The sequence below is a fragment of the Undibacterium pigrum genome (assembly GCF_003201815.1).
Classification (GTDB): Bacteria; Pseudomonadota; Gammaproteobacteria; order Burkholderiales; family Burkholderiaceae_D; genus Undibacterium; species Undibacterium pigrum.
In genome coordinates, this window is record NZ_QJKB01000001.1 from 807400 (window position 1) to 922742 (window position 115343).

114 protein-coding genes and 1 tRNA gene (2 of these 115 only partly in view) are annotated in these 115343 nt (G+C 48.5%); 56 read left to right on the forward strand and 59 right to left on the reverse strand.

The features are described 5' to 3' along the window. A protein-coding gene (locus DFR42_RS03490; protein ID WP_110253534.1) for a M90 family metallopeptidase crosses the window boundary here: on the reverse strand, positions 1-358 show its 5' portion. Its footprint begins 449 nt before the window's first position; only the first 358 of its 807 coding nucleotides appear in the window; the start codon lies at positions 356-358; its stop codon lies beyond the left edge, outside the window. Between the two features lie 221 nt (positions 359-579). On the opposite strand from DFR42_RS03490, the gene DFR42_RS03495 reads away from it, so the two are divergent. The 3 genes from DFR42_RS03495 to DFR42_RS03505 all read left to right on the forward strand — a co-directional run bounded on the left by DFR42_RS03495 (position 580) and on the right by DFR42_RS03505 (position 2559). After that, on the forward strand, positions 580-1131 hold the full coding sequence (locus DFR42_RS03495; protein WP_110253535.1) for an NUDIX hydrolase: 552 nt from the start codon (positions 580-582) through the stop codon (positions 1129-1131). After that, a complete protein-coding gene (locus DFR42_RS03500; RefSeq protein WP_245936817.1) occupies positions 1128-1355 on the forward strand; it encodes a DUF6500 family protein in 228 nt (75 codons plus the stop codon). The genes DFR42_RS03495 and DFR42_RS03500 overlap by 4 nt, the downstream gene beginning before the upstream one ends. An 88-nt stretch (positions 1356-1443) precedes the next feature. Further along, positions 1444-2559: an NADH:flavin oxidoreductase/NADH oxidase gene (locus tag DFR42_RS03505; RefSeq protein WP_110253536.1), complete on the forward strand. Its 1116-nt coding sequence runs from the start codon at positions 1444-1446 to the stop codon at positions 2557-2559. A 54-nt stretch (positions 2560-2613) separates the two neighbouring features. Here DFR42_RS03505 and DFR42_RS03510 read toward each other — a convergent pair whose 3' ends face one another. From DFR42_RS03510 to DFR42_RS03520, 3 genes are all read right to left on the reverse strand, one after another. Further along, on the reverse strand, positions 2614-3084 hold the full coding sequence (locus DFR42_RS03510) for an Aca2/YdiL-like domain-containing protein (RefSeq protein ID WP_110253537.1): 471 nt from the start codon (positions 3082-3084) through the stop codon (positions 2614-2616). A gap of 44 nt (positions 3085-3128) precedes the next feature. Then, positions 3129-5798: a polysaccharide deacetylase family protein gene (locus DFR42_RS03515; protein ID WP_110253538.1), complete on the reverse strand. Its 2670-nt coding sequence runs from the start codon at positions 5796-5798 to the stop codon at positions 3129-3131. A gap of 112 nt (positions 5799-5910) precedes the next feature. Next, positions 5911-6603 (reverse strand): DNA alkylation repair protein, encoded by a 693-nt coding sequence (locus DFR42_RS03520; RefSeq protein ID WP_110253539.1) that lies wholly within the window; start codon positions 6601-6603, stop codon positions 5911-5913. 186 nt (positions 6604-6789) lie between these two features. Between DFR42_RS03520 and DFR42_RS03525 the strand changes: the two genes are divergently transcribed. Genes DFR42_RS03525 through DFR42_RS03535 form a run of 3 tightly spaced genes read left to right on the forward strand, consistent with a single transcriptional unit; the run spans position 6790 to position 10691 of the window. Continuing rightward, on the forward strand, positions 6790-8856 hold the full coding sequence (locus DFR42_RS03525; RefSeq protein ID WP_170133402.1) for a ferritin-like domain-containing protein: 2067 nt from the start codon (positions 6790-6792) through the stop codon (positions 8854-8856). 9 nt (positions 8857-8865) lie between these two features. Continuing rightward, entirely contained in the window at positions 8866-9804 is a 939-nt protein-coding gene (gene bufB / locus DFR42_RS03530; protein WP_110253541.1) for an MNIO family bufferin maturase, read from the forward strand. Then, on the forward strand, positions 9801-10691 hold the full coding sequence (locus DFR42_RS03535) for an HvfC/BufC N-terminal domain-containing protein (protein WP_110253542.1): 891 nt from the start codon (positions 9801-9803) through the stop codon (positions 10689-10691). The genes bufB and DFR42_RS03535 overlap by 4 nt, the downstream gene beginning before the upstream one ends. A 24-nt stretch (positions 10692-10715) precedes the next feature. Here DFR42_RS03535 and DFR42_RS03540 read toward each other — a convergent pair whose 3' ends face one another. From DFR42_RS03540 to ppsA, 4 genes are all read right to left on the reverse strand, one after another. Continuing rightward, entirely contained in the window at positions 10716-12659 is a 1944-nt protein-coding gene (locus tag DFR42_RS03540; RefSeq protein ID WP_110253543.1) for an SPFH domain-containing protein, read from the reverse strand. 142 nt (positions 12660-12801) lie between these two features. Continuing rightward, complete coding sequence (locus DFR42_RS03545; protein ID WP_110253544.1) at positions 12802-13752, reverse strand: SPFH domain-containing protein; 951 nt, start codon at positions 13750-13752, stop codon at positions 12802-12804. Between the two features lie 51 nt (positions 13753-13803). Beyond that, positions 13804-14238 (reverse strand): NfeD family protein, encoded by a 435-nt coding sequence (locus DFR42_RS03550; RefSeq protein WP_110253545.1) that lies wholly within the window; start codon positions 14236-14238, stop codon positions 13804-13806. Positions 14239-14558: 320 nt separating this feature from the next. Further along, positions 14559-16976 (reverse strand): phosphoenolpyruvate synthase, encoded by a 2418-nt coding sequence (gene ppsA, locus DFR42_RS03555; RefSeq protein ID WP_110253546.1) that lies wholly within the window; start codon positions 16974-16976, stop codon positions 14559-14561. A gap of 242 nt (positions 16977-17218) precedes the next feature. Here ppsA and ppsR point away from each other — a divergent pair, with 242 nt between their 5' ends. Next, the gene (gene ppsR, locus DFR42_RS03560; protein ID WP_110253547.1) at positions 17219-18067 is read left to right on the forward strand and encodes a posphoenolpyruvate synthetase regulatory kinase/phosphorylase PpsR; all 849 of its coding nucleotides are present in this window, start codon (positions 17219-17221) and stop codon (positions 18065-18067) included. On the opposite strand, the gene DFR42_RS03565 is transcribed toward ppsR, so the two are convergent. The 16 genes from DFR42_RS03565 to DFR42_RS03640 form a co-directional block, all read right to left on the reverse strand. After that, the gene (locus DFR42_RS03565; RefSeq protein ID WP_110253548.1) at positions 18061-18858 is read right to left on the reverse strand and encodes a TrmH family RNA methyltransferase; all 798 of its coding nucleotides are present in this window, start codon (positions 18856-18858) and stop codon (positions 18061-18063) included. The genes ppsR and DFR42_RS03565 overlap by 7 nt on opposite strands. Then, positions 18859-19464 (reverse strand): ribonuclease HII, encoded by a 606-nt coding sequence (gene rnhB / locus DFR42_RS03570; protein ID WP_110253549.1) that lies wholly within the window; start codon positions 19462-19464, stop codon positions 18859-18861. Further along, entirely contained in the window at positions 19457-19708 is a 252-nt protein-coding gene (locus tag DFR42_RS03575; protein WP_110254222.1) for a glutaredoxin family protein, read from the reverse strand. The genes rnhB and DFR42_RS03575 overlap by 8 nt, the downstream gene beginning before the upstream one ends. A 136-nt stretch (positions 19709-19844) precedes the next feature. After that, positions 19845-21323 carry a DegQ family serine endoprotease gene (locus DFR42_RS03580; protein ID WP_110253550.1) on the reverse strand — a complete coding sequence of 493 codons (1479 nt, stop codon included), beginning with the start codon at positions 21321-21323 and terminating at the stop codon, positions 19845-19847. A gap of 12 nt (positions 21324-21335) precedes the next feature. Beyond that, positions 21336-22352, reverse strand: coding sequence for a MucB/RseB C-terminal domain-containing protein (locus DFR42_RS03585; protein WP_110253551.1), 1017 nt, complete (start codon positions 22350-22352; stop codon positions 21336-21338). A 2-nt stretch (positions 22353-22354) separates the two neighbouring features. Further along, entirely contained in the window at positions 22355-23020 is a 666-nt protein-coding gene (locus DFR42_RS03590) for a sigma-E factor negative regulatory protein (RefSeq protein WP_110253552.1), read from the reverse strand. Positions 23021-23084: 64 nt separating this feature from the next. Beyond that, complete coding sequence (rpoE, locus tag DFR42_RS03595) at positions 23085-23687, reverse strand: RNA polymerase sigma factor RpoE (RefSeq protein WP_110253553.1); 603 nt, start codon at positions 23685-23687, stop codon at positions 23085-23087. A 148-nt stretch (positions 23688-23835) separates the two neighbouring features. Next, entirely contained in the window at positions 23836-24294 is a 459-nt protein-coding gene (locus DFR42_RS03600) for a protein YgfX (protein WP_110253554.1), read from the reverse strand. Between the two features lie 61 nt (positions 24295-24355). Further along, positions 24356-25597, reverse strand: a complete 1242-nt coding sequence (gene fabF, locus DFR42_RS03605) for a beta-ketoacyl-ACP synthase II (RefSeq protein ID WP_110253555.1) — start codon at positions 25595-25597, stop codon at positions 24356-24358. A gap of 33 nt (positions 25598-25630) precedes the next feature. Next, positions 25631-25870, reverse strand: a complete 240-nt coding sequence (acpP, locus tag DFR42_RS03610) for an acyl carrier protein (protein WP_110253556.1) — start codon at positions 25868-25870, stop codon at positions 25631-25633. Positions 25871-26023: 153 nt separating this feature from the next. Beyond that, a complete protein-coding gene (gene fabG, locus DFR42_RS03615) occupies positions 26024-26776 on the reverse strand; it encodes a 3-oxoacyl-ACP reductase FabG (protein WP_110253557.1) in 753 nt (250 codons plus the stop codon). Further along, positions 26773-27714: an ACP S-malonyltransferase gene (fabD, locus tag DFR42_RS03620; RefSeq protein ID WP_110253558.1), complete on the reverse strand. Its 942-nt coding sequence runs from the start codon at positions 27712-27714 to the stop codon at positions 26773-26775. The genes fabG and fabD overlap by 4 nt, the downstream gene beginning before the upstream one ends. Positions 27715-27768: 54 nt before the next feature. Then, entirely contained in the window at positions 27769-28755 is a 987-nt protein-coding gene (locus tag DFR42_RS03625) for a beta-ketoacyl-ACP synthase III (RefSeq protein WP_110253559.1), read from the reverse strand. Beyond that, a complete protein-coding gene (gene plsX, locus DFR42_RS03630; RefSeq protein WP_110253560.1) occupies positions 28752-29846 on the reverse strand; it encodes a phosphate acyltransferase PlsX in 1095 nt (364 codons plus the stop codon). Before plsX ends, DFR42_RS03625 begins: the two co-directional genes overlap by 4 nt. Before the next feature lie 255 nt (positions 29847-30101). After that, complete coding sequence (gene rpmF / locus DFR42_RS03635; RefSeq protein WP_008449924.1) at positions 30102-30284, reverse strand: 50S ribosomal protein L32; 183 nt, start codon at positions 30282-30284, stop codon at positions 30102-30104. Positions 30285-30408: 124 nt separating this feature from the next. Beyond that, complete coding sequence (locus DFR42_RS03640; RefSeq protein WP_211324135.1) at positions 30409-30933, reverse strand: YceD family protein; 525 nt, start codon at positions 30931-30933, stop codon at positions 30409-30411. Between the two features lie 116 nt (positions 30934-31049). Between DFR42_RS03640 and DFR42_RS03645 the strand changes: the two genes are divergently transcribed. The 6 genes from DFR42_RS03645 to DFR42_RS03670 all read left to right on the forward strand — a co-directional run bounded on the left by DFR42_RS03645 (position 31050) and on the right by DFR42_RS03670 (position 37222). Then, positions 31050-31661 (forward strand): Maf-like protein, encoded by a 612-nt coding sequence (locus DFR42_RS03645; protein WP_110254223.1) that lies wholly within the window; start codon positions 31050-31052, stop codon positions 31659-31661. Between the two features lie 41 nt (positions 31662-31702). Continuing rightward, on the forward strand, positions 31703-32455 hold the full coding sequence (locus tag DFR42_RS03650; RefSeq protein ID WP_110253562.1) for an SAM-dependent methyltransferase: 753 nt from the start codon (positions 31703-31705) through the stop codon (positions 32453-32455). Positions 32456-32519: 64 nt separating this feature from the next. Then, on the forward strand, positions 32520-33680 hold the full coding sequence (locus tag DFR42_RS03655; RefSeq protein ID WP_110253563.1) for an iron-containing alcohol dehydrogenase: 1161 nt from the start codon (positions 32520-32522) through the stop codon (positions 33678-33680). Positions 33681-34193: 513 nt separating this feature from the next. Then, a complete protein-coding gene (locus tag DFR42_RS03660) occupies positions 34194-35216 on the forward strand; it encodes a phospholipase C/P1 nuclease family protein (protein WP_110253564.1) in 1023 nt (340 codons plus the stop codon). Positions 35217-35224: 8 nt separating this feature from the next. After that, positions 35225-36613 carry a peptidylprolyl isomerase gene (locus DFR42_RS03665; RefSeq protein ID WP_110253565.1) on the forward strand — a complete coding sequence of 463 codons (1389 nt, stop codon included), beginning with the start codon at positions 35225-35227 and terminating at the stop codon, positions 36611-36613. 21 nt (positions 36614-36634) lie between these two features. Continuing rightward, positions 36635-37222 carry a hypothetical protein gene (locus DFR42_RS03670; protein WP_110253566.1) on the forward strand — a complete coding sequence of 196 codons (588 nt, stop codon included), beginning with the start codon at positions 36635-36637 and terminating at the stop codon, positions 37220-37222. A gap of 113 nt (positions 37223-37335) precedes the next feature. On the opposite strand, the gene DFR42_RS03675 is transcribed toward DFR42_RS03670, so the two are convergent. The 12 genes from DFR42_RS03675 to DFR42_RS03725 form a co-directional block, all read right to left on the reverse strand. Next, positions 37336-38559 carry a hypothetical protein gene (locus tag DFR42_RS03675; RefSeq protein WP_110253567.1) on the reverse strand — a complete coding sequence of 408 codons (1224 nt, stop codon included), beginning with the start codon at positions 38557-38559 and terminating at the stop codon, positions 37336-37338. 86 nt (positions 38560-38645) lie between these two features. Next, the gene (locus tag DFR42_RS03680; RefSeq protein WP_110253568.1) at positions 38646-39416 is read right to left on the reverse strand and encodes a hypothetical protein; all 771 of its coding nucleotides are present in this window, start codon (positions 39414-39416) and stop codon (positions 38646-38648) included. Positions 39417-39425: 9 nt separating this feature from the next. Next, positions 39426-40028 carry a hypothetical protein gene (locus tag DFR42_RS03685; protein ID WP_110253569.1) on the reverse strand — a complete coding sequence of 201 codons (603 nt, stop codon included), beginning with the start codon at positions 40026-40028 and terminating at the stop codon, positions 39426-39428. Beyond that, positions 40025-40303 carry a DnaJ domain-containing protein gene (locus tag DFR42_RS03690; RefSeq protein WP_110253570.1) on the reverse strand — a complete coding sequence of 93 codons (279 nt, stop codon included), beginning with the start codon at positions 40301-40303 and terminating at the stop codon, positions 40025-40027. The genes DFR42_RS03685 and DFR42_RS03690 overlap by 4 nt, the downstream gene beginning before the upstream one ends. 128 nt (positions 40304-40431) lie before the next feature. Next, positions 40432-40911, reverse strand: coding sequence for an FKBP-type peptidyl-prolyl cis-trans isomerase (locus DFR42_RS03695; RefSeq protein ID WP_110253571.1), 480 nt, complete (start codon positions 40909-40911; stop codon positions 40432-40434). Positions 40912-41195: 284 nt separating this feature from the next. Beyond that, entirely contained in the window at positions 41196-41942 is a 747-nt protein-coding gene (locus DFR42_RS03700) for a M48 family metallopeptidase (RefSeq protein WP_245936818.1), read from the reverse strand. Between the two features lie 20 nt (positions 41943-41962). Beyond that, positions 41963-45070 (reverse strand): type I restriction endonuclease subunit R, encoded by a 3108-nt coding sequence (locus DFR42_RS03705; RefSeq protein ID WP_110253572.1) that lies wholly within the window; start codon positions 45068-45070, stop codon positions 41963-41965. Then, positions 45067-46170 carry an HNH endonuclease family protein gene (locus DFR42_RS29485; RefSeq protein WP_211324137.1) on the reverse strand — a complete coding sequence of 368 codons (1104 nt, stop codon included), beginning with the start codon at positions 46168-46170 and terminating at the stop codon, positions 45067-45069. The genes DFR42_RS03705 and DFR42_RS29485 overlap by 4 nt, the downstream gene beginning before the upstream one ends. A 27-nt stretch (positions 46171-46197) precedes the next feature. Then, positions 46198-47058: a DUF262 domain-containing protein gene (locus DFR42_RS29490; protein ID WP_211324139.1), complete on the reverse strand. Its 861-nt coding sequence runs from the start codon at positions 47056-47058 to the stop codon at positions 46198-46200. Then, a complete protein-coding gene (locus tag DFR42_RS03715; RefSeq protein ID WP_110253573.1) occupies positions 47051-48460 on the reverse strand; it encodes a DUF262 domain-containing protein in 1410 nt (469 codons plus the stop codon). The genes DFR42_RS29490 and DFR42_RS03715 overlap by 8 nt, the downstream gene beginning before the upstream one ends. Continuing rightward, a complete protein-coding gene (locus DFR42_RS03720) occupies positions 48453-49748 on the reverse strand; it encodes a restriction endonuclease subunit S (RefSeq protein ID WP_211324141.1) in 1296 nt (431 codons plus the stop codon). Before DFR42_RS03720 ends, DFR42_RS03715 begins: the two co-directional genes overlap by 8 nt. 5 nt (positions 49749-49753) lie before the next feature. Beyond that, entirely contained in the window at positions 49754-52186 is a 2433-nt protein-coding gene (locus DFR42_RS03725; RefSeq protein ID WP_110254225.1) for a type I restriction-modification system subunit M, read from the reverse strand. Between DFR42_RS03725 and DFR42_RS29095 the strand changes: the two genes are divergently transcribed. Continuing rightward, a complete protein-coding gene (locus tag DFR42_RS29095; RefSeq protein ID WP_170133404.1) occupies positions 52185-52379 on the forward strand; it encodes a hypothetical protein in 195 nt (64 codons plus the stop codon). The genes DFR42_RS03725 and DFR42_RS29095 overlap by 2 nt on opposite strands. A gap of 57 nt (positions 52380-52436) precedes the next feature. Here the strand turns inward: DFR42_RS29095 and DFR42_RS03730 are convergent, their stop codons facing one another. The 3 genes from DFR42_RS03730 to ispD all read right to left on the reverse strand — a co-directional run bounded on the left by DFR42_RS03730 (position 52437) and on the right by ispD (position 54019). Continuing rightward, positions 52437-52709, reverse strand: a complete 273-nt coding sequence (locus DFR42_RS03730; RefSeq protein ID WP_110253575.1) for a DUF4404 family protein — start codon at positions 52707-52709, stop codon at positions 52437-52439. A gap of 67 nt (positions 52710-52776) precedes the next feature. Beyond that, on the reverse strand, positions 52777-53280 hold the full coding sequence (gene ispF, locus DFR42_RS03735; RefSeq protein WP_110253576.1) for a 2-C-methyl-D-erythritol 2,4-cyclodiphosphate synthase: 504 nt from the start codon (positions 53278-53280) through the stop codon (positions 52777-52779). 10 nt (positions 53281-53290) lie between these two features. Beyond that, the gene (ispD, locus tag DFR42_RS03740; protein WP_110253577.1) at positions 53291-54019 is read right to left on the reverse strand and encodes a 2-C-methyl-D-erythritol 4-phosphate cytidylyltransferase; all 729 of its coding nucleotides are present in this window, start codon (positions 54017-54019) and stop codon (positions 53291-53293) included. 126 nt (positions 54020-54145) lie between these two features. Here ispD and mfd point away from each other — a divergent pair, with 126 nt between their 5' ends. Together mfd and serB are read left to right on the forward strand one after the other, a co-directional pair. Further along, positions 54146-57577: a transcription-repair coupling factor gene (mfd, locus tag DFR42_RS03745; protein WP_110253578.1), complete on the forward strand. Its 3432-nt coding sequence runs from the start codon at positions 54146-54148 to the stop codon at positions 57575-57577. A 29-nt stretch (positions 57578-57606) separates the two neighbouring features. Continuing rightward, positions 57607-58455 (forward strand): phosphoserine phosphatase SerB, encoded by an 849-nt coding sequence (gene serB, locus DFR42_RS03750; RefSeq protein ID WP_110253579.1) that lies wholly within the window; start codon positions 57607-57609, stop codon positions 58453-58455. A 99-nt stretch (positions 58456-58554) separates the two neighbouring features. Here serB and DFR42_RS03755 read toward each other — a convergent pair whose 3' ends face one another. Together DFR42_RS03755 and DFR42_RS03760 are read right to left on the reverse strand one after the other, a co-directional pair. Next, positions 58555-59058 carry a hypothetical protein gene (locus DFR42_RS03755; protein ID WP_110253580.1) on the reverse strand — a complete coding sequence of 168 codons (504 nt, stop codon included), beginning with the start codon at positions 59056-59058 and terminating at the stop codon, positions 58555-58557. A gap of 198 nt (positions 59059-59256) precedes the next feature. Further along, positions 59257-59856 (reverse strand): hypothetical protein, encoded by a 600-nt coding sequence (locus DFR42_RS03760; RefSeq protein ID WP_110253581.1) that lies wholly within the window; start codon positions 59854-59856, stop codon positions 59257-59259. Positions 59857-60043: 187 nt separating this feature from the next. Here DFR42_RS03760 and DFR42_RS03765 point away from each other — a divergent pair, with 187 nt between their 5' ends. Beyond that, positions 60044-61111, forward strand: coding sequence for a phosphotransferase family protein (locus tag DFR42_RS03765; protein WP_110253582.1), 1068 nt, complete (start codon positions 60044-60046; stop codon positions 61109-61111). Between the two features lie 70 nt (positions 61112-61181). Then, positions 61182-62441 (forward strand): acyl-CoA dehydrogenase family protein, encoded by a 1260-nt coding sequence (locus DFR42_RS03770; RefSeq protein WP_110253583.1) that lies wholly within the window; start codon positions 61182-61184, stop codon positions 62439-62441. Between the two features lie 73 nt (positions 62442-62514). Here the strand turns inward: DFR42_RS03770 and DFR42_RS03775 are convergent, their stop codons facing one another. The 5 genes from DFR42_RS03775 to DFR42_RS03800 all read right to left on the reverse strand — a co-directional run bounded on the left by DFR42_RS03775 (position 62515) and on the right by DFR42_RS03800 (position 67727). Next, positions 62515-63024, reverse strand: a complete 510-nt coding sequence (locus tag DFR42_RS03775; protein ID WP_146218781.1) for an SIMPL domain-containing protein — start codon at positions 63022-63024, stop codon at positions 62515-62517. A gap of 281 nt (positions 63025-63305) precedes the next feature. Further along, a complete protein-coding gene (locus tag DFR42_RS03785) occupies positions 63306-64661 on the reverse strand; it encodes a M56 family metallopeptidase (protein WP_110253586.1) in 1356 nt (451 codons plus the stop codon). A gap of 71 nt (positions 64662-64732) precedes the next feature. Further along, entirely contained in the window at positions 64733-66328 is a 1596-nt protein-coding gene (locus DFR42_RS03790; RefSeq protein ID WP_110253587.1) for a M56 family metallopeptidase, read from the reverse strand. Then, positions 66325-66705: a BlaI/MecI/CopY family transcriptional regulator gene (locus DFR42_RS03795; protein ID WP_110253588.1), complete on the reverse strand. Its 381-nt coding sequence runs from the start codon at positions 66703-66705 to the stop codon at positions 66325-66327. The genes DFR42_RS03790 and DFR42_RS03795 overlap by 4 nt, the downstream gene beginning before the upstream one ends. A gap of 164 nt (positions 66706-66869) precedes the next feature. Beyond that, positions 66870-67727, reverse strand: coding sequence for a DMT family transporter (locus tag DFR42_RS03800; protein WP_110253589.1), 858 nt, complete (start codon positions 67725-67727; stop codon positions 66870-66872). A 181-nt stretch (positions 67728-67908) separates the two neighbouring features. Between DFR42_RS03800 and DFR42_RS03805 the strand changes: the two genes are divergently transcribed. The 8 genes from DFR42_RS03805 to DFR42_RS03840 all read left to right on the forward strand — a co-directional run bounded on the left by DFR42_RS03805 (position 67909) and on the right by DFR42_RS03840 (position 74369). Beyond that, on the forward strand, positions 67909-68601 hold the full coding sequence (locus DFR42_RS03805; RefSeq protein ID WP_110253590.1) for a glutathione binding-like protein: 693 nt from the start codon (positions 67909-67911) through the stop codon (positions 68599-68601). A 67-nt stretch (positions 68602-68668) separates the two neighbouring features. Further along, on the forward strand, positions 68669-69895 hold the full coding sequence (locus DFR42_RS03810; protein WP_110253591.1) for a DUF2863 family protein: 1227 nt from the start codon (positions 68669-68671) through the stop codon (positions 69893-69895). 32 nt (positions 69896-69927) lie between these two features. After that, complete coding sequence (locus DFR42_RS03815) at positions 69928-70443, forward strand: GNAT family N-acetyltransferase (protein WP_110253592.1); 516 nt, start codon at positions 69928-69930, stop codon at positions 70441-70443. A gap of 156 nt (positions 70444-70599) precedes the next feature. Beyond that, positions 70600-71790 carry an acyl-CoA dehydrogenase family protein gene (locus DFR42_RS03820; RefSeq protein ID WP_110253593.1) on the forward strand — a complete coding sequence of 397 codons (1191 nt, stop codon included), beginning with the start codon at positions 70600-70602 and terminating at the stop codon, positions 71788-71790. Positions 71791-71800: 10 nt separating this feature from the next. After that, positions 71801-72940: an acyl-CoA dehydrogenase family protein gene (locus DFR42_RS03825; RefSeq protein ID WP_110253594.1), complete on the forward strand. Its 1140-nt coding sequence runs from the start codon at positions 71801-71803 to the stop codon at positions 72938-72940. A gap of 77 nt (positions 72941-73017) precedes the next feature. Beyond that, positions 73018-73479 carry a MaoC family dehydratase gene (locus DFR42_RS03830; protein ID WP_110253595.1) on the forward strand — a complete coding sequence of 154 codons (462 nt, stop codon included), beginning with the start codon at positions 73018-73020 and terminating at the stop codon, positions 73477-73479. Between the two features lie 22 nt (positions 73480-73501). Continuing rightward, entirely contained in the window at positions 73502-73954 is a 453-nt protein-coding gene (locus DFR42_RS03835) for a MaoC family dehydratase (RefSeq protein WP_110253596.1), read from the forward strand. A gap of 34 nt (positions 73955-73988) precedes the next feature. Continuing rightward, a complete protein-coding gene (locus DFR42_RS03840) occupies positions 73989-74369 on the forward strand; it encodes a nuclear transport factor 2-like protein (RefSeq protein WP_110253597.1) in 381 nt (126 codons plus the stop codon). A gap of 55 nt (positions 74370-74424) precedes the next feature. Here the strand turns inward: DFR42_RS03840 and DFR42_RS03845 are convergent, their stop codons facing one another. From DFR42_RS03845 to DFR42_RS03860, 4 genes are read right to left on the reverse strand one after another with little or no spacing between them, the layout of a single operon-like run. Further along, positions 74425-75507, reverse strand: a complete 1083-nt coding sequence (locus DFR42_RS03845; protein ID WP_245936819.1) for a WD40/YVTN/BNR-like repeat-containing protein — start codon at positions 75505-75507, stop codon at positions 74425-74427. A gap of 2 nt (positions 75508-75509) precedes the next feature. Then, positions 75510-75779 carry a MoaD/ThiS family protein gene (locus DFR42_RS03850; RefSeq protein WP_110253599.1) on the reverse strand — a complete coding sequence of 90 codons (270 nt, stop codon included), beginning with the start codon at positions 75777-75779 and terminating at the stop codon, positions 75510-75512. 2 nt (positions 75780-75781) lie between these two features. Beyond that, complete coding sequence (locus tag DFR42_RS03855) at positions 75782-76249, reverse strand: CYTH domain-containing protein (RefSeq protein WP_110253600.1); 468 nt, start codon at positions 76247-76249, stop codon at positions 75782-75784. 27 nt (positions 76250-76276) lie between these two features. Next, positions 76277-77401, reverse strand: coding sequence for a M14 family metallopeptidase (locus tag DFR42_RS03860; RefSeq protein WP_110253601.1), 1125 nt, complete (start codon positions 77399-77401; stop codon positions 76277-76279). 210 nt (positions 77402-77611) lie between these two features. On the opposite strand from DFR42_RS03860, the gene DFR42_RS03865 reads away from it, so the two are divergent. Together DFR42_RS03865 and DFR42_RS03870 are read left to right on the forward strand one after the other, a co-directional pair. Further along, positions 77612-77688: transfer RNA gene (locus DFR42_RS03865), tRNA-Pro, on the forward strand. Positions 77689-77937: 249 nt separating this feature from the next. Further along, entirely contained in the window at positions 77938-79329 is a 1392-nt protein-coding gene (locus tag DFR42_RS03870) for a hypothetical protein (RefSeq protein WP_110253602.1), read from the forward strand. Between the two features lie 119 nt (positions 79330-79448). Here DFR42_RS03870 and DFR42_RS03875 read toward each other — a convergent pair whose 3' ends face one another. Both DFR42_RS03875 and DFR42_RS03880 read right to left on the reverse strand, forming a co-directional pair. Then, positions 79449-80420: a 2-hydroxyacid dehydrogenase gene (locus tag DFR42_RS03875; RefSeq protein ID WP_110253603.1), complete on the reverse strand. Its 972-nt coding sequence runs from the start codon at positions 80418-80420 to the stop codon at positions 79449-79451. After that, the gene (locus DFR42_RS03880) at positions 80417-80830 is read right to left on the reverse strand and encodes a VOC family protein (RefSeq protein WP_110253604.1); all 414 of its coding nucleotides are present in this window, start codon (positions 80828-80830) and stop codon (positions 80417-80419) included. Before DFR42_RS03880 ends, DFR42_RS03875 begins: the two co-directional genes overlap by 4 nt. A 105-nt stretch (positions 80831-80935) precedes the next feature. Here DFR42_RS03880 and DFR42_RS03885 point away from each other — a divergent pair, with 105 nt between their 5' ends. Beyond that, on the forward strand, positions 80936-81799 hold the full coding sequence (locus tag DFR42_RS03885) for a LysR family transcriptional regulator (protein WP_110254226.1): 864 nt from the start codon (positions 80936-80938) through the stop codon (positions 81797-81799). On the opposite strand, the gene DFR42_RS03890 is transcribed toward DFR42_RS03885, so the two are convergent. Continuing rightward, positions 81773-82474, reverse strand: a complete 702-nt coding sequence (locus DFR42_RS03890; RefSeq protein WP_110253605.1) for a ribonuclease HI family protein — start codon at positions 82472-82474, stop codon at positions 81773-81775. The two genes, DFR42_RS03885 and DFR42_RS03890, sit on opposite strands and share 27 nt — an antisense overlap. A gap of 136 nt (positions 82475-82610) precedes the next feature. On the opposite strand from DFR42_RS03890, the gene DFR42_RS03895 reads away from it, so the two are divergent. The 5 genes from DFR42_RS03895 to DFR42_RS03915 are packed head-to-tail and all read left to right on the forward strand — an operon-like array spanning position 82611 to position 85849. Further along, positions 82611-82844 (forward strand): DUF1272 domain-containing protein, encoded by a 234-nt coding sequence (locus tag DFR42_RS03895; RefSeq protein ID WP_110253606.1) that lies wholly within the window; start codon positions 82611-82613, stop codon positions 82842-82844. 20 nt (positions 82845-82864) lie between these two features. After that, positions 82865-83776 carry an EamA family transporter gene (locus tag DFR42_RS03900; RefSeq protein WP_110253607.1) on the forward strand — a complete coding sequence of 304 codons (912 nt, stop codon included), beginning with the start codon at positions 82865-82867 and terminating at the stop codon, positions 83774-83776. 14 nt (positions 83777-83790) lie between these two features. After that, positions 83791-84750 carry a GlxA family transcriptional regulator gene (locus DFR42_RS03905; protein ID WP_110253608.1) on the forward strand — a complete coding sequence of 320 codons (960 nt, stop codon included), beginning with the start codon at positions 83791-83793 and terminating at the stop codon, positions 84748-84750. Between the two features lie 36 nt (positions 84751-84786). Beyond that, a complete protein-coding gene (locus DFR42_RS03910; protein ID WP_110253609.1) occupies positions 84787-85362 on the forward strand; it encodes a glutaredoxin family protein in 576 nt (191 codons plus the stop codon). Positions 85363-85378: 16 nt separating this feature from the next. Continuing rightward, positions 85379-85849: a DUF6265 family protein gene (locus DFR42_RS03915; RefSeq protein WP_110253610.1), complete on the forward strand. Its 471-nt coding sequence runs from the start codon at positions 85379-85381 to the stop codon at positions 85847-85849. Positions 85850-85926: 77 nt separating this feature from the next. On the opposite strand, the gene thrC is transcribed toward DFR42_RS03915, so the two are convergent. The 4 genes from thrC to DFR42_RS03935 all read right to left on the reverse strand — a co-directional run bounded on the left by thrC (position 85927) and on the right by DFR42_RS03935 (position 91647). Then, positions 85927-87387, reverse strand: coding sequence for a threonine synthase (gene thrC, locus DFR42_RS03920; RefSeq protein WP_110253611.1), 1461 nt, complete (start codon positions 87385-87387; stop codon positions 85927-85929). Between the two features lie 120 nt (positions 87388-87507). After that, a complete protein-coding gene (gene fdhD, locus DFR42_RS03925; RefSeq protein ID WP_245936820.1) occupies positions 87508-88623 on the reverse strand; it encodes a formate dehydrogenase accessory sulfurtransferase FdhD in 1116 nt (371 codons plus the stop codon). Positions 88624-88634: 11 nt separating this feature from the next. After that, entirely contained in the window at positions 88635-90941 is a 2307-nt protein-coding gene (locus DFR42_RS03930) for an FdhF/YdeP family oxidoreductase (protein ID WP_110253612.1), read from the reverse strand. A gap of 133 nt (positions 90942-91074) precedes the next feature. After that, positions 91075-91647, reverse strand: coding sequence for a helix-turn-helix domain-containing protein (locus DFR42_RS03935; protein ID WP_110253613.1), 573 nt, complete (start codon positions 91645-91647; stop codon positions 91075-91077). A gap of 212 nt (positions 91648-91859) precedes the next feature. Between DFR42_RS03935 and kbl the strand changes: the two genes are divergently transcribed. From kbl to DFR42_RS03950, 3 genes are read left to right on the forward strand one after another with little or no spacing between them, the layout of a single operon-like run. Further along, complete coding sequence (gene kbl / locus DFR42_RS03940; protein WP_110253614.1) at positions 91860-93065, forward strand: glycine C-acetyltransferase; 1206 nt, start codon at positions 91860-91862, stop codon at positions 93063-93065. Between the two features lie 9 nt (positions 93066-93074). Continuing rightward, positions 93075-94055 (forward strand): NAD-dependent epimerase/dehydratase family protein, encoded by a 981-nt coding sequence (locus tag DFR42_RS03945; RefSeq protein WP_110253615.1) that lies wholly within the window; start codon positions 93075-93077, stop codon positions 94053-94055. Positions 94056-94088: 33 nt separating this feature from the next. Then, positions 94089-95471 (forward strand): L-serine ammonia-lyase, encoded by a 1383-nt coding sequence (locus tag DFR42_RS03950; RefSeq protein ID WP_110253616.1) that lies wholly within the window; start codon positions 94089-94091, stop codon positions 95469-95471. Positions 95472-95530: 59 nt separating this feature from the next. Here the strand turns inward: DFR42_RS03950 and DFR42_RS03955 are convergent, their stop codons facing one another. Next, on the reverse strand, positions 95531-97630 hold the full coding sequence (locus DFR42_RS03955; RefSeq protein WP_110253617.1) for a prolyl oligopeptidase family protein: 2100 nt from the start codon (positions 97628-97630) through the stop codon (positions 95531-95533). 227 nt (positions 97631-97857) lie between these two features. Between DFR42_RS03955 and DFR42_RS28945 the strand changes: the two genes are divergently transcribed. Both DFR42_RS28945 and DFR42_RS03965 read left to right on the forward strand, forming a co-directional pair. Further along, positions 97858-98172 carry a hypothetical protein gene (locus DFR42_RS28945; RefSeq protein WP_146218782.1) on the forward strand — a complete coding sequence of 105 codons (315 nt, stop codon included), beginning with the start codon at positions 97858-97860 and terminating at the stop codon, positions 98170-98172. Between the two features lie 133 nt (positions 98173-98305). Beyond that, positions 98306-98671 (forward strand): hypothetical protein, encoded by a 366-nt coding sequence (locus DFR42_RS03965; protein WP_110253619.1) that lies wholly within the window; start codon positions 98306-98308, stop codon positions 98669-98671. A gap of 56 nt (positions 98672-98727) precedes the next feature. Here DFR42_RS03965 and DFR42_RS03970 read toward each other — a convergent pair whose 3' ends face one another. Continuing rightward, positions 98728-99174, reverse strand: coding sequence for an Lrp/AsnC family transcriptional regulator (locus DFR42_RS03970; RefSeq protein WP_110253620.1), 447 nt, complete (start codon positions 99172-99174; stop codon positions 98728-98730). 170 nt (positions 99175-99344) lie between these two features. Here DFR42_RS03970 and DFR42_RS03975 point away from each other — a divergent pair, with 170 nt between their 5' ends. From DFR42_RS03975 to DFR42_RS04055, 17 genes are all read left to right on the forward strand, one after another. Beyond that, positions 99345-100436 carry a saccharopine dehydrogenase family protein gene (locus DFR42_RS03975; RefSeq protein WP_110253621.1) on the forward strand — a complete coding sequence of 364 codons (1092 nt, stop codon included), beginning with the start codon at positions 99345-99347 and terminating at the stop codon, positions 100434-100436. Positions 100437-100575: 139 nt separating this feature from the next. After that, a complete protein-coding gene (gene amaB, locus DFR42_RS03980) occupies positions 100576-102087 on the forward strand; it encodes an L-piperidine-6-carboxylate dehydrogenase (RefSeq protein ID WP_110253622.1) in 1512 nt (503 codons plus the stop codon). Positions 102088-102223: 136 nt separating this feature from the next. Further along, complete coding sequence (locus tag DFR42_RS03985; protein ID WP_110253623.1) at positions 102224-102520, forward strand: helix-hairpin-helix domain-containing protein; 297 nt, start codon at positions 102224-102226, stop codon at positions 102518-102520. A 104-nt stretch (positions 102521-102624) separates the two neighbouring features. Further along, on the forward strand, positions 102625-103107 hold the full coding sequence (gene iscR / locus DFR42_RS03990; RefSeq protein WP_110253624.1) for a Fe-S cluster assembly transcriptional regulator IscR: 483 nt from the start codon (positions 102625-102627) through the stop codon (positions 103105-103107). 16 nt (positions 103108-103123) lie between these two features. After that, on the forward strand, positions 103124-104377 hold the full coding sequence (locus DFR42_RS03995; RefSeq protein ID WP_110253625.1) for an IscS subfamily cysteine desulfurase: 1254 nt from the start codon (positions 103124-103126) through the stop codon (positions 104375-104377). Between the two features lie 58 nt (positions 104378-104435). Continuing rightward, complete coding sequence (gene iscU / locus DFR42_RS04000; protein WP_110253626.1) at positions 104436-104831, forward strand: Fe-S cluster assembly scaffold IscU; 396 nt, start codon at positions 104436-104438, stop codon at positions 104829-104831. 60 nt (positions 104832-104891) lie between these two features. Beyond that, a complete protein-coding gene (gene iscA / locus DFR42_RS04005) occupies positions 104892-105215 on the forward strand; it encodes an iron-sulfur cluster assembly protein IscA (RefSeq protein ID WP_110253627.1) in 324 nt (107 codons plus the stop codon). 11 nt (positions 105216-105226) lie between these two features. Further along, on the forward strand, positions 105227-105730 hold the full coding sequence (gene hscB / locus DFR42_RS04010; RefSeq protein ID WP_110253628.1) for a Fe-S protein assembly co-chaperone HscB: 504 nt from the start codon (positions 105227-105229) through the stop codon (positions 105728-105730). Between the two features lie 72 nt (positions 105731-105802). Further along, entirely contained in the window at positions 105803-107668 is a 1866-nt protein-coding gene (gene hscA / locus DFR42_RS04015; RefSeq protein WP_110253629.1) for a Fe-S protein assembly chaperone HscA, read from the forward strand. 68 nt (positions 107669-107736) lie between these two features. Next, entirely contained in the window at positions 107737-108075 is a 339-nt protein-coding gene (gene fdx, locus DFR42_RS04020; protein ID WP_110253630.1) for an ISC system 2Fe-2S type ferredoxin, read from the forward strand. Positions 108076-108123: 48 nt separating this feature from the next. Beyond that, positions 108124-108318 carry a Fe-S cluster assembly protein IscX gene (gene iscX / locus DFR42_RS04025; protein ID WP_110253631.1) on the forward strand — a complete coding sequence of 65 codons (195 nt, stop codon included), beginning with the start codon at positions 108124-108126 and terminating at the stop codon, positions 108316-108318. 263 nt (positions 108319-108581) lie between these two features. After that, positions 108582-110195, forward strand: coding sequence for a sensor histidine kinase (locus tag DFR42_RS04030; protein ID WP_170133405.1), 1614 nt, complete (start codon positions 108582-108584; stop codon positions 110193-110195). 177 nt (positions 110196-110372) lie between these two features. Then, a complete protein-coding gene (locus DFR42_RS04035) occupies positions 110373-111167 on the forward strand; it encodes a thymidylate synthase (protein WP_110253633.1) in 795 nt (264 codons plus the stop codon). A gap of 17 nt (positions 111168-111184) precedes the next feature. Continuing rightward, positions 111185-111667 (forward strand): dihydrofolate reductase, encoded by a 483-nt coding sequence (locus tag DFR42_RS04040; RefSeq protein ID WP_211324143.1) that lies wholly within the window; start codon positions 111185-111187, stop codon positions 111665-111667. 7 nt (positions 111668-111674) lie between these two features. Next, entirely contained in the window at positions 111675-112244 is a 570-nt protein-coding gene (locus DFR42_RS04045; RefSeq protein WP_110253635.1) for a DUF4337 domain-containing protein, read from the forward strand. A gap of 16 nt (positions 112245-112260) precedes the next feature. Next, a complete protein-coding gene (locus tag DFR42_RS04050; RefSeq protein ID WP_110253636.1) occupies positions 112261-113049 on the forward strand; it encodes a MipA/OmpV family protein in 789 nt (262 codons plus the stop codon). Positions 113050-113376: 327 nt separating this feature from the next. Beyond that, positions 113377-115343 carry the 5' portion of an arginine/lysine/ornithine decarboxylase gene (locus tag DFR42_RS04055; protein ID WP_110253637.1) on the forward strand. It continues 304 nt past the right edge of the window, so only the first 1967 of its 2271 coding nucleotides appear in the window; its start codon is at positions 113377-113379; its stop codon lies off the right edge, out of view.

Sequence of the window (115343 nt, forward strand, 5' to 3'; positions counted from 1 at the left end):
TGCGGGGTGCCACGAATGCTGATGGATATACCAGCACATGCGTAAGCTGCGGGTACACATCTGATTCACGATTCAGCAACAGCAGGCAAGCCTTCCCCGCAATCGTCACCTTGATCTCGTCAGTAATAGTCAAGCCACCACAACCAACAAAAGTTTTTTGATAGAGAAACTGACGTATGCGCTTCTTCAACTGCATTTGCAAGTCAGTCGGCATACGCGTATAGCCAGGCAGGTTTTTGCGCAAAATTTTGGAATAACTCAAGGGAAAGGCCTGGGACAATACATGACGCAAGCGCAGCCTGGGCAAGACAACGATGCCAAGTACCAGTAAAACAATAATAAGGACTAACCATTCCATATCGACAACCTAATCAGGATTGCGAATGTGATTTGCATCTGACATTCGTTTATCAGATGCAAATGGGCGCGACGAAGTCAAACTCAATAGCAATTAATATATAAGCTCATGGCCCTTGAAAATCAGCTTATCAGATCACATGGCATTAAATAATATGAATAATATAATTTCATGAGAAGATATGATGGATTGATTTTTCCTTCGAAAGTCTGGACCTTACTATGAAACCCTGGGAAACCTTAAGCTCAAAGATACTAATCAGCGATAGCTGGTTAACATTGACCGCGGATACCTGCCAACTTCCCAATGGACAAATAATCGAACCCTATTATGTACTCCATGAAGCAGACTGGGTGCATGTGTTTGCTCAGGCAGATGATGGCCGTATATTAACGGTAAAGCAGTTTCGTTACGGCGTAAAAAAAGTTTGCCTTGAATTACCCGGTGGCGTCATTGACGAAGGTGAGGCACCAATCCTTGCCGCACAAAGAGAATTATTGGAAGAAACAGGCTACACCGCTACACACTGGCAAACTTTGGGAACCATGTATGCCAACCCTGCCCGTCAAACAAATACCATTCATTTGTTTTTTGCTACCGGGCTTGATTTAAAGGGTGAGCAGCAACTGGATGTATCTGAAGATATAGAATTCGACTTTTTAGCTATACCTGAAATACAGCAAAAAATAGAAACCAACGAGTTTTCACAAGCGCTGCACATAGCCTCGTTTTATCGAGGGCTGCATGCATTAACCTTGAATACGAATAAATGATGAGAAGCACTCTAAAAAAAAAGATCATCGAAGTATGTAATAACAAAATAGAACAAAAAGGCAGCAATGTTGGTCTATCCTTTTATGCCTTCTTTGCCAACAAAAACGATGACCCCCAATTACTGATGGAAGCTGCCACATGGTGGATCATGGAAAACAAGTTTGATCACTTTGAAAAGGCAGTCAAAATCAAGACAATAGTTGAAGCTCTTGAAGCAAGCTGAAGAATGGGTAACTCCCTGCAGTAAAAGTAAAGCGCAGGCATAATAAAGAAATCAGATTGTTTCTTTCATTCAGGTATTTTTCAAAGACATGAGCGCTCTCTTCTCCCCCATCAAGCTTGGTTCGCTAAGTTTAAAAAACCGCATCATCATTGCCCCCATGTGCCAGTACTCTGCGGAAGATGGCAAAGCGACTGACTGGCATCTTATTCATCTGGGTGGGCTTGCCTTGTCAGGTGCAGGGCTGTTGATACTGGAAGCTACAGCCGTTGAGGCCATAGGTCGCATCTCTCCAGGTGACCTGGGTTTGTGGTCAGATGAGACAGAAGCTGCACTGGCGAAAGTATTGACTTCCATACGCAAGCATTCTGCCATGCCGATTGCCATACAACTGGGTCATGCCGGACGCAAGGCATCCAGCCAGGCGCCATGGCATGGTGGTCAATTGATTGCACTGGAAGATGGTGGCTGGCAAATGGTAGCACCCTCTGCTGTACCTCATGCGCAAGCTGAGCGCGCACCATTGGCACTGGATGGGGCCGGCCTGCAACGCGTGAAACAGGCTTTTGTTGATGCGGCAGTACGCGCACACCGCTTGGGCATTGATGCAATTGAGATACATGCAGCACATGGTTACTTGTTACATCAGTTTTTATCTCCCATATCCAATCAGCGCGCAGATCAGTATGGCGGTTCAGTGGAAAACCGCTTACGGTTTCCCCTGGAAGTATTTGATGCTGTGCGGGCAGCGGTTCCTAAAGACAGCATGGCAGTTGGCCTGCGTTTGTCGGCAACAGATTGGGTGGAGAGTGGTCTGGATATCTCGCAAAGCAAACTCTTTGTCCAGCAATTGCAAGAACGCGGCTGCGACTTTATCCATGTTTCCAGCGGTGGGGTTTCACCTGACCAGAAAATCCCACTGGGACCAGGTTATCAGGTTCATCTGGCAGAAGAAATCAAACAGCATTGCAGCATACCTGTTATTGCCGTAGGCCTGATCACCGATGCCTATCAGGCAGAAGAAATTATTACTACCGGCAAAGCTGATGCCATCGCCATTGCCCGTGGCATTTTGTATGACCCACATTGGCCATGGCATGCAGCGGCGCAATTAGGTGCGACAGTGGAAGCGCCAAAGCAGTACTGGCGCTCTCAACCGCGAGATCAGAAAAACCTGTTTGGTGACACCCGCATAGGGCAAAGATAAACAAGAAGCATGTGACATCACAAAGCTGCGGCACTGCAGCTTTGTGATGCGTGATCAGGCGGTCACCTGCTCTTCTGCCCATTGATTACGCATGGAATCATTATCTGGACGCCTGCCCAGCCATTTTTCATAAGCTGCAGCCTCAAACTGTACAACGCTGCAATTTTCTACAGAGATCAGATGCGCCACTACAGATTGCTGTGGCCTCCACATGATTGACTCACGATACGGCAAGGTACACCAGTCTTCAAAACTGTCATACCATACTAGTGCTACCGGTTTTTTACTCGCACCGGGAGGCATTTGCTGGTAGTAGGTTTTTATCGCTGCCTGCGTATCTGCAATAGCCTTCTTGCGACACACCATGAGGTAATTAATCATGGATATCACATCTTGCGGTATCTTTTGTGCACCTGCTTCCCAGTTACTCCAGGTTCGCACAGGAACTCCGCCAATCAATTCTGCCGCCTCATTCTGGCTAAAATGCAGCAAGCTGCGCATAGCCTTCAAACTTACACCATTCATATTTATTCTTTGCTCAAGATTTAATTACTTCCATGAATAAAACTTCAGTTCAATTTTTTAAGTGCTTCTTTGACATAATTGGCATTCGGGCTATTTGGTGATAATTCCAGGAAGCTGGCATATGCTTTTTTGGCTTTCTCATTTTCGTTCAAAAGCGCCCTGGCATCTCCCAGATTCAGGTAAGCAATTGAGCGGGAAGGATCTATCTGCAAGGTATTTTCAAACCAGCGCGCTGCTTCTGCATATTTTTGCTGTTTGAAGTAAACAAATCCCAGGTTGTTTGCCGCCAGACCAAAGTCAGGCCTGTACTTCAGAGCCTCTGTAAATGCGGCTTCTGCCTGTGCATATTGCTTCTCTTTATACAATTGCAGCCCATGATCATTGGCTCTTTGTGCGAGTTGACGTGATGAACCATCCACCATTTTGGGTGCAGCGATTTTCTGTTCACCACCTGTCAGATTTTTGATGACTATGGGTGCATCTGCACCTGCTTTGGCTGCGCCATCCAGTTTGTTATTGAGGGCAATGGCATCAGCAGATAACTGATTGGTTTTTGCATTGAGGAACTCTCCCTCTCCTCTTGTTTCAAAAACAAATTCACCACCTTCAGAACCTGGCAAACTCCCAAATGCAGGGGTTTGTTGCGATACGCTGGATACTGCAGGTGCAATATAGGCTGCCAGCTCTGTCGCTGTAATCATGCCATCGCCATTCATGTCTGCCTTGCCACTCAGGGCTTGCAGCAAGGTCCAGGTAAAGACAGAGTGACCATTCGGCCCACCATCCGCAACCAGTTGATCGGCTCCACCTGCAGTCAGCATTTGGCGCCCCAGACGCTTGCCATTTTCACGCAGGAATGCACTGGTGCCACCACCACGGGTTAGCCCCAGCCCGCTATAACAGGCATCCATGACAAACAAAATATGTTTGGCATTGAGGCTCTCGGCAATGTTCTGCAAATCTGTCATGGGAATGGCATCGACAGACAATTGCTCAGGGTCAGAATCAACGGGAATGATATAACCCAGGTTACGGCCAGAACTCAGCTTCCTGGTTGTACCATGGCCTGCAAAGAAGACGAAGACTCTGTCATCTTTTTTGAGTTGCCCATGTCCCAGTTTTTCATGGAACAAGGCCAGGATATTATTACGGGTCGCATCTGCATTGGTTAGCGTCAGTACCTTGTCGCCGGCAAAACCCATACGATTGATCAGGGTGTCGCGGATAGCATTGGCATCCTGCACTGCATATTGCAGCTTGGGCCATTTTGCATAGTCGTTGATACCAATGACGATAGCCCAGCTATTTTGATAGTCGGTACTGATACTGACTTTTTCTGGCGTTGGCTTGCCACCCTTGGCAATTTTGAAGTCCGTGCCATCCCACGAGGCAAAGCTATAGCCATCAGCAATCAGTTTATCGAGTACCAGCGGCAAGGCCTTAACCGTGCGTTCATGAATATCGTGGAAGAGAATAATGCCGCGCTGCTCTTTTTCCAAAGTGCCAAGTACACGGCCTGCAATCGAATTAGGTACAGGATCAGCCCAGTCCAGGGAATCAATATTCCACATAACTGAGCGCAAGCCCAGCTTGTGCAGGATTTGCATGCCTTCTTTATTCTTTGCACCGTAAGGAAAACGGAACAGAGCTGATCGTGCCGGGTCTATCGCCTTCAGCAATTTATCTGTTTGCTCAATTTCTGCATTCAGATTATTGCCGCTTTGCTTGGATAACAAGGCGTGGCTGAAACTATGATTGGCCAGCACATGACCTGCGCTCAATAGTTTCTTGCTGGTTGCAGCATTTTTATTCAGCGATTCTTTGCCCTGTGCATCAACACTGCCGACGTTCTTGCCCACCTGAAAAAACACGCCTGGCACATTGTATTGCTTGAGTATCGCTGCAATTTCATCGGTATAGGTAGCATGTGGACCGTCGTCGAAAGTCAATACGACGGTTTTTGGTGGCAAGCCCTGACCGAAAATTTCCTTGTCTTTTTCATCGGCAGTTTCCGGTTTTTCCGGGTAAGGCAGGATGAAGCCGTAATCCTTGAGGATTTGTTCGCGGTTATACAGCTTGCGCAATTTGACTATGTAATCATCCCAACGTTCACGCTTCAGCTCTATGGAACGGGATTCAAATCGTGAGAAAATTTCTTTGAGTTCTTTGTCGTATTCTTTTTCGATTTCACTGAGTGCATTCAAGTCATCGGTAACGCGCTTGTGCAGTTTGATAGCTGGCAGGGTCTGCTCTGTAGCTATCAGTATTTGCATTTTAAGCAAAACTTCGCGGAACGCGAGACGGTCTGCATCGTATAAATCTTCACCAGATTCTATATAGGTCAGGATAGTGTCAAAACTGGCTTCGCGTTTGGCATTGCTGAGTGACTTCAGCTTGCTGAAAAAAGTATCCAGATCATTAAGCCTTACTAGATTTTCATGGAACAATGCCTGCCCTACCCGATTTGCCTCATTGCGCTCTTTGGTACTAAGCTTTTTCTCGTCAGCCAACAAGATGATAATCTTGCGATACGCGACCAATAAACCATTCAAATCTTCTGGCAATTTGGCAGGATCAAATGTGTCTTTTTGCTCAAGCTGAGAGCTTACTGCTTTGCTCTCTGGAGACTGGCTGGTTTTTTGAACGACAAAATAAGAAGCGACAGCTACGCCGACTACGGCGACGGCAGACAAGATAAGTTTTTGAGGTTTCATCAGGAGAAATGCAGACTGGCAATTAACAAACAAGCGATATCATATTGCAAATGCCGTGCTGCATGGTGGCTTAATGTGCTGTTACAGAATGAACTGCAAAGTTTTTTTGTAACTATTTCCCCAATTTCTCCAGGTTTTTAGCGGCCTCGCGTTGTGTCAAACCAGAAAACCGCCCCTGATTTTCTTGCAAAAAGTCTCGTATGGCAGCGGGATCATGCCAGGCATAGTCGCGCAAGGCCCAGCCTATCGCTTTACGGATGAAAAACTCTTTTTCATCGGCCAGCGCCAGGGCATAGGCAAATAATCTGTTCACGTCGGTCTGTTCGCGCCAGCCTAACTGATGCAATAAGGCGATGCGCCTTACCCAAAAATCGAGATGTCCAAGTGCTTTATCCATGCCAGCTTGTACATCTCGGCTTGCCGTCAAATTTTGCTGCAATACGTCGCCGACGACACCAGCCAGACCATCGACAGTATCCCACCAGGATTTTTGCTGCACCAAAGTGAGCAAGGCTGGCACATCTTCCAAACGTAAACGCCGGTAATGCTTGGCGAGGATATCCACTGCCAGATACTGATATTCGCGCTGCTCACAGTCCCACAAGGCATTTGCAATCTGTAAAAGTTCATCAGCATCAGCCGTTTTCAATTGCCGGATAATATCTACACATGCCTTGCGCCTGTCTGGTGCTGGAATACCCAGAAATTCAAAGCGGTTTTTCATATAGGCACGCATGGCCAGTGCTCGTACCGGGTCAGCAAGCGGCAATAAACTGAGTCGACATTGACTGATAATTTCTTTCATCTCGATTGCTCCAGAATTGTGAAGATACCGAAAAAAAACAAACAGGCTTTAAAAAATTGGGTGCGCTCAAATACTTTCAAGCACACATTCTTTTATGTTAAAGTCATTGTGCTTTTGTTCACGCCTTACTGCATCACCCCGTCCGCATATCCCCTTATGATACCAAGCCAGCGCAGGAGTCGTCTCATGTTCGCAGCCATACCTGAAACACCGCAGCACGCCATCAAGAATCGTCCTCTGTCAGAATTTAATACCGATGTTGCTGCCGTAAGGGCCATTGCTCAGGCGGCTGTCAGCGTGGAATTGTTTACGATACCGCTGTACATGAATTCCATGTATTCGATCTACGGCACGCATCAGATCAATTCCAAGGGTAACAATTATTATAAAGGCCGCCAATGGCCAGGGATGGCGACCACTGCAGACGCCAGCACAGCCAATGAGCGTGCCTTCAATGTCATCTTCAGCGTATTCATACAAGAAATGCTGCATTTGCAGATGGCTGCCAATATCGCTACGGCGATTGGTGTCAGTCCCAGTTTTACTGAAAAATCAGGTCTGCAAAACAGTGAGCGTGGCTGGATTTGTTACGGGCCAGACAAGCACACCATACCCTGCATAGTTGACCTCAGGGATACCAATAGTTACAAGAATGTCAGAGTCAATTTGGAGTCGCTGAATAACAACCAGATAGAACTGTTTTTGGCAATCGAGCAGCCAGAGAAGCAGGCGCGCGAAGAATTACGCCACAACGCCGACAAGTATTTCCCGGATATACCTCTGGTGAACTGGGATCCTGACAAGGGTTTTGCTGACTTGCCACTGTTCGGCACCATTGGCTATATGTATGAATGCTATGCCAAATACATCAGCATGGAATATACGGATGGCCAGACACTGTGGCAAAAACTGTTTGATAACAACGCAGTGCAAAAAGACATGTTCAATGTTCACAGCACACCTAAACAGCCGAACGAAAGTCACCCCAAAAAAGAATACCCGCAATTTGATACTTTGTTTGGCCCTGAAGATCTTGATGGCGGCATGGCAGGTTCGCAAAACAAGGCCATCGACATGATGTGCGCAATTACTGATCAGGGTGAAGGCAATTCCGCAGGGATCAAACACTACCGCAGCACTCAATTACTACGTGCCGTACAGCCTGATTATCGCGAATCTAATGAAGGCTTGATCGCTGATTACCCCGCCTATGATGGTGATGGCAATGAAGCGAAATCCAGAGATGCTGCTGCACGCTTCCATAGCGCAGCATTTGATCACTATGAGCGCTTCCAGGATATCCGCAAGGAGATGGAACATCCTGGGGAGACAGCTGCTGAACATTTACTGACCTGGGAACAATGGCATGCTGTTGCAGGCAATCAGTGGACAGCTGCCATGCTGGCCAATGAAAAATATGACGCTGCGTCAGCGCCGCAAAATATCCCTACACCCGACGACGTTGCCGGTGCACTGAATCGCCTGAAAAGCGAAGGAGCAAAAACCGTACAGATGTTAAGTAGCGTATCTGCAGGTGCCATTTATGGTATTACCTCGGTACTGGACGAATACTGGACAAACAAGGAAACGAGCTTCCCCTACCCATCCATGGTTGGTTCAGGCGACCGCATGTCGATTTGCTGGGCGATCACAGGTTGTTCACCAGATTTGTCAGTCAGTGTGCCGCTACCAGACAAGAATAATTTGTACCACTCTTGCCAGGGTCTGGATTTCAACGCCAACAAGGTAAAAGAATCAGAAGAAGCAAATAATCAATGCGCTGCAATTGCGGTTTATCATAGTTGTCGTGGCTCAAACGGTTGCAAGGCCCAGGGTGGTTGTGGTTTTGCCCAGATAGATATGGTGGTTAAGCCGGAAAAAGAAGTGCTTGTAGCAGCAACTCCAGACCGCGGCTCTCACGGTATTTGCGGCGCACCTCCGGGACCGCCGCCTACAGGTACCTTATACAGCGCGCCAAGCGACAACCGCTGTAAAACCTATGGCGGCTGTGCCGTGCCCATCTCTGCATCACAACTGTTTCCCGCAAGCGGCACAATGACTTTGTATACTTTTGATGATGCGCCACCACACGCAGAGCATCTATTGAACAAGAACATCAAATTCAAGCAAGGTGACAGTGTGTTTGACACGGCCTGGGCGGCCTACAGCACGGTGATGACGACGCGCCACAAAAACCCGGGGGAAATGCCCAAACCAAATGATTTGCGCCTGGCTTTACCACCTTCAACCTGATGATTAAGCATGCCTGAGCCGTACACTACACACAATTTGCAGCCACGTCTGGGCCTGCCCAACCTGGGCCTGGGTGTTGGTCTGCGCAACACTCACTTTGAGCACATACTTGAACATGGTGCGGGAGTCGCCTGGTTTGAAGTGATTACAGAAAACTTCATTGATAACTATGGTTATGCACGCCACGTTCTGGAACGCATAGCGCATACCTGTCCCATCGTCATGCATGGTGTTTCACTCTCAATAGGCAGTACAGATGCACTGAATCTCGATTATCTAAAAAAGCTCAGGCAACTGGCAAAGGAATTACAACCAGTTTGGATATCAGATCATTTGTGCTGGACAGGTGCCGCAGCGATGAATACCCATGATCTGCTGCCACTACCCTTGAATGAGGCCACGCTAGCGCATGTAGCTGAACGAGTGCGCATAGTGCAGGATTTTCTGGAACGTCCCTTGATTATAGAAAATCCCAGTACCTACGTAGAATTCGAACAGTCAAACATGGCGGAGGATGAATTTCTAAGTCGTTTAACTGAAAAAACCGGTTGTGGGCTACTGCTGGATGTAAACAATGTCTATGTGTCTGCCTATAATCACGGCTTTGATGCTGAACGTTATATACGCAACCTGCCTGCGGACCGCATCGTGCAAATTCATCTGGCGGGGCCAAGTCAGCATGGTGACTATATGATAGATACGCATGATCAGCCTGTGCCAACACCAGTCTGGCATTTATATGCACTGGCACAAACCTTGACGGGTGGTGTTTCTACACTACTGGAATGGGACGCCAGTATCCCTGACTATCCTGACTTGCTGGCAGAACTGGACAAGGCACGCTTGGTCATGACTGGTCATTTCCCCGAGATGAAAATCAATGCTGCATCTGGTTCAAGCATTTCTACGCCTTTACATTTTCAGCTGGAAGAACTCAGCACTTCATGAGCCAGTCTGCACCTGATCCGTCGCTATCGCAATTACAGCACTGGTTTTTAACAGTAATGACTGCGCCTGGTGGCCTGGCGAGAGGCTTATCGCTGGGACAGGAGCATCTGGGGTTGGAAGAATCAAGCGTAATCAAGATCGCGCCAGGAAAGCAATCACGCATGCATATTTATGCCCATGGCTACATCCTGCGTTTACAGGAATGCCTGCAAGCTGATTTCCCGGTTTTACATCGTTTGATGGGCGATGAATTGTTTAATTTTTTTGCCCACAACTATATCTGGCGACATCCTTCACGCGCACCATCTCTGTATGATTTAGGTGCTGGCTTTGCCAATTTCCTGCTGCAGAGCCAACCCAAAAATACAGATGGAGTAAATGCCAGCGAAGCAGACCTGCTATTGCAGTTTCCGGTCGAGATAGCAAGAATGGAACGGGCATTTACCGAGGTAATACGGGCACCTGGACTGGAGAATAAGCGTAATATCAAAACCCACAATGCGTTTGACCTGCTGATGGGTTCACGCGCAGACATCCATATCCCGGCTTGCGTACGTCTGCTAAAAGCCAGCTTTCCTTTATTGGCGTACTGGGAGCAGGCCAAACATGCGCCTGCCGACCAGGATTTACCAGCCCCGCCAGAACCAGAAACCAGTTACCTCGCATTTACCCGTCTGAATTACCGTGTGCAACTGATCACCCTGCTTCCATGGCAATATCATTTTTTACAGGCTGCGTGCAACAATCCAGATATGCATGAATGCGCAGCAAAGTTGTCACAAGAAACCGGGCTGGACATTCATGCGCTACTGGCAGATATTTGCCTGTGGCTGCCACAAGCGCAAGCGCTTGGCTTGCTGACCACGGAAGAAGTGGCTTTGAACTGATAAAGCCACCTCTCAAATACAAGACTAACCAGCGTTAATTATTGCTGCCTTGCCCTCCCCTTTATTCAGCAAGTCTTTTGCAGCGAGTGCGAGGAAGGCGTCGACGGCAGAACTGCTACCACTGCCACCAGTCTGTATGCTTGGCACCATGGCGATATGGCCTTTTTCTATCGCTTCAGCAAAACGCAGCAAGACTGTTTGCTGGAATTGCAGTTCTGGACCACCATATGCTTCTACGTTCAATTCAGTTGCTTTCGCCTGCGCTTCACCTATCTGCTGGATTTGGTAAGCCTCAGCATTGGCCAGGGTACGCTTGGCATCTGCCGCGCCAGAAGCAACTTGACGCGCTTCTTCCGCCGCTTTAATAGCTTTTTGCACGGCGGCACTACCCTGGTTCTCTGCGATCTTGACGGCAAGCTCCGATTCGGTGATCGAGGTCTGTTGTTTTGCGCGGGCTTCTGCTTCGCGCAAAATACGCTCTTGTACTGCCGCGGTTTCCTTGGTTTTATAAGTTTCCAGTTGTTCTCTCGATACCTGGCGCTCGCGCAATTGCTTCAGGATGACTTCAATTTGAGTGTCACCATTCTTGGCTCGCGGCGTGCCTATCAAGACCTCATTCAGAGTCAGGTTATAGCCTTCAAAATTCTTGCGCATTTCTGCTTTGGCACGCTCCTGTATGTCTGAACGTTCTTGCAGCAATTCGATCAGTGTCTTACCCTGGCCTATGTTCTTGAAATATGCAGCCACCATCGGGTCCAGGGTTTGTTCTACCAGCTTCTGGATGTCGCCAAATCTTTGTATGACCAGCGGTGCCATTTTATAGTCAATGTTGACGACAACCGACAAAGGCAAGTCAGGTTCGAACGCATCTTTGGTAATCAGTGACACTTCGCTCAGATGTTTGTCCAGCTCATGTGAACCCACCTGGCCAGACTGCCATTTCAAGATGAAGTTGGTGGTTGGCACATCAATGACACGTTTGGCATAAGGATTCAGCGCATATTTACCTGGCAGCAGTGGCGATACCTGCACACCTTTTTCATCACTGCTGACCAGTTCACCGTGGCGATATGCGTCCCCTGTCACATCATTGCCAGCCTTACCGGTATAAGACACGACAACGCCGACATAGCCAACAGGCACTACACGCTTCTCTACTATTTCATAACTGGCGAAACGTGCATTCAGATAATAAGTACCTTCAACCAGGACTTGTAGTTGACGGCCTTTGTAGCCACCAGCGTCAATGAATACTTCTGGATTCTGGAAATCGTGGTGATAACTACGCTCTTGATGCGGATCTGCACCAACGACTGGCGCAACAATCGTGCCCTCAGGCAGAGATTGTCCCTCATGTGTAGTAATCACCGCCAGTTTATCGTCACGTATCACCAAGGGCAGGAAACCATTGCGCAAGCGCAGTTCATCCAGCATTTCTGCCAGTTGGCCAACCACAATGCCATCGTTACTGATATTGCCATCACCAGGCAAAGGCAAGGCATACACGCGCTCAGCAGTCAGTACCACGAATTGTGCAAGGTTGATGGCGTAGGTACCTTCACGCAGTATCTTGCGTTGCAAACCTTTTTGGCCAGCATTGGTCAGGAAACTGCGGACATCAGTAAAATCATTTGCCTCCTTATTGCAAGCCAGGTTTTGTGTAGGTGCCATGGCCTGCCCATCGCGGGCAAATACATAGGCCAGAGTGCCTTGCTGTATGGTCACCAGATCATGTCTGTGTATGGAATATTGAAACGGGAAAAACATATGGAAGCCGCCACGCAAGACTTCAGGCTGAAATCCAGCCTCACCATTCAGTGCAATAAACCCATGCTGGACTGAACCACTGGCTGACCATTTCTTCTCAACGATACCAATTTTTTCATTCGAGATATATACGAGCACATTACTGCTATACAGCAGCAAAATTACGACAGCAACAATGACTGCCAGAATAATTTCAAACATATTTAGCCTCTTCTTTTTAAAAGTTCCGGTTTGTTCCGGACATGCAGCAGCGCTACTGGCATCTGGTAGATGCCAGCAGTACAACGGGGATTTGTGTGGAGAGTGTTACGATAATGAGGAGCCTGTCACACTCCTCATTTGATCAGACGGGTCGTCGTGGCGACTCGATGACGGTAGGTTTTTGAGACTTGACAACTTGCATGGCAGTCGCGATCAGACCACTCATATCACCCAGATTGGCTGGAACAATAATGGAGTTATTGGTTTTAGCCAGGTTACCAAATGCACTGACATATTGTTCTGCGACTTTCAGATTAACTGCATCTGCACCACCGGGTGACTGTATCGCTGCGGCTGTCTTGCGGATAGCTTCCGCACTGGCCTCTGCAATCGCCAATATGGCTGCAGCCTGACCTTGTGCACGGTTAATCGATGCCTGTTTTTCACCTTCAGATTTGGCAATCGACGCTTCACGCTCACCAGTCGCGATATTGATCTGCTCTTGCTTGCGGCCTTCTGACGCAGCAATCAGTGCACGTTTTTCACGCTCTGCAGTAATTTGTGCCTGCATCGCATGCAAGATTTCTTTTGGTGGTGTCAAATCCTTGATTTCATAACGCAAAACCTTGACACCCCAGTTGGCTGCAGATTCATCAATCGCATTCACGATGGTGGTATTGATGTGGTCTCGCTCCTCAAAGGTTTTGTCCAATTCCATTTTACCGATGACAGAACGCAAGGTGGTTTGTGCCAATTGTGTGATCGCCGCAATATAGTTTGAAGAACCATATGAGGCGCGCATGGCATCGGTAATCTGGAAATACAAGATACCATCTACCTGCAATTGCGTATTGTCCCTGGTGATACAAACTTGTGGAGGTACATCCAGCGGAATTTCTTTCAGTATGTGTTTATAAGCGATGCGATCAACAAAAGGCACCACGATATTTAAGCCTGGCCCCAGTGTGGCATGATATTTACCCAGTCGTTCCACTACCCAGGCATGCTGTTGTGGTACGACATTAATGGTCTTGAAAACGAATACCATTGCCAATACTAATAAAACCAGAGCAACGCCACCTATATTTTCCATATCCTTACCTTTATTGTTATTCAGAGTGTTTTATATTAATTTTCTATGCTGCTATGTCGGCTTAACAATCAAACGGCTACCTTGTATTTCCTCAATCACATAAGCACCGGGGTAGCCTGCCGAGTGCTGTAATTCAACATCCCACATGGCACCGCGATACATGGTTCTCGCGGCAAACTTGCCATTGCCCAATTCTTTCCATTCGTTGACTTGCAAGGTCTGCCCTATATCCATATTCACATTAGGGTCACGGGCGGCATTGGCATTTTCTTTCCAGCCATATTTACTCTTGTGCAAAGCTGCGGTGGCGAGCGCACCAACAATTGCCGCAACGATCATTTGAATTTCTGGCCCCAGCTGAAATACAGCAGCCAAAGCACCTGCCACCAAACCAATTGAAATCATTAACAAATAAAACGTACCCGTGAACAATTCAAATATCACGACTACGCCTGCCAGTATCATCCACATCATCCATCCGTTCATTTTCTTATTCTCCTTATCAGTTTTGTACTTATTTACACTACTACATTTGCATTTTCTATGACTGGCTTATATTTTTCATCGGTAATCGCCATAGAAATTTACTCACAAAAAAGCCCCCGTTACCTGATGTGGTAACGAGGGCTTTTCCAGGAATTTTGCTGAAGTATTGATTTTCTTTTTCTTAAGTTTCGACACCGGTAGTCTAGTCTTAATTTTAAAAAATACAAGGGGTCTCATTTGATTTATGTTGCGGCGCACCAACAAGAAAAACGAGAGACCTTTTTCAAGGAACTCCCGTTTTTAACTTCAATTCAAACTATTTATTTTCCAACTGCAGCCAGTTTCTGCCAGGTATCAATCACCGAATCAGGGTTCAGGGAAATCGATTCTATTCCCTCTTTCATCAGCCATTCGGCAAAGTCAGGATGATCAGATGGCCCCTGGCCACAGATGCCGACATACTTGTCAAGCTTACGACAAGCAGCGATTGCGCGTGACAGCAAGGCACGTACTGCAGGGTCACGCTCATCAAAATCTGCTGCCAGTAATTCCATGCCAGAATCGCGATCCAGACCCAGAGTTAACTGCGTCAAGTCATTGGAGCCGATAGAGAAACCATCAAAGAATTGCAGGAACTCTTCTGCCAGAATTGCATTCGACGGTACTTCGCACATCATGATCAGGCGCAGGCCATTTTCACCACGTTTGAGTCCATTTTTTGCCAACAGGTTCACGACTTTTTCAGCCTGGCCCAAAGTTCGTACGAAAGGCACCATGATTTCTACGTTGGTCAGGCCCATCTCATTACGTACACGTTTCATTGCCTGGCATTCCATCTCGAATGACTCTGCAAAATCCGGTGCCAGATAGCGCGCAGCACCACGGAAGCCCAGCATAGGATTTTCTTCATCCGGCTCGTAGCGTGATCCACCTATGAGCTTTTTGTACTCATTCGACTTGAAGTCAGACAAGCGAACGATAACTTTTTTGGGCCAGAATGCAGCAGCAATAGTCGCGATACCTTCTGCCAGTTTATCTACATAAAAGGCTCTTGGAGAGGCATGTCCACGTGCAACAGATTCGACTGCTTTCTTCAAATCAGCATCAATGTTCGGGTATTCCAAAATTGCTTTTGGATGTACGCCGATATTATTATTGATGATGAATTCCAGACGCGCTAGGCCCACACCTTCATTTGGCACTGACTGGAAGTCAAATGCCAGTTGAGGATTGCCCACATTCAACATGATTTTCAAAGGCAGCTTGGGCAATTCGCCACGCAGCTCTTCGGTGATTTCAGTTTCCAGCAATCCATCGTAAATCTTGCCTTCATCACCTTCTGCACAAGACACTGTGACCAGAGTGCCGTCTTTCAGTACATCAGTCGCATCTTCACAGCCAACGACAGCAGGCACACCCAGTTCACGCGCGATGATCGCTGCGTGGCAGGTACGGCCACCGCGGTTGGTGACAATCGCAGCTGCGCGTTTCATGACGGGTTCCCAGTTGGGGTCTGTCATGTCGGCAACCAGTACGTCGCCGGGTTGTACTCTTTCCATCTCGGATGGATCATGAATAACGCGTACGCGGCCTGCACCTATCTTTTGACCAATCGCGCGGCCGGAGGCTAATACTGTGCCGCTGCCTTTGAGTTTGAAGCGCTGCTGCGCATCAGTGGCCTTTTGCTGGGATTTGACTGTTTCTGGGCGAGCTTGCAGGATATACAGCTTGCCGTCGCGGCCGTCTTTACCCCATTCGATGTCCATAGGGCGGCCATAGTGTTTCTCGATAATAGTCGCATATTTGGCCAGCTCTACTACTTCAGTGTCATTCAGGGAATAACGATTGCGCAATTCCACTGGCACATCAACGGTTTTGACCGAGCGACCAGCCTTAGCTTCGCCAGTGAATTCCATCTTGATAAGTTTGGAGCCAATATTGCGACGGATAACTGGCAATTTGCCCAGTTCCAGCATAGGTTTGTGGACATAGAATTCATCAGGATTAACCGCACCCTGAACCACCGTTTCGCCCAGACCGTAGCTGGACGTGATGAAGACCACATCCTTGAACCCGGATTCTGTATCTATCGTGAACATGACACCAGCGGCGCCCAGGTCAGAACGCACCATGCGCTGTACGCCGGCAGACAAGGCCACTTCAGCATGGGTAAAGCCTTTATGGACACGGTAAGAAATCGCCCTGTCGTTATACAGTGAGGCAAATACATGCTTCATTGCCTCTAGGATATTGTCAATTCCGACAACATTCAAGAAAGTTTCTTGCTGACCTGCAAAAGAGGCGTCAGGCAAATCTTCTGCCGTTGCTGAAGAACGCACCGCAAAAGACATTTCAGCCGTAGAGTCAGAAACCAGCTTGTTGTAGAACTCTTCTATCTCCTTGAGCAAACGCGGCTGGAACGGGGTGTCGATGATCCATTGACGGATATCGGCACCAGCTCTTGCCAGTTCCTTGACATCATCAATGTCAAGGTTCACAAGACGGTCGGCAATGCGTTTTTCCAGTGGCAAGCCACCATCGACACTATGTGTCAGGAAATCACGGAAAGCTTGTGCCGTGGTGGCAAAACCACCAGGAACACGGACGCCAGCTGTGGCCAGCTGGCTGATCATTTCGCCTAAAGAAGCATTTTTTCCGCCGACGGATTCAACATCCGTCATGCGTAAATGCTCAAACGAGGCAACATAAGTTGCTTCGGTATTTGCTGCGTTGGACATAACAACCTCTTTTTGATGGTAAGAAATCTTTGCTGTTCCATGCTATTTAAAGCCGTGCTGCTTCGTATCCCGCTGGTTTTTTGTTATTCTTGAGGCGAGCCACGCTGGACATGCTGTTGCAGCATTTTACATTGTGTCCTGCAAGATTTATCTAAACGGAATAAGAATTTGCAGTCTTTTTTGTTTCTAAGAGTACAAACATATTCCGTCCAGTCTATTGTCATTATTCATATAAAACTATCATGTCAGATACTCCCCAGCAAGCACGGCCTGCCGCTAACCGTACCGTCTTTTTCGTCTCGGATGGCACCGGTATTACGGCGGAAACCTTCGGCCACTCGGTATTGACGCAATTTGACCTCAAATTCAAGCAAATTCGTCTGCCTTTTATTGATACGCTGGAAAAAGCCCACGAAGCCGTGCGCAAGATCAATGATGCCTATACGACAGAAGGTAATCGCCCCATCGTGTTTTCCACTCTGGTTAAAACCGATCTGGCGGGTGTTGTATTCAAGTCCAGAGGCTTGCACATGGACTTGATACAAACCTTTGTATCGCCACTGGAACAGGAGCTGGGTGTCAAATCCACCCATACCATAGGGCGCAGTCACAATATTACGGATTCTGAAGAGTATAAAAACAGGATAGAAGCCATCAATTTCTCTCTGGCACATGATGATGGTCAGTCCAACAAGAATTTATCGACGGCAGATGTGATACTGGTGGGGGTGTCACGCTCGGGCAAAACGCCAACCACGCTATATCTGGCGATGCAATATGGCATCAAGGCAGCAAATTATCCTTTAATTCCTGATGATTTTGAACGAGGCAAGCTGCCTTCAGCGCTACCTGAATTTAAGAGTAAGATTTTTGGACTGAGTATTGCGCCAGAACGCCTGTCAGAAATTCGTAACGAACGCCGTCCAGGCAGCAAATATGCCTCACTGGAAAACTGTCGCTATGAAGTCAACGAGGCAGAGCTGATGATGAAACGTGAAGGCATACGCTGGCTGTCATCCACTGCAAAATCGATAGAAGAGATTTCGACCACGATTTTGCAGGAAATTAAATCTGACGTGCGGATTTACTGAGTTTTTGTAGCCAACTGCTGCCGTACCTGCTCAAAAAAGCAGATAGCAGCACTGGCAGCTACATTCAGTGACTCTATCGCCGCTTGTTGGGGTATGGTCACTGTGCTGGTGGCCATAGACATCAATTCAGGTGAGACACCTTGGCCTTCATGACCAAACAGCCAGACTACTTCCTGGTTTAAATTACTTTGATAGATAGTCTGTCTGGTATGAGAGCTCGTTGCCAGCACGGGTATCTTGGCATTGCTCAACAATGCAGGCAGGTCGACATTTTCAAAAATATTCAACAAAAAATGTGCACCCATGCCTGCGCGCATGACTTTGGGCGACCAGGCAAATGCGGTACCAGGGCTGCAAAATACATTTTGTATGCCAGCCGCCGCTGCGCTGCGCAGGATGGAACCAAGATTGCCAGGGTCCTGCAAATTATCCAGCACCACAGAAGAAGCCGCCAAGGCTGACGGAAATTCAGGTGTTGGCGTAGCAATGATAAACATGACACCTACTCCATGCTCCACCTGGCTGAGTGCCTTATACAATGCATCTGGCAGGCAAATACATTGCGTTCTCTGTTGCTCACTTTGCGCAAGTACTGCTGCCACCTCCGCATGGTTCAGGCTGCTTTCTGCAACGATACAATATTCTGGTGCACCAAGATGTTGGAAATAGGCTTCACACAGATGTACGCCATCCAGCAAGGTGCGGCCAGCCTTGCGCCTTGCCTGCGAACTGGTAGCGAGCTGTTTGAATTCCTTGTAAAGAGGATTGTCGCGGGAAGTAATCGATTTCATTTATTTAAGTAAGGCTTTCACAGGCGCATAAGATTTTCTATGTATCGGTGATACACCATGTTCACGCAAACGCTCCAAGTGCAAGGCTGTAGGGTAGCCCTTATGCTGATCCAGCGCGTATTGGGGATAAGTTTCGTGTAGTTGCATCAAGACATGATCACGTGCTGTTTTTGCGAGTATGGATGCAGCCGATATTGCCGCCACCTTGTCATCACCCTTAACGATGGCTTCTGATGGCACTGGCATGACCGGGCAACGATTACCATCTATCAAGGCCAATGTAGGCTGAACCGACAGACCCTCAACAGCACGACGCATGGCCAGCATGGTGGCCTGCAGAATATTGAGTTCATCAATTTCCTGTTCAGAGCATTCAGCAATACACCAGGCCAGGGCATGCTCCTTGATCTCTATCGCCAGTAGCTCACGTTTTGCTTCGCTGAGCTTTTTTGAATCGCGCAAGCCTGCAATAGGGCGATTGGGGTCGAGGATCACAGCTGCAGCCATGACAGGGCCAGCCAATGGCCCCCTGCCCGCTTCATCCACACCGCAAATCACTTCATTTTCATAATCAAACAGAGATAAACCAGGTGCCAGGTCATGCATGGAAAAAAGCTTTCAGTGCTGCGGGGTCAAGATAGTAGTGGCAAATTCTTTGTTGACTCTGCCCTTCCTTCTGGCCGACCAGGACGGGCACAAGTTCGTCATACAGAGCCAGTAATTCATCGTCCTGATCCACATCGGCAACCTTGACGGTAAAGCCGTATTCAGGGCTGTAGGCTTGCAGTTGCTCTAGCATGTCATCACAGAGATGGCAATAACTGCGTGAATAGAGTGTAAATTGAATCATCATTTTGCCTAAAATTGTGGGGGACGCGCACATCATGTGCACATTCGCCATGCCTGCATTATAAGTCGCAGCTCCCAGACCTACAAAATAAAAAAGCCACCTGAAAAACAGGTGGCTTTTACATCACTTGCGAAGTTTATTGATTGGTGGGACGTACGGCTACAAATTTAGAGACATCACCACGTTTCACCAGCAATAAAACTGGTTTCTTTTGATCAACTTTTGCCATAACAGCTGCAAACTCCTTGGCATCCCTGACATCCGTATTAAAGACACGGGTAATGATGTCACCCGCCTGCAAGCCAGCACGGGCAGCGCCGCCTTCGGCATTTTCCAGTATCACACCGCCACTTACATGGGAATCACGTTTTTGTGCTTCAGTAAGGTCAGTAATCGACAATCCAAATACATTTGTTGCTGGTTCGGCCTTTTGCTTGCCTGTTTTTACCGGGGCTTTCTCAGCATCGGCTTCAGCTACGGTAATAACGATATCTTTGGCACCGCCTTTACGCCAGACCGTCACTGTTGCTTTACCACCTGGCTTGATATCACCGACCACACGATTCAGGTCCACGGCTTTTTCTATGACTGTGCCATTGACCTTTTGAATCACGTCACCAACTTCAATGCCGGCTTTTTCTGCTGGCGAACCTGGCATTACGCGTTGTATCAATGCGCCTTGTGCTTTTGCCAGACCCAGGCCTTCTGCCACCTCTTTTGGCACATCAATGCGCTCAACACCCAGATAGCCACGCACCACTTTACCTGCGGATTTCAGTTGATCTACGACACGCATTGCTTCATCGATAGGGATGGCAAATGAAATACCCATATAGCCACCAGAGCGGCTATAGATTTGTGAGTTCACGCCAATGACTTCGCCGCGCATATTGATCAACGGGCCGCCAGAGTTACCTGGATTGACTGCTACGTCAGTTTGTATCAGTGGCAAATAATCGCCGGTATCGCGTGCCTTGGCAGAGATAATGCCTGCCGTCACCGTGTTGTCCAGATCGAAAGGTGAGCCGATAGCAATCACCCATTCGCCCGCCTTGATTTTGTCAGAGTCACCAATTGTCACGCGAGGCAATTTGCTGCCATCAATTTTCAATACTGCGATATCAGTGCGGCGGTCAGCGCCAATCACCTTGGCTTTGAATTCTCGTTTGTCTGTCAGCTTGACATAAACTTCTGACGCGCCTTCAACCACATGCGCGTTCGTCAGTACATAGCCATCCTGGGAAATGATAAAGCCAGAGCCCACGCCACGTGACACTTCTTCCTCTTGCTGAGGTGCCTTGCGGCCTTTAGGTGTAGGTTGCTGCTTGGGCGTTGGCATAGGTGTACCAAAGAAGCGGCGGAAAAATTCCTGCATCTGCTCATCTTCAGCGCTACCGCCATTTTGATTTAACTGAACTTTTTCTGTCGTCCTGATATTCACGACAGCCGGGCCGGATTTTTCAACCAGTTCAGTAAAGTCAGGCAAACCAACTGTTGCAGCAGCCTCGGCCACAGGGTTGGCATTGATTGCTGTTGGTACGATAAAACCCACACAGGCACTCAGGACCAGGGTGGAAGCAATTTTTTCAATTGGAAAAAGTTTATTCGCTTTCATGGTGTCATTCGCTTATTTAGGTTTAAATTCAATCGAGTTCATTACTTGACGGATTGCGCTGGCAGGTACTTCGCCTACGACGGTCAGCCAGTATTCTGCATGGCGCTTGCCCATGATGGTCATGGCACCTTGCTGCAAACTGCCTTCTGTACGGTTCTCGCTATCCGGTTCTATAAAAACGGAAATCGCTGCCAGGCCATCAGAGAAAATCATTTGTATTACCTGATGTGATTTGATCGCCGTTCCATCGCTGTTCTTCGCATTTCCTGCAGCGGGAATAAGTCGTTTCATTTCACGGGTTTTCTTGAAACCGGCTGGCAAGGATTTCACAACCCATCCAGAATGAATATTGGATTGCACCGTCAGATTTTCAACCTGCCAATGTGCAGTATTTTGAAAACCAGGTTTTACTCTTTGCTTATCGATATCGCCTATTGCCAATTGGGTAAAAGCAATTTGCTCTATGACTTCACTTTTGGTGTTAACAGTTTGCGCGCGCAATAAAAGACCGGAATTTTTTTCTACACAGAGCCGGTAGCCATAGCGGAAGCCATCACGTGGTTCGAGTAAATACGTCTGGCAATCAATGCCAGCAACACGGCTGACATCGGCTTTCTTAATCGTGTAAGAATCAGGGAGGGATGAGGCATTTGATGTCAGCAAAGCCGGGAATACTTCTTGAGTTGCATTCTTTTCTACTTGCAGTGTCTTGCTCTCTGGCAGATAGCAGGTCACTTCTTCATTCTTGCGCAAATACTCTCTGGGTTGACCATCAAGGATTTCCAGTTTTTCCAATTCATTATTCCCATCAAGTACATGGGTGATTCTGGAAGTCCTGATCTGGCTGGCTTGCTGATAAACGAAAGTGCCTGAATAATTCAACTTTTGTGCAGAAGTTTGCATCTTGCGCAATACGCTATGCACTTCACGCTTATCTTCTATCGTATCTTGCGCGATTGCTGGCGCCAATAAGCCCAGCAGGCAGGCAGACCCAGCCAATGCGATGTTAAAACGCCATACGCACATCATATTTATTTTTCCGAAGCAGTTGAAACAGCGTTAGCGTGCGTAACGTATTGTGCTCCGTTATTGATGGCAGGAGAAAAGCGCTGATGGGCCATCAGATAGCTGTCTATCCGTGGGTCGCGCAGCATATCGATTTCAACCGGTTTTTTATCATTGCCCTGAGTGGCCTGAGCAACTTGTTTGACAGGCTCATTCACTGCCAGTGTATTCATGCCTGCATTTTCAGTGTGATTAGCCAGCTGCACATTGCCAGAACTGCTTGCCTTGCTTGCTGTATCCGGAACGGTCTGAACAGACTGTAACTGTGGAATCATGATAAAGGCAAATACTGCTGCGGCAGCCGTACTGGCTACAGCGGCATAGGTACGCAGGAATTTCTGCTTTCCTTGTTTGTCCTGAGCATTCTGACCATTATTCTTCCGCAAGGCTGCGGGAGCAAGGATGACGGGTTCAGCATCAAGTTTCTCGGCAAAACGCTGAGAAAAATCTGCGCTGAATGTAATTGCCAATTCTTCTGAACGAAGCACATCACCTATCTGGTGATAAATTTCCCACGCATCCTTGCTTTCTGCCTCATTTAAGCTCGCAAGCAAGGAGTCCAGTTGAGCGTCACTCATTTCACCATCTGCCATGGCTGAGATGCTCTCGTGTTGGTTTGTGCTTTTGTTCATGATTTTCACCTTTTACCACTATTTTTGAATTCGTTTGTACTGCTTTTTGTCAGGTATGGCACTGTCACCAGCGCTGCTCCAGTGTGGTACCTAACAAGGGCCGTAATTTCTCTGCGATTGCTTCACGCGCCCTGAATATTCTGCTTCTCACCGTCCCTATGGGACACAGCATGACTTCTGCAATTTCATCGTAGCTCAAACCTTCTATCTCGCGCAGGGTAATTGCATTCCTCAACTCTTCAGGCAAGGTAGACATGGCTGAATTGACGGTTTCTGCTATCTGCTTGCTGGCAAGCAAAGACTCTGGCGTATTGATATCCCTTAAGCCATCAGCATCTACAAAAGACTCCGCTTCATCCACATCCGCCTCTGTTGATGTAGGAGCCCTGCGCCCTTGCGTAACCAGGTGGTTTTTTGCTGTATTTACCCCTATCCTGTAGAGCCAGGTGTAAAACGCCGATTCACCACGAAAATTTGGTAATGCTCTGTATGCCTTGATAAATGCTTCCTGTACTACATCTTCCGCTTCAGCATGGTCATAGACGAGCCTAGACACGAGCCGCATCAGTTTCCTTTGATATTTGGAAACCAGAAGCTCGAATGCTTTTTTGTCACCACGCTGGACGCGCTCAACCAATAGCTGATCAATTTCGCGTTCTGTCGTCACTCATTCATTCCTAAATTTGCATGAGAACAGAAAAGCCTGTTCCAAATGCATGTTATTACCGTCAACATACGCGATTTATATAGCGTCAGAGTCCAGCGCATCACGAAAAGTTCCTTCGTAGAAGTAACATTTCATGTCATGCTGCATTTCAAGCTGTTTGATGTTGGCTAATCCATATCAGGCTAACCCGCAATGCCCGAAATGCAGCAGGACTCAATGAATCTGGCAGTATAAGCAACTTATGTTCCCTGCCGGTCTCATCCACCAAAAAAATTGATAAAAAGTATGGCCAAATGCGACTTTTGTGACTTAAATGCACTACCAGTCCCGTCTGCTGCGTCTCTTTTTGCTGTTTTATGTGCAAAATCATTTCGCCAGTCGCAGAAATACTTAATTGCTGACTTTGCTGAATGCGCCGCCAATACATGAAACCAAAGTAGCTGCTGCTACAAAACGAGCAGAAAAGAATTGCAGAAAGCAAAGCAACAGGCAACGCTTTACCTGCCCATAAAAGCAGAATGCTGAGGTGCGCCAATATCAGCATGCAAAGACATGCCAGCAAGAGCAGGCGGGAAGCGCGGGTAACAATATGCAGTGCTATCGTCATGGTAAAAAAAATGGCACTTCATTTCCTGTGAAATGAAGTGCCAAGGCTAATTTTTTAAAAATCAGACTTTTGCAAATATCAGCGTGCCATTCGTTCCGCCAAAGCCGAAGGAATTTTTCACCGCATAATCCATACGCATATCGCGTGCAACATTCGCACAATAATCGAGATCACATGCCGGATCCTGATTAAAGATATTCATGGTCGGTGGTGAAACCTGATTGTGCAGGGCAAGAACCGTGAACAAGGACTCCAGACCACCAGCGCCACCCAGCAAATGCCCTGTCATCGACTTGGTCGAATTAATGGTCATTTTGTAGGCATGGTCAGCGAACGTAGCCTTGATTGCATCCGTTTCGTTCTGGTCGCCGATTGATGTAGAGGTGCCATGCGCATTCAAGTAACTGACTTGCTCAGGGTTAATCTCTGCATCTTTCATGGCATTGATCATACTGCGACGCGGACCATCCATGGTAGGCGTGGTGATGTGATAAGCATCGCCGCTCATGCCAAAGCCGATGACTTCAGCATAAATTTTTGCCCCACGCGCCTTGGCATGCTCATATTCTTCCAGCACCATGACACCTGCGCCTTCACCCAGGACAAAACCATCACGGTCTTTATCCCAAGGGCGGGAGGCAGTAGCAGGATCATCGTTTCTGGTAGAGAGTGCTCTTGCAGAAGCAAAACCACCCAGACCCAGAGGAGAAATCGTTGATTCGGCACCACCAGCAATCATGACATCAGCATCACCGTACTCAATCATACGAGCAGCGGAACCTATGCAATGCAAGCCAGTAGTACAAGCTGTCACTATCGCAAGATTAGGCCCTTTCAGACCGTACTTGATCGACAGATTGCCTGAGATCATATTGATAATCGAGGCTGGAACAAAGAAAGGGCTGATGCGACGTGGACCACGCGCAATCAAGGTTTCCTTGGTTTCTTCTATCAATGGCAAGCCACCGATACCCGACCCGACGATGACGCCAATACGCTCAGCATTTTCTTCGGTGACAGTGATACCGCAATCTTGAAACGCCTGCATCCCTGCGGCAATGCCGTAGTGAATAAAGGTGTCCATATTGCGCGCTTCTTTTGCCGGAATATATTCCTCAACATTGAAGCCCTTCACCTCACCTGCAAAATGCGTGGTAAATGGTGTTGCATCAAATTTGGTAATCGTTGCAATTCCGGATTTACCTGAAGTGATGGCACCCCAGGCATCTGCAACAGTATTGCCGACTGGCGAAATACAACCGAGCCCGGTTACAACGACTCGACGTTTAAGCGAACGACTCAAGCGTTTCTCCTGGATTTGAAAAAATTCGACTAATTAAGCCTTCAGATGGGCTTTAGCGTAGTCAATCGCTTGTTGAACAGTAGTGATTTTCTCTGCTTGTTCGTCAGGGATTTCCATTTCGAATTCGTCTTCGAGTGCCATCACCAGTTCAACTGTGTCCAAAGAATCTGCACCCAAATCATCTACGAAAGAAGATTCGATTTTGATGTCAGCTTCAGCGACGCCCAGTTGCTCAGCGACGATTTTCTTAACGCGTTGTTCGATATCGGACATGTGTGTCTCCAGTGAAAAAATCAAAAAAATAAGGGCCTACAGAAAGGTGCGCGCATTTTAGCAGGTTTGTGAGCAAAAAAAGCAAGCCTCTGATTTTCAGCGGCAACTCCTGCTATTTTCCTCGAAATTACTTATAAAAATCAAGAAAATGAATTACCCCAGATACATGCCACCATTTACATGAAGGGTAGTACCTGTAATATATCCTGCATCTGGTGATGCCAAAAACACGGTTGCAGCTGCAATATCTTCCGGACGACCAAGTTTGGCAAGTGGAATTTGCTGCAAAATTGCTGCTTTTTGGTCATCACTCAAGGCCCTGGTCATATCAGTGTCAATAAAACCCGGCGCAATGCAGTTAACCGTAATATTACGGCTGCCTATTTCTCTGGCCAGTGCACGGCTCATACCAGCCACACCGGCCTTGGCAGCGGCATAGTTCATTTGCCCAGGGTTGCCAGACGAACCAACTACCGAAGTAATATTGATGATACGACCATGCTTGGCCTTCATCATGCCACGCAAGACAGCACGCGACAAACGCGCAACAGAAGTCAGATTGGTAGAGATAACACTATCCCACTCTTCTTCTTTCATGCGCATGGCCAGCTGATCCTGAGTAATACCAGCGTTGTTGACCAAAATCGACAAACTGCCAAATTCTTTCTGGATTTCATCGACCAGACCGGCGGCACGCTCTACTTCATTGACGTTGAAAGCAACGCCCTTACCTGAGCCTGGAGCCAATTCTTCCAGATAAGCAGTAATTGCTGCAGCACCAGATTCCGTCGTTGCTGTGCCTATGACTTTAGCACCAGCCTTGGCCAGACCAATGGCAATTGCCTTACCTATGCCGCGAGATGCACCAGTAACCAGTGCTACTTGATTTTCTAATTGTTGAGTCATTTCAAGAGTTCCAATACTTTTTCCAAACTTGCCTGATCAAATACAGTGTCGCCCGTCAATTCAGCCTGAATACGCTTCGTCAGACCAGTCAAGACCTTGCCTGGCCCACATTCGATCACATGCGTGATGCCATCGGCATGCATCTTGTTAATAGTTTCCACCCAGCGTACAGGACTGGCAGCCTGCCTGACCAGCGCATCTTTGATAGCGTCAACATCACTGACAACGGCAACATCGACATTATTAATCAATGGAATTGCTGGTGCGGAAAACGGAATGCTGGCCAGATAGTCGCGCAACTTGTCTGATGCAGGCTTGAGCAGAGATGAATGGAAAGGCGCAGACACTGCCAAAGGCAAGGCGCGCTTGGCACCTTTTGCCTTGGCGATTTCGCAAGCACGATCTACAGCAGCTTTACTACCAGCAATGACAACCTGTGCTGGCGCATTGAAGTTCACAGCTTCTACCACTTCGCCCGTTACTGCAGCCATTGCCTCAGCACAAGCTGCTTGCACATCTTCATCCGACAAGCCCAGAATGGCAGCCATGCCCCCCTGTCCCACAGGCACGGCATCTTGCATGGCTTGCGCACGGAAGCGCACCATAGGTACAGCATCTTTAAAGGCGATAACACCAGCAGCGACCAGGGCGGAATACTCGCCAAGGCTATGACCAGCCACCAGCTTGGGAGCCGCGCCGCCTGCGGCGATCCAGGCGCGGCAACAGGCCACAGCTGCGGTCAGCATGACAGGCTGGGTATTGGTAGTCAGGTCCAGCGCTTCTTTTGGACCTTCATTAATCATCTTGCCCAAATCCAGTTGCAGCGCATCAGATGCTTCAGCAACGGCTTGTTGCACAACAGGATTATCAGCAAAGCCATTCAGCATGCCTATCGCTTGCGAACCCTGCCCAGGAAATACAAATGCAAATTGCGTCATTTCATTATCTCAAATGTTTATTATTAGTTATCTAATTCTTGCTACTGGAACTACTTACATCTTGACGATGGCCGCACCCCAGGTAAAGCCGCCGCCCACACCTTCAAGCATCACTGTGTGACCAGGTTGAACCCGGCCATCGCGCACAGCCAGATCCAGAGCCAGCGGTATCGAAGCTGCCGAGGTATTACCATGCTGATCAACCGTGACCACCACTCTATCCATAGGCATGCGCATTTTTTTTGCTGTACTTTGCATGATGCGTATATTTGCCTGGTGCGGTACCAGCCAGTCGATCTGATCTGTTGTCAAACCAGCGATTTCCAGCGCCTCATTGGCTACCTTCTCAAGCAAATTAACCGCCAGCTTGAAGACAGCCTGACCATCCATATACAAGAATGCACTACCTTCAACTACGCCACTCTGGACATTGCCTGGCACACATAAAATATTGGCATAGCTGCCATCCGCATGCAATTTAGTGGCGAGCACACCTGGCTCTTCTGAGCGAGACATCACAATCGCGCCTGCGCCATCACCAAACAGTACACAGGTAGTGCGGTCTTCAAAATTCAGTATGCGGGAAAATACCTCTGCACCTATCACCAGCACGTTTTTATGGTTACCTGCCTTGATCATGCTGTCAGCGATGGACATGGCATACATGAAGCCACTGCACACAGCCTGCACGTCAACAGCCGCACCACCATTCGTGATGCCCAGCTTGTTTTGCACTACGCATGCCGTACTCGGAAAGCCACCCAGAAAATCAGGCGTCGATGTTGCCAGCACGATCAAGTCAATATCATTGGCCTGCATTCTGGCGGCATCCAGTGCACGTTTTGCTGCCTCAACTGCCAAATCGCTGACCGCCACGGATGGCTCGGCATAATGACGGAAAGAAATCCCGCTACGGGAAAATATCCACTCGTCCGAGGTTTCTATACCCTTTGCCGCCAGTTGATCCGTTAATTCCTGATTGCTTACTTTTTTGGGAGGCAGGTAGCTGCCTGTACCGATAATTTTGCTATAGAAAGTCATGCGGTTTTTTGTACCAAGAGTTCGTTGTTGTCTGGAGCAACTATCTCGGCAGTTGCCTCGGCATCTGCCACTGGCATCAATTTCGCCATTGAAGTCGCAATGCGGGACAATACATCATTTTTTGCGGCATCGAATGCACGCTGTATCGCCCACTCATAACTATACTTATCTGCACTGCCATGGCTTTTAAATACCAGGCCACGCAGGCCCAGCAAGCTGCCGCCATTGTAGTTGGAAGGATTCATGGTGCGCGAAATGGATTTCAGAGCACCACGTGCAAAGATGGCACCCAGAATATTCAGAGGATTGCTTTTGAAAGCTGCTGTCAGGGTGATTTTTACAAAGCGCCCCATGCCTTCAGCCGCTTTAAGGGTGACATTACCAACAAAACCATCGCAGACAACGATGTCAGTCGTACCTTCAAAAATATCATTGCCTTCGACATTGCCATAAAAATTCAGCAAGCCACGCTCATGATCGGCACGCAGTAATTGTGCTGTTTTCTTGACGACATCATTGCCCTTGATATCTTCCTCACCTACATTCAACAAACCTATGCTGGGCTTGTCTTTACCCTCCAGCGCAGAAACCAGGGCCGAGCCCATGATGGCAAACTGATGCAGATGCAAGGGTTCGCAATCCACATTTGCACCCAGATCCAGCATGTAAGTAGGGAGATTTTTTTGATTTGGCAGGATGCTGCAAATTGCCGGCCGGTCAACGCCTTGCATGGTTTTCAGCACATAACGGGAAACCGCCATCAGCGCGCCGGTATTACCGGCAGAAACACAGGCCTGCGCAGTGCCTTCCTTGACCTGATTAATGGCAACGCGCATGGAAGAGTCCTTCTTGCGGCGCAAGGCGACTTCGATAGGATCATCCATCTCCACCACTTCTGTGGCATTGATAATTTTCAGGCGGGCATGATTGCTGGCATGGTGCTTCTTCAGTTCAGCCTGAAGAATGGATTCAGATCCCACCAGGAGAAATTCGACATCAGGTTCGCGATTGGCAAAAGCTACCGCTGCTGCCACTGTAACTACCGGGCCATGATCTCCGCCCATGCAGTCTATGGAAATTTTAATTGTCATGTAGTGATACGAAACTTCAATCCGAAACAGCTAGTGTATCAAACCGGAACAGCATTCATTCCGAATTAATTTTTCAAAAGCAGGATTATCTCAAAAATTCAAAGACTCACCGATACAATTCAATCAAAAAAACTTATTAAGCGCCCCATCAAACTTTCACGAGCAGACCGAGCACTCAAATTTAGGCAGGTAAACGCAAAAAAGCGGCGCCAAGTCCAAGACTCGTTGCGCCGCTTTCTTTACCATGAACAGAGATTACTCGTCGTTCTTGGTTTTCAATACTTTACGACCACGGTAAAAGCCGTTAGGGCTGATGTGGTGGCGCAGATGTGTTTCACCAGTTGTTGGCTCGATACCCAGTTGTGGTGCAACCAGGAAATCGTGGGAACGGTGCATGCCACGCTTGGATGGGGATTTTTTATTTTGCTGAACTGCCATGATAACTCCTAATACTTCAAAAAATGTTTCTAAAATTTAACACGCCTGGTTGAAGAATGCGAACATCAGCAACCAAGAATCCCTAACAATACTTCGACCTGAGTGTTTTTTCAGAATAATGCCACTAGGTACGCCCATTAATTTTCTTCAGCACGGCAAAAGGTGAAGCTTTTTTGCCGACTTCCGCGTCAATCGCTGCAGTAGTATCTGCTGAAGCCAACGGTAGTTCCGGGCATACTGCATGTTTGGGCGATTGGGGTATTGCCAGTAGCGCCTCATCCTCTATCAAATCCATGACATTGAATGTTTTGCTACCCACTACAACATCGATCTCGTCATCTTCAAGCAATGCCTCAATTTCATCTGCATTTTCTTCGTTTTTGGCGAGTATCAATATGGATTCAGAGTCAATATCAAATGCAAACGATGTCAAGCAGCGCTGACACATCAACTGCACCGTGCCATTCACAGATAACTTCAACTGCGGATGACCCAGTTCGTCTTTTCCACCCTGCAGAGACCAGTCCAAAGCACCGTCGGTGCTTGCACTTTCTTCTGCCAGACGCGGCAAATCTGCGACTAAAATGCTTCCCGAACGCTGCTCTTCGAGCCGGGAGAACGTGAAAGCGTCAATCACAAATGCTTGCATAGGATTATTTGAACCCAGAAAACCTGCGATAATAACAGGATTACACCTAAGTAGTCAAAGAAATGACGTGATTTTTTCACGTAATGGCTATGAAAATCAAAGAAAATGTTTTCACAATGCAAACAAATAAGCAGCTGACCAGGTTGATACTGGCATCAAGCTCAGTTTACCGCCGTGAATTGCTGGCAAGGCTGCAATTCAATTTCGAAAGTATAGCACCTGAACTTGATGAAAGCCCCAGGTCAGGTGAAAGCCCGGAACAAACTGCCTTGCGCCTGGCACAAGAAAAGGCAGAGGCGATAGCAAAAAATCAGCCAGAAGCCATTATCATAGGTTCAGACCAGGTCGCCACGCTGGATGGCCTGCAAATTGGCAAGCCAGGCAATCATGAAGCCGCTTTACACCAGTTACAGCTCATGCGCGGGCGTGAAGTAGCATTTCATACCGCCCTGTGTGTCCTGGATAATCGCCAACATGCCGCCTTTCCTGTGCAAATTCAGGATGTCTGTACGATGGTCAAATTCAGGGATTCAAGTGACGCTGAACTAGATGCCTACTTACGCATAGAGCAACCTTACGATTGCGCAGGCAGCGCCAAGAATGAAGGGCTGGGAATCGCCATCATAGAAAGCATCAAAAGTGAAGATCCTACTGCATTAACCGGCCTGCCACTTATCGCCCTGACCAGCATGTTGCGCAATGCAGGCCTGAGTTTCTTCAAGCTATAAAATTAACCTTTGTACATTCCATAAATAAAAAATCAAAACTCATGACAGGCACGCTTTACTTAATCCCCAATACCTTGGGTCTGAACGAAGATCAGCAAGTTAATTTACTTGCCAGCATCATCCCGGACACCGTACAAAAAATGACGGCAGAACTCAGCCATTTCGTTGCTGAAAATGCCAAAACCACACGCGCCTACTTAAAATACCTGTCGCAGGCACACCCCCTGCAAAAAGCCATGCAGGAAATCCAGATCAGTGAATTGAATATCAACACCCCTGCGCAAGCACTGGACGGCCTGTTACAGCCCTTATTGCAAGGCCATGACGTGGGCTTGATATCTGAAGCTGGCGTGCCCGCTGTTGCTGATCCGGGCGCCAACCTGGTCAGGCTCGCTCATCAGCGCAATATCAAGGTACGCCCTCTGGTTGGACCTTCTTCACTACTGCTGGCATTGATGGGCAGCGGGCTGAATGGCCAAAGCTTTGCCTTTCACGGTTATTTACCGACGGATGCCGCGCTCAGGGCAAAGCGCATTAAAGAACTCGAAGAGAGATCAAAAAAAGAGAAGCAAACACAGCTACTCATAGAAACCCCTTACCGCAATGCCGCCATGCTGGAAGCGTTGAGTAATCACTGCCACCCAACTACCCTGATATGCGTGGCAACAGATTTGAGCCTGGACACAGAATCACTGCTAACGAAAACTGCGGCGGAGTGGAAGAACAGCTTAAGCAAACAACAAGGCCCTGATTTTCATAAAAAACCGACAGTTTTCTTATTCTTAAGTCATTAAAAAGTGCACGACCGGTCGATTTTTTATATTTGCGCTAAGATGTCTTTTTTCTGGAGGAATGCATATGCTGAATTTTGATTTTTACAACCCTACGCAAATCCTGTTTGGTCAAGGGCGCATAGCCGACCTGAATAAAGTCATCCCTGCCGAAGCCCATGTGCTGATGCTGTATGGTGGTGGCAGCATCAAACAAAATGGTGTCTACGATGAAGTCATCACGGCACTTGGCACACGCAAAATCACTGAATTTACCGGTATAGAACCCAATCCCAGCTATGAGACACTGATGAAGGCTGTCGAACTCATCAAGCAAAACAAGATAGATTTTTTACTTGCCGTTGGCGGCGGCTCTGTCATTGATGGCACCAAATTCATTGCAGCAGCTGCCTTGTTTGAAGGCGATGATCCCTGGGTCATCATGGAAAAACGTGGCAATAATGTGACCAAGGCCATGCCATTTGGCAGCGTACTGACCTTGCCGGCAACTGGCTCTGAAATGAATAATGGTGGTGTTGTCACCCGCAAATCCATCAAGGCAAAAATGGCATTTTCCAGCCGTCATTGCTTCCCGCAATTCTCGGTACTGGACCCAACCAAGACCTATACCCTGCCCGCACGCCAGATAGGCAATGGTGCCGTCGATGCCTTTGTCCACATCATGGAACAGTATCTGACCTACCCGGTGAATTCTCCAGTACAGGACAGGTTTGCCGAAGGTCTGTTGCTGACACTGATAGAAGAAGGTCCAAAAGCCCTGATCAACCCCGAAGACTATGACGTACGCGCCAATCTCATGTGGTGCGCCACCATGGCCCTGAATGGTCTGATCTCAACTGGCGTACCACAAGACTGGGCCACGCATATGATAGGTCATGAACTGACCGCCTTGCACAACATTGACCATGCCCAAACACTGGCGATCGTCCTGCCTAGCATGCTGCGGGTACGCAAGGAAGGCAAACGGGCAAAACTGCTGCAATTTGCCGAGCGAGTCTGGGATCTGCATGAGGGCGATGAAGACAGCCGCATAGAAACAGCCATCAGCCGCATGCAGGATTATTTTGAGCAAATGGGTGTCAAGACACGTCTCAGCGACTATCAACTTGGCAGCGATGATATTGCGCCTATTTTGTCAGCACTGGAAACCCATCGCATGGTCAGCCTGGGTGAAAAACGTGATGTGACGCTGGAGGTAAGTCGTCAGGTACTGGAATTAAGTTTATAACGTGCATACACGGGATTTGTCATCTTTTGAAATGAAAGGGTGACAAATTCCTGCAGATGTTACCGTTACCTTTTAACAACATCACCATCTGTAATTTTTGAAATTTTCATCACCAGCCCTATCTTCCCGATATCATTCTTCATCCAATCACTGCTGCACTGCAATGCATTAACAAGTCAGCGTTCACCTCATATCCAGCCTGAAGTTCCCCCCTCTTTGCACGTATCCCAAAGTTTGCATCACAGCAATCAAAAAAGCTTGTTTTTTCTTATATCTACGCACGAAAAATGACATATTGATTACGGAAAACTAGAGCTCACCTTCTAGAAAAAACAGTAATGCCACCGTTTTCGTCCATGTTAAAACGCTAATTCGCTGAAATTATTTAATTTCCAATGGCTTTGCGTACTTGCTGCGACTCCAGCTCATGTCTCCAGGCATGAGTTTGTCGCAGCGATCATTTCAGCGGTACAAGTTTCGCTCCTTTTCATAACCAAACCTGAAGGACGTTCCATGAAATCCGTTTTCAAACTGGCGGCCGTCGCTGCCTTGCTCTGCAGCCTCACCCCAGTACATGCATTCCAGCAAGAGACTCACCGTCGTATTGCCATAGACGCGGTGAACTTCATGAAAAACAACCCTGACAAAACCAACTATAAGGCACTGGCAAGTGGCCTGGCGCGGGCAGGCATTACCGTGGAACAGTTCGCCACAGCCATGGGCCAGGGTGCTTATGACGTTGATGATTTTGCCGATACGTATATTTGCGGTGCAGTTACCGGCGATTGCCAGTTGGCTCCTGTCTGGGGCGCAGCACAAAGCATCGTCAAATACACGTCTTACTGGCACTTCCAAAACCACACATCAGGCCCTGACGTCCATGGCAATCCTTTTGGCGGCTATAACTATGCCAAACTCACTGTGGCTGGCGATGTAGACAACCTGGCCGCGTCCTGGCTGGTTGGCGATTATCTGGATGACGGCCCTGGCGGCATGAAAGGCTGGTTCAGTGACAATAGCAAGTACAACAGCTATGGTGTAACCGAGGCGCATTACCGCCATGGTGGTTATTCCACACCCAGCCAATATGCCGATTTTGAGAAAATCCCCTTCCAGCCTATCGATAATCTGGCGCAATACTGGTTCCAGCAATTTCTCAGTAGCCCCAGTCTGCAAAGCCTGGGCTTTGTAATGCATTCCACCGACTTGCTGCAGCCTCATCACACCTGGACCACCTCGGCCCGCAATCACTCTGGATGGGAGCAATGGGTCAACAGCTATTACTATAGCCAAAACCTGAATGATCCAGCTCTGGTCAATGCAGCATTGGCCGACTTCACGCCACTGGCGCCCAATGCCACAGATATACGCCAATTGCTGACACAGGGCGGTACTTACTCCTATCAAAATGGCGGCATCGTGCTTTCCTCCACTGACCAGAATGACCGCATCCGCGTTGGTCGCCAGGTAGTGCCTCACGCGATTGCCATGATGGTTCACGTCCTGAACCGCGCCGCTAACCGCTTGAATAGCTGAGGTTGACCATGTACAGACCAGGCACCAGCTTGCGATTAACAATGAGCATCACGATTATCAAGACTTGCCTGTCTGTACTGTGTATGGCAATGTCTGCTGCTGCAACGGCAGTGGACATTGCTCCAGCAGTGACGGCGAACCAGATTGCACTTCAGCCAGCACCAGTCGCATATCTGAATGGCAATCCGGTCTACAAACTGACACTGGACGTGCTCGCCCAGATGGCACAACTGGACAAACCCAAAACCGGGCGCGCCGACATCCTCGACAACATCCTCAGTAATCGCCTGCTCGCAGAAGAGGCACGTGAGAGGTTTGCCGAAGAAGAACTGCATGCATCACGACGGGTGGCATTTGAACCCGATGTGACGCTGGACAACCAATTAAGTGGTTATTTGCGAACCGTTTATCGCAAGGATCTGGAAGCCGCCATCAGCAAACTTCCGGGAGGCAGGCTGGATGCCCTAATCCAGGAACAGGGCAAACTGGAAGAAGAGGAGCTAAACAGCGTTTTTGGTCTCAGAAACAGGGTCATGCTTGACTACACCCTGAACCCGGCTCAGCAAACCGCCGCCACTCATGTACTTGTCTTGCGTAGCAATTTTGCACCAGCGAGTAACATCAATTTGCTCAGCGTATTTCGCCGCCAGAATGTGCAAGGGCGGGTGGAATTTTTCAACCGTAACCGTGATTTCATTCGCCAGCAAGCTCAGCTTTATCTGGCCAACCTGTATGTGCTTGATTGGGCACGTCAACGTTTTGGAGAGTCTGCGCTCAGGGATCTGAGGCGGGCCGTGGAAGAGAAAAATACTGTGCAGGCCGTCATGAACCTGCATGGAATAGGCGCTGATACCGATTCTGAAAGCAGGTTATTGAATCAGCTCGCAGCCGAAGTAAAGCCAAAAGAAGTGCTGGCTTATTTCCGCAACCATAAGGAAGAGTTCAAGCGCATAGTCTCGGTCAAAGCGCGTCATATACGCCTCGATAATGAGGCACAAGCCAGGCAGGTCGCAGAACTGGCACGCCAGGGAAGCAATTTCGCCAGTCTGGCACAACAATATTCAACAGCGCCTGACGCACAGCAAGGCGGTGACATGGGCCTGATCGCACATCGGGGACAATTGTCTTGGCTGGAGCAATTGGCCTACATGCAAGAACCTGGCAAAGTATCACCACCGATACGCACTGCCGTCGCCGCCAACGAGGCAGCTCACTGGGAAATCGTGCTGGTGGAAAAACGCAATGAAGGCTATCAGGATCCAGCTTCAGAGACAGTGCGCTATCTGGCGAGCCGGGCGTTAGCACAGGAAAAAGCCATTCGCCAGCTAGCGTCCCTGCAGGCGCAGTTGCGCAAGAGCGCAAAAATTGAGATCAACCAGGCGGCATTGCTAAATTAATCAAACAGCGAAGTGGCAACCATGAAAAGCATACTCATCGCAACAGCAATTACTGTAACAGCAGGATTGACGATCTGGCAATTGTGGCCACAAGCTGAAGATACTCCCCCAAGGCAGCAAGCTACCAGCCCTTCATCCAGCGGCAAGTTGGAAACGCCTGACAATATGCGCACAGCTACATGGCCCCCACCTTTCCCGGAACGAAATGACGAAAGAAAATTTGTAGCCTTGTTACCCACAGGGCCAGAAATTTCTGCCGCGCAGAGCCTTGTTGCTACTCGTGATGGCGACTCTCGCACGCCCCCCATAGCCCACAGCCAAATCACTCAGGAAATGCCAACGGCAGCCGAACTGGCTGACCCAAAAGCCTACCAGCAATATGAAGCGAGACAAAACACGCGACTATATGCGGCCTATGTACTGGCTGCGGATGAAGAAATACCACGCCTGCGTGAAGCGATTGCCCGTGCACGCGACATGGGCATAGCACCTGCAGATATTGCCAAAGGAGAAGAGAAATTGCGTCGCATCACTGCCATGCAGGGGCAGTTGCTCAATGAGCACCCAGAATTGCAAAATGGGACATCTACCAAAAGCGGCCTGAAATAGCGCCTATAGTTTAAGTCACCGGACATCCGCCTGATATGGCAGTCTGCAAATGAGTGGATCATGCAAAATTTTGCTGGATCAAATTACACCTGAAATTTGATCCAGCACGACAATTATTTTTTTGCTGGTTTTTGAATATGGCAATTCGCATCCAGAAAGCGCATGGCCCCTGTGTAATTGGTATCCCAGTCATCCATTAAATAATTACCTGCTTCTTCGACGAAATTATTCCAGTCTTCCAGCAAGCCTTCCTGCTTTTCGTGAGGCGCTGCTGTTTTAATCCAGTCTGTTGCCAGCTCAGGATTAAATCCTTCATCACGAAATTTTTTGACCAGGCTTTTTGCCGTTTTTTCTGGCAAGGTCGTTTTAGGTGTAATGCCGCCGACGATGCAGACAAACAAAGTCAGCAGAGAATCGATGTCAGTTTTACCCTTGGTTAATTTCGTCCACTCTTTGGACACCAGGGCATCGTATTCAGAAGTATCTTCGACTTCATGATCGCGCAAATAATAGCGATCCTTGAGTTCGTACACAAGCTTGTCGAGAGACGCTGATTTATCCTGCAGACGCGGAAGATCATGGGATTTGATCTCGCCCAGCACACGCTCAACGATGGCATGAAATTTCTCAGGGATATCAGCCAGATCAATTGCGGATAAAGCCTTCTTCAACTTCGCTGCAGTGTATGCACGGATAGCGTCGATGAGGCTGGCAAACTCCACCTGGTTTTGCAACGTCGCCTCGGGCTTGCCAAACATTTGCAGCAACAAGGCAGTGCGGACCACTGACACGGCTTCGACATCTTCTTCTTTGAGGTAGCTGGCAGATAAGCCCAGTTCCTCACCAAACCAGTAACCAGCCTCGATTTCAAGCGCATTCATTTGACGGTGTTCGAGTGTATTCCTATACTCAATTGGCTTTTCCTTGAGTGACCAGGCTTCCAGAAAATCTTCTACCTTGCCCTTGGCTTCATGTCCCAGCAAGGCATATTCCGGCATGGCGAACAAGGCTTTCAACAAGCCAGAGCCGCCGCGTGACAAAGTCAGAAAGGTGTTATCGCGTATCAATTTGGCAGCGAGTTCAAGATCACCCTTAGTGGTCTCAATCAGATACAAGCTAGCCAGGTTGACGATACGTTTGCGTGCCGCTTCAATTTCAGGGCGCAGGTATTTACTGCCAAAAGCATCCGCTATCTGCACCATGCCTTTTGGGGCTTCTGCCTCAATCGCAGCAATTTTGGCTGTGGAGATAATTGCCTTTTGCACGCCATAACGCAGCGCCGATTCAAAGTAAGGGCGATTATCAAGCAGGGCAATTTCAAAAGTATTTTCAGGCATAAATACCAGAATAGAAGCAGACTATGGAAATGAAAAGCAGGCAGAAAAACTTCTGCCTGCCACATGCATCAAAATAATATCAACAATTACAAGGCTGATTCTTCGTCATCATCCTTGTCATCGCCATCATCATTGTTTTTAGGGCGTTCTTCCTGCTCTTCTTCAGTGCCGCCCTCGCCGCCTTCCAATAATTCATCTTGTGCAAGGCTGGCTTGATAAGCCTTGTAACGCGCACGCAATTTCATCAACACTTCGCGGAAGATTTCAGGCAATTCATAACGCAGGATGTAAGTCACCTGCATCCAGTCATGATCTTCCAGATTTGCCATATCCAAAGGCGATGCCAGGCTCTCGGTGTCACGTGTCAGGTTTAACAAATCATCATCACGTGCCTGTGTTTTATTGTCGTCACCATACTCATACAAATCGAAAGTCGCGTAGCGGTAGAAATGCTCTACCATTTGCGCCCTGTCGAGCAGGTAATCGACGAGGGCATCATAGCCGCCCTCCACTTCGGCGATTTCATACAAGAATTCTGCCGGATCAGCACCATCGCGGAAAATAACGGAATTGACCATGCCACGCAATTGCTCATGAGTCTGGTCGCCATAGCGACGTTCCAGCACCACGGCCCGGGCAAATTGCTCAGGGGTGACCAGCAGATTCACTAAAGACTCTTTGGAAGCATCGTATTCTCGGATAATCGCCAGCAAATCCTTGGCGGGGAATTCATCCAGGGCGGCTACCAGTGCTTTGTCGCCTTCGGTTTCGGCCAGATTAGCCAGCGCATGTTCAGCACCGGCGATATCACCCGCCTTGACCAGGCTTTGGGCTTCGATTAATGCAGGATAATTCATCTGTACTCCTTATTCTTTGCGGTCAAAACCTTGCTCAGCCAACCAGTCTGCACCGGCTTCGCCCAGATCATAGTCATCGCCATCATCACCGTCATCGCGACCATGTCTGCCATACTGGCCATCAAGATCGCCATGTTCTTTCAGCTCTTCATTTTCATCATTGGCTTCTTTATCTTCATCCTCATCAGCATCTGCCGCATCGCTGGCACCAGCCTTGCGTGTGGTATTGCTGCGGTTCAGATATTCCAGCGCTGCAGCCGTCACCATGAAAGCTTCACCGTCAGGGTCTTTCAAGACGATGCGGCTTAGTGGCTCAGCCCAAGGTTCCAGTTTGACTGCTGCCGACAAAGTTTTCCAGGAAGGAAATTTGCCTGCTTCTTTGGTGATCAATGATTCCATCGTCAATGGATTCATGAAGATGAAACCCTGATGAAAAGCCACTGCCAACATTTCAGGGTTGCTGGCCATCATCGGCAACAACATGGGTAATTGTTCGGCCTTTTCACGCAACCTGGCCTTGAGCACGTTTTTGCCCTCGGAATCGGATTTCAAATCTTCCAATTCAGCCTTATAGAGCGGAATAATATCTTCAAAAAAACGTGACAATTTCACTGCAATACTCCTGATAAATAATTTTTCCAGATTTCGGTCGCTGTCTCGATAGGAGAGTCCAGCAAATTGCGCCTGCGATTTTCATCATAGGCAGTACGCGCTGCTTCATCCGACAAGATATCGTAAGCTTCTTTGACCGCATGGAATTTTTCCGGCGCCAGTTCAGAATCATTTCTGTCTGGATGAAACTCTGCAGCCTTTTGACGAAACGCCTTCTTGACGTCTGCCAGACTCGCATTGGTGGCAATACCGAGAATAAAATAATAGTCTTTCATACACACCCTTGGCTTGCACTTGGACTTGAATTGACACTGCAGATCAGCAGCGAAGAACAAGGGGAACCATGTACATGGACTCCCCTATGCAGGAACAAGCAGAATTCAGCTATTCCTGTGCATACATATTAATGATGATGACCGTGTTCGCCATGTACGTGACCGTGCACAACTTCTTCATCAGTGGCTTCACGAACTTCCAGCACTTCTGCATCGAAACGTATGGTCATGCCAGCCAGGGGATGGTTACCATCGACAGTGACCACGCCTGCATCGATGGCAGTAACGCGGAATTGCATGGTTTCGCCTGTTTCTGGCTCACGTGTTTCAAACATCATGCCAACTTCGATATCAGGAGGAAACGCACTGATATCTTCTTCACGCACGAATTCTGGATCAAATTCGCCAAAACCTTCTTCTGGAGCCAAAGTCACAGAGACTTTGTCGCCAACGGCTTTGCCATCCAGCGCGGCTTCCACTGCTGGTAAAATATTATCATATCCACCATGCAAATAAACGATGGGCTGCTGATTCTGGTCGATGACCTCGCCCTCAGCACTGAACATGGTGTAATTCAAAGTGACAGCGGTATTTTGTGTGATTTGCATGACAAATAAATGAAGTAATTGCGCATTAATGCGACAAGGTTGAAATGAGTAACCCGGCTATATAACCATATATAGCCTATAAACACCCATTTCAATAGGCTAACCGCATATTGTAGCAGAGCTACCTATTGAATACCAAAATCGTCGACCCAAGCCACACTTCAAGGGAAATGGAGACAGTTTTATCGAAAAATTCAAATATTAAATCTTTTGCACTTTAATGCCAGGAGTATGAATAGCAAAAAGCGACCCAAACCATGATTGCCCATGCAATGTATTACACCTTAATACTGCCAATCCTCATACGCCAATGGCAATTTATTGAGCAAATTTCGATGCTCGCGCCATTTTGGCAAAAATTTATCCATGTATTTGCGAAAACGCTCATTGTGATGGCGCTCTAGCAGATGGACTACTTCATGAACAAGAATGTATTCCAGGCATTCAGGTGGCTTTTTAACGAGCTCAAGGTTTAACCAGACTCGTTTAGCTTCAATATTGCAGCTCCCCCATTTGGTCTTCATCTTACGGATACTGCATGTTTTCGGTTTACGTTTAATTAAGGGGGACCAATGTTCTACCAGTTCGTCGACTTTTATTTTTAATTGCTCGCGATACCAGTTATTCAACACCAGGAGTCGGTTATCGACAGAAGTACCAGGTTGAACATAGAGGCAAAGCTTGCTCTTCCCCTTAGTTTCAATACGATGTTTACCGGCTTGCTCAATTACTTCCAGGCGATATTGTCTTCCCCACAGGTAATGACTTTCGCCATTAATCATTTCGCGCTCGGATTGGCGCGGTTGCTGCTTAAAATCAGCCTGTTGTCTACGGATCCACGCGAGTTTTGAAATAATGGCCAAGCGCACGCGTTCATCGCTCACATGATGAGGCACAGCTACACGAACTTTTCCTTCCGGCGGTAAGACAGCAAGGTGAAAATTCTTGATATTCTTCCGAATCACTTGAATTTCCATGCCGCTGACGGCTAAAAAGCCTTCCGTTACGCTCGCATCAATTGTTTTGCCCAAGGTTTCAGCCTTTAAAAATACTATTGATAGTCACGCTGGTTTTTCGCCAGCTCAAGCACCGTTGCGACATCCACATCGTATCCAGCAGCCTCTTCACGAATCGCATTGGCGATTTCCCGTTCTTTGAAACGGTCACCCACCCAGTCCGCCTTTTTGGTATAACGAATAGCGGTATCTATTTTGTTTGCCAGGGCTTCATCACTATTCAGATTATCAAACAAGGCCCTTTTAGCCTGGCTATCAATGCTGGCCGGATAGGGATTTTTCGTATCTCCCTGCGGCTTTACAACTTTGCGAGCAAGACTCTTGATTTTTTCCAGATATTCTTGGTAACTGATAACTTGCTTGCGTCGATCTTCAATGATGGCATCCAATAACTCAGACATCCGTTCATAGTATTTCGGGTTAACCGGATTTTCATCAATAATGGTTTTACGAATATTGTTTTCAATCGTCTCTGCCATCGCCTCCGGATTTCCTTTAATGCCATCTGGCAAGTCATCCAAGGCCTGTTCACCTTTTTCGACAATCAATTGAATCAAGCCCAGCTCTTCAAAATCGATCAGTTTCTCACTGCCCTCTGCGCGAATATACATATCCAGCAAGTGGCGCATGGCAGGCTCAAAGCGTTTCATGTCCAGGTAATCGCCACTGGCTAACTTCACTTCGTCGCGCATTTTTTCATAATGGATTACTTCCTGCTTAATTTGCCCAACCTGTTCAGCAGAAAATCCTGCTACACGTAGCTCGTTGGCAATATTGGCATAACTGCGCAATAGTTTGCAAACGGTTTTGTATAGTGCAATACGCAAGGCCTCACGGTCTGACAAATCCTGTGGCTTGCTCGTGTCACCGCAAAAGTAGGCAATATAATCTTTTGTGTCACGCGGCAGCATGACAGGTTCACACAAGGCTTTAACAGCTTCGAGCGCATCCGTCAGCTCGTTTTTTGCCGAGCCCAGGCGATCTTTTAATAAACCCGCCACATCCTCAGCATCGTAGCCATCCAGTGCATTTTCCGTATAACTTTGCACCGCCTTATTGAGTGATTTAAACAAATCTTTGTAGTCGACGATGTAACCATAATCTTTGTTATCGCCATCCAAGCGATTCACCCGGCAAATGGCCTGGAACAAGTTATGGTCGGCCATTTGTTTATCGATATACAAATAGGTCGCAGATGGTGCGTCAAAGCCAGTCAACAGCTTATCTACAACAATCAGCAGGCGCATTTGGCCTGGCTCTTTAATAAAGCGTTGTTTTACTTCTTTTTCAAAATCTTCAACACGTTTTACTGCCTCGTCTTCTGGCAACTCGAAATAATCGGCCAACATTTTTCTGTATGTGTCGTACTTGAATAGTTTCTCAGTCAAGCCTTCACCAGACTCTTCACCTTTCGTATCGGCAGCGGCGGGTTTGTAGCTGGTAACAATGGCGCATTTATGTTTAAAATCTGTCTGACTAAACATGTCATACACTTTGCATGCCTGGTAAACACTGGCACAGACCAGCATGGCATTGCCGCGCCCATCCATTAAACGCGGCTTGGTTTCCATGTCCAACAAAATATCGTTCACAATTTGCTCAAGGCGTGACTTGCTCGACAACACCTTTTGCATCGTCCCCCATTTTTGCTTGAGCAGGGTTTTATTAAAAGGAGTCAGCTCGCGGGTTTTTGCCTCAAACCATTCGTCCACCTTTTTTTGTGACGTAATACTCTGATCAATGTCGCGCGCTTCATAGCGCAAATCCAATATCACGCCGTCCTTCACGGCTTCATCAAATTTATAGGTGTGAATATAGGGACCAAATACTTCCAGCGATTTACGTTTCTCTTTTTTGAGTAGCGGTGTGCCAGTAAAACCGATGAACATCGGTGCCGGACCTGCTTCACTGACAAGAATAGCCTTCATCGCATCGTGTAATTTGCCCGACTGCGTACGGTGACATTCATCTACAAAGATAAACAAGTTACCTTTGACAGAAAAATTTGCAGGAAGATTTTTTCGTAGCTCATCAATATAGTCGTCAGCTGCGTTTTCATCTTCATCATCAATGTGGCGACCAAACTTATGAACCAGAGAGCACAGCAACCACGGGTTAGGTGCATTAATACTTGCCAACAGATGTGCACCGCTACTACTACGCTGGATATCCTCATCAACACCTTTGAACACTTTTTCGATTTGTTCGTCGAGTTCAGTACGGTCAGTAATAATCAATACACGAGCATCATTCACGTTTTCGCGTATCCATTTGGCCAACCAGACCATCGTCAGACTTTTGCCAGAGCCCTGGGTGTGCCAAATAATGCCCCCTTCACGACGGGCGATATGACGCTTGGCAGCTTGAATGCCAAAGTATTGATTATGGCGACATGTTTTTTTAATGCCGCTATCAAACACGATATAGTCGTGAATAATCTCCAGAAAACGCTGTTTATTGCACACTTGGGCAAGATGGCGCTGCAACGGGTTATCAAATACCTGCGCACTGTCTTCTTTCCACTCCAGATAATGCTTTTCTGGCGTTTCTATCGTGCCATAACGCAAACCTTGCGTCTCATTACCCGCCATCACCAGTTGCATCGTGGTGAAGTAATTGCGGATGAAAGCTTTCTTCTGGCTGTCTAAATTCTGGCGAACGCCTTCACTAAAAGAAACCGAAGAGCGCTTCAACTCAAGCACCCCCAAGGCAATGCCATTGACGTACAAAACAATATCGGGGCGCTTTTTGTTTTCGCCTTTCACCGATACTTCTTCTGCGATGGCAAAATGATTGTTTTCTGGGTGTTCCCAGTCGATCAGCCAAATGGTGTGCTTCACCTCCCCTGCACCAGTTTTTTCTTTGACTCCGTAACGTAGTAACCGATAAACTTCTTTATTTGCATCAAAGAGTTTTTTACCTTCGCCTAAAGCGGCAGCGGTATCCAGGCGACGGATGGCTTTTTCTATCAGTACAGAATCAACCTCCTGACTGACTAGCCATGTGCGTAAAAGGCCAGTCTCAATATTGCGATTGCCTTCGCGATCATGCCAGTCGCCCAGGTATTCGTAGTTCAGTTTACGTTGAAAGAATTCAACTACTCGATTTTGGGTAGCCCGTTCAAGTTGCCCTACTGTACTCATGCTTGTACTCCACGTTTTATATCATGGTCAAACACGCTGAGCATATTTTTTTCATGCTCTTGAATTTGATCTGGGCCCCATTCACCACTGACATCCATTGACTTAATCATACTGTAAAGCTTTAAGGTATCAATATTTTTGTTATTGATGGCCGCCTTAAAGTGATCTCGCTTCGCTTTGGGCTGAAAATTGCTCAGTCGGGAGTTTTTGCTGTGACTGATTAAACAAAGATTGCCAAAGCGGTGGAGATGCTCCTGACCCAAGTCTATATGACCATCCATCGGGTGCTGCGGATAAAAATGTTCGACGGAGCTTCTAAAAGAAAACTCGAATTGTTTGATCACGTCATCAGCGGTTTTATTCTCAATACCCTCACACCACAACAGATAATCGAGGTAATTGAAAATCAAATTGTTTTCAATACTGCCAAATTCCAAACGTTCAGCAACTCGCGCCTGCTCTACATGTGCGAGTGCATAACCACGATTTTGATAAATCATCTCGTAATACTCAGCAGGCTTATCCACACTCAGGAAACGCCCATAAACAAACTGGCGGGCCAGCCTTTCAAGGCGCCCTAAGTAATGCCGAGCATTCACTTCCTGCATATGAAATAGTTCGTATAAAGCGCCGTTCAACCAATGTTTATAAACCAGAGTTGGCGTTGAAACATGTAATGCACTCAGCAGCATCAATATGCGCCTGTTCGTACCCTCAAAACCATCTTCCTCATCACGATCAAAGGTATTGATATAACTTTGGCTCTTTACATTGTAAAAATGCAGGCGCTTTAAACTCCATTTATCTTCATTCTGAGCGAATTCACGCTTGATGATGTATTGATCAAAAAGGTACTTGCACTTCAATAACGCGAAGATGAAATCCTGCGTTTTTTTTATCGCCTCATCAGTTTTAAGAATGTGATGTTCAAATTGGGCGAGCAATTGCTTGTCATCCAATGGGATGTCCTTACCGCTCAATATCCTCAAAACATGCAACAAGAAATTGGAAAAGTTAATCACGCTATTAAAGCGTTCTGCCGATAATGTAGCTTCACCAGATTGCGCAGACGGCGGCGGTGTATCGATTAGGTACTGCATTCGTTGGGCATCATCGGCAGGCTTGGCTTAGCTAGCCAGCTCTGCACCGAGCAAGCTAAGCAGATCACCAAAATCAGCAGGCATGAACTGTCCCCAATCATTCTTGCCAAACACGACATGGCGTTCGTCCGGTGTAAAACCGTATTGAACGTACTTTTCCATATTCGCCGTTGAATCCCAAACCTTTGAAAGTACCCGCAGATTGGCTTCGCGCGTTGACTTTTCTGCAATATTATTAAATACCGACATCAACTGTGCTTTCACTACCTCGTGTTTTTCCAGCTGTTCGCCACGATTATTCATGACCTCAAAATAATGGTTCAAATCGGTATCATCCGGTACAGAAACCCGTGCGACCTGCACATTTTTGAAGAGGTAGTCACTGAAATCAGCTATTTGTCCCTTCCGGGACAATAACCATTTTTCCACCAGAGCAAATCCATTCACCACGTCGAGGTTATACTCTGCCGACTGCAAATGATTCAGAGCAACTCCTTGATAAAGGCTGGCAAAAGTTTTCGACGACTTAGTGCGACTCTCAAAATCCAAATTTAACCGGTCATACCAATCCATATCAATCGAGATGGTGCTCTCTTTAGCCAATCGCTTTAAACACATCGCTATCAAGGTCAATGTCGTGAAACGTTGCTGACCATCAATCACCTCAAGACTGCCGTCGCTACGTTCGAAGACGACTAAAGTGCCAATGTAATACGGCTTCGTTTTGGCTTCAGCTTGACTTTTTTGCTGATAATCCAGTACATCCTGCAAAAGCTGATTGATCTCGCCCTCTTCCCAGGCGTAGTTGCGTTGATACATAGGAACCAAATATTTTTTTGCATCCGTCAACAGTTCACGCACCGTATAATTGAGTACCGCCTTATTCATGGTATTTCAGCTCTTTAAATAGGGTAATGATTTCATCAACTTTGGTGCCTTTAATATCCGCTTTTTTAATTGTGCCAAGAGGCCAGTTGAGTACATCACTGGGTTTTACCGACTGCTTGATAAGCTCAAACACATTATTGTCCAGTGCATGATTATCCATGGTGGCAATCTGCACTGCCTGCATTTGCAAGCGGCATGTATAAGCCCACACAAACAACTTTTCAATGGCTTGCGATAACTCCTGAGTGCCAAACTTATCGATATAAAAAATCAGTGCGTTATCAAACAGTGTCCGAATATATTTATCTCCTGCCCGCGTACGGGAACCGTAAGTATTGAGCGTATGAAGAATTCGTCGTGCGACTGCATCTAAGTCCGTATTTAAGAGACGCAGTGCTTTGTTGTTCTTTTCATGATGCTCGTCATCAACAATGTCGGCGATCGTCTGCTGATAGTGGGTCGCCATTTCAAAGAAACGACGACCGTTGATCACCATCTGATCCAAATGAAATGGAAAGCGCATGCTTTGATGATCAATGCGGCGATGGTATTGACTGTTGTAATCATCCACAAAATGATGGGCTATGCGCAGCGACTCAACGTAAGGGTATAAGCCAATTTGTTCAAGATTAATACCTTTGAACAGATCGACATGCGCCTTGCTAAAGTACTGCGCTGATTTACCTTGAGCCCAGTTACGGATACGAAATAAGTAATTCGCAAACAATTGCGCCAGTGTTTTACTATCCAGGCCCTCCCAGTGGCTTACTGAATGTGCCTTCAGGTGGCTCTCTTCCTGGGAGAACTCACGCAAGTGAAATGCTTTCAGCAAGTCGTGTGGATCAAGGTCGCGGCCACGTGCATTTTGCGAATCGAAGAATTGAAACGCTTCAGACACATCTGTCAGAACAAAGGTAACGAGCTCACATTTATTCAACAAAAAGTCGATATCTTCTTCAGTAAACTCCGGACGCGACGTCGCACGTAATGCAGCCATAAAATTTTGGTGCAAATTCCGGTGCGAAATATCGCTACTAAAATGCTGGCGAGTTAAAAACGGCGTAATTACCGCGCTAAGTTCATGGAGCTGCTTCTTAAGATCTTCTCGCTTTAGCAAAGGTAAGCGCTCTTTGATCAACGCTTTCACCAGCAGCAACAAAGTGAGCGTACGCTGCTGACCATCGACAATATCCAACTGCTCATCACCCTCGTCACAGTGCTGATGAAACACCACTGTCCCCAGCCGATAGGCAGACTTACCGCGATACACACGCAAATCGACCAACAAGGCATTCAGATTTTCTTGCGACCATTTATAGGGACGCTGATAGGCCGGTATCGACAATGCTGGTTGAGTCAATAATTGCCTGACTGAGATAACCCTTTTGTCCAAATCATGCATTTGGCGCACCTCGCGGTTTAACCAAACGCGTTTTCCCTGTCAGTAGCTCTTGCATCATGCCTTGTTTGATTTGCTGGGTTTTGTGCAAGCGTTGTTGTAGAGCATCCAGGTCTTTGTCCATGTCGGAGAGGGCGTTGGCGATGGCGGTTTGTTCTTTTTCGTCCTTCGGCAATAAAATTTTAAAAGCTGCCATATCCTTGTTGGTAATTTGATTTATTGTCGCGCCCATTACCTCGTTGATCTGATTTTGAATAATATTGGACTGAAATTGAAAAAAAACGAAATTACTACTTTTCGAACGATAAATTGACATGAACGCCCCAAAAGCACTTCCAGAAGTATTTTTATCGATCAAAGCGCACTTCCCAATTAGCTGGCGGCTGCCATTTCTAACACAGATGAGAATGTCTCCTTCGCGCACAATGACTCTTTCCGGGATATCCATATTAACAAAAACATTATCATCAAATGCCAGCCTATTATTTTGAACATTTGATGATCGCAAAACTAATGTACCAAAATCTGAGACGTCATCAGGGCTATACGTTAATCCAATAATATTCTCACCAATGTCGCCTAATGAAGCAACCTCCCAATCTTCGGGAATCCCCCCAAAATCAGTTTGTTTATAACCTGTATTGAGCTGATCAAACGGTGGTAAGCGTTTTTTGCCGGTGAGGAGTTGTTGCATGGCGGCGGTTTTGATGGCGCTTTTTTTGTTGATGAGTTTTTCCAAGGCGGCGATCAGGGCATCGACATCGGATAGTGCGTTGGCGATGGCAGTTTGTTCTTGTATTGACGGTAAAGGTAATGGTGTAGAGTTACAATTATCTTTGTTTAAATAAGGCAGCGCAGTCTTTGTCGCCATACTATAAAAGTAACTTTCTTGATTCTTCAGTGCATACACCAAATAGTAATTATTAATTTTTTCAGATGGTAGAAATGCATGTAACTGCTGATTCAGCACTACATTTCTTCCCGCGATTGCAACCACACCAAGCTCTCCAACACAGGACATAATTACTGATCCGACCGGGACAATTTTAGAGCCTACAGATTTTGCCTCCTCCTTAGAAATTTTCAAGCCAGCTCTAGAAAAATAGACTTCTCTGCAATCGGTTAAATCTGGGGTCGTGATCCATGGAATATCGCCATTAAATTTTAAAGGTTTATTACGGCCTGGAACAATAAAATCACAAACATCTTGCACTTGGATGGAATTCCACTCATCCGGAATAACCCCAACCTCAGTCTGCTTATAACCCGCCGGTATCAATTGCTTCTCCATCACGCTCACCATGCCAAGCCCATTTTTTTCAGGTGTTCATCGACCTTGCCACTCAGCGTCGCGACCTCATCCACCAAGTTAGGCATAGGTATGCTGTAACGCTCTTCCAGGGTTTTAACGCGATTCGCGAGTTGTTGGGTGATGCGTTCAACTTCGGCGATGATGCTGGCTTGTAGGGTGGCGAGCCATTTGTCGTCCACGATCAGGGATTTGATTTCTTCCACCTTGAGTTGTCGGTATCTGGCAAAGACCAGCGCATCGAGTTTTTCTTGTGCGTCTTTGAGGTTCTTTTTATGCTCGGCTTCTTGTTCTATGAGTCCTTTGACTTTGTTGAGAGCCGCTTTTTCTTCCTTGTCTGTTGCAAGTTTCAGGCGTGCGGCGACGCTGGCTTTGTTGACTTTGCCGGTGTCGGTCAGTGCATCCGCCAGCAGGCCGTCTTCGGTGGCGTGTTCTTCGATATAGGCTTCCAGCGCCTGGCTGCTGGCGTCGCATTCGCCTTGCAGTGCATCGATTGCGGTTTGCTCGGCGCTAAAGAAGCGTGCGACGATCAATGCTGGCGGAATAAGTTCTGCTTTGTACTTGGCTTTACCGATAATCAGGTCAGGTGTTTCTTTTTGTTTGGCATCGCCCTTGATGCTCACCAATTCGCGCAGCCTGTTACCGGCTTGCCAGCCGTCCTGGATGATAAGGTATACATCGTCTTGCATGATATCTGCCCAGTAATCCATGATGATCTGGTAGATATCGTATTTATCTAGCAAAGGCGACTGCGCATAGGCGTTGAGCAAGCTTTCTGAAATGCGGTGAATAATCTCTTTGGGACTTTCGTGGTCGCCATCTGCTGCTGTTTGTAAGGCGCTTAAATTGGCTAGTATTTTCCAGCCATGAAATAAGTCAATCGCAATTTGGGCAAAGCTTTTAAATTCAGCGTGATCCAGAATCGACTTTTTTACTGCTTGCGCATCGACCAGGGCCATGCTGTAACCAGCGCGAGCTGGTGCAAATAGAGCAGCGCGCACACTGGGAAAGGCTTGCCAGAATTTTTGCAAGTCATCTATATCCCTGTCAGGAATGCCACCTTGCAAATGGGCGCTGAGATCGTGCAAGTCTTCTGCCTCGCTGGAATCGATATAGCGAGGAATATTCAAGTTGTAGTCGTTAGCGACAATTTCTTTTACACTTACTTTACGGCTGTAACGCTCCAGCTCCAGCTGTTTGGTAAAGACGTCCACGGCTTTGTGTATATCCTGGCTGCGCAAGCGGTTTTTATTGCCATCTTTTGCATAGCCTTTGCTGGCGTCTATCATAAAAATTTCGGTACGGCTGGCGGCTCCGGCTTTATCCAGCACAATAATGCAGGCAGGTATGCCAGTGCCATAAAACAGGTTGGCGGGCAAGCCGATAATGCCTTTGATATAGCCTTGCTTGATGAGGTTGGTGCGAATACGTGCTTCGGCGTTGCCGCGGAACAGCACGCCGTGCGGCAGAATGACTGCGCCCTTGCCTGTGCTTTTCAGGGATTTGAGTATGTGCAGCAAAAAGGCGTAATCACCGTTTTTATCGGGCGGCGTGCCATATTCAAAGCGTCGGAATTCATCGTCATTGATGTTGATGCCGTTGCTCCAGCTTTTGACCGAGAATGGTGGATTGGCGACGGCGAAGTCAAAGGTTTTCAGGCTGCCATCCTCATTTTTCCACTGGGGACTGGCGAGGGTATTGTCTTGCCAGACTTTGGCGGTCACGTTGTCGTGCAGAATCATGTTCATGCGTGCCAGCGCGCTGGTGGCGTTATCCATCTCTTGACCAAAAATGGTGAGGCCGCGGGGCGCTTCATCGCTGGCCTTCAGCAGCAAGGAACCGGACCCACAGGTAGGGTCATAGACGGTGGCATCTTGCGGGGTGTCGCTGGTAATGCCGATCACTTTGGCAACGATGCGGGAAACTTCTGCCGGGGTATAAAACTGGCCCTTGGATTTGCCAGAATCAGTAGCAAAGTGGCGCATGAGGTATTCATAGGCGTCGCCCAGGAGGTCATCGCCATCGGCTTGATTACTGGCTAAATCCAGTCCCTGGAAAATGCCCACCAGTTTGGTGAGACGATCCACCATGTCTTTACCCTTGCCGAGCTTGTCTTCATCGTTAAAGTCGGCTACGTCAATCACACCTTTCAAATCATTGGCTTCAGCGAGTTTGCTGATGATTTTATTAATTTTATCGCCAATTTCTTTGTCGTTTTTCAGAGCGATCATGGCGCTGTAATCGGCACCGTCAGGCACTTCGATCAAACCATAAGGGTCTTTTGCATATTTGTCGGACACGTACTTCATGAATAGAAGAGTGAGTACGTAATCTTTGTATTGACTGGCATCCATACCGCCGCGCAGTTCGTCGCAGCTGGCCCAAAGGGAAGAATAGAGTTCAGTTTTTTTTATCGCCATGAAGCTTCCTGATTGTTTTTGTGGCTTGAGTGATTTGCCTGCCAGAGTTTTGGTCAACACGGGTTTAAAACCAGCATTTCAAGCAGTTTTTACTCGTGAATATTGGTGGGCAACAGTAGCAGATTTTGATAATTTTGAGCATAAAATCCCATGCGAATTTATCTCGCATATCGCCAGATTTTATTACCTTTAAGAAAATAAAAAACCGCCAACGGCGGTTTTTAAGTGATGCCTGATTAATACAAATTATTCAAACACCAATTTTTTCTAGCATAGTACCCAGTTCACGTAAGGCTGGTTCCAGTTTTGGATGTTGTGCAGCAAATTTTGCTGACAGAGCCTGCGAACGCTCACTCAAGGCCGCGAATACAGGGTCATCATGATTTTGTGTGTTTGCCAGGACATGTTGAATATCCTCATTCAATTTCTCCAGCAAGGACTTCAATTCATCATCAACCGCCTCAGTGCTTGCCAGTTCTTGATGCAAGAGGCCCAGCAGATGTTTCAATTGTTCTTGTTTCATATCGTATCTCCTTAATGGAACATTCTTAACTTCGTTGCAGCTTAGCTTTTTGCAGCTTACTTGCAGTCTAGTTGCTGACTCGTGGAAAAACCAGTACCACGGCTTCGGCAGCTATGCCCTCTTCCCTACCCAGATAACCAAGACGTTCATTGGTTTTTGCCTTGATATTGACCTGATTGATATCAACCTGCATATCCTCTGCAATATTTGCCACCATGGCTGCAATATGCGGTGCCATTTTCGGTGCCTGGGCAATGATGGTGGCATCCAGATTACCCACTTCATAACCTGCAGCATGGATACGTTTGACAGCCTCACGCAGTAAAACACGCGAATCAGCACCGGCAAAACGGGTGTCGGTATCCGGAAAATGCTTGCCTATATCGCCCAGGGCGACTGAACCGAACAGCGCATCGGTAATTGCATGCAATAACACATCCGCATCTGAATGCCCAAGCAAACCTGTGGTGTGTGGGATAGTCAACCCACCGATAATCAATTTACGACCAGGAACCAATGCATGACAGTCATAACCCTGACCTATTCTGAACGGTAACATCTTATTTTGCATCAAACTTCCTTTATTCTTGCGGGCTATTCAAATACTGCGCGATTAATGCCATATCGCCGGGCATAGTCAGCTTCATATTGCGCACATGCCCCTCAACCAGTATGGGGGCATGGCCAGCAGCTTCAATAGCGCTGGCTTCGTCAGTAACCTGATCTGCCGCATCCAGGGCGTCGCACAATAGCTGATAACGAAACATTTGCGGGGTTTGTGCCAACCATAAGCCATCACGAGGTATGGTTTGTACTTTGCCGTTTTCTACCCGCTTGACGGTATCAACCACAGGCAGGGCCAGCAGGCCGCCGACTGTATCGTCAGCAACACTATCAATTAAATGTTGCAGCAGGTTTGATGTCAAACCCGGCCTGGCGGCATCGTGTACAAGTACCCAGTCATTGACCGTTAGTTCGCTGGCTATTATGCTCAAGCCATTTCTGACCGTATCACGGCGGCTGGCACCACCGCAACGCAAAACGCTCAGGTTTTCTGCTTTTGTCAGATATTCATCGACATAAGCATCATCCGGACTAACAACAACATAGGTATGCTGTATTTTAGAAAAACCAAGAAATGCATCGACAGTATGTTGCAAAACTGATTTACTTCCTATACGCATATATTGCTTAGGTGTCGTTGCCCCCATACGCGAACCCACTCCCGCAGCAGGAATCAGCGCAACATAGCGAGGCGTATCTATCAGCTTTTCGGCGTCAAAATGATGTTCTTGCAATTGTTTTTCCATGAATGTCACAAGCTCTTGAAGCTGCCCCGATAAGAAAGAGCCCCTTCGTTTATAATTAGGCGCTCATTTTAACCGCGTATCTTGTTCCGTAAGCAGCTTTTACGGCATCCCACATGTATAGCCGCAATGTCATTTGATTTCAGCAAATCCTTAGCAAAACCCGGCCATAAACTGGCACTCCCCAATTTGCATGGTTCTTCCGATGCTTATGCCCTGGCGCAAGCAGCGACGGCGCTCAAGGCTGACAAGCGCATGCTGACCATTTTTGTAGCCAGCCCTGGAGATGCCCAGCGCCTGCTGGATGAAATCCCCTGGTTTAATGCAGAATTGCGCTGCCATTTACTGCCAGACTGGGAAACGCTGCCTTACGACGCCTTTTCACCGCATCAAGACCTGGTATCTGAACGTCTGGCCAGCCTGCATGAAATTCAGAATGGCAATTGCGATGTCTTGCTGGCACCGGCGACAACTGCCTTGTTGCGCATGGCACCACCCTCTTTCCTGGCAGCCTACACCTTCTTTTTCAAAAAAGGTGACCGTCTTGATGAGGCGAAGCTAAAAACCCAACTGACACTGGCAGGTTATAGCCACGTCAACCAGGTCATGTCGCCGGGTGAATATTCTGTGCGTGGTGGCTTGATCGACTTGTTCCCCATGGGTTCGGCCCTGCCTTACCGTCTGGATCTGTTTGGCGACACCATAGAAACCATACGCACCTTTGATGCCGATACCCAGCGTTCGCTTTATCCAGTGCCGGAAGTGCGCCTGCTGCCTGGTCGCGAATTTCCCATGGATGAACCTGCGCGCGCTGCCTTCCGCAGCCGCTGGCGTGAAACTTTTGAGGGTGATCCTTCACGCTCCAGTATCTACAAGGACATAGGCAATGGCATCCCTTCCGCCGGCATAGAATATTACTTGCCGCTATTTTTTGAGCAAACCGCCACTCTATTTGATTATCTGCCGGAAGCGCCGCATTTTGCCTTGGTAGGTGATATTGACGATGCCATCAGACGTTTCTGGAACGATACCCGCTCACGCTACCAGTTTTTAAAGTCTGATCGCGAACGTCCGGTGCTGGCACCAGAAACTGTATTTTTGCGCGACGAAGACTTCTTTGCCGCGATGAAGCCGCTGGCGCGCTGGACTATCGCGGCCACAGACAAAGCCGCTGCTGCCTCTGAAGTATCCAGTTTTTTACCAGATATCGCCGTAAATCGCCGCGCCGACGATCCGCTGACGAACTTACGTTCCTTTCTGCTGCAAACAGACAAACGCGTGATGATCTGCGCCGAGACTTTGGGCCGGCGCGAAACCCTGCAGCAATATTTCACTGAATACGATATCCGCCTGAGCCTGTGTGAAGGTTATACCGACTTTGCCACGGCAGATGCCAAGCTCATGCTGGGCGTTGCGCCTCTGCATGCCGGTTTTGTACTGGCCGATGGCCTGGCCTTTATCACCGAAGCCGAGCTGTATGCCGGCAGTGGCAAACGCATAGGCCGTAAAAAGCAGGAAGCAGTCACCCAGGTCGAACACATGGTGCGCGACCTGTCAGAACTCAAAATCGGCGATCCTGTCGTCCACAGCAACCACGGCATAGGCCGCTACATGGGCCTTATCAGCATGGATTTGGGCGAAGGTGAAACCGAATTCCTGCATCTGGAATACGCCAAAGATACCAAGCTGTATGTGCCGGTATCGCAATTACATGTCATTTCTCGCTATTCTGGTGCCTCGCCAGATGATGCACCTTTGCACAGTCTGGGCTCAGGTCAATGGGAAAAAGCCAAGAAAAAAGCGGCTCAGCAAATCCGTGATACTGCAGCCGAATTGCTAAACCTGTATGCCCGCCGGGCTGCGCGCCAGGGTCATGCCTTTGAATATTCTGCGCGTGACTACGAAGCCTTTGCCGACAGCTTTGGCTTTGATGAAACGCCGGACCAGGCAGCCGCCATCACCGCTGTCATTGGCGACATGACGTCCGGCAAGCCCATGGACAGGCTGATTTGCGGCGATGTGGGCTTTGGTAAGACAGAGGTTGCCTTGCGTGCCGCCTTTGTAGCAGTCATGGGTGGCAAGCAAGTCGCCATCCTGGCGCCTACTACCCTGCTGGCCGAACAACATGCCCAGACTTTTGCTGACCGCTTTGCCGCCTGGCCAGTGAAGATTGCTGAATTATCACGCTTCCGTTCTGGCAAGGAAATCAGCATCGCCATGAAAGGCATGGGCGACGGCACTGTTGATATCGTCATCGGCACGCATAAACTGCTGTCTGACGATGTCAAATTCTCCCGCCTTGGCCTGGTGATTATTGATGAAGAACATCGCTTTGGTGTACGCCAAAAAGAAGCCTTGAAGGCCTTGCGTGCAGAAGTCGATGTATTGACGCTGACAGCGACACCCATCCCACGTACCCTGGGTATGGCGCTGGAAGGCTTGCGTGACTTTTCTGTCATTGCTACCGCGCCGCAAAAACGGTTGGCGATCAAGACCTTTGTGCGCGGCGAAGACGATTCTGTCATCCGCGAAGCTTGCTTGCGTGAACTGAAGCGTGGTGGTCAGGTCTATTTCCTGCACAATGAAGTCGAAACCATAGAAAACCGCAAAGCCATGCTGGAAGCCCTGCTGCCAGAGGCACGCGTAGTCGTGGCACATGGCCAGATGCATGAACGTGATCTGGAAAAGGTCATGCGTGACTTTGTGGCTCAGCGGCATAATATTTTGCTGTGTACCACGATTATCGAAACCGGTATCGACGTCCCCACCGCCAATACCATCATCATGCACAGAGCTGACAAATTTGGTCTGGCGCAGTTACATCAGTTGCGTGGGCGCGTAGGTCGTTCTCACCACCAAGCTTATGCCTACTTGCTGGTGCATGATGTACAAAGCCTGACCAAGCAAGCGAATCGTCGCCTTGAAGCTATCCAGCAGATGGAAGAACTGGGTAGCGGTTTTTACCTGGCCATGCATGATCTGGAAATTCGTGGTGCCGGTGAAGTGCTGGGCGATAACCAGTCTGGCGAAATGCATGAAATAGGCTTCCAGATGTATTCCGACATGCTTAGTGAGGCAGTACGCTCGCTGAAAAATGGCAAGGAACCCGATCTGGCAGCACCATTATCGACGACAACAGAAATCAACCTGCATATCCCTGCCCTGCTGCCGAATGAATTCTGTGGCGACGTGCATGAGCGCCTGTCCATCTACAAGCGCCTGGCCAATTGCAGCAGCGCCAATGGCATTGATGAAATGCAGGAAGAGATGATAGACCGCTTTGGCAAACTGCCAGAGCCCGTGAAATCACTGCTGGAAACACACAGACTGCGCGTCGCAGCCAAACCTCTCGGTATCATCAAGATAGATGCGCACAGCGAAGCCGCGACCCTGCAGTTTGAACCCAAGCCACCGATAGACGGCATGCGCATCATAGAACTGGTGCAAAAGAACAAAAACATCAAGCTCAATGGCCAGGACAAGTTGCGCATCACTGCCGCCATGCCCGATCTGGCCAGCCGCGTAGCCCAGATCAAGGCAACCATCAAGGCACTGCACTAATTAATTGAATAAAATATAAAGAGACCACCATGCATTTGACCATACAAGGCCTGAACAATACGCTCAGCAATAACACTGCACTCATTCACGATATAGCCAGCCAGACCAGGGCAAAACTGGTGCCATTGAATGCCCAGGCAGTGCGCCTCGAAAATGCCGAATGTGATAAGCAAGTCTTGAATGAAATACGCGAACGCTGCTTCACTGCCCAACTGGATATCACGGCTCTGGACAAGCAACTTGCCATGGCAGATTTCAAGCTGGTCGCCATGGACATGGACTCGACCCTGATCACCATAGAATGCATAGATGAAATCGCCGATATGCAGGGACTGAAACCACAGGTGGCAGAAATCACCGAGGCAGCCATGCGCGGTGAACTCGAATTCCAAGAAAGCTTGCAACGCCGCGTTGCCCTGCTTAAAGGCCTGGATGCTGGCGCCTTGCAACGCGTCTACGACGAACGCCTGCAATTATCCTTAGGTGCAGAGCAGATGCTGAAGACCATACAGCGAGCCGGTCTCAAGACTTTGCTGGTGTCCGGCGGCTTTACTTTCTTCACCGACCGCATGAAGTCACGCCTGAATCTGGACTACACCCACTCCAATGTGCTTGAAATTCAGGACGGCAAATTGACTGGCAAAGTCATAGGCACCATTGTCGATGCTGATGAAAAGCAAAGAACCGTGGAACGCATCTGTAATGAGATGGACATTCCCACCAGCCAGGCCATCGTCATGGGTGACGGTGCGAATGACTTGAAGATGATGAAAATTTCTGGCTTGTCAGTCGCATTCAGGGCCAAGCCTGTGGTGCGTGCACAGGCCGATGTGGCCCTGAATTTTGTCGGGTTGGATGGGGTATTGAACTTGCTTTGAACAAAGTTGTTTGTTTTATGGCTTGCCTAGGCAGGCATCAAACTGGCGTAGGCCACTGATCTATTTTTGCTTATTTGATCTATTTTTGCTTATTTGAACTTATTTGCTCATATTTGATACCAGCACTTTCAAGTGATTAGCAGGATGCACGGGATCGCGGTTTCTTTCGCTTATCCTGGCAACAGAATCCGGCTTTTCCAAGTATTGCTGATAAGTTCTTTTCGCATGTATGTAATCATTGTACGTAAGAGCTATCCCGCCATTCCATGTCAAGCCCAATGGAATACCCTCAAACTTTTCAAGAAAGTCGGCTAGCCCTTCTTTTATGATCAGTTCGGGATATTCATTCTTTTTTATTTTAGCTTCTACGAGCAAATGTAAATTGTTTTTGAAGGACTCCCATGTTTCCATGCCGACCCCAGCCTGTGCACTGACTTGTCCGCTTAATTTATCAAGATCAACGTCAGTCAGGGACTTGGGTATTGATGTATACGATGTCACATTGGGTTTACTGGCATCAATAATCACATAACCAGGGGCTGCTTTCACTGGCATAGATGTGATCAGAAAAATAGTGAAAACGACGATGATATTTCTGAGCATGTACATTTCCTTGCAGGGTAGATTTGTAAGGGAAATACAAGTCTGCAGTATTGAACCAGACTCAACAACAAGCCGCTTAAAAGTCTCGTTTTTTTATATAGCGCGTATTATCAAAAAACCGTCATGGGCGAGTCTTTGAGTGTCGCAATTGAAGCACTGAAACTACTTTAATACACGCATATGCAAATATTGCTGCCATTAAGCTATTGTGACTAAAAGGCTGCAACGACTTTGCTCGGCTTTTGTTAAAGCACGCAGTAGTAAATCAACTGCAAGGACAGCGTTTTCATCACCATTCAAAATTCCTTCAAAAGAATTAATCTCGGTTTTCAACTCGATAATTTCGTGAGGGTAAAGCCAGGACAAGCAAAATATTCCGTCCGGTGACTTGAAAGAATAGTCTGGGCATGCAACTACAGTGCGCCCTTCAAACAAAAGCATTTGATAGTAATCAGATGCAGGATTAGAACAATTAGGCGACACCTCTGAAAGCGCACCTGGATAATTGTAATGTTTTATAGGCGAGCTGATATATTCATTTTGCTCGTTATGAAGTAGGTCCCAATACTCGAAAACAATCTCATCGATGAGCTCTGCTTCTTCGATATTCGAAGTAATGAGCGCAGCGGCGCCTCTTTCGACGATGTCCAATACTTTTTCTTTAAACATTTTAGGGAAATCGTCTGGCCACTCTTCCATAATTGGAAAAATTTCTTCTGAAAATTTCTTGATGTCTGCGAGAAAGCACTCCCGAAACCCATCGGCTCCAACCAACTGGTACTGAACACGTATTCCCATTACTCGTTTCCACTTATGTAAAATTCATCTCCAGATAATATAACGGTATCAATGGGATGGACAAATACGACTCAAATAATAGTACGAACGTTCTATTATTTGAGTTAGAATAGTTTCAGCTCACCCAGCACATTCACCTGTGCCAGGAGTAAGATCATACAAAAACTGAAACAATTGGGAGACACCGATGTTTGAAGAATTCATGGGCACCATGCCGGTAGCAGAGCGTCAAAAATTTGATGTGGCGGCACTGGCAGACTATATGCGTCAGCATGTGGAAGGTTTCGACGCTGCACTGGCAGACAAGCTGGTCGTGGAGCAATTCAAGGGTGGGCAGTCCAACCCTACTTTCAAACTCAGTGCAGGCGACCAGCGCTATGTCATGCGCGCCAAACCTGGCCCAGTCGCGAAACTGCTGCCTTCTGCCCATGCCATAGAACGTGAATTCAAGGTCATGAATGCCTTGAACAAGGCAGGCTTCCCGGCAGCGCGCCAATATGCCTTGTGTGCGGATGAGGATGTTATAGGCCGCGCCTTCTACATCATGGAATTTGTCGACGGCCGCGTGCTGTGGGATCAATCCCTGCCCGGCATGACGCCAGTTCAACGTGGTGAAATCTACGACGAAATGAATCGCGTCATCGCGCAATTGCATACCATCGACTATGCCGCTATTGGTCTGGCCGACTACGGCAAACCAGGTAATTATTTTGCTCGCCAGATAGATCGCTGGACCAAACAATATCGTGCTTCCGAGACCGAAAAAATCGAAGCCATGGATAAGCTTATTGAATGGTTGCCGCACAATATCCCGCCTGGCGACGACACCAGTATCGTGCATGGCGATTACCGCCTGGATAATATGATGTTCCACCCAACTGAGCCACGCATCATGGCGATACTGGATTGGGAGCTATCGACTCTCGGCCACCCTCTGGCTGACTTCTCTTACCACTGCATGAGCTGGCATGTAACCCCCGGTCAGTTCCGTGGCATCGCTGGTCTTGATCACAAGGCATTGGGCATCCCCAATGAGCAGGAGTACATTGCCAAATATTGCGAGCGCACTGGTAAAACAATTCGTCAGGAAGACTTCAATTTCTACCTGGCTTATAACCTGTTTCGCATGGCTGGGATTTTGCAAGGCATTATGAAACGCTATGTCGACGGCACAGCGTCCAGCGCCCAGGCCAAAAAATCTGGCGAAGCGGCCCGCCCCATGGCTGAACTGGGCTGGAGCTACGCTAAAAAGTAATCATTTATTCAGACAGCACATTCTCTCAGTTCCAAAGCAGCGAAAAAACGACAATATCATTGGAGACAACATGGAATTCGAATACTCAGATCGCTGTAAAGACTTGCAAGGCAGGCTCCTGCGTTTCATGGATGAGCATATCTATCCCAATGAAAAAGCCTATAAAGAAGAAATTGACCGCAATGGTCTGGAAAAAGGCAATCGCTGGATAGCTACCCAGATCATTGAAGATTTAAAACCCAAAGCACGTGCACTAGGCTTGTGGAATTTATTCTTGCCAAAATCAGTACGCGCGCCAGAAGGCTTGTCGAATCTGGATTACGCACCACTATGCGAAATTATGGGCCGTGTAAGCTGGGCACCAGAAGTATTCAATTGCTCCGCTCCGGATACCGGCAATATGGAAACCATAGAGCGCTATGGCAGCGAAGAGCACAAGAAACAATGGCTGGAACCACTCTTGCGCGGTGAAATTCGTTCAGCCTTTGCGATGACCGAACCTGGAGTTGCTTCATCTGACGCTACCAATATAGAAACCCGCATAGACCGCGATGGAGATGACTATGTCATCAATGGTCATAAGTGGTGGATATCCGGTGCCGGTGATCCGCGTTGTGCAGTGTATATATTGATGGGCAAGACAGATTTCAATGCCGCCCGTCACTCACGGCAATCAATGATATTGGTGGATGCTAAAACGCCCGGCATTACAGTTGTTCGCCCTCTTCCCGTGTTTGGTTACGATGATGCACCCCATGGCCATTGTGAAATCCTGTTTGAAAACGTGCGTGTGCCTGCATCGAATATTCTTTTGGGTGAAGGCCGTGGTTTTGAAATTGCCCAGGGGCGTCTTGGTCCTGGTCGCATCCATCACTGCATGCGCGCCATCGGTGTCGCAGAACGCGCACTGGAATTGATGTGCAAGCGTCTGAATAGCCGCACTGCTTTTGGCAAGAAAATTTCTGAACAAAGTATATGGCGTGAACGCATTGCAGAATCGCGAATACAAATCGACACAGCACGTCTGCTGACCCTGAAGGCGGCTTATATGATGGATACCGTAGGCAACAAGCATGCGCAGGCAGAAATCGCCATGATCAAAGTATTGGCGCCGAACGTCACCCAGCAAGTGCTGGACTGGGCCATACAAGCACACGGCGCTGGTGGCGTTTCTGGCGATTTCCCGCTGGCGGCGCAATGGGCAGGCAACCGTACTTTACGCCTGGCAGATGGCCCGGATGAAGTGCACAGAAATGCGATTGCCAAGCTGGAGCTTGCCAAACACATCAGTCTCACTGAAGATTTAGGCTTGCCGATTACCCGTTCCTGAACAAATAAATGCGGATGAAGTCCGTGCGCAATTCGATAGTTGCATGAATTGCGCACGACCATATACCCTTGATTTATTTAGTACGGAAAATCACATTAACAGTTTTTTTGTACATCAGTGCACCAGGCAAAGACAGATCGCTCATGGTAGGTTTGTCGTTCGTACTGGCATTCGTTTGCGAAATCCTGGCGCCATCCAGACCAAGCTCACTGTCTATCCGGCTCAATGCCTGCTCTGACACTGCTGTTGGGCCCATCAATTTAACAGAGAAGCCACCTGCCAATTCCTTCGCCCTTTCTCTGGCATTCTCTGCAGCCCTGTATGTCAATTGACGTTCAATTTGGGCATAGTCGCTACGCCCAAATCGTACAGAAAAATTACCCAGATACGGTCTGGAAAGCAGAAATTGCGTCATGGCATTCCATTGTTCCAGATTCCTGACATAGATATGGAAGGTTCTGATCAGGCGATGCCTTTGCAAGTTAGTGTCGTTTGCCCGCATTTCATCACCACTGACCAGCTTTTTAGTGTCATGGGCTTCAATATCTGCGGCGACAAACTGACAAAAATTCCAGCACCTCACTGGACTGTGTATTTAGCAGTGTCAGCGTTTCATCTGCGCCCGCCGCCAAAGACGTTAGCTCAAAATCTATTTCGGCAATATTGGCCGGCAAAGTAATCGTGGCACTTCCATTGACGTGGATAAAGGGGTAGGCAGGCAATGTGCCAGCTTCTGCATTTATGGAAATCAATGCAAAAAGAAAAAACCTGAAGTGGCGAAGCGTCATATTTATTGATTATTATCTTTACTATTTTTAATTGAAAGCTGGTGGCAGACGCATCTCCACCAGCAGGGCCTGGTACTTACTTCAATTTCCAGACAAATCTAACCTGAGTCCATACCATCGTGTTCTGGCCATTTACCTGACCAGGCACTGCTTTTACATTGCAATTTTCCAATGCAGTAATCACGGCATTATCAAGATCAGGAAAACCTGCGGACTTTTCCAGTTTCGCTTTCAATATTTTTCCATCTGCTGCAACCAAAGTCGACGCAATCACAACGCCTGTTTCCTCACGCCGTATTGAGGCTCTTGGGTACGCGGGCCTGCAATCTTTAAAATCTATAATTGGTTTTTTATCGCCATTTTTTTCATTTACCATTTTTGCGGCATCCATTGCCTGCTGGCTAATGTCAATCGTAGCGACAGCTGCTACTGACGGCAATGTATTTACTGGCGCAGTTGCCTGGGCATATAAAGTAAGACAACTTGCGGAAATTCCAAGAACAGCAACCGCGGCCTTCCAGTTGAGATTACTTGCTTCAGGCTTCACCAGACGTTTGATACGTGACATAAGATTTCCTCCATGCGCCGCTTGGGCTAGTTGAGGGGTTGAGAATTGGAAGTTGGCCAATTCAGAAAGTGCAAGAGCAAGACGCCGCGGTTCGCCTGTGACTCTTGCGGCAAGATCATCCGCAATTTCTTCTCTGCTATTGCGAATTTGTTTTGACATCCACCACACTGCCGGATGGTAAAACAAGACTATTTCTATGAAGGTTTGAATCAAATTCAGCAAATAATCATGGCGTTTGATATGCGCCATCTCATGTGCCAATAACATTTTCAGCAAATCAATGGGCATACCAGTCAGCATGGCCGCAGGCATCAAAACCATAGGATGAAAAACGCCGACTACCATTGGACTGCGTAAATCGTCCACCACTCTGAGTAATACTTTTCCCTGAATATGAAACTGCTCAGCCATACGATTAACATGTGCCTGCCACAGAGGGTGTGCTTCGCAGCGATTAGATTCTGTAAAACCACCTATCCATAACAAGCCTGCACACGTGCGCAAAGCCAGTAAAATGACGCAACTTAGCCATACAATGACTATCATAGCCATGTGCATTTCCAGCCAGGATGACAAACTCGATATATCATTTGAGATCGACACCTGACTGGCAATGGCTTGATTCAGAGTCGGTGCAATCCTGGCAGAGGAAGAAATAAAAGCGTGCAAGCAGAATTCACGGACAAAGATACCCATACAAACAATCAAAGCCGAATAGCTGACGAGATAACGCGCCCTGATGCGACTGATGCCAATGAAACTCAAGAGTAAAGCGAGTATCAATGCCACAAGACTTCCTTGCCAGATGAAATGCAATAAAGCTCGCCCCAAGGCATTTACGGCGACAGGTAGAAATTCGTTCATTTGACCTTAATCCCAATTAATTTCTATAGCGAACTCAATTGCAAACGTGCGCAAACTGAAAACAAACAAATTTATTCAAGCCGCCAAATAAATTTAATTGATACATGCTTTGCGACAGCCACTCCGTCTACTTGCATAGGACTTACTTTGCATCCCTGAAAGGCATGGGTTGCGGCATTGTCCAGTTCGCTGTACCCACTGGAACTAGCTATACTTACGCGATCAATGATTCCGTCCGCCCCCACTTTAAATAACAGAGAGGTGGAACCAGTCTGCTTGTTTCTCAAGGATCTGCGAGGGTATGCTGGGTAACAGGCTGAAAAATCATATGAAAACTTTGGCTTGGCAATAGCCACGTCAGTTTGTTCGAGTTTCTTTGTCTCAGGTGTTTTTTCTGCATCAAGATTATTGACATCTTGAATTGTTTCCATGCTTTTATCTGCAGCAGCATCCTGGCTTTCAATGTCAGAAACAGACTTAGCCGGGATCTTGTTTATCGATTTTGGCTTAGGTTGCAACAACGCCAGCTTGGCATCCTGTTTTTGAAAAGGACCAGAAACGGGAACGGGATTGCTCACTTTTTCCTGCTGCAAGTATTTCGCATTGACCTGCTGCGGCAAAGATACATTTGAAGTTGTTTGAATACTCGCCGCCGATTCAGTAACTCCAGTAGCAGGCAAAGAAGTCAAAGCCTGGCCTGCATATACTACGGTAGTTGCAGCCACCCCGATCAGACCGAGAATTCCACGTGCACTGACATTCCTTACTTCAGGTTGAAGCAAACGTTTAATACGAGACATAAGATTTCCTCCATGTGCCGCCTGGGCTAGTTGAGGTGTTGTGAATTGGAAGTTGGCCAATTCAGAAAGTGCAAGAGCAAGGCGTCGTGGTTCACCTGTCACTCTTGCGGCTATATCATCCGCAATTTCTTCTCTTTCAATGCGGATTTGCTTTGATATCCACCATACTGCAGGGTGGTAAAACAGCAGAGTTTCTATTACCGTCTGAATCAGATTCAATAAATAGTCGTGACGTTTGATATGACCCATTTCATGTGCCAGCAGCATCTCCAGCAAATTTACCGGCATGCCTGTCAGCATTGCTGTAGGCAACAAAATCACAGGGCGGACTATGCCTGCAGTAATGGGGCCATCCAAATCCTCAACTACTCTGCATATCACCCGGCTGCGGATATGAAATTGCTGACTCATCTGATCAACACGTGTCTGCCAGAATGTGTCGGCTTTGCTGCGTTTGGGGTGAGTATAAGCAGCTACCCAAAGCAAGCCCATGCACATACGTATGACCAGAACGGCGACGCATATCATCCATGCGACCACGATATCGTTCATGTGTATGTCCAGCCAGCTTAATAAATTCAACCAAACCGATGAGGAATCAAGTCCAAGCTGGACTGGTATTTCATTCAATACTGATATCTCTTTACCAGTGTATTTTTCGCTCATCCTGAGAAAAAATTCTTTGGCCGGAAGTGATATACAAGTAAGCAGGGCAATATACGCAGCGGCGTAACGCGTCCTGGCATGAGCAGATGCGACAAAACTCAACAACACGGCCAACAAGAATGCGATCAGCAGGCCTTGCCAGACAAAATGCAATAGCGCCCAGCCCAGTGCATTGGCAGCATGTTGGAAAAATTGGCTCATTTCTTGTCCTCGTTCAGCAATTTTTGAATTTCTTCCCGCTCTTCTTTGCTGACATGGCCGCGCAAAGCCGCCATCACCAGGTCTTTGGCTGATCCTGAAAAAGCCTTATGAATCAAGTCTTTCAAGAGATTGGTCTGCAAGGAGTCTTGTGCCTGGGCTGCGGCATAGACATGTGAGCGCTGGGTCTCATCCCTGCTGAGCAAGCCCTTGGTATGCATGACCTGCATGAGTCTTAGTACTGTGGCATAAGACAAATCTGGCCTGTCCTGCACCGCTGCCTGATGTACATCCTTGACAGTTGATGGCCCCAGTTGCCACATCAGGCGCAGCAAATCCAGTTCTGCAGTCGTCGGTTTACGTGAAATGATTTTGCCCATATCGTGCTCTTGTAGATAATTGATTAAGATGTAGATTATATGGTCTAGATAATTTTGTCTAGATTATTTTGTCTACTTCTTTATCTAATTAAAACAAGTGCTAAAAAGATACAAACAGCAGCGTGAAATGGTAAATGCAGCTCCTGGCTCAAACTGCTAAGCAGTTAATGCTGTTGATGCTGATAGCTGGCATATGCAGTAGCAGCCAATATGATGAAAGCGCCGCTCAGCTCATGCATGCCCGGAGTTTCTTGCAAGAGCAGATAAGCCAGCAACATGCCGTATACCGGCTCCAGCGAGGTCATAATGCTGGCAAAACTGGTGGATAATTTGCTCAGGCTGAACATGAACAAGCCATGGGACAGAGCAGTAAATACGACACCCAGCAAGATCAAGCCAGACCAGGTTTGCATGCTCTTACCCACAAGATCGCCAGTTACCAATACAAAAGGCAAGAGCAAGATAGTTGCCACGCCATTTTGCAGGCATGCCTGTTTGAATGGTGGCATTTGAGCACCCTGCCAGCGATTCATCATTGCCAGCAAAGCGAAACTGAAGCCAGACAATATCCCCAGGCCCAGTGCATAGACAGCACCATCCCCCCATGAGGTAGCGCTGACCATAACTACCATGCCAATGACGACAAATAGTGCAGCCCAGGCATCATGCGCTTTTCTTGCTTCTTTAAAAAACCAGGGTTCGAGCAAGGCGACAAATAAAGGAAAGCTGGCAAAACCCATCAAACCAAATGCAACTGGCGCAAAATTGAGCGAGGCAAAAAAAGTCAGCCAGTGTATGGCCAGTAAAAGCCCGCAAGCGACAATGCTCTTTGAAACATCGCGAAAATGCAATTGCCGCTGATATGCCAGTACGAGCAACAAGCATAAGGCCGCAAACAAGGTGCGCCCAAATACCAGCAATAACGCACTGACCGCCAGCAGCTTGCCCAGTACACCTGCTGCGCCAAATAAGAACACGGCGATATGCAAGGCAAACAAGGAAGGCAGCGCAGTTTTTTTCATATAGTCTATGTGTTTGACGAGTGCCAAGTATAAAGCCGAAATATATCGCTGAAATATAAAACCGTTCGTGCAACACGTCAGATGAAGGTTTTACACTTTTATTTTGGATTAAAGCGCAAACGCATTAATCTATGCATAATGGATACTTGCTGTTTTCATCAACCCATTAAAGAGGGAAGCAATGATAGACGTTTATTCCTGGCCGACACCAAACGGACACAAAGTACACATCATGCTGGAAGAATGCGGCCTGCCTTACCGCGTTATTCCGGTAGACATCGGTGCTGGCGATCAATTCAAAGCTGATTTCCTGGCGATTTCACCAAACAACAAGATACCTGCCATCGTTGATGCAGATGGTCCGGACGGCAAACCTATCGCCCTGTTTGAATCGGGCGCGATCCTGATTTATCTGGCTGGCAAAACTGGCTTATTCCTGGGCAAGACCGATCGGGAAAAATATGAAGCGCTGCAATGGCTGATGTTCCAGATGGGTAGTGTTGGCCCCATGCTGGGCCAGGCACATCATTTCAGAATATATGCGCCTGAAAAGATAGAGTACGCGGTTGACCGCTATACCAATGAGACAAAGCGCATCTATGGCGTCATCGACAAACAACTGGAAAAAACCACTTATCTGGCTGGTGAAGAATATGGCATCGCTGATATTGCGACTTTCCCATGGACACGTTCATTCGCCAATCAGGGCGTAGACTGGGCAGAATTCCCGAATGCAAAACGCTGGTTCGATACCATCAGCCAGCGCTCTGCCGTACAACGTGGCGTGCAAGTATTGGCAGACTTGCGCAAACCTCTTGACAATGACAAGGCAAGAGACGTTTTGTTTGGAAAAACACAATACGCAAAGAAATAAACTCATTCACCGGGGGTGAAGCAAATTGCCGTTACAATGGGCTTAACCCCCTCTACTCTATTTCAGTATGCGTCGCCCTATAAAAAGAAATCGCCTTAAACTCGCCGCTGAAAGCCAGCGCGTCGCCAATCTTGCGCTTGCAGTTGCACAATCTGCCAGCCGTATTGAAGACCTGGACTGGCAAGCAAAACTGGACGCATTAGTCACAAAGAGTCTCAAACAACATCACCAGGAAATGCTGGAGGCGGCGACTGAACACTTGTTTCAAACGCATCCCAACGGCTATGAGGTACTCACTGAAACACTGGAATCAGTCAGCACATGCACACAGTTTGAGCATGAGGGGCAGTCTTATATCAGCCTGTTGATTGCCGCCCCCATACTGGCCTGGACACGTTTCGAAATTGCCTCGGGCACTGTTCCCACAGAAGCCTTGAGCATACTGCACACGCAATTGAATGCGCATTTGCTGGCCGATGAAACACAACTGCGCTTGCTGCCGGGTTTGTATTCCATCGATCAATTGCCGCGCAGTCATGTAGAAACCTATGCCTTGCTGGAACGTCATAGCCTGGCCATGTTGAAAAACCTGCCCGCACCTGCAGAGGCAGAACGTGCGCACACCATTCCCTTCCTGGCTGACATTCGTTATGTGCTCGGTGTCCTTGTCGTTAAGAAAGGTGCCCCGCTCTTCCAGTGGCAAACAATAGAGGCACCTTATGATTGCGCACAAGCCAAGAGTGATGCCCTGCTTGAATGGCAGCAACAGACTGATGCCACGGTCAAGCGTCTGCTACCTGGATGTGGCATAGAACTTTTATTACCCGAGGCCTATTACACCGCCTGCCGCGAAGCTGATATCAGGATACGTCCGGCAACCATACGCTCTGCCATGTTTTATCTGAGTCAAACCCTGGGTAAAGAAGCAGATCAGTTCACGATTATCATCGCGTCTTTTGGTGAGCAGGAAAACCCCGGGCAAGTTGACGAATATCGCATCAGCTTTTGCCTGCGTGATGCGCCTGAAGTGATCTATGGCGTGGTCTGGCCACTGTATCAGGCAGAAGATCAGATCATTGCTGTCAATCTGGACGAGAACGAGCAGCTTGCTGGTGAAATCCCAGGTATTTTGCAGGAATGTGGTGTCACCGAAATTCTTCAACTGGAAGAAATTTTTGCCATGGAATTCTGCGACGATTGCGGTACGCCATTATTTGCAGACCGTGACAGTGATCTGGTGCACACTGAAATGCCAGATGATGCACCGACACCAGGTGCAACCCACTTTCACTAAGCGTCGAAACTTGTCTGGTTTGGTAGGGATATATGACGACAGCAGACAACCAGGCTTATAAAAACAAGCAAACCATCTCTGAAACAGACCCTTGTTTTCATTTCAGAGATGGTTTGACTACTGACGCACTGGCCACCAGCCAATTGATCTCACAATTTGCTCCGGATTTTTGTCTCAATCCAGATGGGAGTGGTGCGGATTTATTTCTGCAGTCAGTATCAGAATCTGCAGAATTTTCTTATCTTACTGATGCACGCTATCACTTTATCCTTGCGTGGCACGGTGAAACGCTGGCTGGCTTCATTGCCATGCGCGACCTCAGCCACCTGTTTCATCTTTTCGTCAATCCATCATTTCAGAAGCAAAAACTGGCAAGCATCCTTTGGCAGCGCGCACGTCAGCATGCCGCCGCACAAGGGCATGCAGGCGGTTTCACTGTTAATTCTTCCTTGAGCGCCATTCCTGTATATGAGCATTTTGGTTGTCAGGCCAAGGGCAAGATAGTAGAAATGCATGGCATTGCCTTTTTACCCATGCAAATGCCTTAAGCCCACCTTTAGCAAGTTTTTACTATGCAAATACTAGCTGCCAATTTTGCTTGGCACATTTGTGAAAATCCGTTGTACAATTAGTTTTGAACGGTCGTGCTTTTTTCTGCTTTCTTATTAATTGCTTGCTGCGGCCATCATAAAACAGGAGACAACATGGATTTAAATTACACGGCAGAAGACCTTGCCTTTCGGGATCAGGTGCGCACCTACCTGGAAGCCAATCTTCCACAAGACCTGCAGCAAAAAGTATTGAATCATAAACGCCTGTCCAGAGAAGACTTTGTTCGCTGGCATAAAATACTCGCCAAACAGGGCTGGGTAGCCACAGGCTGGCCAGCAGAATACGGTGGCACAGGCTGGACAGCCACCCAGCGCCATATCTTTGAAGAAGAATGTGCACGTGCTGGTACACCAGCTATCCTGCCCTTTGGCGTGAATATGGTGGCCCCCGTCATCATGGCCTTTGGCAATCAGGCACAAAAAGACTATTACCTGCCGCGCATATTGAGTTGCGAAGACTGGTGGTGCCAGGGTTACTCAGAACCAGGCTCAGGCTCAGACCTTGCTTCCCTGAAAACCCGTGCTGAGCGCGAAGGCGACCACTACATCGTCAATGGCCAAAAAACCTGGACCACCCTCGCCCAACACGCTGACATGATTTTCTGCCTGGTACGCACAGACACTGGTGTACGCAAGCAGGAAGGCATCTCTTTCCTGCTGATTGATATGAAAACACCAGGCATTACCGTACGCCCGATCATCATGCTCGACGAAGAACATGAAGTGAATGAAGTCTTCTTCGACAATGTCAAAGTTCCGGTAGAGAACCTGATAGGCGAAGAGAACAAGGGCTGGACTTATGCCAAATACCTGCTCGGCCATGAGCGCACGAACATCGCTGCCGTAGGCCGCGCCAAACGTGAATTGCAGTTCCTCAAGCGCATCGCCGCCAAACATCAAAAGAATGGCCTGCCGCTGATTGACGATGCAGTGTATGCCAGCAAGGTTGCCAGCCTGGAAGTGGAATTGATGGCGCTGGAAATTACCGTACTGCGCGTCATTTCACAAGACAGTGGCCGCCCTGGACCGGAAGCATCGCTGCTCAAGATCAAGGGAACAGAAATCCAGCAAAGGCTGACGGAGTTGATGGTAGAAGCAGTTGGCCCTTACGGCTTGCCGTTTGATCCGGCCTTCCTCGAAGGTGAGACTGAACATAGCATAGTCGGCGACGATGATGCTGCGCCTTTGGCGCCGTACTACTTCAATTTCCGCAAAACTTCCATTTATGGTGGTTCCAACGAAATTCAAAAAAATATCATCACTCAGATGATCCTGGGTCTGTGAGGAGAGCAAAATGGATTTCAACTTAACACAAGAACAAACACAGTTTGCTGATGCCTTGCGTCGCTGGGTAGAAAAAGACTATGGCTTTGAACAGCGCAAGCAAATTATAGAATCGGCTGAAGGTATATCCGATAAAGCATGGGCTGGTCTGGCAGAACTGGGCGCACTGGCCCTACCAGTACCGGAAGAACAAGGCGGTTTCAATGGTTCTGCCATTGACATGCTGGTCATCATGCAGGAACTGGGACGCGGCATTGTTATCGAGCCCTACTTTGCTACTGTCATGGGTGCAGAGTTTTTGAAAAAATCCGGCAAGCATGCAGATGTGCTTGAGCAAATCGCTGGCGGCGAAGTCAAACTGGCGAATGCACTGGGCGAAAGACAATCACGTCACGACCTGTTTGACATTGCCGCCACTGCCAGCAAAAACGGCGATGGTTTTGTACTCAATGGCAGCAAGACCGTGGTGCTGCATGGTGCCCAGGCTGACAAATTGATCGTCTCTGTACGCAGCAGCGGCGCGCAACGCGATACAAATGGCATCAGCCTGTTTATCGTTGACGCCGATGCAGAAGGTATCAGCCGTCGCGATTACCGTACCATTGATGGTTATCGTGCGGCAGATATTACATTCAACAACGTGCAAGTTGGTTCTGATGCTCTGTTAAGCACAGTCGATGGCGGTTGGGAATTGCTGGATGCGGTGGCCGATTACGGCGTTACCCTGCTGTGTGCAGAGTCCATAGGCATCATGGAAGCAATTACCGCAGCTACCCTGGATTATCTGAAAACACGCCAGCAATTTGGCGTGCCTATCGGCAAATTCCAGGTCTTGCAACATCGCATGGCAGAAATGTTCATGGAAATGGAACAGGCCCGCTCCATGGCGACACTGGCTGCAGTCAAAATCGCCTCTGACGATGTGGAAGAACGCCGCCGTACAGTATCTGCCGCCAAGGCCAGGATAGGCCAGGCTGCCAAATACATAGGCCAGCAAGCTGTGCAATTGCATGGTGGCATGGGTGTCACCAATGAACTGCCGGTTGCCCACATGTTTAAACGCCTGACCACGATAGAGCTGACACTGGGTGACACTGATCATCATCTGGCCAGATTTGTCGCACAACCCGGCTTTAAAAGCGCAGCTTGATTGCTGTAGAAAAATCCCGACTGTGTTCGGGATTTTTTTTGCCTTTTAAAACATCAAGGAAACAACGAGGACACACTATGAGTATCAAAACAGATCGCTGGTATTTTGAAGATTTTGTTCCTGGCACCGTCATAGAACTGGGACAGCGCGTAGTAACGGAAGAAGAAATCATTACATTCGCCAGGCAATTTGATCCGCAATCATTTCACGTTGATAAAGAAGCGGCCAGTCAATCCATCTTTGGCGGCGTCATCGCCAGCGGCTGGCATACCTGCGGCATGATCATGCGTATGGTGGTGGATGGCTTTCTGGCCAATTCATCGAGCATGGGCTCCCCTGGTGTTGATGAAATACGCTGGATACTGCCAGTACGCCCTGGCGACACCCTGACTGTCACAGCCGAAACCACAGGCAGCAAACTGTCAACTTCAAAACCAGACCGCGGCGTCATCAATACTTTATGGAAAGCCTATAACCAGGAAGGCAAGCTGGTTTGCACGATCACTGGCATGGGCATGTTTGGCCGTCGTCCAGAGTAAAAATAAACAATAAGGAGACATGATGAGAGAATTTAATAGCCTTGCTGAATTAAAAGACTTGATAGGCCAGGAAGTTGCGCAATCAGAATGGGTAGAAATCAGCCAGGAAAGAGTGAACACTTTTGCTGATGCAACTGGCGACCATCAATGGATACACATCGATGTAGAAAGAGCCAAACGTGAGTCCCCATTTGGTGGACCGATTGCACATGGCTTTTTGACTTTGTCCTTGCTACCCATGCTGGTTGCCAATGCCATCAAACTTACTTACGTCAAAATGGGGGTCAATTATGGACTCAATAAAGTACGCTTCCCCTCCCCTGTTCCTGTCGGCAGCTGGGTACGCGCGCGTTTGAAATTACTGGAAATTGAAGACATCAAGGATGGTGCCCAATTCACCTGGGAAGTCACGATAGAACGTGAAGGCCAGGACAAACCGGTATGCGTGGCAGAATCAATCTCACGCGCCTATTAGTCCTGCCAAACCTCATCTTTCAGAGACCGAGTCCATGCCCAGTCAAGACACAATAAAACGCTTCATCGCCAAAGTTGAAGCGAACGAACATGCTGCAGCATGTGAAGAGTTTTATACTGAAAATTCAAGCATGCAGGAAAACCAGGCCAAGCCCAGGATAGGCCGTGCGGCGCATGTAGCGGCTGAACATGCCGTCATGTCACGCGCGAGGTCAGTCACATCTACCTGCGTGCATCCGGTCTTGGTAAATGGCGATCATGTCGTTATTCGCTGGATTTTCAGATTTGAATGGCTGGACGGCAGTGTCACGCAAATGGAAGAACTTGCTTATCAGCGCTGGGAAGGTGAATGCATAGCGGAAGAAACTTTCTTCTATGATCCGGCACAGCGAATTCCACAAAGACCCACTGCGTGAAATGCAATAAGGTCAAAGTTCATACTCTGGCCTTATTGTCTCGTTGTGAACTAGATTAATAAAATTTGACTGCGTAAATCGGTGGCAGATTAGCTGATATCTGATACCAGTCTTCCCCTTCATTTTCACTCGCCCATAAATTACCGGTAGTCGACGCCATCAGCAGATTCTTGCCATTTTCTGACACAGCCAGGCCATGACGATACACCAGATCATAACAATCTTGTTGTGGCAAACCATTCCGCAAAGACTCAAAGGTTTTGCCGCCATCCCGTGTACGCGTGACACTCATGGAGCCATGCAGGGGAACGCGCTTTTGATCAGCCACCGCGGGAACAAACCAGGCAATATCTGGGTTGCGCGGATGAGCGGCTACAGCAAAACCAAAGTCGGGGATACCTTCAGGCAAATGTAATTGTTGCCAGCTTGCTGCATCATCTTCACTGCGCCAGATGCCATTATGATGCTGGCACCATAAAACATGGCTGGCAAACTTGCTACGGGCGATAAGATGCGGGTCCTGGATATTTTGCTTGTCTGCCAAATCAGGTGGCATGTAGGCAGCATGCATACCGGACGCAGACAACCCCCAATTTTTCCCGCCATCCTCTGTTTTCCAGGCACCACCACAGGAGATACCCAACAAGATATGCTGAGAATTGCGCGGATTGACGCATATCGAATGTATGCCTGGCGTGTCGTAACCGCCGCCCATCCACTCCTTGCGCTCTTCCCTGTCCCATAAGCTACGCACCAATTCCCAACTGTTGCCGCGATCTGGTGAGCGGAATAAGCCGCCTGGCAAGGTTCCAGCCCATAGTACGCCAGGCTCATCACCTCCACCGGTTTCCATAGACCAGATGACTTTGAGCTTCCATTCAACATCGTCATCTGTTTTGGCATGTTCAGGGTAGGCTGGCACGGCAATCTCAGTCCAGTCGTCACGGCCTTCATCGCGCCTGTGCAACTTGACTCCAAAGTGTCCGAGATTCAATGCCGCATAAACAGCGCCATCGCGTTTGTCATGCAGGCACATACTCAAAGGCTCACCAAGGAAACTGATCTGATCCAGTTCCCACTTGCCGTCAATATGGATCATTTCAAACAAACCCTTGCGGGTTGCTACCATTGCTTTCATCATTAGCCTCCTGAAAGTGCCTGCAAAACATAAACCTGGCTATTTGAACTTAAAGGATCGTGTAAGCCATTGCGTCGCATGACGCGTTTACCGTCGATAAAAACCACCACATGAAAACGCAGGTCACCCTGTTCATCCAGGATATAGCCGCGTAAAGTAGGGTTGACCTCGAATGCTGCTTCCAGCCCATCACGCAAATTATCAGCTGCAGTTTCTACCTCAGGAACCTCAGTAAAGCGACTGAGTTGCTGGGTAAAAATCAGCCTGGCCATGATTATGCCCAGTCCTTGTAAGGATGTTTGAGCAAATTTGCATTTGCATAGCGCCTGTCGTGGCTGACTTCTTCACCCAGCCAGGCCGGGCGCTCAAATTGCTGCTGCTCGGATTCAAGCTCAACCTCGGCCACAATAAGGCCGAGATTATCACCGATGAACTCATCGACTTCCCAGATCAAACCAGCGAGAGGAATGCGATAACGAGTTTTTTCTATGAGAGGTTGCTGGCAGACTGTGTCCAGCAAGATTTGTGCATCGGCCAGCGGGATGGGGTATTCCCATTCGCTACAGCTAATGTCGGTTGACAGACCCTTGATGGTCAGCATCGCACGTTCAGCTTCTATGCGTACCCGTACGATGCGACCCGGGTCAGAGCAAATATAACCCTGGCGCAGAAATGTGCCCTGCCCCTGCTGCTTGAAATCCTGATTCACAACAAGGAATTTGCGTTCAATCTCTACGCCCATCACTACTCCGATCAATAAATATCGGAATTATGCACTCAATGTCGCCAAAATCGGTTGCAACATCGCTTCACCCAGCTTGATACTGCGCGAACCATCCCAGCCTACCTCTGCATCTGGCAAGTTGGCATTGTCCTTGAATGGCAATTCCAGAGTCAATGAAACGCATTTGAAAGTATGTCCAATATACTTGGATGCCAGTTTCAATACATCTTCATTGTATTTGGATGCTTCGTAACCGTATTTGGTCTGGAAGTCCGGGCTGGCCAGGCAGAAGCTATTCACAAAATGCTGTTGTTCCTGCATCTGCTTTTCGCTAAAGCCTGCCAGCATTTCACTGCCAGCCACGAAGATATAAGGCAAGGCTTCATCACCATGAATGTCGAGGAACAGGTCGCAACCGGTTTCATGAATCTTGTTCTTGACGTGATAGACTTCCGGACTGGTTTCCAGCGAAGGTGTCATCCATTCACGGTTCAGGTTGGCACCGGCTGCATTGGTACGCAGGTTACCGCGTACAGAACCATCAGGGTTCATGTTCGGAACGATGTACACAACCGCTTTTTCCAGGATGCTGCGTGCGATTGGATTGGATGGATCCAGCAAGGCATTCAAGGTGCCTTCAACCAGCCATTCAGCCATGGTTTCGCCCGGATGCTGGCGAGCAATAATCCAGACTTTCTTTTCAGCCGCTTGGTCACCAACTACGATCAGGTTCAGATCGCGGCCATCGACGGTATTACCCAGGTCTTCAACACGGGCAACTGAAGAATTTTCCACCCCACCCAGCAAAGCCAGGTGACGCTCCCAGGTATAAGGTTCAAAATAAGCGTAATACACGCTATCACGCTCGGGTGTATGGCGTATGGTCATGACCTTGCCGTCGAACTCGGTATCGACACGGAACCAGTTGGCCCTGTCATAACTTGCTACGGCGCGATAGCCTTCCCAGCCCTTGGCATAGGTAGCATCACCCGCATTGAGGATACGCATGACAGTCTCCTGACCACGCGCACCCTGCAAGCGAAAGTGAAACCACTGCCAGATGTCGGCATGTGAATCCTTGCGCAAATTTAAATCGATGGCCCCCGCCTGTTCCGCCTTGACGACTTCGATCGCTCCCGCGTCGAAATTCTGACTGATTTTAATTGTCATGTTGTATTTATTCAGATATGTTTTTTTAAGCACCGTAAAAATACGGCGACCTAGACTGGTATTCTCACAGTTTTTTCTGAATTATGAAAATATTTCAGTCAATTAATGAATAAAATCGGACAAATATTTTCACCAAAGCAAGCATTTAAGAAGTTTCTGACCAAACATAGCAATATTCGCCACGATATACTATAATCTTTCGCTCAGTGTCGGGGCGTAGCGCAGCCTGGTAGCGTACGTGCATGGGGTGCACGGGGTCGGAGGTTCGAATCCTCTCGCCCCGACCAAAAATTTGATTTAACATTTAAAGGTTATGGTATTTATACTGTAACCTTTTTTGTTTATGGTCAAGTTTGCGACTGGTATTTTATTGCTCACATCTCCGACTCGTTTCCTTAACTACAACAGAATGTCAGTGCTTTGTCGTTAACATATTATTTAGTCTAAAGTTTTTTCTTCATCTCTAACATCATCACCTGCAGCTCCAAGTTTTTCTGGTTTTTCTCTCAGTTGCTTCTCAATGCAAGGAGTTATCCATGAAGATTTTAGTAGCACGTAAACCTGGTACCTACCCTCTTTTAACCCAGCTCATTTGTTGCAGCTTGCTGGGCTTACCTCTCACTGCCACATCACAAAGCAAGCCAACTGCGAGCGCACAAACGAAAACTGCACCAGCCAAAACTGGAACCACAAGTGCGCAAATTAGCAACCCTCCAATTGCACTGGCCTATATAGATCTTGCGACCAATGCCAGTGATATGCCCAGTGGGATGGCGAGTGCACAGTCTGGTGGCTTTCTTGGAGCTTTAGGGGGTATGGCGCGCGGCGACAGCGCGGGCAACAACAGGGGCAATGTGTTTGGCAATACCCATTCCATGGGTTTTGCGAGTGGGCGATTTATGGATGTCTCTGTCTTTACAAGCAAGAATACCGCTCTGACAGATGCGAGCCAAATGCTGCCGCCAGGCATGAACCTGGGTGATAGTTTGAAGTTGATTGCCCCATTGCCAGACAAACCCGTGACATACACGCCAACAGAAGAAAGTCCTTCTGATCCCAGTTATGAAAAGCCCAAGGGTAAAATTTCGATTTACTGGGGCTGCGGTGAAACAGTAAGGCCAGGCCAGCCACGCACCCTGGATGCAGCCAAGGCAACGCCAGAAGATTACGCAAAATTCTTTGTCATGCGTGGCAAACTCACCAAGGGTGCACGCTCACAACCAGGCAATCCAGCCTGGCCAAACAAGGCAGATGACAGGAAAGTACCGGACAATGCCTCATTAGTGGGTCAACATCAATTCGTCGGCAATGGCATACCTGAAAGTTTTAAGCTGAATCTCGGACCTGGCCATGATTTAATGGCAGCGATTGATCTAGTGCAAACCAGGAAAGACGGTGGTGTTAGCCTTGAATGGAAAACCATACCCAACGCACGCGGTTATTTCATCAGTGTCATGGGTGGGCAATCTGGTAAAGGTGACAGCTCTGAAGTCATTGTGTGGACATCCAGTGAATTGCCGGATTTTGGTTTCGGTCTTGTGGATTATCAGGCGAATGCCGATGTTGACAGATGGCTCAATGAAAAAGTCATTTTGCCTGCCAATACAAGCAAATGCGATGTTCCTAAAGGTATTTTTGGCGAGCAAGGTGCAGGGATGTTGCGCATGATCGCCTATGGATCTGATGCTTATTTTGCTTATCCACCACGCCCTGTTGATAGTAAAGTCGCCTGGGAACCAGACTGGCAAACCAAACTGCGCATGAAGTCTACTTATAGCTCCATCCTCGGTGGCATGGGAGATATGGCTGGCATGGGTGGCCGCAGGAACAACAATACTTCACAAGTTGAACCACAACAAAGGCCGGAGCAAAAAGAAGAACCAAAAGTAAAAGCGACTGATGTGCTCAAGGGCTTGCTAGGTTTTTAATAGCCAATCAGCAACTTGGTGGGAGTGTTAAGACTCCCACCTCAAAAGATCAGAACTACAAGCCTGAGCCATTATGTTGTTGAACAAAAAAGGCAGCAACAGTTCTACACAAGAAAATATCAATAGCCTCGGGCAATATCTACTGTTTGCGGTAACCCGCCACTGAGGCGATAACGACGTATGTTTTCTGCGACAATCGCCGACGCAGTTTTTCTATCTGTAGGTGCAGAACAATGGGGCAATACTGTGACATGAGGATATTGCCAATGCCACTCTGACATTGGTAACGGCTCTATATCAAACACATCCAGTACAGCATGCGAAATATGCTCGCTCTCCAGACTTGCGCGCAAATCGACATCATTGACGATGGCACCACGGGCAAAGTTGATGAATGATGCACCTTGCGGTAATTGCGCCAGCATACTGGCATTGATGATGCCTCGGGTATCTGGTGTCAAAGGCAACAGACAGACCAGAATATCGGTCTTTGCCAGCATCTCGGGCAATTCATTTTCGCCATTAAAACATTCGACACCAGCGACAGATTTAGGGCTGCGGCTCCAACCGCAAACAGTAAATCCTGCCTGCAGCAAGCTACGTGCTGCAGCTTCACCTAAAGCCCCCAAACCCAGCAGGCTAACTGTTCTTTGTCTGGCCGCGACGTATTCGCGTGGCTGCCATTTTTTTTGTGCCTGTTGCCTGGCATAAGCAGGCATGTCGCGATGCAGATACAAGGTCCAGGCCAATACTGCTTCAGCCATGGTATTTGCCAGTTGCGGGTCAACGAGGCGCACGATCTTAAGATCAGTGTTACCTAAATCGGCAACCAGACGCTCTACCCCTGCCCAGACACTATGTACCCATTGCAGTTGTGGCAATTGCTGCAATTCTGCCGGATTGGGATTGGCGACGATGGCGACTTTACATGTGGCCTTCGCTTCATCAGTCATGTCATCAAAGGCGACGATTTGTTCTTCAGGCATGGCTGTTTGCAGAGCTTGTACCCAGGCTTGCGTATGCGCATAGCCAGGTGCGGCCAAAAACGGGATGACAGTCGGAATTAGATTCGGGATGAGATTCGGTTTCATTTGTCGTAAACATTATCCAGATGATTAAAACCCTTGATTTCTATGGGATTACCAGAAGGGTCAAGAAAAAACATGGTCGCTTGTTCGCCAGGCTGCCCGGCAAAACGTATCGCTGGCTCCAGCACAAATTTGATTTTCTGTGCCACTAAACGGTCTGCCAATGCCTGCCAGTCTGGCATGGAAAGTATCACGCCCAGGTGTGGCATGGGCACCATGTGATCGCCTACCCTGCCTGTATTGGTGGTGGCAAATGGCTGGCCAAGATGCAGGGATATCTGATGTCCAAAGAAATCAAAATCTACCCAGGTAGCTGCACTGCGCCCCTCAGCACATCCCAGTATGTCAGTATAAAACTGCCTGGCGTCATCCAGATCGCGCACATGGTAGGCGAGGTGAAATAAGGCTTTCATTAAAAGTCTCCTGTTTGAAATATGAGTTTCGCAATAGTGAAATGCTAGCGCCTCTCATTCAAAAGAGATAGCATATAATTTTTAATGCATTCAAAAGAAATTTTTATGGATAGCCGTTATTTACGAAGCCTGATAACTACCATAGAACAGGGCTCCATCGCCGAGGCAGCACGTGCTGAAAATCTGACTGCAGCCGCTATCAGCCAGCGCATACAGGCACTGGAAAGAGAGCTGGGCTTTCCCCTGCTTTCCAGACTTGCTCACACCGCCAGGCCAACAGAAGCCTGCCTGAATTTATTGCCCCGGGCCAGGCATATAGTCAGTGAAGTGGCTTTGCTGGCTGGCGACATTGACCCGAAAGGCTTGACTGGCACGATCAAAATAGGTGCCATTTCGACCGCCATGACAGGCATGTTGCCGACAGTATTGCGGCAATTAAGGCAGAATGCACCTAATTTAAAGCCGGGTATAGTGCCAGGCACATCCCGCTCTTTATATCAGGCAGTCCTGGATGATGAAATAGATGCAGCAATTCTGGTTGCGCCCGCTTTTGAGTTGCCCAAAAGCCTGCAAATGCGCAATATCAGGGCTGAATCTTTGGTTTTGCTTTCACGATATGCTCCCCAAGGTGATATTCCTGCCACCTTGCAATCCCGCCCCTATCTGCGCTATGACCCCAATGCCTGGGGCGGACGATTTGCTGAAAAATACTTGAAAGATCAGGGTTTGGAGCTGGGAGCCATGTGCGACCTTGACGGTCTGGAAACCATCGCCATGCTGGTTGCAGATGATGTGGGAGTCAGTCTGGTGCCTCATTGGCCGGGCCTGGAAAAACTGGCACATGAATGTGTAATCACCCGCATCCCTGACCCTGGCTACGCGCGCAAACTGGTCTTGCTCAGCAAGTTACAACATCCACGACCCAGCATACTGGAACTATTATCACAGGCTTTTGCAATCAAGCTTTAGGCTGATAGCCATTTGCGTCAGGGCGTCAGCAGTCTGGTTTTTATGGCGCGGCACCCAGCGCACCTGCAATTGCTCAAATCTTGCGGCCAATAACTGCGCCTGTTGACGGTACTCCAGCATGCGAGCCAGCTTGCTCGCCTTGTGCTGATTAAAATCATCAATGACAACCTGGCTGTCCCCATGCACGATCAGGTGCTGCACATCATGATGTTGCGCTTGCAGCAATGCAAATAACAAGCCACTGTACTCTGCATCACAACTGTCACCATATTCGAAATTCTGTACATACTCAAAGCTATGGCCTTCAGGCGATGTGAGTACACAGGCAATCTGGCACTTGCCCGGATTTGGTAAGGCAGAGCCATCGAACCAGGCCAGCCATGTGTTTGCGTTTTTTTGCATGGATGATTGCCGGTGCAACTGGTTCTTTCTTTGCTCTTGCTTCTCAGCTCTTTGCGCTTGTTTTCTGGCATTGTCAGCATTTTTTGCCTCACTGCGCTGCTCTGCCAGTTGTGATATATCTTGCAGGCCCCCATGCTTTGCGCTTTGCTCCAGTAATAATGACAAGCATTGCTCAATTGGCAGTCTTTTCTGTTTGGCCAGTTGCCTGCTTTGTGCGTACTCCTTGCGGGTAGCGATGGCTATTAATTGCTGGCGGGTGAAGATGGTAGACATAAAGACTTTGAGAATGAACTGACTGGACTATAGCAATGTCCTGATCTGACCGCCACTGGTCGCGATCATGGCTGGCAGAAGATATTCAAACTGGTATTCTGCATGATATCGACTCACAACAAAAAGGAAATGTATCATGCTGGAATTAAGACCGAATTGTGAACGCTGTGACTGCGACTTACCACCAGCCTCTGCCAAGGCACGCATTTGCACGTTTGAATGCACCTTCTGCGCAGATTGTGTCGATGGCCCACTGCAGGGTGTATGTCCAAATTGTGGCGGAAATTTCGTTCCACGTCCTATCAGGCCAGAAAACAAATTACCCAATAATCCTGCATCCACCAAAAGGGTGTACGCTAAAACAAATTAATACACTTAAGCAAAATCACCATGTCCAAATCTGTCCTTAACCCGCGTCACATATTGATTGCTGCCATAGTTATTCTCTTGTGGGGGATGAATTTCGTAGTCATCAAAATCGGCTTGAAAGGCATACCACCTTTCCTGATGGGGGCTTTGCGCTTTATTTTGGTGGCTTTCCCGGCGATTTTCTTTTTACCTCGCCCTAAAGTGCCACTCAAACTATTGCTGGCATACGCCATGTTCATCAGCCTGGGGCAGTTTGCCTTTTTGTTTTCAGCCATGGCAGTCGGCATGCCTGCGGGCCTGGCATCATTGGTATTACAGGCTCAGGCTTTCTTTACGGTAGGTTTGTCTGCCGTTGTATTTGGTGACAAGCTGCGTCCAAGTAATTTGCTGGGGATGCTGGTGGCCAGTACAGGTTTGATATTGCTGGGCAGCGCCAGCATTAGCAGCTCGGCCAGTCAGGTCACACTGGCTGGTTTCGCTCTGACTTTATGCGCAGCATTCTCCTGGGCCAGTGGTAATGTCATCAATAAAAAAATAGGCGTGACAAATGCATTGAGCGTGGTGTCATGGAGTGCACTGGTACCCATCCTGCCCTTCTTCCTGCTTTCTTATCTCTTTGAAGGTGGTGATGTCATCATGCATAGCCTGCAAAATATGAGTCTGTCATCCGGCCTCACCATTGTTTATCTGGCTGTAGCAGCAACGTTGATAGGCTATACCTTGTGGGGAAAACTCCTGGCCAGCCTGCCCACGCATCTGGTAGCACCTTTGACCCTGATGGTGCCTGTTGTTGGCCTGAGCGCAGCATGGGTATTACTCGATGAAGCATTGAACCAAACCCAGCTACTGGGGGCAGCGACCGTAATGGCAGGCCTGCTCATCAATGTCTTTGGCAGCAAACTGGCGACTGGAGTGCGCCGTATATTTGCCTGAATTTCTTCAATATCATGCCCCGTATACAAGAAGTTTACTTTCTCTTGCTGCCCGACACCCTGCTGCTGGACATTGCCGGGCCAGCCGATGCGCTTTTATTCGCCAACAGATATCAGGATGAAGTTCGTTTTGAAATGCGTTTTATCAGTCCGCAGCAGAGTATCAATTCATCAGTGGGCTTGCGGCTAGGCCCCATGCAAGCTTTGCCCGCCGAGCTGGATGCAGATGCCATACTGGTTTTACCTGGTCTGATAGGCGGCAATGAAGTTTATGCGCTACCCGATGCACAAGTCGCCATCTCGTGGCTGGCACAACATTTCCGTCCCAGCCACAGGCTGGTGTGTATATGCTCTGGTGCGCTGATGGCAGCCCGTGCAGGCTTGTTAAGTGGACACAAGGCTACAACACACCATAATCATTGCCTAGATCTGAGCAGTATAGACAGTTCCATCAAAGTGGAGGAAAACCGTATTTTTGTGGAAGATGGCCGCATCTGCACCAGTGCAGGAGTCACCGCAGGCATAGACCTGGCGCTGCATCTGATCAACGAACTGGCCGGGCCACTGGCAGCCAGTGCGGTTGCCCGGAACCTGGTGGTGTATATGCGCCGTTCAGGGAATGACCCGCAATTGTCTCCCTGGCTGAAATACCGCAATCACCTGCACCCTGCAGTTCATAAAATGCAGGATGCCATGGTCAAAAACCCTGCACATCCATGGAATTTAACTGAGCTGGCAAACATCGCCTGCAGCAGTAGCCGCCATGCCACGCGCGTCTTTAAACTACATACTGAAGTATCAATACAAGCCTATCTGACTTCACTTCGTTTATCATTGGCAAGTAAATTCCTGGCCAATACGGATTGGTCAATAGAACGCATCGCTGAATCATCTGGTTTTGGTTCCGCAAGGCAATTCAGGCGCATTTGGAATATGCACTTCCCTGCCCCGCCTTCAGCCTCGCAATTCAGATAAAGCGTTGAGTATTTTTAAATTCTTTAAATAAACAGCATGACACGCATCTGCCCAAAATGTAGTTACATACGCAAGGAAACCGACGAATGCCCCGAATGGCAATGTCCGTCATGCCAGGTGGCCTATATTAAAGCAGGTGATCTGCCGGTGTCTCATAGTAGAAATGCTGCCCGCAATAACAGGAATACCCAGTTAAGCGAAAATAATTCTTCGAATGTTGGAAAGTGGCTGATCGCATTGATTATAGTTGCTGGTGTCAGTGTGCAAAGCTATCTCAGTCATAAAGAGAGCAAAAAACAAGAAGCAATCGCCCTGCAAAATCTGACGCAGGCAAATGCGGCCAAAACCGCAGGGCAAACCACGCGGCAGCCAGTGGTCACTTTATACGGCACTGGCTGGTGTGGTTATTGCGCAGCAGCCAGAAGTTTTTTTAAAGAAAACGGCATAGCATATACAGATCTGGATGTGGAAAAAAGCAAGGAAGACTACAATTCATACAGGAAATTTGGTAAAAATGGCATTCCCGTCATCACCATAGACAATGAAGTGATTGAAGGCTTTGATGAGGGTGAATTCCGTAGAAAACTGGACCCGTGGTTAAACAAGGCTTGACCCTATTGGAGGCCATATGCAGCTGAAATCGATGCTATTTGTCGGTGCAGGCATTTTGTTTTGCAGTAGCAGCTGGGCAGGTAATAGCATACAGGATGTGCAATGGTTGCAAGGTTGCTGGCAGGCTGCAGGTGCTGAAGCGGGCTCCGAAGAACATTGGCTGGCTCCCTCCGGTGGTAGCATGCTGGGCATGGGACGCACAGTACGCAAAGGCAAAACAGTCGCCTGGGAATTCATGCGCATACAAGAGAATGCTGACAGTCTGACATTCACTGCCATCCCCTCCGGCAAGCCAGAAGCCAGTTTTCAATTGCTGTCGCTGGACAAGCAAAGAGTTGTCTTTGAGAACCCCAGGCCAGAATTCCCTCAACGCGTCATCTATCAGTTGAATGCAGACGGTAGCTTATTGGGGCGCATAGAAGGAAAAGTCAAAGACCAGGAAAAAGGTATAGACTTCCCCATGCAAAAAATTCCTTGCAGCAGATAGCCTCGCATGGAATGCATCAGATGTAAAAAAACCGCATTTCTGCGGTTTTTTATTGTTTTGTAAATGAGACTTGACGATTACAGCCCGGTATTTTTTGCGATAAAAGCTTTCATCGCAGTCACGTCAGCAGTCATGACGTCAAAACGCTGTGGCAAGGCTTCGATATTTTCAAAGCCAGCTGGGCGTTCAGCATCACGACCCAGGGCTTCCTTGATGGTTTCATTGAATTTTGCTGGCAAGGCAGTCTCCAGCACAATCATGGGAACGCCCTCTTCAAGATTTTCAAGCGCGACCTTGATACCATCTGCTGTATGGGTATCAATGGTGATGCCAAATTCTTTTTCCACTTGGCGTATAGTTTGCAAGCGGTCTGCATGGAGAGATTTGCCTGACACAAAACCAAATTTGGCGATCTTGCTGAACTCGTCACCATCACTGCCTGGTTTGCCAGACAAATCAAAACCGCCTTCGGTTTCGACTTTCTTGAACAAGGCAGCAACACGGGGCGCATCCCTGTCCAGCAGATCATAGATAAAGCGCTCAAAATTCGAGGCCTTGGAGATATCCATGGATGGGCTGGTAGTATGCCAGGTTTCGGCCGATTTGCGTACACGGTAAATGCCTGTACGGAAAAACTCGTCCAGCACATCATTTTCATTGGTCGCCACGACCAGTTTATCGATAGGCAAACCCATCATGCGGGCAATGTGACCTGCGCAGATATTACCGAAATTACCAGACGGTACTGTGAACGAAACCTTTTGCTCATTGCTGGTTGTTGCGCTCAGATAGCCACGGAAGTAATACACAACCTGAGCCACCACACGCGCCCAGTTGATGGAATTGACAGTGCCTATTTTTTGGCGGTTTTTGAATTCCAGATCATTTGAGACAGCCTTAACCATGTCCTGGCAATCATCAAAGACGCCTTCGACAGCGATATTGAAAATATTCGGGTCTTGCAAGCTGAACATTTGCGCGGTCTGGAAAGCGCTCATTTTCTTATGCGGGGACAACATGAAAACCCGTATGCCCTTTTTGCCACGCATCGCATACTCAGCAGCGCTGCCGGTGTCACCAGAAGTAGCACCAAAAATATTCAGTTCTGCGCCATTCTTTGCCAGGGTGTATTCAAACAAATTGCCCAGCAATTGCATGGCCATGTCTTTGAATGCCAGGGTCGGGCCGTTCGACAGGGCTTGCAAAACCAGCTTGTGGCCATTTTTGTCCTGCAATACACGCAAGGGCGTGATTTGCGCTGCAGATTCATCGCTACGTGCATTTTTATACACATCCGAAGTATAAGTCTGCTCTGCCAGCGCTCTCAAATCCGCTTCCGGAATATCCGTTGCAAATTTTTTCAAGACTTCAAATGCCAGCCCGGCATAAGACAGCTTGCGCCAGGCATCCAGCTCGACATCTGTGACTTGCGGATAAGTTGTTGGCAGATAAAGGCCGCCATCGGGAGCCAGACCACCTAAGAGTATTTCCGAGAAATTTTGTGCTGCGGTATGCCCGCGTGTTGAAGCGTATTGCATAAGTCGACAGGATGAGGGAAAGATTGATGGGAAGAATAAAGCGAATATTCTTTCTATTATAACTTTCCTGGCGTCTTAAAACCTCTGTAAATTTGGCAAAAATCCATTTTCATGCCCGCTTCATTCGGCCTGCAGTCTTTCCGGGTGAGAATAGACTACAAAACCATGTTCACGAACAAAGCCTGTCAGGCAAATACCCGCCTGCACTGCAAGATCAATCGCCAATGAAGTTGGCGCAGACAATGCCGCCAGGATGGCAATATTGGCCCGCGCTGCTTTTTGCACCAGTTCGTAGCTGATACGACTGCTCATCAAGAGAAAGCCCGGCTCAGATGCCTTATGGATTACCCTGGCACTAGCCAAAGTGCCAAGCAATTTATCCAGAGCATTATGTCGCCCCACATCTTCACGCAAAGCCAGTATAAGCCCTTGCATATCTACCCAGGCAGCAGCATGGACTGCGCCTGTTTGTGAGTTAATAACTTGTTGTGCATTCAGGGCCTGCATAGCCTTGTACAAGCTGGCTGGCGATAACTGTTCGACAAGTGCAGACTTGATTACGGGTAGCTGCATGGGCAAAGCCTGCAAGCTTTCCTTACCGCACAGACCGCAACCAGTATTACCTGCCAGACTTCGTCGCCGCTCTTTCAAGGCAGCAAAGCGAGCCGCCGAGATGCGCATTTGTACTTCTATGCCATGCACATCGGCACTCGAAATACATTCAATCTCATAAATCTCACTGGGGTCGTCAACAATAGCTTCAGATAAGCTGAAACCCAAAGCAAAGTCTTCCAGATTCAAGGGAGTAGCCAGCATGGCCGCGTGGGAAATACCGTTGTAGACCAGGGCAACCGGCACTTCTTCTGCCACTTGATCCAGCACCGCTATACTTGCCTGACCATGAAAACTGACTCTTTGCACTTGATGTTGTATGACGCCGGTCGACACGGCTGCATCCTGATCTGCAGGCGCTTTCATCTCTTTGCATACCTGTCGGCCAGCTTCTGTCAGGCTCAGCATGCTGCGCTCACCATCTTGTTCAAGTCTTACCCAGCCAGCGCCCTGATGCTGCCCCATACTCTGCTCACCAAGATAGGCAATACAGCGCAGCAAGGAACTCTGCCTTACCCCAAGGCGTTTGCCCAATCGAGGCAGGGAAACTGCCCCGGTATGATTGCTTAACTCAGCCATGAGCTCAAGGCTGAGTTTGTCTTGCAAATTATCTAATGAATTCATTCAACCCCGCATTAAACCTGGGCGTGATGGGTATGGATGATCACGGGTATTGATTTCGAGGTAGGCGTGCGTGCGTGATCAGCAAAGCTGGACAAAGGCACCAGGCCATTGGTTTCGGGGAAATAAGCAGCCAGGCAGCCTTGAGGAATATTGTATTCAACCAGCATGAAACGCTTTGCCTGACGTTTGACACCATCATCGCACAGGCTCTCCATATCTATCCAGTCGCCTGCCTGCATGTTGAGTGCCTTGATATCGTCTTTATTGATGAACAACACGCGACGCTCACCAAATACACCGCGATACCTGTCATTCATACCATAGATGGTGGTATTGAATTGATCATGTGAACGCATGGTCGCCAGATTGAAGACGGGTGATTGCCTTTTCCTGCGCGCCTGATGTATCGGCAAATCTACAGGTACGGCATGGGTATTGAAATTGGCCTTGCCTGTGGCCGTCATCCATACACGTTCAGATGCAGTATTGCGCAAATGGAAGCCGCCTGGCACTTTGACACGTTCATTGAAATTGGCAAAGTCATCGAATACGGCAGCGATTTTGTCGCGTATGCGGCTATAGTCCGCCTGCAACCAAGCCCACTGCGTTTTACTGCGGCCTTTGAGTGTCGCCTGCGCCAGACGAGCAACCACTGCCACTTCAGACAACAAGTCTGCCGACGCGGGTGGATTGATGCCGGACGAAAGATGCACCATGCTCATGGAATCTTCGACCGTCACGGTTTGCGGCCCGGTTTCCTGGATATCGATTTCAGTGCGGCCAAGGCAAGGCAGGATGATTGCATTCTCCCCGCAGATCAAATGACTGCGATTGAGCTTGGTTGTTACATGCACGGTCAACGCACAATTTTTCAGTGCCTTATGCGTCACTTCAGTATCTGGAGTAGCCGTGGCGAAATTGCCACCCATACCAAAAAATACCTTACCGCCCTCGTTGAGCATGGCCTCAATTGCACCGACAGTATCGTAGCCGTGCTTTTGCGGTGGCTGAAAATCAAATACCTGGCCCAGACGCTCAAGGAAAGCTGGCTTCGGTTTTTCTATGATGCCCATGGTACGGTCACCTTGAACATTACTATGTCCGCGTACAGGACAAGGCCCCGCACCAGGACGACCAATATTGCCGCGCAAGAGCAAGAGATTGACGATCATCTGTATGGTAGCCACAGAATGCTTGTGCTGGGTGATGCCCATACCCCAACAAGCGATAACCTTGCCGGCGCCCATATAGGTATCTGCTGCGCGTTGTATCTGTGCCCGGTCCAGGCCAGATTCCCTGACAATAACGTCCCAAGGCTCGGCCAGAGCCTCTGCAGCAAATTGCTCAAAATTGGCGGTATGTTCGGCAATAAATTCGACATCGATAATTCTGTGCCGCCCTTCCGCTTGTGCCAGTTGATCTGCTTCCAGCACACATTTAATCATGCCCTTGACAGTTGCCAGGTCACCGCCGATTTTCAATTGAAAGTAGTCTGATGAAATGGTGGAAGCCTGATCTGTCAGCATATCCAGCGCATTTTGCGGGTTCTGGAATTTTTCCAGGCCGCGCTCGCGCAAGGGATTGAAAGAAACGATAGCAGCACCACGCTTGGATGCCGCACGCAACTCACCCAGCATGCGCGGATGATTGGTACCAGGATTTTGTCCAAAAATCAAAATCGCATCGGCCTGCTGGAAATCTGACAGCAATACTGTGCCCTTACCTATGCCGATAGCTTCGCGCATGGCGAAGCCTGATGGCTCATGACACATATTCGAACAATCAGGGAAATTATTAGTACCAAATTCACGTACAAACAATTGATACAAGAAAGCTGCTTCGTTACTGGTGCGGCCCGAAGTATAAAAAATTGCATCGTCAGGCTTGGGCAGTGCATTGAGATGCCTTGCAATGGTGTCAAAAGCCTGGTCCCAGTTAATGACTTGATATCTGTCGCTGGCGCGGTCATATAGCATGGGATGGGTAAGACGACCCAGGGATTCCAGCCAATAATCTGACTTTTCTGACAATTCACTGACGGTAAGACTGGAGATCACTTCGGGCGTGGCACGTCTCGCGGTCGATTCGGCAGCAACCGCCTTGGCACCGTTTTCGCAAAATTCAAAGGTAGAAGTGTGATCTGCATCCGGCCAGGCACAGCCAGGGCAATCAAAACCGTCAGGCTGGTTGGCAGACAACAGGGTGAGAGCACCCTTCTTCGGTATGCCCTGCTCAAATATCTGCTGAGCTACACTTTTTAAGGCACCCCAGCCGCCAGCTGGCCTGTCATACACTTGAATTGTTTTATTCTTGCTCATACCGCTTATATCTCCACACAACAAAAGTCCTGAGCCACAAGGATAATTGCAGCCAGGCAGCAAAGTATTATGTGGCAAACAAGTTTACAGGCTGAATCTTACCAGAATCCAAATAACACGATGCCGATTGGCATTAGCGGTGAATGACAACAAGCAGGGCCTTTGCTTCTGTTTTGCCCAAATTGCGGATGGCATGATTTTTATCTGCGTCATAGCGCGCCGTAGCGCCCAGCTTGAGTTTCTTGCGCGCTCCCTCCACTTCCACCTCAACACTACCATTGAGCAAGGTGAGATGCTCTGATGCACCGGGGTCATGTGAGTTTGACACTAGTGCACCGCCGGGTGCCAGGGTAAGCTCATACCATTCATATTTACCCGCCAGTTCCATAGGCCCCAATATGCGCAGCACATAGCCAGCATGCTCACCTGGCAAGGTCGGTGTTTCATGCGCTTCCAAGACACGGATGGGGTCGAGTTTGGGTGATTCCGATGACAATAGTTCTGCAATGCTGACACCCAAAGCATTTGCCAATCTCCATGCAACAGCTATAGTGGGATTAGCCTTTTCCCTTTCTATCTGCGACAACATGGACTTCGACACCCCGGCTGTACGTGACAAATCTTCCAGCGTCAAACCACGCTCCAGACGCATTTTTTGCAAAGTCGCGCCCACTTCTGGCGGCGTATTAGGTAGAACTTTTTTCATAAAGACTCTTGCATCAGTGTATAAGCTAGCTTAATATTCGATATATCGAACTTTAGTTCCAGATATTGAATTATTCAAATATTTTAGGAATTTCTAACAATAGTGTAACAGTGCCTTTGACCTTCAGACATGAAATTGCCAGTCTTCCATCAATAAAGCTGGTAAACAAAGATCAAATATACACAGCAACACACCAGATATACGGGGACACCATGAGTCATACCACTTCCAGAACAAACTTCATCCACGGCTTGGCCAGCAATCTGGACAATTTGCGTGAACAAGGCCTTTACAAACCAGAGCGCGTGATTGCTTCCCGTCAAGGCTCTGAAGTCACGTGTGATGATGGCCGCAAGTTGATTAACTTATGCGCCAACAATTATCTGGGTCTGTCTGGTGATGAATCCATGGTGCAGGCATCCATAGCCGCCACTGAGCAATATGGTTATGGTCTGTCATCCGTACGTTTTATTTGCGGTACGCAAACTGTACACAAACAACTGGAAACAGCCTTGTCTGCCTTCCTGGGCACGGAAGACTGCATCCTTTACGCAGCAGCATTTGATGCCAATGGCGGAGTATTTGAACCCTTATTCGATGAAAATGACGCCATCATCTCCGATGCACTGAATCACGCATCCATCATTGATGGCATACGCCTGTGCAAGGCGGCCCGTTTCCGTTATGCCCATAATGATATGGCTGATTTGGAAAAGCAATTAATAGCTGCTGCCGACAAGCGTCACCGCATCATCGTCACTGATGGCGTTTTCTCCATGGATGGCACTATTGCCCAGCTCGACAAGATCTGTGACCTGGCTGATAAATATGATGCGCTGGTCATGATCGATGAATGCCATGCATCCGGCTTCATGGGCGCGACTGGTCGCGGCACTCATGAACATCACAATGTCCTGGGCCGCATAGATATTATTACTGGTACTTTAGGTAAAGCACTGGGTGGTGCGATGGGTGGCTTCACAGCGGCACGTAAGGAAGTCATCGACACCCTGCGTCAAAAATCCCGCCCATACCTGTTTTCCAATACATTGGCACCGTCGATAGCCGGAGCCTCCCTGTCTGTTCTGGAGCGATTGTCCAATTCGACTGAATTGCGTGACCGCCTGCATGCCAATACTACACACTTCCGTCGCGAGATCGAGGCGCTGGGCTTCACCATCAAACCAGGCACACACCCTGTCGTCCCTGTCATGCTGTTCGATGCACCGGTTGCGCAAAAATTTGCCGCGCGCCTGTATGAACTGGGTGTGCTGGTCACTGGTTTCTTCTATCCAGTCGTTCCCATGGGGCAAGCTCGCGTGCGTGTGCAACTGTCCGCTGCCCATACGACGGATCAATTGAATACTGCCCTGGCTGCGTTTGCCCAGGCAGGTCGCGAATTAAACATCATTAAGTAAGGGATATCCATGGAACGCATTTTAGTGATAGGCGCCAACGGCCAGATCGGTAGTGAGTTGGTGGAAGCATTGGCAAACCAGCATGGCGCAGACAATGTAGTCGCTGCCGATATCAGGCCTGAAAGCCTGTATGGCGCAAAAATCTATGAAGTCATTGATGTCCTGAATCCTGAAAGACTGGCGCAAGTCGTCGCTCAATATGACATTACCCAGGTCTATCAACTGGCAGCCATGCTGTCAGCTACCGGTGAACAAGCCCCGCTGAAAGCCTGGACGTTGAACATGGATGGCTTGCTCAATATCCTGGAACTGGCACGTACCCGCAATGAAGCTGGCAAGCCATTGAAAGTATTCTGGCCTTCCTCCATCGCTGCATTCGGCCCCAATACGCCAGCAGTCAATACGCCGCAATATACGGTAATGGACCCCAGCACTATCTACGGCATCAGCAAACTGGCAGGCGAACGACTGTGCGAATATTATTTCCAGAAATACGGCGTTGATGTACGCAGCATACGTTACCCTGGCATCATCAGCTATAAATCACCTCCTGGTGGTGGTACGACGGATTATGCGATTGCCATTTTCCACTCGGCACTGCTAGGCAAGACTTATGAGTGCTTCCTGGAGTCGGAAACCACCCTGCCCATGATCTATATGCCAGACGCCATACGCGCCACGATCTCATTGATGGATGCGCCCGCCGCCAAACTTTCTATACGCTCATCTTACAATGTTGCAGGTTTAAGCTTTAATCCACGGGAATTAGCGTTTGCAATCAAACAAAATTTGCCTGCATTTGACATACACTACGCGCCTGACAGCCGTCAGGCAATCGCCGCCTCCTGGCCACAAAGCCTGGATGACAGTGTAGCGACAGCCGACTGGGGCTGGCAAGCACAAGTGGGCCTGCAACAACTGGTGGAAGACATGCTGAAAAATATTCGTGTCGATCAAAAGGCGTTGAAGGAGTTGGGTCAGGCCGCATAAATAATTAACAGAGACAAGTAAAGAGGTGAATTGATGGACATGCGTGTATTCGAATTATTTAAAATAGGCGTGGGCCCATCAAGTTCCCATACGGTTGGCCCCATGCTGGCTGCACGCAGGTTTTTACTTGAATCTGCAGATTTGTATAAGGCGTCCAAAGTACAGGTCGCCTTATACGGCTCCCTTGCGCTGACTGGCCACGGCCATGCAACCGACAAGGCAGTTTTGCTTGGTTTAATGGGCGAGACGCCGCAAGACCTGGTTCCTGAAAGCGTGGATGAAAAACTGGCTGCCCTGACCAGTTCAGGCAAAATGAATTTGCTGGGCGAATACCCAGTCAAATTTGATGTTGCCTCAGATATACTCTGGTTCAAGCAAGAAGTATTGCCTGGCCACCCGAATGGCCTGAAATTCATACTGACGCGCAATGATGGTAGCAGTTTTGAAAAAATATATTACTCCACCGGCGGCGGCTTTATTTATTCGGCAGAAGAGCTGGAGAATCCTGGCTCTGACGAGAGTGGCGAAAGAAAAACACTACCCTACCCCTTTGGTACCATGGCTGAATTGCTGGCCCATGGTAAACGCACTGGTTTATCCATCACCGACATGCTGCGTGCCAATGAGAATGTACACTGTAGCGACGAAGAACTCGATGCTGGCCTGGATAAAATCTGGTCAGTCATGAAAGGCTGCATCTCACGCGGCCTGCAAATGTCTGGCGAATTGCCAGGTGGTTTGCATGTCAAACGCCGCGCCGCCAAATTATGGCGTGCTGCCAATGAAACGGCTGATGTCTTACCACATGACGGCCTGCACCGCGTCAGCCTGTATGCCATGGCTGTCAATGAAGAAAATGCAGCTGGCGGCCGCGTGGTCACAGCCCCAACCAATGGTGCCGCCGGCATTATCCCAGCTGTGCTGCGCTACTATGCAGAAGACTGCAAGCCCAGCCACCCTGAGCAAGGCATACGCAACTTCATGCTGGCAGCATCTGCCATAGGCATGCTGTGCAAAAAGAATGCCTCGATTTCAGGCGCTGAAATCGGCTGCCAGGGCGAAGTCGGTGTCGCCTGCGCCATGGCGGCAGCTGGCTTGACCGCCGCCCTTGGCGGCACCAACGAGCAAATTGAATCAGCCGCAGAAATCGGCATAGAACATCATTTGGGCATGACTTGTGACCCTATCGGCGGTCTGGTACAAATTCCCTGCATAGAACGTAATGGCATGGGGGCGGTCAAGGCGATTACTGCAGCTTCATTATCCCTGCGCAGCGATGGCACGCATCATGTCAGTCTGGATGACGTAATAGAAACCATGCGCGCAACAGGTTTTGACATGCAGGCAAAATACAAGGAGACCTCTCTGGGTGGCCTGGCTGTACATGTGATCACGGTTAACCACGCTGCCTGCTAATACAAATATTCAGAAGATTGAGTTGAAAAAGGCCGCTGTCAGTTCACAGCGGCCTTTTTTTATTTGAGCGCAAATCCTTTATGCCCGGCCTGCCAAAGCAAGAAGGCCCAATTATCTGCCTGCTCACTCAGTGCATCATACTTCCAGCTACCAGCAAAGTCGGTCCGAAATAATGCTGGCCTGGCTTTTTCTGCATTTGCCGCTTGCAAACGCGCACTGAACTTGCTGCTCATCCAGATGGGCGTATCAGCCAGCCCAAAATGGGCAGATATCAGGGTTGCAGGATAAGTCCTGCCATTACTCAAGCTGGCGTAAGGATTAAAGCTGCTGCCAGTCAATTTGGCCTTGTCGGCTGCAGTTGATTTTTGATTTTTGCCTGAAGTCGAAGTTTTGGCAGTTTCGGAGAGTATCGCCGCACTTTGCATGGCGACAAACAAGTCAGGTCGCTGACTGATAGCTTGCGCCAGCCATCGTTTGCCAGAGATAGTTTCTTGCGCCACCAGTTTCTTTGGGCTGGTATAGCCCTCGGTAATCAAGTAGTCCGCCGCCGCAAGAACTTCATCGAGACCTTCATTTGGATTTTTTTGCCTGGTGGCTTCATTTGCCGGAATATGAACGATAGCCATCAAGGCATCCTGTTCCAGCCATGCCAGTCGCAAGGCGTCAAACCTGGCCAATTTAGACAAGCCTGTTCCTGTATCAACCGTCAATAAGCAAGGGCGTTTACCATCCAGTTCCATGCCTTCGGGATATAGCAGGGTCAAGGCAATTTGCCCGGTGCTGCCAGGTTTGGGAATACTCAAGCTTTTGCTGGCGATACGATGAAAGCCAACCTGCGGCGCACGGAACACCTCTACATTCCTGACCTGGCCACCAGCCAATGCGCGGTATGCCAAAGGCGCGGAATTTGCAGCTTCCAGAACAAACAGCACCCCTTCACTGTCTGCATCTGCATTCAAGTCACCAATACGCCCTGAGCGCGGCAGGTTCAGGTCCTCCTGCTTGCCGCCATCAAGCTCGACTTTGATGAGCTTGCTATAGCCGGCTTCAACAGCATGAACATACAAAGCGTTCCGTGCAACCGCCACATCCAGCAATTCATCACTGCTAGCAGGTAAGACTTCCTTGGCCGCGCTCATTTGCGGGGTCTTTAAATCCAGTTTCAGTACAGCCCCTGTGCTTTTCTTTTTTGTTGACAGTACATAGAGTTGTTCGCCCGCCAGCCATGCGCTTCTGACTTTATCTGTTGGCGCTGCAATACGCTGCCACGGAGATGCTGCTCCCTTTAGCTGATCCTGCTTGATGATGTACAGACTGCGATCCTGGTTTTGCCCGTGCTGAACGTGTGCCAGCAGGTAGGGTGAATTTGTTCTGGTTCTGATTGTCACGACATCGCTGGCGGCAAATCGTCTGCTCTTGTTAACACCAGGGCCAATGACAGGCACATCAGTTTCCAGCTTACTGCCCAGTACATGCTGCCAGATAGCGCCGCGGTCGGTACCTGGCTTTGCAGCAGCCTTGCGGTAGTAAATCGCCGTGGAATCTGCTTTCCAGGCAACGTCCTTGATATCAGCTGCTATCATCTCAAGGTTATCCTTGAGTATGCTGGCGTCACTGGTCTTGATAATGCGCAGGCTTTGACGCTGTCCGCTGGCTCTCATTATCGTCGCAGCGACATGGCTACCATCCAGAGATGGCATGAACATTCCCACACTTTGCCCGACTTCGGTCAGCAACAGCAAACGCTCGGCGCTGGTCGCAGCATTGCGCATGAAGAGCTGCTGCCTGCCATCGGCAGTCGTACGCACAAAAAACTGCATGCCCCGCACTTCCAGCAAACTCCCTGCACCAAATTCTGTGGCCTGCAGGACTTTGAGCCGCTTTAATAAAGCATCCCGGCCACTGATGTTTGCCAATGCAGCATTGGCAAAGTCGGTTTGTTTTTTCATCCAGGCCCGCACCTGGGTGTCACTAAGCGACTCCAGCAAGCGATATGGGTCAGCCGCCAGCTCAGCCTGGCCTGAGGCAGCAGGCTTAGGCAATGCGGGGTAGTCTCCCCAGGGCTGCAATTGCGCCTGCGTCAGCATTGGCCAAACCGCCAGCAGCATCGCCAACTGCTTGATCTGTTTAATCTGTTTAATGTAACGACTTCCCGACATGCAGACTCCCAAGCCTTAATTTTTTAACAGGCTCCCAGTATCTCTCACAGAGACACTAAATGGCAAAAAGCATCTCATTTTTTCCGGGCAAGCGACACTGCTCATGTTTCATTTTTTGAATTTCGTCCCCCAGTTTCTGCATTTCATCGCAAACGCATGGCAGACACGGGGCAACTTGCTTAAAGTGCTTACATCGCAAGACGACATAAAAAACCAGGGAGAAAAAAATGAATATTGCCAAGAAAACCAATTTAACACTCTTAACCATTTGCGTATTTGCTGCTACCATAGTGTCAGTGGCTACATATATTAATAAACTTGCTGTAAAAGCAAATATTCCTACTGTCACAATATCAGCGCAAAGACTGACCGAACAACAAAAGATAGCTTTTGATGTCGAACAGGCTGGTCACACGATGCAAACGGTCTTCATTGCGGCGAAACGCCTCAGCCTTGAAGAAAAATTCGCTCTTGACCAGCAAGACAGACAGAACCAACAAGCAAAAGTGCGTGTGCATAAAAAACCGCAATTGCTTGTTTAGCATCTACTATCCCAAATATTTACTTTTACACAAAATAGCATAAACACGAATTCACAGATACTGAATATTTACTGTGACATTTGTGGTGATATTGGTTTTGACACCCGCAGCACTTAATAATTTGCAGGCAATCATGTTAAAAAAATCCATCTTCTTGTGTTTGCTGTCTTCCTCTCTCCTGGCTGGCATTGCCTTTTCACAGGATTTTATGTTCACGCCTTCCATTCCCACTCAAAACAGTGATCAGGACAAGACGGCGGAAGCGATAGCGGAAGTAATGCAGGAAGCGCCAGCATCCACACCAGCATCTCCCGCCCCTTTGCAACTCGATAGAAGCGGCGTTGACCGTGCATCTGTGCATTTGCAAATATTGCAGCAATCTAATCAGCGTTTTACGGACAATGTGCCATCTGTCAGTGCGCAGCCTACACCTGCGGCAGTTAAAAAGACTGCCTCTGACGATAAAAAATCACAAGCTAAATCAGCTAGCAGCACTTAATTTTTCTAGTTTCTCCAGCCTGCCCCGGATCAGCTTGTCCGGGGTACAGCGCCATCCTAAAGCGCGCCACGGTCTATTCTTTTGCTTAGTATGATTGAGGTTGAGGTTTGCCTCACACCATCCAGCGCACCTATCTGATCCAGTAATTTATCCAGTGTTTCTGTATTGCCGCATCGCAATGTCAGCATATAGTCAATAGCACCGCTGACTGCACATAAGGTCTCGGTCTCTGGCAATTGCTGCAAATACTTGATCAAGCCAGCAGCATAACGCGTCTCCACCGACAAACCCACATAAGCCCTGACGGCAGGCTGCACGATTTTCTGGTTCAACTTCAAACCATAACCGGCAATGACGCCACGTTTTTCCAGGGTGGCGATACGCGCAATGACTGTCGTTCGCGCAATACCTACCGATTTAGCAATCGTGGTCACGGGCAAACGGGCGTTATCCATGAGCAAAGCCAGGATTTTGTCATCTATCTCATCAAGGTCAGGTTTCATATCGTCATTTCGTATGATTATTCAGACATATTATCTCGCATATACACAATATGACGATAATTTTGCAGCTATTAACTGACAAAACTAAGGCCTAGACTTCAGTATCAATCTTACATTTCCTTTGGTAAGAAATCACAACAGACCACAACAATCAGATAACGGAGACTATGATGGCAACTAAATTAATTCTTTTGGGCGCAGGCAAAATCGGCGATGCGATCCTCAATTTACTGTCCCACACTGGCGACTACCATATCACTGTAGCTGACCGTGACCCGGAACGTCTGAAATATGTAGAACAGGCTGGCTTTCCTAACACCCGCATCGTACAGGCTGACCTGGGCGACAAAGCAGCAGTGACAGAGTTGATACGCGGCCATAAAGTCACCATGTCTGCCTGCCCTTACTTCTTGACACCTATCATTGCTGGTGCCGCACGTGAAGCCAATTCCCATTATTTTGATTTGACTGAAGACGTGGAAAGCACGCGCATCGTCAAACAACTGGCGGAAGGTGCTGATTGCGCCTTCGTTCCACAATGTGGTCTGGCACCAGGCTTTATTTCCATCGTGGCCAATGATGTAGCCAAGCGTTTTGAAACTCTGCGTGATGTCAGCATGCGCGTCGGCGCCCTGCCTACTTTCCCTAACAATGCATTGAAATACAACCTGACCTGGAGTACAGACGGTCTGATCAATGAATATTGCAACCCATGCGAAGCGATTGTTGATGGTCAATTGCGCGAAACCGCGGCACTGGAAGAAATCGAGCATTTCTCCCTGGACGGCATAGATTACGAAGCTTTCAATACTTCTGGCGGCCTGGGCACTTTGTGCGAAAGCCTGGAAGGCAAAGTACAAAACCTGAATTACAAAACCGTGCGCTACCCTGGTCACCGCGATATCGTCAAAGTCTTGATACGCGACCTGCAACTGGGCAAACTGGAACGCCGTCCAATTTTGAAAGAAGTCATGGAAACCGCCATCCCCATGACCAAACAGGATGTGGTACTGGTGTTTGTCAGCGTCGTCGGCATGCGCGATGGCCGTCTGGAACAAGAATCCTACGCCAAGAAAATCTATGCGCAACAAGTCAATGGACAATTGCTGTCTGCCATACAATTGACAACTGCCTCCGGCATTTGCGCCATGGTTGATCTGGTGGTGACAGGTAAATTACCTCAGCATGGTCTGGTGCGTCAGGAACAAGCTGTTCTGGCTGATTTCCTGGCAAACCGCTTTGGTCAATACTACGCTGCGTAATCAATGGCGATGCCGCATTGGGCACAAGATCGCTGCCGGAGCTACAATATAGACACTGGCATTAAACCCATCCAATAAACTGAAAGGCAGGCTTTCCAAAAGAAAGCCTGCCTTTATAAAACATACCGAGGCAAACAAGATGGAAAACACCACTTTGCAAGCAATACTGAAAGAGCTTGATATCAATTTGAGCGATTATCAGGGTAGCGACATACACAGCATCTCCCCGATCGATGGCAAGAACCTGGCCAGCCTGCGTGCTGATACTGCAGCAGAAGTCAAACAGCGCGTAGACCGCGCCCATGCTGCATTTTTGCAATGGCGCAACGTGCCAGCACCGCGTCGCGGCGAACTGGTACGCCTGTTTGGTGAAGAATTGCGCACTCATAAGCTGGCACTGGGTCAACTGGTGACGCTGGAAGCAGGCAAAATCCTGCAAGAAGGCCTGGGCGAAGTACAGGAAATGATCGACATCTGTGATTTCGCAGTTGGTCTGTCACGTCAGTTGTATGGCCTGACTATCGCCTCTGAGCGTCCTGGTCATCGCATGATGGAACAATGGCATCCGATCGGCGTAGTTGGCGTGATTTCCGCCTTCAATTTCCCGGTCGCCGTCTGGGCCTGGAATGCAGCACTGGCTTTTGTCTGCGGCAATAGCGTGACCTGGAAACCATCTGAAAAAACCCCATTGACAGCCATTGCTACGCACGCCTTGTTCATGAAGGCCGTCGCCCGCTTTGGCAGTGATGCGCCAGCTGGCCTGGCAGAATTGATCATAGGCGGACGCGATACTGGCGCACAAATGGTAGAAGACAAGCGTATCGCTCTGGTCAGCGCTACTGGCAGCACCCGCATGGGTCGCCAGGTTGCTGAAGTCTGCGCCAAGCGTCTGACACGCACTATTCTTGAGCTCGGCGGCAATAACGCCATGATCGTTGCTCCTAGCGCAGACCTGGAAATGGCTGTCCGTGCCATCACCTTCTCTGCAGTAGGCACTGCTGGACAGCGCTGCACCACCCTGCGCCGCCTGTTCGTCCATGACAGTATTTATGACACACTGGTGCCACGCCTGAAGAAAATCTATGCAGGCCTGCCGGTCGGCAATCCTCTGGAAAAGACCACTCTGGTCGGTCCATTGGTCGATGCGGCTTCTTTTGATGCCATGCAAAGTGCTTTAGCAGTTGCCAAATCAGAGCAAGGCCAGGTATTTGGCGGTGAACGCAAAGCTGTTGCTGGCAATGAAAACGGTTTTTACGTCAGCCCGGCTCTGGTAGAAATGCCAGCCCAGACGGCGTCCATGCATCATGAAACCTTTGCACCCATCATGTACATCGTGCGTTATAGCGATTTGCAGCAAGCCATCAGCCTGAATAACGAAGTTCCACAAGGCTTGTCGTCTTCTATCTTCACGACAGACATGCGCGAAGCTGAAACCTTCGTCTCTGCTGCTGGCAGCGATTGCGGTATTGCCAATGTCAATATCGGCCCTTCTGGAGCAGAAATCGGCGGTGCATTTGGTGGCGAGAAAGAGACTGGCGGCGGCCGGGAATCTGGCTCTGATGCATGGAAAGCCTACATGCGTCGTACTACGAATACCTTCAACTACAGCAATTCATTGCCACTGGCACAAGGTATCAGCTTTGATATTTGATTTGATATTTTATCCAGATCAAATTGATTAGTTTTAAGAAGACCGCCTTTTGGCGGTCTTTGACTTTATATGAACAGAAATTAGTTTTAAAATTTCATATTCAGCGGCCCGAGCAGCCAGAAGAATAAAAAGACTTATGAAAAAAGCACTCACTTGCAAGGACATCAAACAACTGCAGCAACTGCCAAATGTCGGCAAGGCAACCGTTGCCGACTTGCACCTGCTGGGGATTACTGAGCCACAGCAACTCAAGGGACGCAATCCTTACCAGATGTACGATGAACTTTGTGCGCTGACCAAAGTCAGGCATGACCCCTGTGTCTACGACGTTTTCATTTCCATAGTAAAATTCATGGATGGCGAACCACTTCAGGCTTGGTGGCATTACACAGCAGAGCGCAAAGCCCATCTGACATCACCCTCCTCACTATAAGCCTATTCCTGACAAGATTACTCAAGTTTGCTATACTTGACTAAAATGCTCAACAACTCAGGGCATTCAGCTTTTTCTTGCGTGGAGTATCCCCGGAGTAACATATGCGACTGACCACCAAAGGACGTTTTGCCGTTACGGCCATGATAGACCTGGCACTGCGCCAGGATAAGGGACCTGTGACGCTGGCTGCCATTAGCCAGCGCCAGGATATTTCTCTTTCCTACCTTGAGCAGTTATTTGGGAAACTGCGTCGCCATGAAATTGTTGAATCCGTGCGTGGCCCTGGTGGCGGCTATAATCTTGCCCGCAAGGCACAGAATGTCACCGTTGCCGATATTATCATCGCCGTTGATGAGCCTCTTGATGCAACTCAATGTGGTGGCAAAGGCAATTGTCATGGCAGTGACCATGAAAATGGCCTGCACTGCATGACGCACGACCTGTGGGCGACGCTGAACGCCAAAATGGTCGATTACCTGGATTCTGTTTCGCTCCAGGATCTGGTCAATCAGCAAAGACAGAAAGCATCAGAAAATCATGTAGTCGTCATGCATCATGTGCATGCCAGCCACATTGCCTCTTGAATATTTGGAGTTTTGAATGAACGCCCCTTTGGAACAAAGCCTGCTGGACACACTGAAGTCACCACACTTTCCTATTTACATGGATTATTCGGCGACTACGCCAGTTGATCCTCGTGTTGCTGACAAGATGATCCCATTCCTGCGTGCGCAGTATGGCAATCCGGCTTCGCGCAGCCATATGTATGGCTGGGATGCAGAAAAAGCGGTAGAAGATGCGCGTGCGCAAGTGGCAAACCTGGTCAATGCTGATCCGCGTGAAATCATCTGGACTTCCGGTGCGACAGAAAGCAATAACCTGGCGCTCAAGGGTGCAGCAAATTTCTACAAGTCCAAAGGTAAGCACATCATCACGGTAAAAACCGAGCACAAGGCTGTGCTGGATACCGTGCGTGAACTGGAGCGCCAGGGTTTTGAAGCTACTTATCTGCAGCCTGGTGACAATGGTCTGATTACAATAGAGCAGTTGAAAGCGGCTATCCGCCCGGACACGATTTTGGTATCCGTGATGTGGGTCAATAATGAAATCGGCGTCATCCAGCCTATCGCTGAAATTGGTGAACTTTGCCGCGAAAAAGGTATTGTGTTCCACTCCGATGCTGCCCAGGCAACTGGCAAGGTGCATATCGATCTGGAAAATACCAAGGTAGACCTGGTGTCTTTCTCTGCCCATAAATCCTATGGCCCAAAAGGCATAGGTGCATTGTATATCCGCCGCAAACCTCGCGTACGCCTGGAAGCACAGATGCACGGTGGCGGCCATGAACGCGGGTTCCGCTCTGGCACGCTGGCACCTCATCAAATTGCTGGCATGGGCGAAGCCTTCCGCATCGCCAAAGAAGAAATGGAAAGCGAACTGGCACATGTGCGCGCCATGCGTGACCGCCTGGCAAAGGGCTTGCAAGAAATTGAAGAAACCTATGTCAATGGCGACATGGAACACCGCGTACCGCATAATCTGAATGTCAGCTTCAACTATGTTGAAGGTGAATCTCTGATCATGGCGATCAAGGATATTGCAGTATCATCCGGCTCAGCATGTACTTCTGCCAGCCTGGAACCATCGTATGTATTGCGTGCACTCGGCCGCAGCGATGAACTGGCACACAGCTCGATACGTTTCACTATTGGTCGCTTCACGACAGAAGAAGACATCGACTTTACGATAGACCTGTTGAAAACCAAGGTTGCCAAGTTGCGTGAATTGTCACCCCTCTGGGATATGTACAAGGACGGCATTGATATCTCCACTATCCAGTGGGCTGCGCATTAATTCAATATTGAATGCGCATTTGAACAAACGCATTTAAGAAAAATCAAGGAGCATCAAAATGGCTTATTCTGAAAAAGTTTTAGATCACTATGAAAACCCACGCAATGTCGGCGCCTTTGAAAAAGGTGACGATACAGTTGGTACCGGCATGGTTGGCGCACCTGCTTGCGGCGACGTCATGAAATTGCAAATCAAGGTAGGCGCTGACGGCGTTATCCAGGATGCAAAATTCAAGACTTATGGCTGCGGCTCTGCAATTGCCTCTTCTTCCCTCGTCACCGAATGGGTCAAGGGCAAGACACTGGACCAGGCTCTGGAAATCAAGAACACGGCAATTGCTGAAGAACTGGCACTGCCACCTGTCAAGATCCATTGCTCCATCCTGGCGGAAGATGCGATCAAGGCTGCTGTACTGGACTACAAAAACAAGCACGGCGCAGAACAAAACGCATAATACGTTTTAAATCAGCATAAAAATTGCAACAAAAGTTTAGTGGCAAAAACTGGAATAAATATGGCTATCACACTCACAGAAAAAGCGGCAAAACATGTGACCCGGTATATGGAACGTCGCGGCAAAGGCATAGGCCTGCGCTTTGGAGTACGTACAACTGGCTGCTCAGGCATGGCTTACAAGCTTGAGTATGTGGATGAAGTAGGTAATGACGACCAGATTTTTGAGTCACATGGCGTCAAGGTCTTCGTTGACCCGAAAAGCCTGCCTTACATCGACGGCACTGAACTGGATTTTGCCCGCGAAGGCTTGAACGAAGGTTTTAAATTCTACAACCCCAACGTCAAGGACGAATGTGGTTGTGGCGAAAGCTTCAGGATTTAAGGTTAGTGCAGATGCAGAATCATTTTGAGCTGTTTCAGTTGCCGCAGCAGTTTGCACTCGATCAGGGACAATTGGATGCAGCTTACCGTGAAGTGCAAAATCGCGTACATCCGGACAAGTTTGTGCAAGCCAGCGAAGCTGAAAAACGCGTCGCCATGCAATGGGCCACCAGAGCCAATGAAGCTTACCAGACCCTGAAAAAACCTCTGAAACGCGCACGCTATCTATGTGAGCTGCAAGGCGTGGATTTACAGACAGAATCCAATACATCCATGCCTGCTGCGTTTTTGATGCAGCAGATGGAGTGGCGCGAAGCATTTGATGAGGCACGCCAGGGCAAGAATGAAGCCGCCCTGTTACGTCTTGAACGTGAGCTGAACAGTGCATTAAGAGCGCAATTGCATGCCGTTGGCAACTCGATTGATCTTGGTAATTTTCAAGAAGCTGCACTGCAAATCCGTACCTGCATGTTCCTGGAAAAATTTATTGCAGATATCGCTGCGCTCGAAGAGTAATTTCGAATAACCCGGCAAATCTGCCATCGCTGATTTGCTTTTTTTGGGGATGCCTTGCCATCCCACCTCATCATGGCATTACTGCAGATTTCTGAACCTGGCATGTCCACCGCTCCACACCAGCACAGGTTGGCAGTCGGCATAGACCTTGGCACCACCAACTCCCTGGTAGCAACCGTACGCAACAGTATCCCTGAAGTGCTGAACGATGAAGAAGGTCGCCCGCTGCTGCCTTCAGTAGTACGCTATCTGCCAAATGGCCATGCGCATATAGGCTTCAAGGCACAGGCTGAACAAAGTAATGACCCCAGAAATACCATCGCTTCCGTCAAGCGCTTCATGGGGCGAGGCTTGAAAGACATAGCCTATGCTGAAAACCTGCCCTATGATTTTCATGATGAACCCGGCATGGTGCAGATCAAAACTGTCGCTGGCATTAAAAGCCCGGTAGAAGTATCAGCGCAAATTCTGGCAACACTGCGCCAGCAGGCAGAGGATGCTCTGGGCGATGACCTGGTAGGTGCTGTCATCACCGTCCCTGCTTATTTCGATGATGCACAAAGACAAGCCACCAAAGACGCCGCAAAACTGGCTGGCCTGAATGTCTTGCGTTTGCTGAATGAACCTACCGCTGCAGCAATTGCCTATGGCCTGGATAATTCTTCAGAAGGCATCTATGCCGTCTATGATCTTGGCGGTGGTACTTTCGACATCTCCATCCTGAAGATGAGCAAAGGCGTATTTGAAGTTCTGGCTACTGGCGGTGACTCCGCCCTCGGTGGCGATGATTTTGATCACCGCCTGTTTTGCTGGATATTGCAAGAATCTAAACTGCCCCCTTTGTCCGACGAAGACACCAGCGCACTGATGGTCAAGGCACGCGAAGCCAAAGAAATTTTGTCCAGCAAGCCAAGTACTTTTATTGATGCAAAGCTCAATTCTGGTGAGTCTGTACATCTGCAAATCAGTGCAGCAGCATTTGCGGAGATGACGCAAAACCTGGTCGTAAAAACCACGACGCCTTGCCGCAAGGCCCTGCGCGACGCCGGCCTGACGGTAGATGATATTGATGGAGTGGTACTGGTGGGTGGCGCGACACGCATGCCGCATGTACGCAAGGCTGTTGGTGAATTTTTCCAGACCACGCCATTGGCAAACATTGATCCAGACAAAGTGGTAGCACTCGGTGCAGCAATACAGGCCAACCTGCTGGCTGGCAATCGCGCTCCCGGTGATGACTGGCTATTGCTGGATGTGATCCCGCTGTCACTGGGCATCGAAACCATGGGTGGACTGGCTGAAAAAGTTATCCCTCGTAATTCCACTATCCCCTGCGCCCGCGCGCAGGAATTTACCACTTTCAAGGATGGGCAAACTGCCATGGCCATCCATGTAGTGCAGGGTGAACGTGAACTGGTGAGCGAATGCCGCTCGCTGGCGCGCTTTGAATTGCGCGGCATACCTCCCATGGCTGCAGGCGCTGCCCGCATCCGCATCACTTATCAGGTAGATGCAGATGGCTTACTGTCTGTGTCGGCGCGTGAATTGCGCTCTGGCGTGGAAGCTGCGATCACGGTCAAACCATCTTATGGCCTGGCCGATGATGAAATCACACGCATGTTGCAAGATTCATTTACTTCTGCGGATGCCGATATGCAGGAACGTGCATTGCGTGAAGAAGTCGTCGAAGCTGAACGCATTTTGCTGGCGACCCAGTCTGCCCTGAATGGCGACGCCCAATTGCTGAGCGATGCAGAGCAAAGCCAGATCATGGAATTGATGGATCAGGTCAGCAAGTTGAAGGATGGCAAAGATCATCAGTTACTCCACGCTGCTATCACTGCACTCGCCGATGGCACGGAAGAATTTGCTGCACGTCGCATGGATCAAAGCGTGCGCAGTGCATTGGCCGGAAAAAAACTGGATGAGATTACCTGAGCGATATTGCCTCATACCGATCCAGACAACATTAATACATATTGAAATAGCCAGATTACGAGAATAACATGCCACAAATTATTGTCTTGCCCCACCCCCAGCTTTGCCCCGAAGGAACTGTGATTGATGCCCCTGAAGGCAAATCTTTATGCGAGGCACTGGTTGAAAGCGATGTCGAAATCGAACATGCCTGTGAAATGTCTTGCGCCTGCACCACTTGTCACGTGGTCATACGCGAAGGTTTTAGTTCACTGAATGAGTCTACGGATGATGAAGAAGACTTGCTGGATGCCGCCTGGGGCTTGGAAGCAACGTCGCGCCTGTCTTGCCAGGTTAAATTGGGCAAACAGGATATCACCATAGAAATCCCAAAATACACCATTAACCACGCACGCGAAAATCATTAACACTGTTTTTTGCACCTGCAGTGGTATCGACACTAAGTGGAGCACAGCATGAAATGGATAGATACCTTCAGAATCGCTGAAGTACTTTGCGATAAATTTCCTGATGTTGATCCACTGACAGTACGCTTCACAGACCTGCATAACTGGATCGTCGATCTGGAAGAATTTGACGACGACCATATGCGCGGTGGAGAAAAGGTATTAGAAGCCATACAAATGGCCTGGATAGACGAAACCAGATAATCCTAAACATACTCTCTTAAAGGCATGCAAAGCTACCGCTTCAAACAACAATTTGCCCATTTTTGGACATTTGGACACACAGAGTGAACACTCAAGAATCATAACTTGCTGAAACGCAAAAAACCTTTTAGTATTTTAGAATTGTTTGTGCGGTCATCAAACATGGTTATCCGTGTCTGAGCTGTAAATGAATGTCTGGCGAGGAATTGCATACTACCCCGCCGGGCTATACCTTTTGGGAAGTGTTGCACAAGGACCACGCAATGCAGTTTCGACATCTTTTATCTGCACTACGCCGCCGAATCACGCTGAGACTGGCGATTATTCTGGCTGTTGTATTCGGATTGACCGTCCCCGCTGCCATACTCATCCCCTATCACCTGCATACGATAGAAACTGCAGCTCAACTCAGAAACGCAGAAGATCATAATCGTCTGGTAGAAATTCTTTCCGTTATCCTGAGTGAACCTCTCTGGCAAATCACGCCAGAAATTGCCAATATCTCCAGTGAAGTCGTGTACTCGGATCCCAGGGTGGCAACCATAGAAGTGATTACCCTGCCCGACCGCAAGGAATTCATCAAAAACGATACCCGCAAACAAACTCAAAAAGGCCCCTTCACCAGCATGGTCAGGGAGATCAAGCACGGTGGTCAGGTCATAGGTCAGGTCAGACTGACGTTGGCTGAAGATTTATTGCAAGAGAGTTTGGCATCTGACTTCCGGCGCTACGTCACAACAGCTGTACTTTCGCTGATACTGGCCATCCTGTTTATTCTGGTGGTATTGCAATGGCGTCTGGTACAACCTGTCAGGATATTGATGGGCGAATCCGACCGACTGGCGAATGGTGAATTGAATGATCCTATTGCACTCAACCGGGAAGACGAACTGGGTCATCTGGCAACCAGCCTGGAAGCCACTCGACAGGCGTTGCAAAGGTCATTTGGTGAACTGGAAATCAAGAATCAACAATTGCTTGAATACTCAGGAACTCTGGAATCCAAAGTCAGACAGCGCACGCAAGAACTGGAAACAGTCAATCAAAACCTCGAGGCTGCTTTAAGCAATGTGAATTCTGCACAGGCAGAATTGGCCAGAGTAGAACGCATGGCTGCACTAGGCTCCATGGTGGCTGGCGTTGCACATGAACTCAATACCCCACTTGGTAATTGCCTGCTGGTTGCCAGTACGCTGGAAGAAGAAACTCGAAACCTGGTCAGAATGGTTGAAGAAGGCAAGATGAAACGCTCTGACCTGACCCGCTATGCGACTACGGCCGTAGACTCGACCAAACTACTGTTGCGCGGCCTCCAGCAATCTGCCCATCTGGTTGGCGATTTCAAGCAAGTTGCTGTTGATCAGTCCAGCGCCCAACGCAGACAGTTTGCCTTATTGGTCATGCTGCAAGAGCTGACTGCCCTGCTGCACTCCAGTTTGCGCAAAACTCCTTTTACTCTCGAACTCGATATTCCTGGCGAGATACAACTCGACAGTTATCCTGGATTGCTGGGCCAAGTCTTTACCAACCTGGTCAACAATGCAGTCGCACACGGCCTGGAGGGTCGCGAAGAAGGACATATGCGCTGCACGGCAGAACAACACGGTGACCATGTACTTATTGTCTTTGAAGACAATGGCAAAGGTATTTCAGCCGACATCATCAATAGAATCTTTGAACCCTTCTTCACCACCAAGTTTGGCCAGGGTGGTAGCGGCCTGGGCCTGAGCATTACTTTCAATATCATTTCCAATGTACTGGGCGGTAGCATTCACGCTTCCAGCATTGTTGGCCAGGGCACCAGATTTGAAATCAAATTACCATTGGTAGCCCCGGGCGAACCTGAATCCAGCAATCCCCTGCTAAGCAAACGCTGAACCAGTAAGCGATGAGCGAACAAGCACCAGTTCAAACTGCCCGGACAGACAAAGCATAAGGTTTGTCCGACCGCTTTTACTTTGTTATTACAATCCAATCAAGTAGATTCTCTCGCCCTAAGGTATACTAGCGTCTTAAATAACTTAGCAATTCAACATAGCAATTTATTACGCATCATGCACCAATACCTTGACTTCATGCGCCATGTGAAAGAGCACGGCACTCAAAAAACTGACAGAACCGGCACGGGCACTGTGTCCGTCTTTGGTTATCAGATGCGCTTTGATCTGAGCAAGGGCTTTCCATTGGTGACGACCAAGAAGCTGCACCTTAAATCCATCGTCCATGAACTCATCTGGTTTTTGGCTGGCTCTACCAATATCAAATACCTGACAGACAATGGTGTCTCGATCTGGAATGAATGGGCGGATACCAATGGTGATCTTGGCCCGGTCTACGGTTCGCAATGGCGCAACTGGCCTACACCTTCTGGCGAACATATAGATCAAATCAAGCAAGTCATAGAACAGATACGCAATAATCCAGATTCACGCCGCCTCATCGTCTCTGCCTGGAATGTCGCTGACATCCCGCAAATGAAGCTGCCTCCCTGCCATATGATGTTTCAGTTTTATGTGGCTGATGGCAAATTGTCTTGTCAGTTATATCAGCGTAGCGCCGACATCTTTTTGGGTGTGCCTTTTAATATTGCGTCGTATGCCTTGCTAACCCATATGGTGGCGCAACAGACCGGCCTGGAAGTTGGCGATTTTATCTGGACTGGCGGTGACTGCCACTTGTATTCCAATCACATGGATCAAGTTAACGAACAGTTATCACGCAGCACTTTGCCGCTGGCGCAATTAATCATCAAGCGCAAACCTGAATCCATCTTTGGTTATCAGTTTGATGATTTTGAGTTTACCAATTATCAGTTCCACCCTGCCATCAAAGCACCTGTTGCAGTTTAAGCCCTGGATTCATGAGTATGTCATCTTTAAGTATTATCGTTGCAACCGATTCCAAGCTGGGCATAGGCGTGGACAATAAATTGCCATGGCATTTGCCTGAGGATCTGGCCCATTTCAAGCGCACGACCAGTGGTCATGCCATCATCATGGGCCGGAAGACGTTTGAGTCCATAGGCCGACCATTGCCAAACAGGCGCAATATTGTAGTCACGCGCAATCACGAATGGCAGCATGCAGGCGTGGAAACGATCAGTTCACTTGAGGCCGCCCGTGCTTTGCTGAACGATGACCGCGCTTACATTATTGGTGGCGCGGAAATTTACCAGCAAAGCATGGAGCTGGCCAATGAACTGGTCGTGACTGAGATACAACAGGAATTTGCATGTGATGCTTTTTTCCCAGCAATCAATCCACTACTATGGAAAGAGACGGGAAGAGAAAAACATTACTCTGAAGAAAAAAATTTACATTTCGCATTTGTCACTTATAAAAAGAATTAGGATTACTATGTCAGGACACGGTTTTCACGTACATGGACCTCACGACCATGAATTGGAGCATGCTGCGCACGGCAATGATGACTTTGCCAGTAAAATTGCGGTAATGACTGCCATTATGGCAACAGTAGGCGCATTGTTTGGCTACGAAGGTGGTGCGACACAGAATGATGCTGCCATGTTCAAAAATGAATCTGCCATTAAAAAGACAGAAGCATCGAACCAATGGAATTTTTATCAGTCGAAGTCGAGCAAGCAGAATCTGGCGGAATTGGCAATGGTAATACCTGGTGCCGATGTCGCGAAATATAAAGCAGATGTCGAGCGCTATAAATCGGAAAAAGAAAAGATTAAGAAAGACGCTGAAGCCCTGGAAGAAGAAAGCAAGACATGGGAGCACAAGTCTGAAGCAGCACTGCATCAACATCATCGCTGGGCCCAAGCCATGACAGCGGTGCAAATTGCCATATCCCTGGCAGCAATCACTTTGCTGACCAAGAAAAAATGGTTGCAATATGCATCATACGGCGTGGCTGGAGTTGGTGTAGTACTGGCAGGACTTGCAGCTCTCCACATTTAATAAAGACGAGAACATAATGAAAAAAATACTCGGTATCACATTATTGGCGATGGCTTGCTCAGCGGGAGCACAGACTTCACAATTTGTGCAACTGGTTCCCACTAGCTACCTGCCCAAGGATGTCAACTTCTCTCTGGGCGCTGTTGCGCTCAGTATGCCAAAGTACACGGGTTCTGATGAGCGCCGTCTGGCTGCTTACCCCATGTTTGACGCGCAATGGAAAAACGGCGCTTTCTTTAGTGCCGTGAATGGCCTGGGCTATAATTTCTCCAAAGATGCAAGCCTGCAGTATGGCTTGCGCATGTCTTTGGAAGCTGCCCGTGATGAGTCGCGCTCTGGCAAACTGCGCGGCCTGGGCGATGTCAATACGGCGATTGAGCCAGGTGCCTTCCTGAATTTCAATCTGGATCAAAATTTTTCTCTGGCTTCGTCCGTACGATATGGCTCTGGTCTTGATCACAATGGCGTACAAGTCAGCTTTGGCGCGCGCGCGACTACTTTATTGAGTCCACAACATAGATTGTCAGCCAGCATAGGTGCAAACTGGGTTAACTCTGCCTACATGCAGTCTTACTATGGTGTGACTGCTGCGCAATCTGTAGCTAGCGGCTATGCTCAGTACACACCATCGTCAGGCATTTCTGATATCAAGCTGGGCGCCAGCTGGCACTGGAATATCGATAGCAACTGGTCGCTGACTACCGGTGCATCTGTCAGCCGCCTGAGTGGTGATGCTGGCAGAAGCCCATTTGTCTTCCAGAAAAATCCAGTCACGATCTTTTCTGCAGCAAGTTATCGCTTCTGACAATTATCATAGCAATTCTTGCCAGGAAAAAAGAGTGCTTATATGAGCACTCTTTTTTACTTTTTGCCTCGCTAAGCAACTGGATCGAGTTGAGAATTTATTGAATAAAATTCATTCTGAAGCACATTTTGCAATGCAAGATATGGCACAACAACTGCTTTGATGACAATCAGATGAAATTTTGCATTTCCCAACCAAAAACAGCGATTTTTTCACATCAGCCCTCACATATCTGAGAGAATTCGCTTCTTTGAATTTTCGGCGCGCAAGCGGTTGATTTAACTTGCCCAGGCGTCTCCCTTGTAACAAGCTTTTTTGGAGACCTCCATGAAATTCCGCTTCCCCATCGTCATCATCGACGAAGACTTCCGTTCTGAAAACACTTCCGGCCTGGGCATACGCGCACTTGCAGATGCCATAGAAAAAGAAGGTATGGAAGTACTGGGTGTGACCAGCTATGGTGACTTATCCCAGTTTGCCCAACAACAATCCCGTGCCTCTGCCTTTATCCTGTCGATTGACGATGAAGAATTTGGCGATGGTACTGATGAAGAGACAGATTACGCCCTGAAGTCCCTGCGTGCCTTCGTAGAAGAAATTCGCTACAAAAATGCGGACATCCCAATTTACCTGTACGGTGAAACCCGCACCTCCCGCCATATTCCGAATGATATCCTGCGCGAATTGCACGGTTTCATTCACATGTTTGAAGATACGCCAGAGTTCGTGGCACGTCATATCATCCGTGAAGCACGTTCTTACCTGGATGGCCTGGCACCGCCGTTTTTCCGCGCGCTGGTACATTACGCCAATGATGGCTCCTACTCCTGGCATTGCCCAGGCCACTCAGGTGGCGTGGCCTTCCTGAAGTCACCGATAGGCCAGATGTTCCATCAGTTTTTTGGTGAAAACATGTTGCGTGCTGACGTTTGTAATGCCGTTGAAGAACTGGGACAATTGCTCGATCATACCGGCCCGGTTGCCGCGTCTGAACGCAATGCCGCACGCATTTTCAATGCGGATCACTGCTACTTCGTGACCAATGGCACCTCGACCTCCAACAAGATGGTCTGGCATTCCACGGTTGCACCTGGCGACATCGTCGTGGTGGATCGTAACTGCCATAAATCCATTTTGCATTCCATCATCATGTGTGGTGCGATACCGGTTTTCCTTATGCCTACACGGAATCACCTGGGCATTATCGGCCCTATCCCGCTGGAAGAATTCAGCATGGAAAGCATACAGAAGAAGATAGAAGCCAATCCTTTTGCGCGCGAAGCCAAGAACAAGAAACCACGCATCCTGACTATCACCCAATCGACTTACGATGGCGTGCTGTACAACGTCGAAGTATTGAAAGACTTGCTGGATGGTGAAATCGACACCCTGCACTTTGACGAAGCCTGGTTGCCACACGCAACCTTTCATGACTTTTACAAAGACATGCATGCCATTGGCAAAGACAGGCCACGTGCTAAGAAATCAATGATTTTCTCGACCCAGTCCACGCATAAACTGCTGGCTGGTATTTCGCAGGCATCGCAAATCCTGGTACGCGAATCCGAGACACGCAAGTTGGACCGTGACAGCTTCAATGAAGCTTACCTGATGCACACCTCAACATCGCCTCAGTACTCGATTATCGCCTCTTGCGATATCGCAGCAGCCATGATGGAAGCACCTGGCGGGACGGCACTGGTAGAAGAATCGATACTCGAGGCACTGGATTTCCGCCGCGCCATGCGCAAGGTAGATCAGGAATGGGGCAAGGACTGGTGGTTCCAGGTCTGGGGACCGGAAGAATTTGCAGCAGACGGCATAGGCTCACGCGAAGACTGGATGATACGCGCCGAAGATGACTGGCATGGCTTCGGCAAACTGGCACCAGGCTTCAATATGCTGGACCCGATCAAGGCCACCATCGTCACGCCTGGCCTATCCCTGGAAGGCAAGTTTGGCGAAACAGGCATCCCTGCCTCCATCGTTACCAAATACCTGGCTGAGCATGGCGTTATTGTTGAGAAATGCGGCCTGTACTCATTCTTCATCATGTTCACCATCGGCATCACCAAGGGCCGCTGGAACACCTTGCTGACGGCCTTGCAACAGTTCAAGGACGATTACGACAAGAACCAGCCTATGTGGCGTATCTTGCCGGAGTTTGCAGCCGCCAACCCTCGCTATGAAGGTGTTGGCCTGAAAGACCTGTGCCAGGGCATACATGAAGCCTATAAAGGGCATGATGTGGCACGTCTGACGACAGAAATGTATTTGTCCGACATGCAGCCAGC

Bases quoted from the DNA above. Each gene is read 5' to 3' on its own strand.
- DFR42_RS03840 (WP_110253597.1), top strand. From the start codon at position 73,989: ATGCCCAGTCAAGACACAATAAAACGCTTCATCGCCAAAGTTGAAGCG.
- DFR42_RS03640 (WP_211324135.1), bottom strand. From the start codon at position 30,933: ATGCAAGCATTTGTGATTGACGCTTTCACGTTCTCCCGGCTCGAAGAG.
- DFR42_RS03540 (WP_110253543.1), bottom strand. From the start codon at position 12,659: ATGTTTGAAATTATTCTGGCAGTCATTGTTGCTGTCGTAATTTTGCTG.
- iscU (WP_110253626.1), top strand. From the start codon at position 104,436: ATGGCTTATTCTGAAAAAGTTTTAGATCACTATGAAAACCCACGCAAT.
- mfd (WP_110253578.1), top strand. From the start codon at position 54,146: ATGTCATTTGATTTCAGCAAATCCTTAGCAAAACCCGGCCATAAACTG.
- DFR42_RS03930 (WP_110253612.1), bottom strand. From the start codon at position 90,941: ATGAGCAAGAATAAAACAATTCAAGTGTATGACAGGCCAGCTGGCGGC.
- rnhB (WP_110253549.1), bottom strand. From the start codon at position 19,464: ATGCATGACCTGGCACCTGGTTTATCTCTGTTTGATTATGAAAATGAA.
- DFR42_RS03575 (WP_110254222.1), bottom strand. From the start codon at position 19,708: ATGATTCAATTTACACTCTATTCACGCAGTTATTGCCATCTCTGTGAT.
- DFR42_RS03680 (WP_110253568.1), bottom strand. From the start codon at position 39,416: ATGAATTATCCTGCATTAATCGAAGCCCAAAGCCTGGTCAAGGCGGGT.
- fdhD (WP_245936820.1), bottom strand. From the start codon at position 88,623: ATGAATTCATTAGATAATTTGCAAGACAAACTCAGCCTTGAGCTCATG.
- DFR42_RS03755 (WP_110253580.1), bottom strand. From the start codon at position 59,058: ATGCTCAGAAATATCATCGTCGTTTTCACTATTTTTCTGATCACATCT.
- DFR42_RS03535 (WP_110253542.1), top strand. From the start codon at position 9,801: ATGAGCCAGTCTGCACCTGATCCGTCGCTATCGCAATTACAGCACTGG.
- kbl (WP_110253614.1), top strand. From the start codon at position 91,860: ATGAGTCATACCACTTCCAGAACAAACTTCATCCACGGCTTGGCCAGC.
- DFR42_RS03955 (WP_110253617.1), bottom strand. From the start codon at position 97,630: ATGTCGGGAAGTCGTTACATTAAACAGATTAAACAGATCAAGCAGTTG.
- ppsA (WP_110253546.1), bottom strand. From the start codon at position 16,976: ATGTCCAACGCAGCAAATACCGAAGCAACTTATGTTGCCTCGTTTGAG.
- DFR42_RS03580 (WP_110253550.1), bottom strand. From the start codon at position 21,323: ATGAAAGCGAATAAACTTTTTCCAATTGAAAAAATTGCTTCCACCCTG.
- DFR42_RS03715 (WP_110253573.1), bottom strand. From the start codon at position 48,460: ATGCATGATTTGGACAAAAGGGTTATCTCAGTCAGGCAATTATTGACT.
- DFR42_RS04050 (WP_110253636.1), top strand. From the start codon at position 112,261: ATGAAAAAAATACTCGGTATCACATTATTGGCGATGGCTTGCTCAGCG.
- bufB (WP_110253541.1), top strand. From the start codon at position 8,866: ATGCCTGAGCCGTACACTACACACAATTTGCAGCCACGTCTGGGCCTG.
- DFR42_RS03875 (WP_110253603.1), bottom strand. From the start codon at position 80,420: ATGAAACCGAATCTCATCCCGAATCTAATTCCGACTGTCATCCCGTTT.
- DFR42_RS29485 (WP_211324137.1), bottom strand. From the start codon at position 46,170: ATGCAGTACCTAATCGATACACCGCCGCCGTCTGCGCAATCTGGTGAA.
- acpP (WP_110253556.1), bottom strand. From the start codon at position 25,870: ATGTCCGATATCGAACAACGCGTTAAGAAAATCGTCGCTGAGCAACTG.
- DFR42_RS04030 (WP_170133405.1), top strand. From the start codon at position 108,582: ATGCAGTTTCGACATCTTTTATCTGCACTACGCCGCCGAATCACGCTG.
- DFR42_RS29490 (WP_211324139.1), bottom strand. From the start codon at position 47,058: ATGAATAAGGCGGTACTCAATTATACGGTGCGTGAACTGTTGACGGAT.
- DFR42_RS03950 (WP_110253616.1), top strand. From the start codon at position 94,089: ATGGACATGCGTGTATTCGAATTATTTAAAATAGGCGTGGGCCCATCA.
- DFR42_RS03895 (WP_110253606.1), top strand. From the start codon at position 82,611: ATGCTGGAATTAAGACCGAATTGTGAACGCTGTGACTGCGACTTACCA.
- DFR42_RS03690 (WP_110253570.1), bottom strand. From the start codon at position 40,303: ATGAAAGACTATTATTTTATTCTCGGTATTGCCACCAATGCGAGTCTG.
- DFR42_RS03795 (WP_110253588.1), bottom strand. From the start codon at position 66,705: ATGGGCAAAATCATTTCACGTAAACCGACGACTGCAGAACTGGATTTG.
- DFR42_RS03880 (WP_110253604.1), bottom strand. From the start codon at position 80,830: ATGAAAGCCTTATTTCACCTCGCCTACCATGTGCGCGATCTGGATGAC.
- DFR42_RS03495 (WP_110253535.1), top strand. From the start codon at position 580: ATGAAACCCTGGGAAACCTTAAGCTCAAAGATACTAATCAGCGATAGC.
- DFR42_RS03910 (WP_110253609.1), top strand. From the start codon at position 84,787: ATGACACGCATCTGCCCAAAATGTAGTTACATACGCAAGGAAACCGAC.
- DFR42_RS03805 (WP_110253590.1), top strand. From the start codon at position 67,909: ATGATAGACGTTTATTCCTGGCCGACACCAAACGGACACAAAGTACAC.
- DFR42_RS03810 (WP_110253591.1), top strand. From the start codon at position 68,669: ATGCGTCGCCCTATAAAAAGAAATCGCCTTAAACTCGCCGCTGAAAGC.
- DFR42_RS03720 (WP_211324141.1), bottom strand. From the start codon at position 49,748: ATGGAGAAGCAATTGATACCGGCGGGTTATAAGCAGACTGAGGTTGGG.
- DFR42_RS03935 (WP_110253613.1), bottom strand. From the start codon at position 91,647: ATGAAAAAAGTTCTACCTAATACGCCGCCAGAAGTGGGCGCGACTTTG.
- DFR42_RS03565 (WP_110253548.1), bottom strand. From the start codon at position 18,858: ATGAAATCGATTACTTCCCGCGACAATCCTCTTTACAAGGAATTCAAA.
- DFR42_RS03500 (WP_245936817.1), top strand. From the start codon at position 1,128: ATGATGAGAAGCACTCTAAAAAAAAAGATCATCGAAGTATGTAATAAC.
- ppsR (WP_110253547.1), top strand. From the start codon at position 17,219: ATGTCAGATACTCCCCAGCAAGCACGGCCTGCCGCTAACCGTACCGTC.
- DFR42_RS03945 (WP_110253615.1), top strand. From the start codon at position 93,075: ATGGAACGCATTTTAGTGATAGGCGCCAACGGCCAGATCGGTAGTGAG.
- DFR42_RS03600 (WP_110253554.1), bottom strand. From the start codon at position 24,294: ATGACGATAGCACTGCATATTGTTACCCGCGCTTCCCGCCTGCTCTTG.
- DFR42_RS03845 (WP_245936819.1), bottom strand. From the start codon at position 75,507: ATGAAAGCAATGGTAGCAACCCGCAAGGGTTTGTTTGAAATGATCCAT.
- DFR42_RS03760 (WP_110253581.1), bottom strand. From the start codon at position 59,856: ATGGGAATACGTGTTCAGTACCAGTTGGTTGGAGCCGATGGGTTTCGG.
- DFR42_RS03965 (WP_110253619.1), top strand. From the start codon at position 98,306: ATGTTAAAAAAATCCATCTTCTTGTGTTTGCTGTCTTCCTCTCTCCTG.
- DFR42_RS03905 (WP_110253608.1), top strand. From the start codon at position 83,791: ATGCCCCGTATACAAGAAGTTTACTTTCTCTTGCTGCCCGACACCCTG.
- DFR42_RS29095 (WP_170133404.1), top strand. From the start codon at position 52,185: ATGAAGCTTCCTGATTGTTTTTGTGGCTTGAGTGATTTGCCTGCCAGA.
- DFR42_RS03835 (WP_110253596.1), top strand. From the start codon at position 73,502: ATGAGAGAATTTAATAGCCTTGCTGAATTAAAAGACTTGATAGGCCAG.
- DFR42_RS03815 (WP_110253592.1), top strand. From the start codon at position 69,928: ATGACGACAGCAGACAACCAGGCTTATAAAAACAAGCAAACCATCTCT.
- DFR42_RS03730 (WP_110253575.1), bottom strand. From the start codon at position 52,709: ATGAAACAAGAACAATTGAAACATCTGCTGGGCCTCTTGCATCAAGAA.
- DFR42_RS03900 (WP_110253607.1), top strand. From the start codon at position 82,865: ATGTCCAAATCTGTCCTTAACCCGCGTCACATATTGATTGCTGCCATA.
- DFR42_RS03800 (WP_110253589.1), bottom strand. From the start codon at position 67,727: ATGAAAAAAACTGCGCTGCCTTCCTTGTTTGCCTTGCATATCGCCGTG.
- fabG (WP_110253557.1), bottom strand. From the start codon at position 26,776: ATGACTCAACAATTAGAAAATCAAGTAGCACTGGTTACTGGTGCATCT.
- DFR42_RS28945 (WP_146218782.1), top strand. From the start codon at position 97,858: ATGAATATTGCCAAGAAAACCAATTTAACACTCTTAACCATTTGCGTA.
- DFR42_RS03590 (WP_110253552.1), bottom strand. From the start codon at position 23,020: ATGAACAAAAGCACAAACCAACACGAGAGCATCTCAGCCATGGCAGAT.
- DFR42_RS03725 (WP_110254225.1), bottom strand. From the start codon at position 52,186: ATGGCGATAAAAAAAACTGAACTCTATTCTTCCCTTTGGGCCAGCTGC.
- DFR42_RS03855 (WP_110253600.1), bottom strand. From the start codon at position 76,249: ATGGGCGTAGAGATTGAACGCAAATTCCTTGTTGTGAATCAGGATTTC.
- DFR42_RS03885 (WP_110254226.1), top strand. From the start codon at position 80,936: ATGGATAGCCGTTATTTACGAAGCCTGATAACTACCATAGAACAGGGC.
- DFR42_RS03970 (WP_110253620.1), bottom strand. From the start codon at position 99,174: ATGAAACCTGACCTTGATGAGATAGATGACAAAATCCTGGCTTTGCTC.
- DFR42_RS03705 (WP_110253572.1), bottom strand. From the start codon at position 45,070: ATGAGTACAGTAGGGCAACTTGAACGGGCTACCCAAAATCGAGTAGTT.
- DFR42_RS03645 (WP_110254223.1), top strand. From the start codon at position 31,050: ATGCAAACAAATAAGCAGCTGACCAGGTTGATACTGGCATCAAGCTCA.
- plsX (WP_110253560.1), bottom strand. From the start codon at position 29,846: ATGACAATTAAAATTTCCATAGACTGCATGGGCGGAGATCATGGCCCG.
- ispD (WP_110253577.1), bottom strand. From the start codon at position 54,019: ATGGAAAAACAATTGCAAGAACATCATTTTGACGCCGAAAAGCTGATA.
- iscX (WP_110253631.1), top strand. From the start codon at position 108,124: ATGAAATGGATAGATACCTTCAGAATCGCTGAAGTACTTTGCGATAAA.
- DFR42_RS03550 (WP_110253545.1), bottom strand. From the start codon at position 14,238: ATGAACGGATGGATGATGTGGATGATACTGGCAGGCGTAGTCGTGATA.
- DFR42_RS03915 (WP_110253610.1), top strand. From the start codon at position 85,379: ATGCAGCTGAAATCGATGCTATTTGTCGGTGCAGGCATTTTGTTTTGC.
- DFR42_RS03545 (WP_110253544.1), bottom strand. From the start codon at position 13,752: ATGGAAAATATAGGTGGCGTTGCTCTGGTTTTATTAGTATTGGCAATG.
- DFR42_RS03585 (WP_110253551.1), bottom strand. From the start codon at position 22,352: ATGATGTGCGTATGGCGTTTTAACATCGCATTGGCTGGGTCTGCCTGC.
- DFR42_RS04040 (WP_211324143.1), top strand. From the start codon at position 111,185: ATGTCATCTTTAAGTATTATCGTTGCAACCGATTCCAAGCTGGGCATA.
- DFR42_RS03650 (WP_110253562.1), top strand. From the start codon at position 31,703: ATGACAGGCACGCTTTACTTAATCCCCAATACCTTGGGTCTGAACGAA.
- DFR42_RS03505 (WP_110253536.1), top strand. From the start codon at position 1,444: ATGAGCGCTCTCTTCTCCCCCATCAAGCTTGGTTCGCTAAGTTTAAAA.
- DFR42_RS03820 (WP_110253593.1), top strand. From the start codon at position 70,600: ATGGATTTAAATTACACGGCAGAAGACCTTGCCTTTCGGGATCAGGTG.
- DFR42_RS03825 (WP_110253594.1), top strand. From the start codon at position 71,801: ATGGATTTCAACTTAACACAAGAACAAACACAGTTTGCTGATGCCTTG.
- rpmF (WP_008449924.1), bottom strand. From the start codon at position 30,284: ATGGCAGTTCAGCAAAATAAAAAATCCCCATCCAAGCGTGGCATGCAC.
- DFR42_RS03695 (WP_110253571.1), bottom strand. From the start codon at position 40,911: ATGCAAATCACACAAAATACCGCTGTCACTTTGAATTACACCATGTTC.
- DFR42_RS04045 (WP_110253635.1), top strand. From the start codon at position 111,675: ATGTCAGGACACGGTTTTCACGTACATGGACCTCACGACCATGAATTG.
- DFR42_RS03765 (WP_110253582.1), top strand. From the start codon at position 60,044: ATGTTTGAAGAATTCATGGGCACCATGCCGGTAGCAGAGCGTCAAAAA.
- serB (WP_110253579.1), top strand. From the start codon at position 57,607: ATGCATTTGACCATACAAGGCCTGAACAATACGCTCAGCAATAACACT.
- DFR42_RS03870 (WP_110253602.1), top strand. From the start codon at position 77,938: ATGAAGATTTTAGTAGCACGTAAACCTGGTACCTACCCTCTTTTAACC.
- DFR42_RS03675 (WP_110253567.1), bottom strand. From the start codon at position 38,559: ATGCCTGAAAATACTTTTGAAATTGCCCTGCTTGATAATCGCCCTTAC.
- DFR42_RS03830 (WP_110253595.1), top strand. From the start codon at position 73,018: ATGAGTATCAAAACAGATCGCTGGTATTTTGAAGATTTTGTTCCTGGC.
- DFR42_RS04035 (WP_110253633.1), top strand. From the start codon at position 110,373: ATGCACCAATACCTTGACTTCATGCGCCATGTGAAAGAGCACGGCACT.
- DFR42_RS03790 (WP_110253587.1), bottom strand. From the start codon at position 66,328: ATGAGCCAATTTTTCCAACATGCTGCCAATGCACTGGGCTGGGCGCTA.
- DFR42_RS03655 (WP_110253563.1), top strand. From the start codon at position 32,520: ATGCTGAATTTTGATTTTTACAACCCTACGCAAATCCTGTTTGGTCAA.
- hscA (WP_110253629.1), top strand. From the start codon at position 105,803: ATGGCATTACTGCAGATTTCTGAACCTGGCATGTCCACCGCTCCACAC.
- DFR42_RS03510 (WP_110253537.1), bottom strand. From the start codon at position 3,084: ATGAATGGTGTAAGTTTGAAGGCTATGCGCAGCTTGCTGCATTTTAGC.
- iscR (WP_110253624.1), top strand. From the start codon at position 102,625: ATGCGACTGACCACCAAAGGACGTTTTGCCGTTACGGCCATGATAGAC.
- DFR42_RS03850 (WP_110253599.1), bottom strand. From the start codon at position 75,779: ATGGCCAGGCTGATTTTTACCCAGCAACTCAGTCGCTTTACTGAGGTT.
- fabD (WP_110253558.1), bottom strand. From the start codon at position 27,714: ATGACGCAATTTGCATTTGTATTTCCTGGGCAGGGTTCGCAAGCGATA.
- DFR42_RS03665 (WP_110253565.1), top strand. From the start codon at position 35,225: ATGTACAGACCAGGCACCAGCTTGCGATTAACAATGAGCATCACGATT.
- DFR42_RS03975 (WP_110253621.1), top strand. From the start codon at position 99,345: ATGGCAACTAAATTAATTCTTTTGGGCGCAGGCAAAATCGGCGATGCG.
- DFR42_RS03520 (WP_110253539.1), bottom strand. From the start codon at position 6,603: ATGAAAGAAATTATCAGTCAATGTCGACTCAGTTTATTGCCGCTTGCT.
- ispF (WP_110253576.1), bottom strand. From the start codon at position 53,280: ATGCAAAATAAGATGTTACCGTTCAGAATAGGTCAGGGTTATGACTGT.
- DFR42_RS03995 (WP_110253625.1), top strand. From the start codon at position 103,124: ATGAACGCCCCTTTGGAACAAAGCCTGCTGGACACACTGAAGTCACCA.
- DFR42_RS03860 (WP_110253601.1), bottom strand. From the start codon at position 77,401: ATGACAATTAAAATCAGTCAGAATTTCGACGCGGGAGCGATCGAAGTC.
- fdx (WP_110253630.1), top strand. From the start codon at position 107,737: ATGCCACAAATTATTGTCTTGCCCCACCCCCAGCTTTGCCCCGAAGGA.
- DFR42_RS03515 (WP_110253538.1), bottom strand. From the start codon at position 5,798: ATGAAACCTCAAAAACTTATCTTGTCTGCCGTCGCCGTAGTCGGCGTA.
- DFR42_RS03890 (WP_110253605.1), bottom strand. From the start codon at position 82,474: ATGTCTACCATCTTCACCCGCCAGCAATTAATAGCCATCGCTACCCGC.
- DFR42_RS03770 (WP_110253583.1), top strand. From the start codon at position 61,182: ATGGAATTCGAATACTCAGATCGCTGTAAAGACTTGCAAGGCAGGCTC.
- amaB (WP_110253622.1), top strand. From the start codon at position 100,576: ATGGAAAACACCACTTTGCAAGCAATACTGAAAGAGCTTGATATCAAT.
- DFR42_RS03660 (WP_110253564.1), top strand. From the start codon at position 34,194: ATGAAATCCGTTTTCAAACTGGCGGCCGTCGCTGCCTTGCTCTGCAGC.
- DFR42_RS03785 (WP_110253586.1), bottom strand. From the start codon at position 64,661: ATGAACGAATTTCTACCTGTCGCCGTAAATGCCTTGGGGCGAGCTTTA.
- DFR42_RS03525 (WP_170133402.1), top strand. From the start codon at position 6,790: ATGTTCGCAGCCATACCTGAAACACCGCAGCACGCCATCAAGAATCGT.
- DFR42_RS03625 (WP_110253559.1), bottom strand. From the start codon at position 28,755: ATGACTTTCTATAGCAAAATTATCGGTACAGGCAGCTACCTGCCTCCC.
- DFR42_RS03670 (WP_110253566.1), top strand. From the start codon at position 36,635: ATGAAAAGCATACTCATCGCAACAGCAATTACTGTAACAGCAGGATTG.
- iscA (WP_110253627.1), top strand. From the start codon at position 104,892: ATGGCTATCACACTCACAGAAAAAGCGGCAAAACATGTGACCCGGTAT.
- DFR42_RS03985 (WP_110253623.1), top strand. From the start codon at position 102,224: ATGAAAAAAGCACTCACTTGCAAGGACATCAAACAACTGCAGCAACTG.
- thrC (WP_110253611.1), bottom strand. From the start codon at position 87,387: ATGCAATACGCTTCAACACGCGGGCATACCGCAGCACAAAATTTCTCG.
- hscB (WP_110253628.1), top strand. From the start codon at position 105,227: ATGCAGAATCATTTTGAGCTGTTTCAGTTGCCGCAGCAGTTTGCACTC.